The sequence below is a fragment of the [Bacillus] caldolyticus genome (genome assembly GCF_003595605.1).
Classification (GTDB): Bacteria; Bacillota; Bacilli; order Bacillales; family Anoxybacillaceae; genus Geobacillus; species Geobacillus thermoleovorans.
Genome location: NZ_CP025074.1, coordinates 2105515 through 2220857, shown reverse-complemented (window position 1 = coordinate 2220857; position 115343 = coordinate 2105515). Strand labels below are relative to the sequence as shown.

Here is a 115343-nt window from a genome sequence, read left to right as displayed (position 1 = left end):
TCAAGCACAATTTTACATGGTTTATCTATATGAGAACGCCTTTAATTTTTACAAAATGGGATATGCCACAGCGATGGCTTGGATTTTATTTATCATTATTTTATTGTTGACTTTACTCGTGTTCAAAACCTCTCCCCTCTGGGTCTTCTATTCAGGGGAATTAGAGAATGGCAAAAAGAAAAAAACAAAAAATAAAAGTAGGTGAGTTAACCATGCCATCATTGACGATCACTCAACGGAAACGCATCCAAACCATTTTTGTCTATCTGTTCTTGATCGTCTCTTCAACAGCTACAGTGTTGCCTTTACTATGGATGATTTCAACATCATTAAAATCTGGAAGTGTTATTTTCCAAATCCCTCCTCAGTGGTTTCCTGATTCTCTTCATTGGGAAAATTATCAACGCGCCATTACGGATATTCCATTTTTCTTATACTTAAAGAACACTGTCATTATTACATTTTTTCGTATGATTGCTGAGGTGTTTGTTTCTGCTTTAGTAGCTTATGGATTTGCCCGTTTTGACTTCCCCGGAAAAAATATTTGGTTTATGATTTTATTATCAACGATTATGTTGCCGGGAGAAATCACAATGATTCCTGTATTCATCATGTTCAGCAAATTAGGATGGATCAACACCTTCAAACCGCTGATTGTTCCTGCCTTCTTCGGGGGACAAGCTGTATTCGTATTTTTGTTGCGCCAGTTTTTTCTCACCATTCCGCGCGAGTTAGAAGAAGCGGCACTTATGGATGGCGCGTCACGATGGCAAATATTTTATAAGATTTTCTTACCTTTATCAAAACCTGCCTTAGTAACAATCGCTCTGTTCTCGTTCCAGGGTTCATGGAATGACTTGCTCGGACCCTTAATGTACCTGAACGACTCGAATAAATTTACTCTCCAACTCGGACTTGCCATGTTTAATGGAATGACAAAAGTCGAGTGGGGCCCTCTGATGGCAGCTTCCTTGCTTGTGTTGCTTCCAACATTAGTTTTATTCTTTTCCTTGCAGAAATACTTTGTCGAAGGCATTTCCATTACCGGCATTAAAGGATAAATGGGGGAAGAAAAGCAGAATTCCCCCTGCCTCGACTAATTAGGAGGAATAGAGGGTCATGTCAACAATGGATATGCAAAACAATTTGTTTTATCGGCTGATTTTACATATTTATTGGCTCACTGTCTGTAATTGTTATTTCTTTTTATTTTGCATCCCATTTTTATTATCTTTATTTTGGTTTTGGAATCACCCGAACACTATCACGTTGTTACTCACATTGGTTTCCTTTATTCCGATTCCACCTGCTTTAACAGCCTCGTATCATGTAATGGGAAAAATCATCAGGGAAAAGCAGGTAGAACTCACAAAATCATTTTTTTACGGAGTCAAAACCAACTTTATCCAATGTTCTATGCTGGGGCTCTTCCAAGCAATCCTTACTATCATTTTGGCAGTCGATATCTTATTTATGAAACAACATGCGCTCGGTTTATATGTCATACCATTTTTATATATCTTATTATTGTTAAACGTATGTGTAGGAATATACTTATATCCTTTACTTTCTTATTTTCAAATGAAAAGTTGGGCTGCCATAAAATTAGCCATTTGGTGCTTCACGACAAAGTGGAAAACGACAATCATTTTATCAGCTCTTATTGCATTATTATATTTATTATTGTACCATTTTCCTAAAATACCTTGGTATCTTGTTGTTGGACCTTTTTGCTTTGCTGTTATGTATATCACAAGTCATCTATTTGTGGAAATCGAAGAGCACTTTCAATCCAATTAAACTTTTTATGACAATAATGATAAGCAAATCGAATAGTAGGTGTAGACTACATGAAAAAACGCATCACCATGCAAGACATCGCCGATCGACTGAACATTTCCAAAAACTCGGTCTCTCAAGCGCTGCGCGGCAAAGAAGGGGTCAGCAAAGAAACGAGGGAGCTTGTGAAGCGTGTAGCCAAAGAAATGGGGTATGAATATCCCGCCTCCCGCGCGAAGTCGCGCGGCAAACCGCCGAGGCAAATCGCCCTCATCGCCTCCGACCGCACGTTTTCGCTGAAATTTTTTGGCGAAATCTACTTAAGCATTGAACAGGAAGCGCTGTCACACGGCATGAAGCTGCACATCCAATCGGTGAACAAAGAACAAAAAGAACGGCTTCTTTTGCCTTCGTTCATCGAGGAAAAACAAGTCGACGGCGTGATCGTCCTTTCCCACATCAGCACCGAGTACATCCAACAAATCGTCGCCACCGGCATCCCGACCGTCCTGGTCGACCATCACCATCCGAACATTCCAGCCGATGCGGTGCTGACAAACAATCGGTTCGGGGCGTATGTGGCCGTCCAGCATTTGTTGGAGCTCAACCATACTGACATCGCGTTTGTCGGCGACGTCAACTATTCGCCGAGCTATCAAGAGCGGTATGAAGGGTACTTATTGGCGCTGAAAGACTATGGAGTGAAACCGAACGAGGAGTGGATGTTCTGCCAGGCGCAAGAGGACGAAACGGTCATCGCAGGCTACATCCGCGAGCTGAAGCGGCAGCCGACCGCCTGGTTTTGCGTCAATGACGGGCTTGGCTTTTTCGTCAGCACCGGCCTGCAGCAGTACGGGCTAAAAGTGCCCGATGACGTTTCCGTCTGCAGCTTTGACAACGGACAGCTGTCGCAAATCGCGACGCCGAAAATCACGACCGTCGACATCGACCTGAAGCGCTACGGCAAACGAGCGGTGGAATTGTTGCGATGGCGGTGGGACAACCCGAACGAACCTTTTCAGGAAGTGCTATTGTCTACGAAACTGATCAAACGGGAATCCACAGCAGCAAAACCAACGCGCTAGGGCGGGGCTGGCCTTTTGCCCCGCCTGTTTGATTTCCATTCACTTGAAGCCGCTTTGTTTCATTTCCTCAATCTCCGTCACAGGCAATCCGGTCAGTTCGTGAATCGTCTGCGCATCAAACCCTTTCATCAACATCCGTTTCGCAATGTGCCGTTTTTCTTGTTCCGCTCCCTCTTTGCGCCCTTCCTCCCGTCCTTCCTTTCGGCCTTGAATTTTTCCCTTTTGCTCGTACGAAATGATCAATTCCAGCACGCGTTCTTTTTCTTTCGTCTCCATTTGTTCCACCTCGCTTCGAAGCTGTTGTTCTTCTTCATCGGACAGCTTCACATACGTTTCAAAAAAGCCCATCAACAAACGCTGTCTTGCCTCGTCTAGCTCAAGACGCACCAACATGCGCAAAAATTGCTTTTTCAGTTCCACTCGTTCACTTTCAGTATACCCCATTTTGCTAAGCAGCGCAGCCGCCACCGGGTTGTCGGTGCGGATGAATTGGCGCCAGTTTTGCTTGCGCAACTCCACATGGAAAAAGCGAAAGTCAAGCACATCGCCAAACGGAAAGGAGAGCGTGAACAAAGAGGGTTCATCTCGGATGGCATCATAGCTGAATACAGCAATCGGAATGATCGGAGTGCGGTATTTTTCAAACAAGCGGCTGAAGTAAAGAAACATTCTTTCTGGAAATGACGATTGAACGTACGCTTGGTTTTCTACGTGAACAATGATCAATCCGTCTTTTCCTTTGAACTTCGTCTCGACGAGCAGGTCAACGTGGTACTTCTCCCCAGCCGTTACGTCCGTAAACAGCTCTTCGGACAAAAACGACAAATGGTTGAAATCAATATGCTCGTGCATATCCGGAAAGAAGAGAAGCACAAATTCCTCAAAAAACGTCTGCAACAACTCCTTGAACAACCGGTCGTGATCGATCGCCATACATTCACCTCACACGAATACGTTTCGTATTCTCTTTTTCGACATCATCAAGCAAAATCCTGCCGATGGCACAAAAATGGCTGTCCCTTTTCGAGAAGAGACAGCCAAGACGCCGACCGCAATGTGAAGCCCCCTCCATTCCTGGATATGAATGTTTCGCCACTTGCACGCAAGGCCTAGAAGTGGGGGATTCCAAGGCTACTACATCCCCGCCTTCCTTCCGCCCTCCACCGCCTTCGCCCGGCGGAAGCGGGCGATCACGTCATCCATCCCCCCGCTGCCGAACATCACGCCCGCGACGATGAAGAGAAAACCAGCCAGCTGCATCCATGAAATCGGCTCACCAAGCAACCAGTGCGCCCCAAGCAACGAAAAGAGCGGATTGAGGTTGATGAACACCGCCGACTCAGCGGGACCAAGATGTTGAACAGCCTGGTTATAAAACATATGGCCAAGCGCCGTCGCCACGACAGCCGAAGCAAGGAAAATGAGCCAAAGCGGCAACGTACCCTCTTTCAAACTCGATAGGCCGCTCGGCTCGAGCACGAGGCTTAAGACAAACAGCCAAAGCGACCCGAAGACGAGCATCCACCCTGTCATCACCCGCGCCTCGACCGTCGCCTTTTTGATCATAATGAAGCTGATCCCTTGCGCCAAGACGGCCAAAAAGATGTACACATCCCCGATTGACAAATGGCCGAGGCCGCCATCGCCGTTCGCGACGACAAACACGACGCCAAAAAACCCGAGCGCGATGCCAAGCAAACGAAACAACGTCGGCCGCTGTCCCAAAAACACGATCGCCAACAGCGCCGTCACAAGCGGCACCATCCCTAAAACAAGGCCTGCGTTCACCGCCGTCGTCCTCGCGAGCCCCAAAGCTAAAAAGAAGTGATGGGCCACCACGCTGAACAATGCAGCCAAACCAATCTGTTTCGCCTCATTCCAACTGACTTTTTGAAGCTTGCCGATCCCCCATAAAAACAAAAGCACGACCAACCCGGCCGTTAGAATGCGAAGCGCCGTCAACGCGACGGGCGAAAAATGCTCCACAAGAATTTTCAACGCCGTCACGTTCAAGCCCCAAGCAACCATAATGGCGACCAACAGCGCATAAATAAATGATTTCCGCATCGCTCTCTACCTCTCCTGCATCTCTGTTTTCAGCGGAACGGCAAAGGAAAAACGGAGCCCTAAACGCTCCGCCTTTTCACCCGCCTCCAAATAGGACAAACCACCGTTTCTCACGCTAGTGCATCATTTCCAACAACTTCTGCCATCCATTTTACTACACTCTGATGAATTTTTTGACTAAAAAATGCGGCCGTATGTCTATCCTGTGACACATGCCACGGCGCTTCCGCCCTTTCCCTGCCCATATCCGCCGCCCATCGTGCATATGGTATAACAGAGAGGAGAGGAGACCCCATGTTCCCACGCTACCGCCAAAAGACGATCCGAGCCAGGACTGGGGTGGCGGTTCTCACTGCCGTCGCCGTGTTGGTGGCGATCTTGTCTCTGTTTCTTTCGAACGAACGGAACGAGGCAAAGGAAATCGTTGACACGTTTTACCGCTACGAGCAGGCAGGGGATTTTGGCAGCTCTTGGGAGCTGTTTCACCCGCTTATGAAAAAGAAATTCCCAAAAGACGTCTACATCCAGCGCCGCGCCCACGTCTTTATGCAAGACTTCGGCGTCGAGACGTTCGACTACCGCATCGATGAGGTGGAAAAACTGTCGTCATGGTCGATGTCTGATGAGAACAAACCGCTTCACGACGTGTATCGCGTCCGCGTCATTCAGACGTTCCATAGCGCTTTTGGCGTGTTCGAAATCCATCAAGACGTCTTCGTCGCCAAAGAAAAAGGGGAAAAGAACATTTTGTTCCCTTACCGCCCGTAACCCCCAACATCGATGCGGCCCCGATATCGACCGGGCGCCGCTTTCACCGCTCCTTCCATTCCTCGATGATCTCAAGCGTCCGATTAATGCCGACATTGTATATCAACAGCTTAAGCAAGTTTTCCCGCTCCTCTTTCGTAAAAAAGAGATCGCCGTCAATGATCTCAAGCGGGACAGGGGAGAGCTCGGCATACAGCTCATAATCAACCTTCTGTCCTTCCGGTTTTAGGACAAACGTTCTCATTCGCGCCATCCTCCTTTTTCACCTACACGTTTTGACAAGAAACACCCGTTAGGCAACGCTCCCTATCAAGTATAGACTAACGCACAGCGCGTTCATACGGCATTGGCGGCCGCATGCCATGCGCATGAGACTCTCTTCCCATTTGAGCAACCTTATTCGAATCTTCTCATACACTAATGTATCATCAATCGGAGCTGTTTTCTCCATCCAGCGAAAAAAAGGAGCGAAATGCCATGTACAAACATATCGTCAAACGCGGGGAAACGATCGCCTCCATCGCCCGCGACTACCGCACATCTGTTGAGGCGCTCCTTCGCGCCAATGGTTTGACCGCCGCGTCCGTCATCTTTCCCGGGCAGGAGATCGTCATCCCCCACCTTCCGCCGAAAGGATCGATTCCCTACACGATCCACATCTCGATCAGCCGCCGCCAGCTGACGTTAAAACACCGGGGACGAACGATCCGCACGTATCCGATCGGCGTCGGCAAAATGGTCACCGCCACGCCTGTCGGCGATTTTGTCATCGTCAACCGCCAGCCGAACCCGGGCGGTCCGTTCGGCGCCATGTGGCTCAGCTTATCCAAAGTCCATTACGGCATCCACGGCACGAACGACCCGTCCTCGATCGGCAAATACGTATCCAAAGGCTGCATCCGCATGCACAACAAAGACGTGCTCGAACTCGCCTCCATCGTTCCGAACGGAACGGAAGTGTTTATCCGGCCGTGAGGGCAAAACAGCGTCATTCATCCGTCTGTTCTGAGTCACAACCCGTTTTATTTTTCAAGAAGATGTCATTCACTCCCACCGAACGAACACCGTGTTTCCGCTCACGATGGCAGCTGACAATCGATCGGGCAAGTAGTATAATTAGGTCAAAAGCGAATGGAGTGAAGACGATGCCAGGCGGGATCTCGCATCACGCCAAAGACATTTTGTTCAAGTCGCTGAGCGCATTGTACCAAAACCAAGCCCTCGATGTATACGGACTTCACGGACTCCCACGGATCAAAGCACTGCTTCCAAACGAATTTCCGTCTGTACGGGCGGATGAACGGCGCGCCGACACCGTGTTTCTTCTCGAAGACGATTCCATTTTGCTTCTCGAGTACGAAAGCAATGAACGATTTCTCGACAACCATTTAAAGTATCTTGATTATGCCTGCCGCATCCTTCACACATACTATCAACAGGAAAAACGAATACGCCCGATTCGCATCGTTGTGATCTACACAAGCGATGTCACGAGCGCCCGCGAACAGCTTGACGCCGGCGATGTGTTTCTTTCATCCAAAGCGGTGTTGCTTGGCGAATTCAACGGCGATGCGATTTTCCATGCCATTGAAGAAAAAGTCCACAACGGCGAACCGCTCACTCCGGAAGAAACGATGAAACTCATCCTCGTGCCGCTCATGCACACCCGCTTCGACCGGCAAACGATGATCGAAAAAACGATCGAGCTGGCGAAAGCGATCGGCGACGAACCGAAACAGCTGCACATCATCGCTGGCGTTCTGACCGCCACAGACAAATTCATCGACCGGTCATACGCCGAAAAAGTAAAGGAGTGGATCAAAATGAACAAAGTGTTTCGCCTGTTAGTCGAAGAACTTGAACAAGAAAGAGAAGAAATGTTGAAGAAAGTGATGCAGGAAAAAGAACAAGCAGTGCAAAGAGCGATACAAGAAAAAGAACAAGCAGTGCAAAGAGCGATACAAGAAAAAGAACAAGCAGTGCAAAGAGTCATGCAAGAAAAGGAGCAGGCGATCAAGCAAACGGAAAAACGGAAGGCCATCGAAATCGCCAAAAATTTGCTTGATGTTCTTCCCATTCACGAGATCGCCAAACGAACCGGACTGACCGTCGCCGAAGTCGCCGACCTAGCGAAGGAAATGGACAACGATCAGCCGCCGATCCAATAGCGCCAAAGAGCCGCAACCGTGCGGCTCTTTTCCCCCGTAACTGATCTCAGCGCCCAAAGCAAACAAGAGCGAAACAGCCCCTTTCATTTGCCGTAAAAGCGAACACGCATCCCACACGTCATACCACTACTGGCCACTTGCCAATTGCTGGCGAGCTTCACCCGTTAACACCAAATACGAACGGCGCTTTCCACCCTCATGACGTTCCACTTTCTCCGTCCACGGGTGAAGCCACTTTACTCAAACAGTGTCCTTCTCCCCTCCGTCACTTTATGTAAGGGCCTCGCAAACTGTGACTTGTATCTTGTTAATATCACCTTAATTTTGGAAACTCCTTTCCGTTCACAAATAAATAATATTTTCGCACCGCATTTTGATTTATGGTATAACCTATCATTAAGCTTTTCTTGAATTTGCAGCAACAAATGGTACATGGCTTCATCATTTTTCACAATGTCGTCTAAATTGACATTCAGCTCTCGTTCGACCCTTAAAGCCTTTGCCAATCTTGAATTAACTGCTTTCACTTTGCTTTTTATATTGCCGCCGTTCATTAAGAATTTTCGGAACTCTTCTTCTCTCATTCTACACTCCTTCACCTGCTTTTTTAGATAATATCATAAAAAATGGCAGCCTGATTTAGCAAATTGCTGTTTGAGCCAGTCAAGACTTTGCGGGGGATTTTTTTGGTCCACTACGGGTGTTGTCAATAACCAGTTTTGGTAGACCATTTTTAGGAATTTATATCGTAAGCGCTTTCGGACTCTCATCCCTCATCTTGAGGTGATGATACGGCATTCCATTTTTTTACACCCAACCACCATCCCGGAGCGCCGACAACGCTTGATGGATCGGCGTCCCGGATGACCGTTGCAGACACGGTAGATTCTGACGCACCACATCTGCCCACAACCGTCCTGCCTTCCGTTTGGCCTGTTCAACCCGCTTGGACTTCGTCGAGGCCGAGGCTGCCCTCCGGGGCTCTTCCTCCTCCAACCGCCCCTTTCTCCAACATATTCCATCGATTCGAGCCACCATCGCCTTCAGAAACGCCCGAAGCCCTTGGTCTTTCCAGCTGCGGCGGGATTTCACCCGATGCGCGAACCGGCTCATCACGCTCTCGGCGTGGCCCATTGGACGCATGCTGGTCGTCTTCACCCCTTGCGCCGACAGCCACTCCCGGTAGTCCCGGATGCATCCCGGCATCGACTCGATCCGGCGAATCAAGGCGGCCAGCTGTTGTTCTTTGCCTTCGTCCCCCAACGTACCGACGGCACTGTTCCGTTCAACCAAAAGTCCTTCTTCGTCTTGTTTCGCCAGCTTCTTCCGCACCTCCCGCCAACGCGGATGGCCCGAGAGGCATTGGCGCAACTCCCGCGCCACATGAAATCGATCCAGCTGAAAGCAGGCTCGCTTCCCAAAATACTCTCGGCAAGCCATGATCCATGGCGCTGCGTCGCCGTTGATGATCAACAAGTCCCGGCACGGGTCATAGGCATATTCCTTCATCAGCCACCCTTCGAATCCTTCCCACACATCCCCCATCCCTTCATGGAGGCAGCAACGGCGGTTCAAAAGCTCAAGCTGCGAGCCGTTTCGTTTCCATCGCATATCACCTGCAAAAATCAAAAAAAGCGACCATGATTGAGGAGTATCATAGCCCGTACCGAAAACGGAAATTTTGTCGCGCTGGCCTAACAAATGCTGCAAGACAATCGGAATTAAATGCGTTTCCGGGTTATGGTCTTCGCCAATTTCCCCCGACTCGTGCGCCCCAGCCGCATTAAAGTAGCGAAGGATGATATAGTTGAGTCCATGCCAGAGGCAAAATCGGCCAAAACTAATGGATTTGTTCGTTAATCATATGAAAATTAATATTCACCGGTATAAACTTCTTTATACGCTCAATATCCCGCTTCTTGTAGTCCATAATCACAATGCCAGTAATGACCTCATCCTCTTACCCAATGCTTAAAATCTTCACCGTCACTCATCCATCCCTCCCAATCACAGAACATTAGTTCTTATCCATCATTGTAATACCCTCCCCTTTATCTTTCAATCACCAATATTTCGACAAATTTCGGGTGGTGACAGGCACCAAACCCGAAACAGTTGGTACGAAATCAACTACTACTGCTTTTAAAATGTTTTTTTCGGATATTCCATTTATTCATTTTTCGGTATAATGTGCTTCTAGTTACACCAAGAATTTTAGCTGCTTCTGTAATATTTTTTGTTTCTTGAAGAACTTGCTCGATCATTTGTTTTTCCATATACTTTAGATTACCAGCTAAGTGAGATTGTTTTATTGTACTGAAATTTTGAAAATCTTCAGGTAAGTGTAAAGGAAGGATTTTCGGCTCATTAATGGCTAAAAGAAACGCCCTTTCCATCACGTTTTTCAATTCGCGTATGTTACCTGGCCAATGATAGGACTGAAGCATTTGCAACGCGGAATCACATAACTCTAGAGGTCCTTTTCCGTAATACTGATGAAACTGATGTAAGAATTGCATCGATAAATCAGGAATATCTTCTATTCGGTGTCGAAGTGGAGGGACATGAATGGTAAACACATTCAACCGATAATATAAGTCGGAACGGAAAGAGCCCTGGTAAGCAATTTCCTCTTTAAGATTGCGGTTTGTTGCAGCGATGACCCTGACATTAACAGGACGTTCTTTATAGTCACCGATACGAACAATTTTTCGCTCTTCTAACACTCGAAGAAGGCTTACTTGCAATTCTAATGGCATTTCTCCAATTTCATCAAGAAACAGTGTGCCTCCATTGGCAGCTTCAAACTTTCCAATGCTTCCGCCTTTTTTTGAACCTGTAAATGCTCCTTCCACATATCCAAATAACTCACTAGCAATCAACTCTCTTGGAATAGCACCGGCATTCAAAGCAATAAACGGCCCATTACGGCGATGGCTTTGCTCATGAATAGTCCGTGCCAAAACTTCTTTACCAGTACCAGTTTCCCCTAATATTAATACATTTGTGTCAAATTGTGAGGCGATTGAAGCAATATGAAGCTCTTTTTGAAAAGCCTGATTGTAAGTTACGATATTTCCAAATTGATACTTATTTTTAGACGGTATTCCACACGAAGGAGATTGTACGGATGTTTTCTTGATAAAAATCAAAAAAACATGATAAGATTTCTTCACTTCTCTTTTCGTTACTTCATAGCCTATATCCGATAAATGTGCATCATCGAGAACGTCCCCTTGTTTGGCTCTAGTTACAGAATAAGCGTAAGGATTCATGTATAAAATTTTATTATTTTGGTCAACGACGATAATCCCATCAGATACCTCTTTACCAATTTCTTCGACTAAAACTTTCCATATCTCTTCTTCATCCATAGAATCTAGAAGCGTATTTGTTAAAAGTGGCCTTGCAGAAATTTGTTGTCCCGAGCTCCAAACAATTTCAAACTGTCCATTTTCCTTTGCTTTTCCAATTCTCACTTCTCTTGACAAATGATGATTAGATTCTATTTTAATTTTTCCACTCGGTGATGAAAACTCTTTTTGATATAAATATTTTACGATTTTCTTTCTGTCTGTGGATTGTAAATGACATATTGCGTCTAATACTATCTGAATCCCAATATAAGTATTGCACATAACTGAGGAAATAACTGTGTCCAATCCATACTTTGCTTTCATACCTTTTACAAATAAATGGTTTTCAGGTATATCCAATGATTGGAAATAACTAAAACAACTATAATGACCAGCAACATATTTAGGCCCCATTGCTCGTATTTCCAGCTCTGTTGTAATTGGGCTAATAATAGGCATTTCCTCAGGATTTAATCCTAATTCATAATAAGTTTTATAAAAAGGCAATATACTTTCTCCAACAAGCGTAGACAATATCGCATTAGGAGAAGAATGCTTAATCTCTTCAAAATAAGTCGAAAACTCTTTGTGCCCTAATGGAACATATTTTTCCCCAATCACTGTTCCATCCAACTCATACAGCATCTCTCTAACTTGTTGATTGGTATATCTAGGGTAAACATAATCGTTTCCAATTAAATAAACTTTTTTTCCAAATTGTTCAACCGTAAATTTAAGCAGTGAAGCTATTTGTTGATTGGGAATTTCTCCAACATAGAAAACATTTGGATGAATCTCCTGTCCTTCATAAAGCGCCGGATATATTAAAAAACAATCGTATTGCTCAAGAACAGGTAAAATAGCTTTGCGACATGCGGATGTATAGCATCCTACAAAAACTTTTATCCCTGAACGCGCCATATCCAATGCTTGCCTATAGCTTTCAATTGGATCGGAACGAATGTCTCTTACTTCATATGTAAATGAAATATTTGATTTGCTGTAATCTTTTTGGAATTTCTCGAGGGCATACGCAGCTGCTTGATATTGGCCAATTTCCGTTAAGGAAGTGATGCCTGTTAATGAAAATAAAAGACCTATACAAATATTCATATAATCCCCCCTTTACAAATATTCATATAATCCCCCCTTTGTATCATTTTGCAACAATGTATAAAAATTGAACATCCTCTATCGTTTCTGATTTTACTATAAAATTACTAATATTTCAATTATTTAATCAAAAAACTACTGTCGCAAAATTGAAAACCTCCCTATCCCACTTATTTAAATATAAGATATGTTAACAACATCTAAACTTGGCACACTTCTTGCAAGAAATATAGGGCAGATGGATGGAAACAAAGCATATGATCTTCGTTTCCATCTATACGATCAAATCAAGGAAAGGAGTAATGAAAAATGAGACATGGGGATATCTCGAGCAGCCATGACACAGTGGGTGTTGCAGTGGTCAACTACAAAATGCCGCGTCTTCACACCAAGGAGGAGGTATTGGACAACTGTCGCAAAATAGCAGACATGATTGTAGGAATCAAAAAGGGACTCCCTGGTATGGACTTAATCGTTTTTCCAGAGTACAGCACTCATGGAATCATGTACGATGAACAAGAAATGTATGATACTGCCTCTTCCATTCCTGGTGAAGAAACTGCTATATTTGCCGAAGCATGTCGTGCTGCCAACACTTGGGGGGTATTTTCTTTAACAGGTGAAAGACATGAAGATCATCCAAATAAAGCTCCTTATAACACCTTGATTTTAATGAATAATAAAGGAGAGATTGTACAGAAATACCGTAAAATTATTCCTTGGTGCCCAATTGAACCATGGTATCCTGGAGACACTACTTATGTAGTAGAAGGACCAAAAGGAATCAAAATAAGTTTAATTGTCTGTGACGACGGAAACTATCCAGAAATATGGCGTGATTGTGCTATGAAAGGCGCAGAACTTATTGTTAGATGCCAAGGATATATGTATCCGGCAAAAGAACAACAAATCATCATGGCGAAAGCAATGGCCTGGGCGAATAATACGTATGTTGCTGTTGCTAATGCGTCTGGATTCGACGGTGTTTATTCTTATTTTGGTCATTCAGCTATTATTGGTTTTGATGGTCGTACATTAGGGGAATGCGGCACAGAAGAAAACGGAGTTCAATACGCGGAACTCTCTATATCGCAAATCCGCGATTTCCGCAAAAACTCGCAATCACAAAATCACTTATTTAAACTACTTCACCGTGGATATACCGGTTTAATTAAATCAGGAGAAGACGGTCGCGGCGTAGCAGAGTGTCCATTTGACTTCTACCGTACATGGGTGCTTGATGCAGAAAAGGCCCGTGAAAACGTAGAAAAGATCACACGTTCCACAGTAGGAACTGCTGAGTGTCCGATAGAAGGAATCCCTCACGAAGGAATAGAAAAAGTAGCTGGAAAATGATCTAGGAATAAGAAAGAGAAGGGGGGCAGGTTCTTGGACCTGACCTCCTTTATCGATACAATTAGGGGATGATGCGATGACATTTATAACATCGAAATTAAAGGATTTAAATGAGAATCGCCACCAAAATTCATCATCAGCTAATCTTTCAGAAACTTTCAATTCCTCTTCTCCCTTAGTTACACGATTTCGCTTTGAAGTAAATGAAGTGATTCATCATATACGATCAAAAATTTGGGGACAAGATGAAGTTTTAGATGGTATAGAGGAAATGTTAAATATTGTTTGGACTGATATCACAGAAGAGAACCGCCCTTTGTATGTCGCATTATTTCTAGGGCCAACAGGTGTGGGAAAAACAGAAATAGTTCGAGTGCTTAGTGAAGCTATCTACGGAAATGCGGAAGCTTATTGTCGAATTGACATGAATACACTAACCCAGGAACACTATGCTGCGGCGTTAACAGGTGCTCCTCCAGGGTACGTAGGGAGTAAAGAGGGAAACTCCTTATTCCAAAAGGAAAAAATTGAAGGATCCTACAGTAAACCTGGGATTGTTCTTTTTGACGAACTGGAAAAAGCAGATGATCAAGTTATTTATTCCCTGCTTAATGTAATGGATAACGGTATATTAGTAATGACATCGGGAGAGAAAGTTATTAATTTCCGTAATGCCATGATCTTTATGACAAGCAATATTGGCGCAAAAGAAATCATTAGTTATGCTAGCAAAAGTCTAAAGTATAAATTACGTAAATTTCTTTGGTTCTTACGTCCTTCTAATTGGGGGAAAACAGAACAAGATTTTCTCCGCTCTATTGTTCTTTCTCAGTTAGAAAAACGATTTAGTCCCGAGTTCATCAACAGATTCGATGATATTTTTGTCTTTCATTGGTTAAAACAAGATGCGCTAGAACATATTCTTGATCTCCAAATTCAGGCTATTAACCGAAGAATAAAAAAATATAACTGCACACTTCAGCTCGACGAATCTGCTCGTAAATTCTTGATTAAGAAAGGTTTTGATCAGCGATATGGCGCGAGATTTTTAAAACGCGCTATTCGAAAATATATAGAAGTTCCCTTAGCCGCAAAAATTAGTAAACGATTACATCAAGGCCATCCAATCCAATTTATTGCAAAAATAATGGACGGCAATCTAATCCTCTTTGAATCAACACAAGAAAGGCCATAATTATTCACTGTTGAGAGGGGAAGGAACATGGATAAAGTCGGCCTAATGTATGTTGGCGCTGTATTATTTATCAATAGCTTAATGTTATTGGGGAAAGTCGATGAAAAAAGCGCTGGAGTGTTCAACTTATTTATTGGAGCGATGCAAGTGATTACACCGTTTTATCTCATATTTACATCTAAAGGGGATCCATGGATGATCTTTAACGCTTCAGGTATATTTCTTTTTGGTTTAACTTATCTATATGTAGGAATTTCTAATCTAAAAAACTTAGACTCTTCAGGTTTGGGATGGTACTCTCTATGGGTAGCAATTCTAGCTTTAGGATATAGTTATGTGAACTTTACTAAACTGCAAGATATAAAATTCGGTATTATTTGGCTTATGTGGTCCTTCCTTTGGACTTTATTTTACTTACTACTTGCACAAAAAAAGAACATCGCTGTCTTTACTGGTTGGGTCGCGTTTATTCAAGCATGGATTACAGCGACTATTCCCGCTTTTCTCCTTCTAGTTAATCAATGGGATGTCGTAGGACTAAAAACTACTTTATCAGTAACCATTTTAACGATTCTAGCTTTTATCGTTATATATATATCCACTAAACCTTCTTCTTCCAAAATAAATAGCATTTCAACAAAAGCTTAATATAGAAAACACGGATCACCGTTTAACTCCCACATTCAGCAAGTAACAAGCATCATACCCTAATACCGTTTGCTTTACAGTGTAAATTATCATTTTATTTCAGCACAAAACACCCATTTTTTTGCACATTCTTTCAGAAAGCCCTCTCCCCTTTTCTGAAGGAATGTGCTAATTTTTTTGTGAATTGTTTCGGACGAAGATTTCCTTTCGTTTCAGGGGGGAGGAAGTGTGATCCAGTTTCACGACTTTGGCATTGACATTCAAACGTATACGGATCGTGGGAAAGGGAACGATTTTCCCGACGTGAGACAATGCCCCCACTGTCCATCCCGCCGCCCCTTGCATCGTCACGGATACTACCAACGCTATGCGTTGACGGCAGAGGGGGAGTATCGCCTTTGGATCGCACGATACGCTCGCGAGAGTGCCGCAAAACCGTGAGTGTGCTGCCTTCTTTCCTCCTCCCGTATGTTCAAATATACACGGCCGGTCATCTGGCAAGCGGTCAAAGCATGGTTCGAAACGCCAAGGCGAGGAGCGAAGACCAAACAGGTTGGTTTTCCCACCAAGGAGGTCATCTTGTTTTATGTCCGACGATTTTGACGGAATCTTTCCCGCTTGCATCACGCGGCGGCGAGAAGGTGGGGGATCATCGGCCCTGTGGGGAACGCAAGAACAGAACGGGCGGTTTGGTGGATGCAGACTTTGGAGGGACGGGGGGTGGGCTCGATCATCCAAGACCTGTGGACAAACGAGAGGTGGCATCTGTTTGCGGATCAAATTGCTTCCTGATTTTCTACTTAACACCAAAAATGGAGATGGTTGATGTTCCCACAAACCCTTCCTCTCGACGAATCTCGAGCCGTTTCGTAAGATAGGAGGCAGAGGGACCGGGACGGTCCAACATCACAGGGAGACAGGGAGGAGATCCGGATGGATGAATCGATGAGACACGACATCGCGCTGTTTCGGTACGGGCTGATCGCTCCGTTGGTGAATGGCCAGGTGGAGCCCAAGGCGTATTTGAATGAGGTGGGCGGGCGAGTGCATTCGATTCCTCATCAAGGGGACAAACCCATTGCGGCGAAGACGATTCTGGATTGGTGCGCCCGATACAAAAAAGGGGGCTTCGACGCCTTGAAGCCGAAGCGCCGTTCGGACCGCGGCCGCTCCAGACGTCTGTCCCCCGATGATGAGGATCATATTCTAGCATTGAGGAAGGAACATCCCACCATGCCCGTGACCCTATTCTACGAACAACTCACCAAGCAGGGGGACATTCCCACCACCCTCTCATACTTTACTATATACCGACTGTTGAAAAAACACAACCTGGTGGGGAAAGAAATCTTGCCGATGCCAGAGCGAAAACGCTTTGCGTATGACCAGATCAATGAGTTATGGCAAGGGGACTTATCCCATGGACCCACGATTCGCGTCCATGGGAAAGCCCAGAAAACGTTTTTGATCGCGTATATCGATGACTGCTCGCGGTTGGTGCCGTATGTATAGTTTCCCCTCGGAGAAATTTGACGGGCTGCGGATCGTCACAAAGGAAGCGGTGCTTCGTTGCGGGAAGCCGAAACGCATTTACTCGGACAACGGGAACATTGATCGGTCCGAGGTGCTGCAGTATGCGTGCGCCGAGATGGGGATTACGCTCATCCACACTCAGCCGTATGACCCGCAAAGCAAAGGGAAAATCGAACGGTTCTTCCGCACCGTACAGACACGGTTTTATCCGCTGTTGGAGCTGAATCCGCCGAAGTCGCTTGACGAGTTGAACGAGCGTTTTTGGAAGTGGCTTGAAGAAGAGTATCATCGAAAACCTCACGCCTCGCTTGATGGGAAAACGCCGCATGAGGTGTTTCAGTCCCAAGTGGAACGAGTGGTGTGGATCGAAGACATCGATTGGCTGGACGCGATTTTTCTGAAGCGGGAGCACCGCAAGGTCAAAGCCGATGGAACGATCACCTTGAACAAGCAGCTGTATGAAGTGCCGCCCCGGTTCATTGGGCAATCGATTGAGCTCCGCTATGACGAACGAGGCGTCTATGTGTACGAAGAGGGCAAACGGGTGGCGGAAGCCATTCGGGTGCGTATGGAGGACAATGCCTATGTAAAGCGCCATCGGTCGCCGTTTGCGGCGGTTTCGGCGAAGGAGGGCGAACAGGATGTATAAAACGTTTTATTCCCTCTCGCGGGAGCCGTTTGCGAAAGAAACCGACCCGTCTGAGGCGTATCAAGGGGCAGCGTTTCAAGAAGCGCTGCGGGCGCTGGAGTACGTGAAGCGAACCCGGGGGATCGGGCTGTTGATCGGAGAGCCGGGGGCGGGCAAGACGTTCGCCCTTCGGGCGCTGAAAGAATCATTGAATCCATCATTGTATCATGTCGTCTACTTTCCGTTATCCACCGGAGGCGTGATGGATTTTTACCGTGGTTTGGCCTTGGGATTAGGAGAGGAACCGAAGTACCGCAAGGTAGACCTCTTCCGCCAAATCCAGCAGGCGATCGAGCGATTGCATCATGAACGACGGATCACGCCGGTGTTCATTTTGGACGAGATGCATTTAGCGAAGGATGCATTTTTACAGGACATCGCGATCTTGTTCAACTTTGAGATGGATTCGACCAACCCATTTGTCTTGATTTTGGCCGGGCTGCCCCATTTACAGGGGAAGCTGCGGCTCAATCAGCACCGCCCTCTCGACCAGCGGATCATCATGCGATACCGGATGGGGCCGCTCGAGAAGGAGGAGGTGGCGGGCTACATCAAGCATCGGATGAAACAGGCCGGGGCGAAGCACCCGATCTTCACCCCATCGGCGTTAGAGGCGATTGCCCTGCAGTCGCGGGGATGGCCTCGGGTGATCAACACGTTGGCCACGACGTGCCTGTTATACGGGTATCAGCTGAAAAAGGACGCCATTGACGAAGAAGTGGTGCGCATGGCCGCAGAGGAAATGGGGTATTAGCATGAAAGGGGCCGAAATCGGCCCCTTTGGCGTCCCGTTTTTCCCTTTTTTGTTTTTCTGTTTCATTCACCGGATCAGGAACTGGAAAACGCCATCCGAAAGAATGTGCAAACGTTCTGAAATAAACTGCAAAATCCGAAATAATTCACAAAAATTTTGCACATTATTTCGGAATCCGTCTGAAATAATTTGAAAAAGGGGTTCCGAAATAATGTGCTAATTTACAATGAACAAAGAAGAAACTGATGATCGAAGAAAAATCCTCGCTCCTAGATACACGCCATAAGTATGCCTAATCGCCTCTTCCTCCGCTAATATTTTTTATTTTCTTATCTTATGCATGCGAATTTAAACTCAGCTATGCATTATAATATAACCTGCTCCTCCAAGTTTCTCCATAAGTGATGCGCTTCCCTGGAAATATGTTCCAATAAATCTGGCGGTGAAGTTGTAACAGCAGCACATTGTTTGATTAGATCGTCTAATTCCAATTTAAATGCTTCGAGAGCTTTAGCTTCTTTAATAACCATTTGGTTAAAGCTGTGTAAAACCGGTAATACCTCATTACGTGGACGGCGTATCATTGTTGTTAGTGCATTTGCTTGGAGAAAAAGGTTATCAAATTTTTTTGTCATTTCTCTTACTCTATCATGAAGTTCATGATTTGATGGATCTAAATAGTGGCTTATATAGCGAAGATGATCAGCCATCTGCCTCAACCAAAAATGGTTTTCATGCAGGGTTGCGTCCGCAGGTGAAACCTGTTTACCACTTTGTATTAATTTAAAGACTGATATAGTTTCTTCTGCTTCCCGTATCATGTGGTCGAGAAGCGATTGCGGTGTTGAAATAATGACTTCACAGCGTAAAGCTTTATCCATTGTATAGGTGAGTAAACTGTGAAATTCACGTGTGGCATGTTTAGCTTCATCAATCAAAATTCCAACATCCGTTTTTTTTGATTTTGCTTTTTCCCATATTGAACCCAAACGCTGAATCATATACTGGTTCGTACGGGCTAGTTCCAGTTCATAATGGCTTATTTCTCTATCGAAAAATCGACCGTGATCAAAATTGTTTCGTACCCAGAAAGCTATTATCCCATAGATGTCCCTTTCATAATGATCAGTATAGGGCATTGTCTCACCTCATTCTTGTTAACCCGTGGTGCTAGTTGAGCGTCAGCGCTCAACCAGCCCTAGTGTGACCAAGGAATAAGCCAACAAGATGCCATCGAGTGCCACTTCAAACCCGGCAATGGAATTCGCTCGAATGTCGGTGATCCGGTATTGGTCTACGAGAATCGAAAACACCGTCTCGATGACTTTGCGTTTTTTTTGGATCCATTCTTCCCATGCCTTGGATGAGCCGTGCTTTTGATTGTGTCGAGACGGTGTCCAGAACGCGGCTTGGTGTTCTTCGTACAGCTTTTCTCGAATAGCGTGGCTGATGTACCCTTTGTCCCCAAAGTTGTAGGGATGAGGGATTTGAGTCATCACCGTTTCAGCGGCTTTGACGTCGTGGCAGGACGCTTCCGTCACGACATAGCCCATGGCCAGCCCTTGATTGGTCACTTGAAGATGCAGCTTGAAACCGTAGTACCATTGCTTTTTGGAAGCACAATACCCCATATCCGCGATCCCTCGAAACCGCTTGACGCGCTGCATTCTTGCGGGATGGCACAACGGAAGAGGCAAGCTGTCGACGACCGCATAAGCATGGTGTTGGCCACGTTTCGCCAGCTCATGACGGATCCATTTGATGGCGAAACCAAGCGCCCGGCAGCGGCGGTTGTATCGGGAGCGTTCAAGAAACGAGCCGTTTGTGAACAAATTTCCCGTGACAAAACGATGCCAGGCTCGTTCGGAAGAAAAGCCCAGCAGCTTCCCCAAAAGGTGAACCGCCATGACCACTTCGTCTTCTTGCTTGACCAAGTGACGGTTGCGGCGATGAAGATCCATTTGAATTAACGACAGTTGGGCAGAAACAAAACAGAAAATAGCGGCATGTGTGAGTAAAATATTTGTGGGTGACATTCCGAAATGATCCCCGACGAGGGTTGCGAACTTTTGTTCGCGACGCTCGTCGGGGCCACCAAGCGAAGCGCGGTAGAAAAAAGCAAATGTCGTGAAAAAAGGACTCTCTCCCTGCTATGATGGTGATTGGCAAACCAACCGAAAACAGGAGGGAGAGAGTCCATGAAACATCTTGCCACAGAATGGCTTTTATTAAAAGAGCTGGAGGAACAATTAGTCAGAACTCTTCAAAAGGTGTTCGCTGTCTTGTTGGCGGCCCTTTTGGAGGAGATCGATCAACAACTGGCGGAAGCGCGGGACAAGCGCCGGTATCAGCTGAAAGACAAACGGCCGACTACGATCCAAACGCTGTTTAGAGAAGTGGCGTTTCGACGGAACGACTACTATGATCGGCAGGCGGGGGCGTATACCTTCTTGCTGGATGCCGAACTGGGCTTTGATGGAGCGCAGTCGATCAGCCCTTGCCTCGAGGAAACGGCGGTCGAGTTGGCCGTGGAGTGCTCTTCCTACCGCAAAGCAGCTCGCACACTCGAGTCGATCGTGAGGTATGCGGTCATGAGCCACGAGGCGATTCGCCAACTGGTGCTGGAGGCCCCTGTCTCGCTGCACCACCCTGTTTCCCAACGGCACGGCCGAGTGCTGTTTGTCGAGGCGGATGGGCTGTTCATTTCCCGCCAGGGGAAAGGGAAACGAGCGAAAGAAGAGAAAATCTTGGCGGTTCACGAGGGATGGAAACGAAACGGTTCGCAGCTCGAGCTCGTGAACCGGCGCCACTACCTCCATGAAGGGGCGGGAGACGTGTGGGAACGGTTTGAAGAGTGGCTGATGAAGGAATATGCCTATGATCCGTGCCGGGACCTTTTGATCATCAACGGCGACGCGGCGTCGTGGATCACGGCCTGCCGGGAGTATTTGGGAAGCGGGCCTGCTTTCAGCTGGATCGATTTCATGTGGCGCGGGAGCTGCGCCAATGCCTCTTGGGCCATCCGCGTTGGCGGGACGTGCGGAAGAAGCTGGTGAAACAAGACGAAACGGGGCTTCTCGTGGAGCTGAACAGCGCGGTCGGCACGTTGGAGGACGAAGCGAAAGAGAAGCAGATGGCTGCCATGATCCGCCGGATCGAGTCGATGCCGGGATGCATCCGGGACTATCGGGAGTGGCTGTCGGAGCAAGGGGTGGAGACGACCGGCATGCGTCCGATGGGCCACGCCGAGAGCGTGATGAGCCGGTTTGCGCATCGGGTGAAATCCCGCCGCAGCTGGAAAGACCAAGGGCTTCGGGCGTTTCTGAGGGCGATGGCAGCCCGAATCGACGGGATCGGGTGGAGAAAGGGACGGTGGGAGGAGCAAGAGCCCCAGTCGGCCGTCTCGGCCTCAACAAAGTCCAAGCGGATCGAACAGACCAAACGGAAGGCCGGACGGTTATGGGCAGATGTGGTGCGTCAGAATCTACCGTGTCTGCAACGGTCATCCGGGACGCCGATCCATCAAGCGTTGTCGGCGCTCCGGGATGGTGGTTGGGTGTAAAAAAATGGGATACCGTATCATCACCGCAAGATGAGGGATGAGAGTCCGAAAGCGCTTACGATATCAACTCCTGAAAATGGTTCGCTAACTAGTGATTGACAACGCCCGTAGTGAACCGAAAAAATGTTCTCCACAAAGTCTTGACTGACTCCACTCACTGCTTCCGGTTGTTTTCTTATGACAAACACTCTATAATCGAGTTGATACAATCGAAAATTCTATAAAGGAAGAGTGTCGATGAGAACAAAGCGCCGAAAAAAGAAAAAATGGCTTCGATGGTTGCTCGGAATATGCGTCGTGTTGCTCATAGGAGGAGCAATATTCGCCTATTCCATTTATCATCATGTGAAACAGACGGCGAACCAAATGCACGAGAACGTCAACTGGAAGTCGGAGAAACGGAAAGAAGACGTTTCGTTTGAACGGAAAACGCCGATTTCCATTTTGTTGATCGGCGTTGATGAACGCAAAGGGGATCGCGGGCGCGCGGATACGCTGATTGTGATGACGGTGAATCCGAACAAGCAGTCGATTGACATGGTGAGCGTGCCGCGCGATACGAGAACGGAGATTATCGGAAAAGGGACGAAAGATAAAATCAACCACTCGTACGCCTTTGGCGGAGTGGAGATGACGATGGCGACGGTGGAACACTTTTTAGATATTCCCATTGACTACTACATTAAGGTCAACATGGAAAGCTTCCGCGACATCGTCGATGCGGTCGGCGGCGTGACGGTGAACAACCCGTTCGCGTTTACGTATGAAGGAACGCACTTCCCGAAAGGCGAGATTACGTTGAACGGGGACGAGGCGCTGAAATACTCCCGCATGCGGAAAGAGGACCCGCGCGGCGATTTCGGGCGCCAGGACCGGCAAAAGCAGATCATTCAAGCGATTATTGAGAAAGGCGCCAGCTTCTCGTCGCTCACGAATTACAGCGATGTGCTCGCAGCGATCGGGAAAAACGTGAAAACGAACTTGACGTTTGAGGAAATGAAAGAAATTCAAGCGAATTACAAAGACGCCCGCAAGCACATTAAGCAGCTGCATATTACGGGACAAGGGACGAAAATCAATGGCATTTATTACTTGATCGTGCCAGAGAGCGAACGTCTGGCGATTTCGAATGAGTTGAAAGAGCATCTGGAGCTGAAAGCGACGGCGGCGAAGTAAATGAGACGCGCACCTTAAGAGGTGCGCGTTTTCATTGGGCAATGAAGTGCTTGGTGAGCTTTGTTCGGATCGTCCGATACCGTTCCGCGATGGGCGATTTTGGGTTGTCGACGGTGATCAGCTTCCGTTTCGCTTTTGTATCGTGCTTTCCTGTTTTACGAACCTATGGTTTCACCTCTTATTTACGGAATGGCGGCTTGGTGTTTCATGTTTTGATTTAAATCCACCACGATCATGCTGACAGCACCGAGCACCGTCAGTGTACTATAATCTGACAGAAATCGTTCCTAATTTCCACCAATCAAAAAAGCTGCCTGTTCGGCAGCTTCCATGCGGTTATTCGTCTTTATTGTCTTTGTCATTTGCATCCCGCGGATCTTCAATCGGGTCTTCGCGGTCCGGAACCGTATCGCGCTCATCGTCGCCCGGTCCGTTGTTCGTGTCGTCTCCCGGCGGGAGTTGATTGTTTTGGTTGTCGTTCAAATCGGTATCGCGGTTGTCCGGGATGCCGTCATTGTCTTTGTCGTTGTCGACGTTATCGTTTTGGTTGATGTCATCAGCCGGGTTTACGTCTTGGTCGTTGACATCGTTTTGATTGTTGTTCGGCGGCGGCGGATTGTTGTTGTCGCGGTTCATATTGCATCCAGCCGCTAAAAAGAGGGCGACAAGGGCGCTGAACAGCCGGATCAGCAACGCTTTTTTCTTCATCCTCTCTGCTCCTTTCTATTGGTTGTGGTGACCTTATGTAAGGCCGGTCCTTGTTTATCTTTCCCAGAAAGAAACTTTTCATTCGCACGCTATATAGCGCAGCCGACAAAAAAAACGCGCTCCCCAAAGGAACGCGTTTTGTTCAGTCAGCTCGTTTGTCGCCAAGAGCGAACATCAACTCCGTTTCGCAGACAAGCTCGCCGTCGACGGTGGCGATGCCTTTGCCTTTGCCGATGGCGCCGCGGGCGCGGAGGATTTCGACTTCCAAGCGGAGCTGGTCGCCCGGCTTGACTTGCTTTTTAAAACGGCAGTTGTCGATGCCGGCGAAGAAGGCGAGGCGGCCGCGGTTTTCCTCGCTTTGCAGGAGGACGACGGCGCCGACTTGGGCGAGCGCCTCGACGATCAACACGCCAGGCATGACCGGGTATTCCGGGAAGTGGCCGGCGAAAAATGATTCGTTGGCGCTCACGTTTTTGATGCCGACGGCGCGCTTGCCTTCTTCGATTTCCAGAATGCGGTCGACAAGCAAAAACGGATAGCGGTGCGGGATGATGGACTGGATTTGCTGGATGTCAAGCATGGACAAACTCCTTTCTCTCGTTTGGCGGCTTCATCAGCCGCGATCCGTTCCTTTCTCGACGATATCGATGATGTGCTTCCACGTGGACGGGCGGAATACATCGAGCGGCTTCCCATCGCCGATGGCGCTGTAGCCGACGACCGCGCCGGCGGCGAGGCTTGCGGCCATCAAGACGATCACGATGATCAGCCGAAGCCAGATCGGGATGAGCCGGGTGCGGACGAACCGGCGCGGCGCGGCCGCCTCCCCTTCCGGCGGAAGGGCTTTGGCTTCCGGTTCGGCGGGAGTCGGCGGGCTCTTTCTTACTCGGCCTTTCCGCCTCGCCATCCGGGAAGACGGCGAGCGCATAGGTTCTTGATGCCTCTCGTCACTCATCGCGATCCTCCTTATGAGGAGCGCATGCCGTTAATCAGCCCGAGCATTTGTTCCGAGATGGAAATGGCGCGGGCGTTCAGCTGATACGCTCGGCTTGTCGCCATCAGGCCGACCATTTCCTCGCCAAGGTCGACGTTCGCTTGTTCGAGCGCGCCTTGCTTGATGCTGATTTGGCCGCGCAAGTTGCCGTTCAGTTCTTCGGCCGCGCCTGGGACATTGGGAAGCGCATAGATGCCGCCGCCGCGGGCTTCCAGAAGCTGCGGGCGGCGAATCATAGTGACGCCCAAATTGACGCGGGCGACGACGCGTCCGTCGGCATTGGTTGCCGTCAACGTCCCAGTCGGGGACATCTGCACGTCATGCGCATCGGCGGGAAGCATAATCGGTGCGTTTCTTTCATCAAGGACAAACAGGCCGTCGCTTGTCGTCAAAGCAAGCTGGCCATTCACCGGTGCAAGCGAAAAGTTGCCAGCGCGGGTGTAGCCGATCGTTTCCGCGCCATTTTGATCGGCCAGACGGACGCGGAACCATTGGTTTTCGGCCGTCAAGGCAAAATCCAAGCGGCGGTCGGTTTCCACCAGCGCGCCTTGCTTGGTGATGAGCATCGTCGAAGCGAGGCGCGCCCCATTGCCATAGCGCACGCCCGCCGGCGTTTGCCGGGGCGCTTCGTCGTTCGGCAGGCGGTCGATTTGTTGGGTCAAGAGCTCGGCAAAGCTCGCTTCGCGCCGTTTAAAGCCGACGGTGTTGCTGTTGGCGATGTTATGGCTGATCGTATCAAGCCGCTCTTGCAAGGCGTTCATCGTGTTGGCGGCGGTGAGCATCGAGCGGAGCACGGGCTTGTCCCCCTTTCGTCATCATTTCAGGCGGCCGACTTCGTTGACGGCCTTGTCCAAGCTGCGGTCGTACGCTTGGACGATTTTTTGGTTTGCTTCAAACGTTCGGTAAGCCGCGAGCAAGTCGGTCATCGTCCGCTCGACATCGACGTTCGACCGCTCGAGAAAACGCTGTTTCACCGTATACGTCACATTGCCGGGCGCCTGCGGCAACGGCCCTGTCGTGCTGCGGAACAGGCCGTTTCCTTCCTTCACCAATGTTTGCGGATTGGCGGCGAAGGCGACGCCGAGGCGAGCGGCCGCTCCGTTCTCATCGATGATCATTCCGTCATCGCGGACCGAGAACCGCTCGCTTGAGAGCGGAATGCGCTCTCCATTGGCATCCAGCACATACCAACCCTCTTGCGTCGTCAAGTAGCCGTCCGGACTTATGGTGAAATGGCCGTTTCTCGTGTAGCGGACCTCGCCCTCACCTGTTTCGACGGCAAAAAACAGCGCGCCTCGCTGCCCGCTTGCCCGGTCGACGGGGACTTGTCCGTCCACAATGGCCATATCGGTCGCCAAGCCGGTTTCTTTCACATCCCCTTGGCGGAAGTTCGGGATGAGTTCTTGCATATAGACGCCCGTAACGAGCGGCCCAATGACGGTTTGCGTCGGGATGGCGCGCCTTGAGGCGGTCGGGATCGGTTGATCCTCGAGGCGGCTCATCAACAGTTCCGGAAACGCTCTCATCGCGGCCGCATCGGCTTTGTATCCCGGCGTTTCGGCGTTCGCCAAATTGTTCGTCAACCAATCCACGCGCCGCTCTTGCGCCAACATGCCGCTCGCGGCGGTGTACAACCCTCTCAACATGACCAGCACCTCGCTTGTCCGATCGATCAGAAAAAGCCGCGGCCGCTCTTTGGGCAGCGGCGGATGGGGTGTTCCCTATGGTCAAGCGGGCGGCGCGTTGCCCTGCCGCTCCGCTCCTTTCCATTCCATCTTTCATTATAAGCGGGCAAGGGCAGCCGCGGCATCCCCCGCCATTCCTTTTTTGCCCGCCTCGCTTGTCCCGGCGGCGGTTGTATCCATTTTGATCAAGCCATGAGAAAAACGTCCTTCCAAAGCGGTCTGCGCCTGAATGACGCAAAAGGTTGACTCTATAAGGTTGATCCAGAATGAACCATCTCTTGGCCAAAGGGCATGACGGCTTTTTAAATCAATTGCGATTTTGGCGCCCGATCGATGTTTTCCAGCATAATCCCGGTGCCAAGAGCGACGCAGTCCATCGGATTCTCCGCGACGAACACCGGAAGCTTCAGCTCTTCTGACAGCAATAAATCGATGCCATGAAGCAATGCACCGCCACCCGTTAAAATGACGCCGCGGTCGATAATATCCGCCGACAATTCCGGCGGGGTGCGCTCGAGCACGCTTTTGGCGGCTTGTACAATCAACGACACCGGCTCGCGAAGCGCCCGTTCGATCTCCTCCGATCGAACGGTGATCGTGCGCGGCAGTCCGGTGACGAGATCGCGGCCGCGGACGTCGATTTCTTCGGACCGTGCGCCTGGGAATACCGTTGCGACCTTAATCTTGATTTCCTCGGCCGTTCGCTCCCCAATGAGCAGCTTATATTCGCGCTTGATGTAGTTTAAAATCTCCATATCAAACTTGTCCCCGGCCATTTTAATGGAAGAGGCGGTGACGATGTCTCCCATCGAGAGAACCGCGACGTCAGTCGTGCCACCGCCAATATCAACGACCATGTTTCCGCACGGCTGAAAAATGTCCATTCCGGCGCCAATGGCTGCGACTTTCGGCTCTTCCTCCAAGTACACTTTTTTGCCGCCGCTTTTTTCCGCTGCCTCTTTGATCGCTTTCCGTTCCACGGATGTTGTGTTCGTCGGGCAACAAATCAAAATGCGCGGTTTGGCGAAAAAGCCTTTTAGGTCGAGCTTGCTTAAGAAATGCTTCAGCATGGCTTCGGTAATGTCAAAATCCGCGATGACGCCGTCTTTGAGCGGCCGAATGGCAACAATATTCCCAGGAGTACGTCCGACCATTCGTCGTGCTTCTTCGCCCACTGCCAGCACTTTGTTCGTGTGTTTATCGATCGCCACGACGGACGGCTCATTGAGCACGATGCCTTTGCCTTTGACGAAAATGAGGACGTTCGCCGTGCCTAGGTCGATGCCGATGTCTCGTGAAAACATATGACTTGCTCCTCCTTGCCTCTGCCCTAAAATCATTCCTAATTGTTTATTCTACCATATTTGCCTCCCGGAATGATACTGCAAACGGCAGATGGCAAGGAAAAAGTCAGTTGTTTTTCACCGTCTGCTTTTTATACTTTTTCTTCGTTGCTTCCCCGCCGCGCAAATGGCGGATCGATTTATGGTAATCGAGAATTTGTTTGACTTCTTGGGCCAGTTCCGGGTTGATTTCCGGCAGCCGCTCGGTCAAGTCTTTATGCACGGTGCTTTTGGATACGCCAAATTCTTTCGCAATGACGCGAACGGTTTTCCTTGTCTCCACGATATACTTGCCAATCTTGATCGTACGCTCTTTGATGTAATCGTGCACACCACTCGCCCTCCCTAGGTTGGATGTGAGAAGTGAGAAGTGTGAAATGAGACTCGTCTTGCCAATGATGGGCGCCGCTTTCGTTGGATGTCTTAGAAGCGTCTTCATCGCGTCGCTTGCCGGTTGTGAACGATCCCCACCTCAACCACTCTCATTGCTGTTCAATTTGTAACATTTTATTAGACAAATCGGGCATATATACCAGAAATATCAAGGCGGACAACGGTTTTTTCACAATTTTTTTGCGGTTTGTAACGAGAGCGAAATGGGAAACGACTATATTATAAAGAGGTAAAAAGGAGGCACCGACATGGGCAAAGGAAAAGTGATCGGCATCGCCGCGGCGTTAGCAGGGGTAGCGGCAGCGAGCGCACTGCTCGTGCATGTCAATGCCGACGAACGGCCGCAAGCGAAAGACGATTTGCTTGCCCCAGCGCCATCAGGCAAACCGGCGCCCGCGGGCGGAAAAGGCATCATCGCCGGGACGCTTGAGCCATCGCTGACATATGAAAAACAAAACGGGGCATACGTGTTTACCTTCACGGTGAAAAACCAAACCGAACGCGTGCAAACGGTGACGTTTACGAGCTCGAAAAAGTATGACTACGTTTTATACCGCGATGGACAAAAGATGAAGCAGTTCAGCGAAGGGAAGATGTTTGCGCAAATTTATGAGGAACGGCCGTTAAAACAGGGGGAAGAGCTGTCGTTTCAGGAAACGTTCCGCGACCTAGAACCGGGGACGTATACGCTTGAGTGGTGGCTCGCTGATCCAAACTGGCCGAACGCGCGGGCGAAGGCGACATTTACGGTCGAGTGAAGGCGCTGCCGGTTTGCCTTCGCGGCTGTTGCCGCGCTCGCCATCCGGCGTCTAAATTAGGAAAACGCTCCTGTCCCGAGCGCTTTTTGCGGCCTTTTCCAACAGGAATTTCTGCATCGATGTTCTTTTTTGCCCGCGCTGCCACAAAAAGAGGGATGCTCACCCATGGATGAAGCATCCCGTTGCAGCGCCGAAAAGATTTTCCCTGCATTACGACAAAAAGAAAGCCCCATACACAAGCGCCAAGACGATGACGTACGCTGGGTGGATGCGCCATTTGCCCAGCAGCAAAAAAGCGCTCGCGGCGGTGAGAAACGCCGTTTGGCCGAGCCCGGCCCCTTCGTACGATTCGCGGAAAAGGTCGATCGCCATAATCCCGAGCATCACGGCGATCGCTGGGCGGATGTAGGCGGTGAGCCGCTTCACTTGCGGCGCGTCTTTCCATTTGTACAAGAGCCCAAGCAGCGCCAACAGCAAAACGAGCGACGGAGCGACGCTGGCAAACACTCCGATGGCAGCGCCAAGGACGCCGGCTTGTTCGTATCCGATATAACCTGCCATTTTCGTCGCAATGGGGCCGGGAAGAGAGTTGCCAAGCGCCAGCACCTCGCTGAATTCGTTGACCGTCATCCAGCCGTAGCGGTCAACGACCTCGTGCTCGATGAGTGGGATGGAAGCCGGGCCGCCGCCGTAGCCGAGAATGCCGGGCCAAAAAAAGGCGAGAAACAGCTGCCAGTAGATCATGACGACGCCCTCCTTTCTCCGCCTTTGTCTCTATCCACCGCCTTCGGCTTGCTTCGGCCGACAAACGCGGCCGCAAGCAACACTGCGACCACAAGCGCCGGATGAAGGCCGAGCCACTGCAAGGCCAAAAAGCAGGCAAGAAGGAGCAGGGCGGCCGGCCGCCAGCCGAGGGCGGCGCGCGCCTGTTTGGCGAACTGCCACGTCATCTCGGCAAGCATGACGGCCACGACCGGCACGACCGCTTTGGTCATCCCAGCGACCCATGGTGTGTCTTTAAACGAGGATAAGGCGGCCAACAGCACGATCATCAACACGACCGTCGGGGCCGTCGTCGCCAACACGGCGTTCACTAAACCGAGCGCGCCGCCGACACGGTAGCCGATATAACCGGCAAGCTTCGTGGCGATCGGGCCGGGCAAAGCATTGGCGATGGCCAGAATTTCAGCGAATTCTTCATCCGCCATCCAGCGGTATTTCGCCACCACTTCAGCGCGCACAAGCGGGATCGAAGACGGGCCGCCCCCATATCCAAGCATGCCGACGCGGAAAAAAGCGAGAAACAAATGCCACTGGTTCATCGAAGTCATCCCTTTATCGTGAGTCTCACCAAGCGGCCACCGCACCGTCCGTGCGCGGCTCCGTCCCGGCGGCGAGCACGCCGGTGTCAGGATCGCGCCAAATGATTTGCCCGCGGCCGAACAGTCCGCTGTCCAACGCCAAGCGGATGTCATGCCCTTTGCGGGCGAGCGCTTCAGCGATATGGCGCGGGAAGTGCGGCTCCACCAATACCGTTTTCCCTTCCATCCACTGCCAACGTGGCGCATCGAGCGCCGCTTGCGGGTTTAAGTCAAAATCGATCGTGTTCATGATCACTTGCAGATGCCCTTGCGGCTGCATAAATCCGCCCATGACACCGAACGGGCCGACCGGCGCGCCGCCTTTGGTCAAAAAGCCGGGGATGATCGTATGGTACGGCCTTTTCCTTGGCGCCAGCCCGTTCGGATGGCCTTCATCAAAGGCGAAGTTATGGCCGCGATTGTGCAAGGCAATGCCCGTTCCTGGGACGACGAGGCCCGAGCCGAAGCCCATGTAGTTGCTTTGAATATAGGACACCATATTCCCTTCGCCGTCCGCGGCGGCCAAATAGACCGTTCCGCCTTTTGGCGGCGTTCCCGGCTCCGGCGTCAGCGCCTCCTCGCCGATTTGCGCCCGGCGCATCGCGGCAAACGATTCCGACAACAGCTCGTCTGGGCTGCAGTTCATATAGCGGCAGTCGGCGATGTACGCTTTCCCATCGGCAAAGGCAAGCTTCATCGCCTCGATTTGCCGGTGGTGCGTCTCGACATCCGGCACGCTCGGCACGTCAAACCCGTTCATGATGTTGATGGCCATCAACGCGACAATCCCTTGGCCGTTCGGCGGAATTTCCCACACCTCATAGCCGCGGTAGGAGACGGAGATCGGCTCGACCCATTCCGGTTCATACTCGGCGAGGTCGTCCGCCGCCAAAAAGCCGCCGTATTGCTTCGAGAAGGCGGCGATTTTTTCCGCCAGCTCGCCGCGGTAAAAGCTTTCCGCTTCCGTTTCGGCAATGGAGCGCAGCGTCGCCGCATGGTCCGGCGAGGCCCACACTTCGCCGATCTTCGGCGCGCGGCCGCCCGGCGCAAACGTCGCAAACCAGGCGGCAAACTCCGGCCCGCGAAGCGCTTCTTTGTATGTACGAAACGCCGCAGCCCAATACTTTCCGAGCACTGGCGAAACCGGATAGCCGTTTTCCGCATAGGCGATCGCCGGTGCGAGCGTTTCCACAAGCGGCAGGCGGCCGAAGCGCTTTGACAGCGCCGCCCACGCCGCCGGCGCCCCCGGAACGGTCACCGGAGCAAAGCCGTATTTCGGCATCTCTGTATAGCCGCGCTCTTTCAGCGCTTCAATCGAGATCGCTTTCGGCGCATAGCCGCTCGCGTTTAATCCGTACAGCTTCCCGTCCGTCCAAACAAGGGCGAACGCATCGCCGCCGATGCCGTTCGACGTCGGTTCGACAACCGTTAAGCAAGCAGCCGCAGCGATCGCCGCATCGATGGCATTGCCGCCTTTTTTCAACACCTCAAGCCCCGCCTGCGCCGCGAGCGGCTGCGATGTCGCCACAACGCCGTTTTTGGCGAACACCGTCATCCGCTGCGATGGGTATGGGTGGTATAGGTAGTCCATGGCAGTTCCTCCTTACTTCACTTCATGGCAAGCGACAAAATGACCTGGAGCCGCTTCTTTCCACTCCGGCCGCTCTTGTTTGCATCGTTCGGTCGCCACCGGGCAGCGCGTATGGAACGGACATCCTTTTGGCGGGTTGGCCGGGTTCGGCAAATCCCCTTCAAGACGAATGCGCTCCCGCTTCGCGCCTGGCTTCGGCCGAGGAATGGCGGACAGCAATGCTTTTGTATATGGATGGAGCGGATTGGCATACAACTCCCGAGATGGAGCTAGCTCCACCGTATGGCCTAAATACATGACAAGCACCCGGTCGCAAAAATGACGAACGACCCCTAAATCGTGGGAAATGAACAAATACGTCAGTTCATGTTTTTCTTGGATGTCTTTTAACAGTTTAATGATTTGCGCTTGAACCGATACGTCCAACGCAGAGACCGCCTCATCGCAAATAACGAGCGACGGGTTTAAGGCGATCGCTCGGGCGATGCCGATCCGCTGTCGCTGCCCGCCGCTGAATTCATGCGGGTATCGGTCGTAATGTTCCGGACGAAGCCCGACTTCTTGAAGCAAATGCAATACCCGCTCTTCGCGTTCGGCCTTTGTCATGTTCGTATGGATGATAAACGCTTCCTCCAAGGCATGTCCGATGCGTTGGCGAGGGTTGAGAGACGCATACGGATCTTGAAACACCATCTGCATCTCTTTTTTCCACTTTTTGCGTTGCCGTTCCGGCAAACGGCTGATCTCTTCCCCCCGAAAGAAGATGGCGCCCCCCGTCGCCTCTTCAAGGCCAAGAATCGTCCGGCCAAGGGTCGATTTTCCACACCCTGACTCGCCGACGATGCCAATGCTTTCCCCGGCAAATACATCAAGGGAAACGTTCTCCACTGCTTTGACGTAGCCTTGGATGCGTCGCAACACTCCCCCTCTGATCGGGTAATATTTTTTAACGTTTTCCAACTTAAGAAGTGGCTGCTTGGACTGGCTCATGGCTGTGAGCACCCTCCTCTAGCCAGCAACGGACAGAATGGTTGTTGCTGATTTTTCTCTCCAGCGGCGGCGCCGTGCGGCATCGGTCGGTCGCAAACGGACAGCGCGGGTGGAAGCGGCAACCGTCAATTTGTTCATTTAAACTGGGTAACGTCCCCGGAATCGGTTCGAGCGAATACTCCTCATCATCCACGCTTGGCACGGATTTCAACAACCCTTTTGTGTACGGATGGCGCGGGTTGGCGAAAATACTTTCGACATCGCCTTCTTCCACTTTCTCACCAGCATACATGACCATCACTCGATCCGCCATTTCCGCGACCACGCCCATGTCATGAGTGATCAAAATGACGGCCATATTCAATTTTTGTTTCAACTCATTGATCAAATCCAAAATTTGTGCCTGAATGGTCACATCCAAAGCAGTTGTCGGTTCATCCGCAATGAGCAAGCTCGGATGACAGGCAAGCGCCATGGCGATCATGACACGTTGCCTCATCCCGCCGCTCAACTCATGCGGGTATTGTTTCATCCGCTTTTCCGGAAATGGGATGCCGACTTGCTTGAGCAGCTCAATGCTTTGTTCGTGCGCTTCCCGTTTTGACAGTCTTTTATGAAGCATCAATGGCTCACGAAGTTGATAACCAACTGTAAACACAGGGTTGAGCGCTGTCATTGGTTCTTGGAAAATCATCGAGATTTCATTGCCGCGAATGCGGCGCAACTCTTCTTTCGGCAATTTCACCAAGTCGCGTCCTGCAAACTCAATCGATCCGCTCTCAATCTTCCCGTTGTTAGGAAGCAACCCCATAATCGACAGCGAGGTGATGCTTTTCCCGCACCCTGATTCGCCGACAATGCAGAGTGTTTCTCCTTTGCGGACGGAAAAAGAAACCCCCCGCACGGCGGAGACTTTTCCCTCCGCCGTGCTGAAGGTCGTGACAAGGTTCTCGACACGCAACAATGTTTCAGCCATGCTATCCCCTACTCTCTATGAACGTGATAGAGCGACCATTGTCCTGTCGGATCGATCTCCAATCCTTTCACCGATTGATCAACAGCCGCCGTCACGACGCCATGGTTCATTACAACAACGGCAGCATCTTTCAACAAGAATTCATTCGCTTCTTTCAACTTTTGTTTCCGCACTTCTGGATCGATCGTCGTACGTGATTCTTCGACAAGTTTGTCGAATGTCGGGTTGTTGTAGAACGTCCGGTTCGATACTCCAGCGTTTTTCGAATGGAAGTTTGGATAAAACAGCTCGCTGCCATCCGCCGTGCTGTTGGTCCAACCAAGGAATGTGATATCGTATTTTCCTTGCTTTGTTGCATCAAGGAAGGTGCCCCACTCCATCGATTCAATTTCGGCGTTGATACCGACTTCTTTCAGCTGTGCTTGAACGATCTCCGCCATTTTCATGTAATTTGCCGTATTGGCGACCAAAATTTTCACTTTCGTTCCTTTATAGCCATGCTCTTCAACGAGCTGTTTCGCTTTTTCAGGATCATAGGTGTAAGCGACGTTTTCTGACGATTCATCATAACCGAACACTTTCGGACCGATGACGCTGTTTGATTTCACCCCAAGCCCTTTCAGCTGCTGGATATACTCATCTTTGTTGATCGCATAGGAAACCGCTTGACGGAAGGCAAGCTCGTTCATCGGTTTCTTTTTCATATTAAAGCCTAAATAGTAGACTGGTGTGCCTTCCTTTTTGATCAGCTGAACATTTTTCATCGATTCGACGCGGGACAACTGTTCAGCCGGGATATTGTCGATAAATTGCACATCGCCCGTTTGCAGCATCGAAATCGCCGTCGTCACTTCCGGAACAACTTTGAACGTCACTTTTTCCAACTTCGGCGCCCCTTGCCAATAGTCATCGTTTTTCTCTAATGTCACATGGTCGCCCGGCACCCATTCAACAAATTTAAACGGGCCAGTGCCGACCGGCTGTTTCATTAAATCTTGTTTTTGATCAGCCGTCGGACTGACAATGGAAGCGTTCGTATGCGACAAGGCCGCCAACATCGGACCATACGGGTATTTCGTTTTGATCACTACCGTGTAATCATCTTTCACTTCCACCGATTCGACCGGTTCAAGAAGCGATGCCCTTGGCGCCGCTGTCTTCGGGTCTCTTAGTTTATCAAACGTATACTTGACCGCTTCCGCATTAAAGTCGGTGCCGTCATGGAATTTAATTCCTTTTTTCAATTTGATGACCCACGTCTTATCATCCGGAGTTTCATACGATTCCGCCAAATGCGGCTTGATTTCCATCGTCTCCGGATCACGGACGAACAACGTTTCATACACTTGCTCGATAACGGCAGACGAGACGGAATCGTTCGTTAAAATCGGCGAAAGGCCAACGACGTCAGATGTCGTCGCATACGTCAATTCCTGGGCGACGTTTCCTTTCCCTTGCGAACTGGACGAGGCGTTGTTAGAAGCGGATTTGCCTCCGCATCCGGCCAACGCCGCGGAAACGGCAAGAACAAAAGCAAGCACAACATACGACCAATACGTTTTCTTTTTCACTGGCTTTCCCTCCACACTATATATAAGTTTTTTATTGATTGATATCCATGTTTGGATCCAGCGCATCGCGCAATCCGTCGCCAACGACGTTAAAGGCGAAAACGACGAGCATAATAGCGATGCCTGGAACGACCGTCATGTGCGGCGACGTCCACATAAACGCCTGGCCAGCGGCAATCATGGCCCCCCACTCCGGCGTCGGCGGCTGAGCGCCAAGCCCCAAATAGCTGAGCGAGGCAGCAGATAAAATGGCAGTTGCCATGCGCATCGTCGCAAACACAATGATCGGCGCCAAACAGTTTGGCAAAATATGCTTGATGATAATGCGGGTGTTGCTCGCCCCGAGCGCTTTCATCGCCAAAATATATTCGCGATTTTTTACTGACAAGACGCTGCCGCGGACGATGCGGGCGCATGTCGGGATCGACCAAATACTGATAGCGATCGCCACATTAATCAAGCCGGTGCCTAAAATGGCTATGATAAGCATGGCAAGCAAAATTCCCGGAAACGCAAACAGCAAGTCGACAATCCGCATGATCAGTCCGTCGAGTTTTCTGTAATACCCTGCTAACAGGCCGAGCACCACCCCGCCGATCAGCCCTAAGCTGACGGAAACGATGCCGACAACGAGGGAAATGCGGGCGCCATAGACGATGCGACTCCAAATATCCCGCCCGTAGTTATCGGTTCCAAGCCAATGTCCATCAGAAAAAACCGGAAGCTCAGCCGCTGACAAATTTTGCTTTATCGGATCATGGGTGGCGAGCCACGGGGCGAAGATGGCCATGAGTACTTGAATAGCGATGATGACAAGCCCCACAACTGCTAACTTGTTTTTCAACAACCGCTTGATCGTGGTGATGTACATTTTTTCTTTCTTGCGTCCAAGGCCGGCTGTGGCATGGCCTGTATTCACCGCTGCACCGGTTTCCATCGATTTTCCCCCTTTCTATCGTTCTTTTAATCGTAACTAATACGCGGGTCGATAAACGTATAAATAATGTCAACAATCAGGTTGACTAAGACAAACAACGTAGCAACAAGCAAGACGGAGCCTTGCACCATCGGGAAGTCCCGGGCGGCAATGGCTTGCACCATCAGGCGGCCAACGCCGTTAATGGCAAAAACCTGTTCGGTGATGATCGTGCCGCCGAGCAAAAAACCAAAGTTTAAGCCAATAACAGTAATGACTGGAATCATGGCGTTGCGCAAGGCATGCACCCAAATGACCGTCCGCTCTCTTAAGCCTTTGGCCCGTGCTGTCCGAATAAAGTCGGCTCGGATGACCTCGAGCATCGACGAACGGCTCATTCTCGCAATCATCGCCGCTGACCCGGTCCCGAGCGTAATGGCCGGCAGCACCAGCTGCTTCAACCCTTCTGCCGTATAAAACGGCTGATCCAGCCCGCCGACTGGAAGCAACTGCAAGTTGACCGCGAAAATTAAAATGAGTACGGTGCCAAGCCAAAAGTTCGGGATCGAAATGCCTGCCAAAGCAAAGACGGTGCTGGAGACGTCAAACCATGAATTTTGCCGGATGGCAGAAATAATGCCGGCAACGACACCAATGATTACCGCCACAATAATGCTGGCAATGGCTAGCTTAAGCGTGTTCGGAAACCGCGTCATGATCGCTTCCCACACTGGCTGCTTCGTTTGGTACGAATAGCCGAGATCGCCATGAAACAGCCCGTTCATGTAGCGGCCATACTGGACAAGGAATGGGTCGTTAAGCCCTAAATCTTCGCGGATGGCCTCGATGTCTGACTGTGATGCGGTCGGGCCAGCAATGATCGTTGCTGGGTCCCCCGGAGCGATATACATGCTCGTAAAGACAAGGAACGAGATACCGACCAATAGGAGGATAAGCTGAAAAAATCTTCTGACAATCATCCCCGCCATCATATTCACTCCTTTCTGTTGTTTATATAAAAGAGAATTTTATATGCATTTGTTAATTAAAATTAAATTGATATTTAACAAAGTTAATTTTTATTTTGTTTTTTATGATTATATAGGAATTCGAATCATTTTTCTACATAATTCTCAAAAAAAATTGAATTTTTTATTATGAATAAAAAACGCCCCTTTACGGGACGCTTTTTACCGGGCTTCACGGCCCTACCAGAGGCGGCGGCTACAACTTCAACCCCGTCCGACTCTTAAAGCGGCGAAGCAAAATATGGCTTTCAACTCTCGTAATGCCTTCCAACGCGTACAACTCGTTATTGATGAATTTTTCAAGGGCGGCAAAATCTTCAACGAGGACATGCATATGGAGTGTGCTCGGGCCTGTCATTTGGTAGCAGCTCGCTACATTCGGGTTTTCGGCCAGCTTTTGCGCTACTTCGACCAAATACGCTGGTTCACAGTCGACCTCGAAAAACGCTGAAACTTGCTTGCCGAATTTCTCTGAATTGATGACAACGGTGAACTTTTCAATCACACCGTGCTTGACGAGCTGATTGACCCGCTCGCGGACGGCGACGCGCGAAAGGTTCAGCTTTTTGCCGATGTCGACGTACGACATGCGGCCATCTTCAATCAACAGTTCAAGAATTTTGCGGTCGATGTCATCTAGTTTCATCGCCTTGTCACCCGCCTAGCATCCATTTTTCTATCATTATAACGGCTCTAGCATGAGGTTAAAAGCTTTTTCAATCCCCGTCCGCAGCCCCTGCGGTGCAAAAGTCTCGTGAAACGACGATGAAAAAAGACCCGCCCGCTTGTCTTGGCAAACGGACAGGCCTTTTCGTCGCGTTTTTCGTTTCCTCTTGCTCGACGCCTTGTCGATTACGCTCTTGCCATGCCGATCGAGGCGTCTGGCGTTTTGTAGGATGAAGCGTCGTTGTTTTCGTCTTGATGGTTGTCGCTTGGCGTCGTCGAATGGTCGTCAGCCGATGGTTGTTCATTCGCTGGGTTTTCGTCTGTCGGCGCTGTTTCGTCACTTGGCATCAATTCTTTTTCTTTGCTCGTGGCGGCGCGATCGGTTCCCGTTTTGTCTTCCGCTTTGTCAGTCAAAGCCGTCAACGGTTTGTCGACATAATCGATCGGGTTGACCGCCCGGCCGTCTTTGCGAATTTCAAAGTGGACGTGGATGCCGGCTTCTTTGTTGAATTCGCTTTGCCCTGCCTTGCCGATCACTTCACCTTGTTTCACCGTGTCGCCGGCTTCGACTTTCACATCAGCGAGCGATTGATAGACGGTCGTGACCCCTTGTTCATGATTGATTTCGACAACATATCCCAAAATCGGGTCTTTTTCCGCTTTCGTCACCGTGCCGCTTAAGGAAGCGGTGACATCAAACGTTTTGCCGTCTTGGCGCACAAGATCGATGCCTTGGTTCGGGTGGTACGTATGATCATAAAAGACGAGGGCTGCTTCCTGTTCTGCTTCCGATGCTTTGTCATCGTAGAATGGCGTTTTCACTTGCACCGCATTTGGATCAAGCACCGGCATCGCAATCGTTTCGACCGTTTCATTGACCGGAACAGCCGGATTTTCTTGCTGGGCGGTGCCGTTTTTCGCCACGTTGTCTCTGCCCGTATTCTCCTCTTTGCCCAATTGGAACCAAAGCGCACCAGCGACGATTAATGCGGCAGACGATAAATAGATCGCCGGAAATACCCAACGTTTGCGGAACAGACGCTTCAGCGACGATTGTTTTTGTTCCTCTCTCATGTTCATCACCTCAGCAACCATTTTGAACAGAAAGAGGAAAAGATATACACATAGAAAATAATTTTTTCACTTATTTTTTGACATTCGACTAGATTTTATGCAAAAAAATGAGGGGCGCATGGCGAGGGGCGTCTCCCTGCCGTTTGCCCCGAACATTTGACAGAAAACCGGGGCGGCAGAACCCCGGTTCATCCATTTTTCGCGGTCAATTTGTTTAAAAACGCCGTCGCCGACGAAATATGAACGCCGCGGTAATAATATTTGACGATGTCAGCGTACGTTTTCCCTTCTTTGGCCATAAAGTTGGCTCCGTATTGGCTCATGCCGACGCCATGGCCGTAGCCTTTTGTCGTAATGATGATGTCATCTCCGTTGCGCACCCAGGTGAAATCACTCGACGGCAATCCGAGCCGTTCGCGCACATCGCGGCCCGTAAACGTCTTGCCGCCAATCTTCACTTCGCCGACGCGGCGGCCGGGAGTGCGCGATACAATGACGCCGACTGAGCCGTCAGCGGGCAGTTCGACCCCCAGTCTTCGCTCGAATTCCGCCACTGGCATCGTTTTTCGCTGGTAAAACTTCGGGGATTGTTTGTCCCATGGGCTGGCGACACTTTTTAAATACGGAAAATCGCTTTGCCAATAGGCTTCCGAATTTTCCGTATAGCCGTTGCTTGTCGAAAAAAACAGCGCCTCGATCGGCTCATTGTTGTATGTCAAAATTTGCCCTTGCGTGTCCATCACCGCTTTTGTCACTTTTTTCATTTTCCAATCGTAGTCGCTGCCCCATAGTTTTCGCAGTTCGTCATCGCTGTAATAGACTTGATGAGCCACCGTGTCGGTCACATTCGCTCCTTTTGGCAGGCGAAACGGCTGGTTGGCGAGCAATTGCTTCACGATGTACGTTCTTGCCGTCAACGCTTGCGCCTTTAATGCCTCGAGTTCAAATTCGGCCGGCATTTCCGCCGCAACGACGCCGATGACGTATTGCTCGAGGGGAATATGTTCGACGCGTTGTTCTTTGCTTCGATAGACCGCCACGTCGATGGACGGCCCTTCGGCTGCCTGCGACCGTTGGACTTGTTCTTGCTTGTGCAGTTGTTCGGCCAATTTGGCCACCTTCCCGTCATAAAATGGAAGAACGAGCGCCGTCGGAATGACGAGGATGGCGACAAACAGCGAGAGAGCGAGCGCCATCACCGGTTTCAGTCGTTTCACCATAGCCGAGCCCCCAATATGCATTTTCCAAGCACAAGCGGACATCGCGAATGAATGCCTGCGTTGGCTTCGGTTCGTTACTATAGTTATGGGCTCGGACAAGTATATATGACAGTTTTCTTTCCAGCCAAAACCTTCATGAGCGCGTTTCGCACTCCGCCTAAAAGGCTGGTGAAAAACAACGGATTCGCTCAGTTTGTGAGAAATCGCAAGGAATGACGCTATGGTGTTGCAAGGTTTTTCCATTTGAGAAACACTGTTGGAGAACAGCATTTCCCCTTAAATCGCCAGCCTGCTAAACATGAAGCCGTTGAAAAAAGTCGGTGACTGAATAGGGGCGATGGAACAAGGGGGTTCTCGAAAGCACATGTTTCACCACCGTCGCGACTTGCTTCGCGCGATGCGATCAAGCTTATGGAGAAATTTCATACAGACGGTCTTTCTCTGAGCTTCAAAACAGACCGTTAGGAACGAACGGTTGTTTTTTACCGTCCTTCGACGGTCGCCCGTGTTCCAAGAAAAAACGACCATTCCCTGCTCGAAGGCAGTTCACGGTCGTTTTTCGCTCTTTATCCGTTCCATTGGATCGTTTGAATTTGGTCGAATTGTTCTGTTTCTTCGCGGACGCGTTCAATGTCGGCCCCAAGCGCAGCCAACTTTTCGTGGAAGCGGACATACCCGCGGTCGAGATGACGAAGCTCGGTCACGCGCGTGTAGCCGTCCGCCGCGAGTCCAGCCAAAATCAACGCCGCCGCTGCGCGCAAATCGGTGGCCGCCACTTCGGCGCCTTGCAGCTGGCACGGGCCATTGATAATGACGGAACGCCCTTCAATTTTAATATCGGCGTTCATGCGCCGGAATTCCTCCACATGCATAAAGCGATTTTCAAACACCGTCTCGGTGATCATGCTCGTGCCTTCCGCTTTCAACAAGAGAGCCATCATTTGCGACTGCATGTCGGTCGGAAAGCCCGGATATGGCATCGTTTTAATGTCGACGGCTTTCAGCTTTTCCGGACCGATGACACGCAAGCCGCTTTCCTCTTCAATGACGGTCACGCCCATTTCTTCGAGTTTGGCGATCAGCGAGCCTAAATGTTCCGGAACGGCTCCTTGCACGAGGACATTGCCGCCGGTGATTGCCGCCGCCACCATAAACGTGCCGGCTTCGATGCGGTCCGGAATGACCGTATGCGTTGTGCCGACGAGCTCGTCAACTCCCTCGATTCGAATCGTTCCGGTGCCGGCGCCGCGCACTTTGGCGCCCATCGCGTTCAAAAAGTTCGCCAAATCGACGATTTCCGGCTCTTTCGCACAGTTTTCGATCACAGTCGTGCCCTCCGCGAGCACGGCGGCCATCATAATGTTTTCCGTCGCCCCGACGCTTGGAAAGTCCAAATAAATTTTGGCGCCGCGGAGCCGTCCGTTCACTTCCGCATCGATAAAGCCATTGCCGACTTTCACAGACGCGCCCATCGCTTCAAATCCTTTTAAATGTTGATCGATCGGGCGCGAGCCAATGGCACAGCCGCCCGGCAGCGCCACGCGGGCTCGGCCGTTGCGCGCCAACAGCGGCCCCATGACAAGCACCGACGCGCGCATTTTTCGCACATATTCAAACGGCGCTTCCACCGTCAACGGACCGGTGGCATCGACGGTAACCGTCTCGTCGGCAATGTGCACATCGGCGCCTAAATAGCGGAGCACTTCACTGATTGTATATACATCGGAAAGAGCAGGCACATCATGAATCGTACTTGTTCCTTTCGTAGCCAATAAAGTGGCAGCGATGACAGGCAAAACGGCATTTTTTGCGCCTTCCACTTTGACGGTGCCGCTCAACCGGTTTCCGCCACGGACGATGATCTTTTCCAAGGTATTCCCCTCCGCGTCCAATTTCTCTATATTAGTATTCAATGGTAATGATTGGGGTTCCAGCAACGACGCGCGTCTTGCCGCCCAATCTTTCTCTCAAGGCGAGTTGCAGGTTGATCGGCTGATGATTGGCGGCCGGGAGAACGTTCTTCCACTGCCCAGTATATGCAGACAGGGAAACGAGTGACTCTTCCCGCAGCCACTCGACAGGCGTCGCTTGAAAATCGCGAAGCAATTGAGAAGCTTGATCGAACAAACCACCTTCCATATTACCACTGAACTCGCCTTCAATACAAGCGAAAAATGTAGAGTGATTCACAAATAGTCCGTTCGTCGTTTTTTGAATGTGCTGTGCTGCTTCTTTCCACCCAGCTTGGCTCCACGTTGGGCCGGTCGCTTCATAGAGGATATACGTTTGCGGCGTTCCATTTGTGACGGTCATCACGAGCTGGATTTGTTCACGAAAAAAGGAATGTTCATTCGTGCCGATCACTTTTTGCCAATGGCTAGTTTGGTGGAACGTCCAGCGGAAGGAGCGGTATGTTTGTTTGAACTCCGCCATTTTTTTGAAAAAGTCCGCATCATTTTGAATATCGTGGGCATACTCTCTTGTGTACACGACCCAGCGGCCGAGCGAGGCACCGTGTTGCGCCAATGTGTGCGCCATCATTTCCAACGGTTCGGACCATTCGTTCCCCCGCGCGCCTTCCGTCCGGTATTGCCCTGCGGCCAACAACAAGACCGCGGCGGCCAGCGCCATCAGCCAACAGATTGGATTTTTTCCCATCTTCGTTCCCTTCCTCTCCTTACTTGTTATTGTTGCCACCGGGCAAGGGAACATACGTCAAAAAAATCGACAACCGGCGATTTTTGAAATCGCTTTCATAAATAAACATCAAAGCGGAGGGCAAACAGCCGAGAATCCATGGAAGAAGGGGACGGGACGGGGAGCAAAGAGGCGGCGGCAAGAACGGATCGGCCGGACAGAGGGCGGGGCAAGCGGGCAGTTGGAGGGGGAGCCGAAGCACCACGGCGCCCCGGGCCTCCTATTCGCGGAACAAATACGGCAAATCGGTTGACCAAGCCCAATAGTCAAGGAAAAAGTTCGCCACCGTCGAGCCGATGGCAATCGTCAATAAAATGTACAGCAGCCGCCCTTGGACGACGCGGTTCGGCCGAAGCAGCACCTCGAGCCGCACCGCCTGCAGCGTCCACCACGTCACCGCTAGAAACGCCAAATGAACGATAATCGAAATCAACGCTTGTTGGCCGATGACCGGCATCATCAAGTTTCACCTCTTTCTCAAGCATATGTGAAACGGCGCATACGAAGCATTTCCTCTTTTTCGGAACGCGGCGCGCAGCCAAAGCACTTCATGCGTTTCGAAAACAGATTAAGCGTCGCATGACAAGCTCTTCTCCCCCGAAACAGCACCGGCCGCACATCCAAGGTGCTCCTCGTCCCGAAACAAAGCCAGCGGGATGAGCATTCCCCTCTTTCTATGAAAATGCGCAGGCCTTGAAACTTTCATGCTAGGTGGAAAGCAAACATGGCTCGATGGAGCTTTCCTGCGCAAAGCACGCAGCGCATCCCCTCCTTTCCAAACGAAGCCGGCGGCGCAAAAAAAGAGGAGAGGCATTCTCCCTCTCCCTTTATTCTACCGTTACGGCAAAAAATCGCCAAAATGCCCAAACTGGGCAAGCATATCGTAAGCAAGCCCCGGCGCCCAGCCGATCGCCAACGTTCCAAGCGCGCAAAGAACGACGGCGGTCGACAGCCCGGCCGGCAGCCGGCCAAGCGGCGCGGTGAACGTCGGGCGGAAAAAGAGCTGGACGATCAAATTGAAATAATACACGTACGAGATGACGGTCGTGATCGCCATCACGGCGGCGAGCACATAATGGCCCGGCTCTGTGACGACAAGGCCGATGAAAATATGCAGCTTGGCGATAAAGCCAGCTGTTCCTGGGATGCCGGCGAGCGAGAGCAAAAACAGCCCGAGCGCCGCAGCCAGAAATGGGCGGTGCCGATATAAGCCGGCGAGCCCATCCAAATCATCGGATCCGGTTTCATTGACAATATGGGCAATAATGGCAAACGCCCCGATGTTCATCAACGTATAGACGAGCAAATACATCCAGAGCGAATCGATCATCGCCCATGACATCGCGGCAAACCCCGCGAGCAAGTAGCCGGCGTGGGCGATGCCTGAGTAGGCGAGCAGCCGCTTTAAACTCCGCTGCCGAAGCGCCACGACGCTGCCGATGATCATCGTCAATCCAGCTAACACGGTGATGATCGGCTGCATCGACAAAAGAAGCGATGATGGGTCACGCCCTTCAGACGGCGCCGCGGCAAAGATCGTCACCAGCAAACGGAGAAGAAGGGCAAAGCCGGCCGTTTTCGACACGACGGCAAAAAACGCGGTCGCTGGAACGGGCGCTCCTTCGTACACGTCCGGCGCCCACATATGAAACGGAACAGTCGCCAGCTTAAACGAAACGCCGATGAGCAAAAGCAGAAACGCCAAAGCAAGCATGTACGGCTCGTTCATCTCCTGCAAGCGGCGCGCGATGCCGCCGAGATTCGTCGTTCCGGTCAAGCCGAACACATAACTCATGCCAAACAGCATGATGGCGGTGGCGATGCCGCCGTTAATGACGTATTTGAGCGCCGCCTCGTTCGATGCCGGCGCCGTTTTGCGCAAACCGGCCAAAATGTAGGACGACACCGAAAGCAGCTCAAGGCTGACAAATAATGTAAGCAAATCGCCGCTAGACGCCATCATCATCGCCCCAAGCAGCGCAAACAACATCATATAGACAAATTCGCCGCGGTGCGGACTGCCTTCTTTCGGCGCCCATTCGGCCACTAAAAGTAGAGCGAGCGCTCCGCCAGCCAGCAAAATGAACTTGAACGCTTTGGCGAACGCATCGAGCCGGAACGTATCATGCAAAATCGATGCCGACCCGGCCGGGATCATCGCCGCTGTCGCGATCATGGCGAGCGCCGCCGCCGCCGCGGCGCCCCAAGCAAGCGGCCGGCGGCTTCGATCACTCGGCAGCGCCAAGTCCATCACCAACAGCGCTATGGCGGCCGCGAGGACGATCCATTCGGGCGCCATCATGCTCCAATCGGATTGCCATACATCGTTCATGTGATCAACCCCCTAGCCCGTTCATCATCGTCTTGACGACGGCCGTAAGCGGCGCGGCCAATAGCTGTGGATAGACGCCGACGGCCACGATCAACGCGACGAGGATGAACGCCGGCACAGCTTCTTTTCCTTGCAAGTCAACGACGCCCCCTTGCGGTTCACCTAGGCTTGCCGCAGATGCTTGCGGCTCACGCCAGCCCATGACCGCTTCCCGCCGGTCGCGGGGGCGGCCGAACGTGATATCAAGGACGGCTTTCAGCGAATAGACAGCGGCGAAGATCAATCCAAGCGCACCCACGGCGGCAAGGGCCGGCTTCGTTTGAAACAGCCCGAGAAACGACGTGAATTCACCGACAAATCCCGCCAGCCCCGGCAGACCGAGCAAGGCGAGCGCCGCTGTGAGCAAATACCCGGAAAAGAGCGGCATCGCTTTCGTCAGTCCACCAAGCCGGTTGATGTCCGTTGTTCCCATTCGATGAGCGAGCACGCCGACAAGCAAAAACGACAAGGCCGAGATGAGTCCGTGAGCCACCGATTGAAAGACCGCTCCTTGAATGCCGGCCTCATTCAACGCACCGAGTCCGATGAGCACAACCCCCATATGCGACACGCTTGAGTAGGCGAGCACGCGCTTCAATTCGCGCTGGCGAAGCGCCAACAGCGCGCCGTACAGCACGTTGATGACGCCAAATAGAGCGAGAACGCCGGCAAACGAGCGGAACTCATCCGGAAACAAGCCGACCCCGAAGCGAATCATCCCATACGCTGCGATTTTCAGCAACACCCCGGCATGAAGCATCACCACCGGCGGCGGCGCTTCGACGTGGACGCGGATGAGCCAGCGGTGGAACGGAACAGCCGGCAGCTTGACGGCAAATGCCAACAACAGCCCGCCGAGCAGCCAGCGACTCCCTTCCTCCGTCAACGGCGCAATCAGTTGCCCTTCCGCCGCTGGATTATGTAACATTTCATGAAGCAAGGCAAAGTTCGCTGTTCCAGTTCGGGCAAGCAGCACCGCGATCACAACAAGCAACAAAGCCGAGCCGAGCCCGTTGTACAACAAGTAGCTGTACGCCGCCCGCTCGCGCTCAAACCCGCCCCACTTGCCGACAAGCAAAAACATAGCGACCAACGTCACTTCTAAGAAGAGGAAAAACCAAACGAAATTGGCGGCGGAAAATACGCCGAGCATGCCAATCTCAAGCGCCAGCAGCCAGAGAAAATACCCTTTTTTCTCCGTTTTGACAAACATCGACGCCAAAGCGGCCAACGTCGCCAACACCGCGGTCAGAACGATAAAGACAAGCGACAGCCCATCGATGCCGAGCTCATAGCGGATCACATACGCCGCGTCCGTCAAAAATGGCAGGTCAGTAAGCCGCACCCAGTCCCGCGCTTCGTCGAGCCGCTCGAGGCGAAACCCGCGCCCGGACTGAATGAAAGCAAACAACGCCAAAATGAGCGGCGGTACGGTGGCAGCCGTTCCGAGCCATTGAATCATTCGTTCATCCGTTTTGCGGACAAACATCAGCAACACGATGCCTAACAGCGGCGAAAAGACGAGCAGCGATAAAAACATCATAGCCAGTACCCCCCTGTTAAGGCGAAAATGACGACCAAAATCGCCAATCCGGCCACCGTCACCGCCCCATACGTCTGCGCCTGCCCGTTTTGCCCGCGCGACCCAGCCGAGGCGGCCGCGCCGACAATGCCGGCGGCAAGCCGGGCGAGCCCTTCAACAAGGAAGCGGTCGACATACGTCAACAGGCGGCTGATCCATGACACAAGCGACACGACCGTCAAACGGTAAATGTCATCGATGTAGTAATGACGGCGCAGCAGCTCATCAACATACGGAACACGCGCGGACAGCCAATCGCGCGGCATTTTCTGCGCCCCGTACATCAGCCAAGCGAGAAAAATCCCTGCAAACGACACGATCGTCGCCAAAACAGCGATCCATCCCGGCGCCGCTTCATGACGATACGCTCCATCCGTCAACCATTCGCCAAGGAACGAGCCAAACCATGGCGTTTGCATGTATCCGGATGCAATCGACAGCACGCCGAGCACAAGCATTGGCGCCACCATCGAGGCTGGCGCTTCATGAGCATCCTCATGATGCCGCGCTTTGCCGGCAAAGACGAGGAAAAAGAGCCGGAACATATAAAACGACGTCAACAGCGCGGCAGCGACCGCGAGCCAAAAGAGGAGGCGCGGCCCGTTCGTCCAGGCGGCGGCCAAAATTTCGTCCTTGCTGAAAAAGCCGGCGAATAGCGGAACCCCGCTGATCGACAGCGCCCCAATGAGGAATAGCGGCGCGGTCCATGGCAGCCGCCGCCAAAGCCCGCCCATTTCCTCGATGTTTTGCGTACGGACGGCATGAATGACGCTCCCGGCGGCCAAAAAGAGGAGCGCTTTAAAGAACGCATGCGTCGTCAAATGGAAGATGGCCGCGACATAGCTGCCGGCGCCAAGCGCCAACATCATATAACCGAGCTGGCTGATCGTCGAATACGCGAGGACGCGCTTAATGTCCGTCTGCACCAAGCCGATCGTCGCGGCGAAAATCGCCGTCACCCCGCCGATCGTCGCCACAGTCATCATGGCTGCATGGCTTGCCTCATACAGCGGAAACAATGCCGCCACAAGGTACACACCGGCCGCCACCATCGTCGCAGCGTGGATGAGCGCCGACACCGGCGTCGGGCCTTCCATCGCGTCTGGAAGCCATGTATGGAGCGGAAATTGCCCCGATTTGCCGATGGCGCCGATGAAAATCAAGATCGCCGCGAGCGTCGTCATCCCCGGCGACAGCGTCCCGTCGCCGACAGCGCGGAAAATGTCGTCGTAATCAAAGCTGTGCGTTTGCCAAAAGAGCAACATCATGCCGATGAAAAAGCCAACGTCGCCGATGCGCGTCATGATGAACGCTTTTTTCGCCGCCGCTTTTGCTTCTTCCTTATAGAAGTAAAAACCGATCAGCAAAAACGATCCAAGCCCGACGAGCTCCCAAAAGATGTACGCCTGCAGCAAATTCGGCGACAGCACAAGACCGAGCATCGCAAACGTAAACAGGCCCAAATACGCGTAAAAGGTGGAAAACCGTTCATCGCCAGCCATGTACCCTTGCGAATACACATGGACGAGCCAGCTGACGAGTGCGACGACGACGAGCATCCAAGCGTTTAGGGCGGTGGCGGAAATCCCGACCGTCAACGTCACGCCGCCTATCGTCATCCATGTCCAGTTTGCCTCATACGTCGACCCGCCGAGGCGGTCCACAAGCACCGCGAGCGCCAAAAGCAGCGACAAGAACGCCGCGGCGATGCCGACATAGGCGCTTGCCTGTTTCCATCTCCGTCCGAACAGCAGCAACAGAATGAACGAACCAAGCGGGAACAGCGGCACGACCCAAGCTAGGTTCATCATCGTTCCCATCCCCTTCTCTAATGTTTCAACGAATTGGCTTCATCGACTTGAACCGTCTTCCGGCTGCGGTAAAAAGCGATGAGCGCAGCTAAGCCGACGGCTGCTTCCGCCGCCGCCACGGCGATCGCAAACAGCGCGAACACATGCCCGTGAACGCTGGGATGGGCGCCGTATTTGGCAAACGCGACGAAATTCATGTTAACCGCATTTAACATCAGCTCAATGCAGATGAGCACAATGACCGTATTCCTCTTCGTGAGCGCCCCGTACAGCCCGATGCAAAACAAGATCAGCGCCAACGCTAAATAGGCCGATAATGTCATTCGTCTTCCGCCCCCTTGCCGTCTTTTTTCGCCAACACGATCGCGCCAATTAAGGCGACAAGCAAAATGACAGACACGATTTCAAACGGAATCGTATAATACGAGTAAAGCAACTTGCCGATCGCCTTAGCGTTGTCGCCCGCCAGCGCGCTGCCGTCAACGCCGAAGTCGAGCTGGCGGATGCCGAAGTAGACGGCAAGGCCGAAGGCGATGACGGAGAGGGCGGCAACCGCTTTATGCCAGACGCCGCCGGTGGTTTGGCGCTCCCTTTCGTCTGTGTGATGGCGCGTCAGCATGATCGCAAACAGCATGATGATCGTGATGGCTCCGGAATAGATGAGCACTTGCACAACAGCGACAAATTCGGCGGACAACAGCACGTACAGCCCGGCAATGCCCAAAAATGTCATGACGAGGGCGATGACCATATGGACGACGTTCGTCAGCTGGAGCATCGTCACTCCCCCGGCAATCGCCGCGAGGGCGAGCAAGAAAAAGGCGATGTCCGTTCCGCTCACGGCTTATTCTCCCTTCTTATGTTCGTATCGTTTTCATCAAGCCAGGCCAAATCTTTATACAGAGCGTCGCGGCTGTATTCCGCGAGCTCAAAGTTGTTCGTCATGACAATCGCTTCCGTTGGGCATACTTCCGTGCACAAATCACATAAAATGCAAATTTCAAAGTTGATGTTGTACGTCTCAATCACTTTCCCTTTTTTCGTCGGATCGGGATGTTTTTTCCCGGTCAGCTGGATGCATTCGGTCGGGCAAATGTTGACACACTGGTTGCACACGATGCATTTTTCGGGATAAAATTTCTGGATGCCCCGAAACCGATCCGGGAGCGGGAGCGGTTCGTGCGGGTAATCGTACGTCACTTTTTCGCGCGTCAACTCTTTTAACGTATACGCCAATCCTTTCATCAACCCTATCATCCGTCTACCCCTCTCATGGGAAAAGTGGCGTTCCGACACGACCTCTGCCCGAAGGAGGAGGCCATGCTCATGGGCGGCTGCCCCCTTCCTGGCAAGACAAGTTGCTTTGTTTCTTTAGAGGACTGGCGAAAAACGACCGATTTCGCCGAATCCGTTGCTTTTGGTTGAAAGAGAGGCGTTGATTTTACAGGAATTCCCAATTTGAGAAAAGTCCGTTTTTCGCGACTTTTCACTAAATCACCGGCTTTTTTAGAAAAACCACGCTTTAACGACCGCCGTCAGCACAATGTTGACGAGCGAAAGCGGAAGCAGCACTTTCCAGGCGAACTCCATCAGCTGGTCGGCGCGCACGCGCGGAAATGTGGCGCGAAACCAAATGAGGACGAAAACAACCGCACAAAACTTCAGCGCAAACCAGACCGCGCCAGGAATCCAGCCGAGAAAGGCGACCGGATGCCAGCCGCCGAGAAACAAAATCGTCACAAGCGCCGCCATGGCGAACAAATACACATACTCGGCGAGCATAAAGAACGCCCAACGGAATCCGGAATATTCGACATGAAAGCCGGCGACCAACTCGGACTCCGCCTCCGGCAAGTCAAACGGCGTCCGGTTCAACTCGGCCACCGCGGCAATGAGGAAAATCAAAAACGCCAACGGCTGGGCGAAAATGAACCAGACGTCTTTTTGCGCCGCAACGATGTCGACTAAATTCATGCTTCCAGCCAAAAGCACGACGCCAAGCGCTGACATGACGAGCGGAATCTCATAGGAAATCATTTGCGCGGCTGCCCGCATGCCGCCAAGCAGAGCGTATTTGTTGTTTGACGCCCAGCCGCCGGCGACAACGCCGACGGTCGTCAAGCCGGAGACAGCGATATAATACAGAAGGCCGACGCCAATATCGGCGAACCGGAACGCATCGGTAAACGGCAATACCGCCAACACCATAAACGACGGCACAAAGGCGATGATCGGCGCCAGCACGTAGAGCGGACGGTCGGCCGCTTTCGGGATCGTATCCTCTTTCAAAAGCAGCTTCAACACATCGGCAACGGTTTGCAGCAGTCCGAAGCGGCCGCCGACTTGGTTCGGGCCGATGCGCCCTTGCATAAACCCCATCACTTTCCGTTCAGCCAAAATGCCGTATGTGACAAAGGCGAGCACAACCGCCAAAAGCAGCGCCCCAAGCCCGAAAAACAGGGCGATGTTCGACCAGCCAGGCGTGGATTCAAGCCATTGTTCCATCATCCGTCGACCTCCCCAAGCACAATGTCAATCGACCCAAGAATGGCGATGACATTGGCCAAGTTTTCCCCTTTGAGCAGCTTCGGGAGTATTTGCAAGTTGTAAAACGATGGGCGCCGGAATTTGAGGCGGTACGGCTCTTTTTTGCCGTCGCTCGCAATATAGCAGCCGATCTCGCCGCGCGGCGCTTCGATGCGGACAAATGTCTCGCCGGGCGGCGCTTTAATGATGCGGGGCACTTTTCCCATGATCGGCCCCTCAGGCGGAAATTGCTCGCACGCCTGCTCGATGATGCGGAGCGACTGTTCGATTTCCGCCATCCGGCATTCATAGCGGGCGAGGCAATCGCCGCCCTCGCGCACCGGCACGTCAAAATCAAAGTGGTCATAGATCGAATACGGTTCATCTTTGCGCAAATCCCATTTGACGCCGGTCGACCGCAAGTTGACGCCGCTCAGCGAATAGCTGATCGCCTCTTCTTTCGTATACCGCCCGACGCCGGTGACGCGCTGGCGGAAAATTTCATTGCCGGTGACAAGCTCATGATAGCCGTGAAGTTTCTCCCGCATGTACGGAACGAACTGCTTCACTTTGTCAATCCAACCGTCCGGCGCATCCCATTTGACCCCGCCGATGCGCATATAGTTGAACGTCAACCGCGCTCCAGACAGCTCATTTAATAGATTAATAATCATTTCGCGTTCGCGGAACGCGTACAAAAACGGGCTCGTCGCGCCAAGGTCAAGCAAGTACGTCCCCCACCAGACAAGGTGGCTGGCGATCCGCCCAAGCTCCATGGCGAGAACGCGCAAATATTCGGCCCGCTCCGGCACTTCAATGCCCATCATCGTTTCGACCGCATGGCAAAGCACATAGTTGTTCGTCATCGCTGATAAATAGTCCATCCGGTCGGTGTACGGGATGATTTGCGTATATTGCAGCCCTTCGGCAATTTTCTCCGTTCCGCGATGCAAATAGCCGATGACCGGTGTCGCTTCTTGAATGATCTCGCCGTCAATTTTTAAAATGAGGCGGAACACCCCGTGCGTGCTCGGGTGTTGAGGGCCGACGTTTAAAATCATTTCTTCTGTGCGCAGCATCATCTACACCTCCGCATCATACGGCTCGTAATCTTTGCGCAACGGATGCCCGACCCATTGTTCGCCGAGGAAGATGCGGATTAAGTTCGGGTGGCCGCGGAAACGGATGCCAAGCAAATCGTACGCTTCGCACTCCGGCCAGTTCGCCCCCGGCCAAAGCGGAACGAGCGAATCGACTTCCGGGTTGTCGCGCTCGATTTTGACTTTCAGCGCCACCGGCTGCCGGTTTGGATAGGAATACAAATGGACGTACACTTCCATATGCGTTTGAAAATCGGTGCCGTGCAGCTCGGATAAATAATCAAACTGCAGCTGTTCATGGCCCTTTAACAACTCAGCGACTTTGTAGTACGCCTCTTTTTTCACGACAAGCGTCGGCACATCTTTCGCCAGCCGATTGATGTATGCATCCTCGAGCACGTCCGAACCGAGATGCTCATGAATGATGCGGACATATTTCTCAAGCAGCGGATCGTTCGGCGATGAAGCAGATGGCTTCGCCGCCCCGCCATCCTCCCCAGCGGCTGCGGCCTTCGCCCGGGCAGCCGCGGCCGCTTTCGCTTTCGCCGCCGCGATCGCCTTTTGTTTCGCCTCATCGTCGGCAGCATCGCCTTGCTGCTTCGCCATAGCAGCAGCCCGCGCTTTCGCTGCAGCGGCGGCTTTCGCTTTTTGCTTCGCCAGCTCGTCATCGCTTCCCGCCGCTTCAGCGGCCTTCTGTTTGGCCAGCGCCGCCGCCTTCGCCTTAGCCGCCGCGGCAGCCTTTTTCTTCGCTAACTCGAGGTCCTCTTCCGACGCACCTGCGGACGCGGCCGCCTCGCGCTGTCTCCGCAGTTCCGCCGCCCTCGCCCGCGCTTCTTCCGCCGCTTTCTTCTTCGCCGCCTCGAGGTCGCCTTCGGTCGCCGCACCAGACGCAGCGGCCTCGCGCTGTCTCCGCAGTTCCGCCGCCCTCGCCCGCGCTTCTTCCGCCGCTTTCTTCTTCGCCGCCTCAAGGTCGTCCCCGGACCCCGCTCCCGACGCCGCCGCCTCGCGTTGTCGCCGCAGTTCGGCCGCTTTCGCCCGCGCTTCCTCCGCCGCCTTCCGCTTCGCCGCCTCGAGGTCGTCCCCTGTCGCCGCACCAGACGCAGCGGCCTCCCGCTGTCTTCGCAATTCCGCCGCCTTCGCCCGCGCTTCCTCCGCCGCCTTCCGCTTCGCCGCCTCGAGGTCGTCCCCGGACGCCGCCGCCTCGCGCTGTCGCCGCAACTCGGCGGCCTTGGCTCGCACCTCTTCGGCAACTCGTTTTTTCGCTGACGCGATGTCTTCAGCCGATGGCGGCTGCGCCGCGCCGCCCGGCGCTTCATTTGCCGGGCCGTCGGATACATCCGAAGAAGGATTCAAATCATCGCTTCGGGCGTCACCGGTTTCAGCGGCTTGCTTCGCCTGTTCTGCTGCTTGCTTGGCCGCAAGCCGTTCGCGCGCCAGCTGTTTTGCCCGCTCAGCGGCTTCTTTTTTTCGCTGGGCCAAATCTTTTTCTTCATCCATCGGTTACAGCACCTTCTTCCCCGTTTTGGCTTCCAGTCGGATTTTTTCTTTTAATTTATGAATACCGTAGATGAGCGCTGCCGGGTTCGGCGGACAGCCTGGTATGTACACGTCCACCGGGACAATTTGGTCGACGCCTTTGACGACGCTGTACGATTTGACGTACGGGCCGCCGGCTGTCGCACACGAACCCATGGCGATGACCCATTTCGGTTCGGGCATTTGGTCATACAACCGGCGCAAGAGCGGCGCCATTTTTTTCGTCACCGTGCCCGAGACAATCATGACGTCCGCCTGCCGCGGCGAGGCGCGGAAAAACGAACCGAACCGGTCGAGGTCGTAATGGGCGCCGCCGACCGCCATCATCTCGATAGCGCAACAGGCAAGGCCGAACGTCAACGGCCAAAGCGAACTGCTTCGGGCCCATCCTTTCAACTGTTCCAACGTCGTCAAAAAGACGTTTCGCTTCACTTCTTCCATTTCGACGCCAGAAAAACCCTCCCATTTCACATCCATCGTAACACCTTCTTTTTCCAAGCATAGATAAGGCCAATGGCAAGCAAAACGATGAACATGATCATTTCCACCAACGCGAACAAACCGAGTTGGTCATAGACAACAGCCCACGGGTACAAAAACACCGTCTCGATATCGAAAATGACAAACAGCAAGGCAAATAGGTAGTACCGAACTTGGAACTGAACGCGCGAGTCGTGAAAGGGATTGTTACCGCTTTCATACGTTGTCGCCTTTGCATCACTCGGCACGTGCGGCCGCAGCCACCGCCCGGCCGTGAGCGCCCCGATCGGCAGCAACACACCGAGGCAAAGGAAGACGAAGATGATCAAATAACTGTTTGCATAGATGTTGCTCAACCAGCTCGCCCCCTTCCGGTTTACTACATACGTATGGTGTTAATGATGAAATTTTTCAATAATTCCTTCGATTTCATTATAACATTTATATCCAGCCGTGTCAGCAAAACTTCAAGTTAACACTGTCAACACTGTATCCATTCATGTAAGCGCTTCATCTTTGTTGAAGCGACGGAATGCGAGGAACGAAAAAAGAGAGAGCGTTTGCCTCTCTCCTTGACGGACGATTCTTCCGTTTTCATCAAAAAAAGCAGGGGAGTTTTCCCCTGCTTTTTACTTCATTTCCGCAACACTCAAACGGTTCATGGCGCGTTTTAACGCCAGTTCAGCCCGCTTGAAGTCGATGTCATCCTGCTGGCTTTGCAGGCGGCGCTCCGCCCGCTCTTTCGCCGCTTTGGCGCGGAGGACGTCAATGTCCTCCGCCCGTTCAGCAGCTTGAGCCAAAATCGTCACTTTGTCCGGGCGGACTTCCAAAAAGCCGCCGCTGACGGCAATGTATTGCGTTTTGCCGCCTTTTTTCAGCCGGGCCGCGCTGATCTCGAGCGGGGCGACAAGCGGAATGTGCCCCGGCAAAATGCCGAGCTCGCCGCTTTTCGCTTTGACGCTTACCATCTCAACATCGTCTTCGTACACCGGGCCATCAGGAGTAACGACGCTCACGTGGATCGTTTTCATTGTCCAATCCCCCTATCCCGGGTCACACTTCGACACCCATCGCTTTCGCTTTTTCAACGACTTCTTCAATGCGGCCGACTAAGCGGAACGCATCTTCCGGAAGATGGTCGTATTTGCCTTCCAAAATTTCTTTAAAGCCGCGCACTGTTTCTTTCACCGGCACGTAGGAGCCCGGTTGGCCCGTGAACTGCTCCGCCACGTGGAAGTTTTGCGACAAGAAGAACTGGATGCGGCGGGCGCGATGAACGACGAGTTTGTCTTCATCCGACAGTTCATCCATCCCCAAGATGGCGATGATGTCTTGCAATTCTTTATAACGTTGCAGCGTTTGCTGCACTTTGCGGGCGACTTGGTAGTGCTCCTCGCCGACGATTTCCGGCGCCAACGCACGCGATGTCGAAGCGAGCGGGTCAACGGCCGGATAAATCCCCATTTCCGCGAGCTTCCGCTCCAGGTTCGTCGTCGCATCCAAGTGCGAGAACGTCGTGGCCGGAGCCGGGTCCGTATAGTCGTCGGCCGGGACGTAAATCGCTTGAATCGAGGTGATCGATCCTTTCGCCGTCGACGTGATCCGCTCTTGCAATTGACCCATCTCCGTCGCCAATGTCGGTTGGTAACCAACGGCCGACGGCATGCGGCCTAACAGCGCCGACACTTCCGAACCGGCCTGCGTGAAACGGAAGATGTTATCGATAAAGAGCAACACGTCTTGGCCTTGTTCATCACGGAAGTATTCGGCCATCGTCAAGCCGGTCAAGGCGACGCGCATCCGCGCCCCCGGCGGCTCATTCATTTGTCCGAACACCATGGCCGTTTTGCTGATGACGCCGGAATCTTTCATCTCATGGTACAAGTCGTTTCCTTCGCGTGTCCGTTCGCCGACGCCAGCAAAGACGGAAATCCCGCCGTGCTCTTGGGCGATGTTGTGGATCAGCTCTTGAATCAAGACCGTTTTTCCTACGCCAGCGCCGCCGAACAAACCGATTTTTCCGCCTTTAATATACGGGGCAAGCAAGTCAACGACTTTAATCCCCGTTTCCAAAATTTCGACTTCCGTCGCCAATTCCTCGAATTTTGGCGCCGGACGGTGAATCGGGTCGCGGCGGGCGTCAGCCGGAATGTCGCCTTCCAAGTCGATCGGCTCGCCCAAGACGTTGAACACGCGGCCAAGCGTGACTTCGCCGACCGGCACCGAAATCGGTGCACCGGTATCGATGACTTCCATGCCGCGGATGAGGCCGTCTGTGGACGCCATCGCGATCGTCCGTACTGTATCATCGCCAAGGTGCAAGGCGACTTCCAATGTCAAGTCGATGTCGACTTCGTTTTCGTTGCGCGCTTTATGTTGAATTTTCAGGGCGTTGTAGATCGCCGGCAAGTGGCCGTTCTCAAACTTGACGTCTACAACCGGACCCATGACTTGGATAACGCGTCCTCTTGTCATCGTTTTCCCTCCTAACTTGCTAGTCCCCTATTGCAAGGCGTTTGCTCCGGCGACAATTTCCGTAATTTCTTGCGTAATCGCCGCTTGCCGAGCGCGGTTGTAGGAAAGCGTCAATGTGCGAATGAGCTCGTTCGCATTGTCCGTTGCGTTCTTCATCGCCGTCATGCGGGCGGCGTGTTCGCTTGCTTTTGCATCGAGCAATGCGCCGTAAATGAGGCTTTCCGCATACTGCGGCAATAAGACGTCCAAAATTTCTTCTTGCGACGGTTCAAATTCGTACACCGTGCGCTGCTTATTCTCCGCCAAGTCAGTGAGCGGCAGAAGCTTCCGTTCCGTCACCTCTTGCTGGATCGCGCTCACGTAATGGTTGTAATACATATACAGCTCGTCAAACGTACCGTCGGCGAATAACCCAACCGTTTTGCGGGCGATTTCTTTAATATCGGCAAACGACGGCTGGTCCGGCAAGCGGGTGATGTCGAGAATGACCGGCATGTTCCGCTTGCGGAAAAAGCTCAACCCGACGCGGCCGATGACGATGATCGCATATTCGTCCGGAGAAGCATGGCGTTTTTGGATCGTTTGGTACACGAGGCGCAGCACGTTGCTGTTGTACGCGCCAGCCAGACCGCGATCCGACGTGATCACGAGATACCCGGTTTTTTTCACCGGGCGCGAAACGAGCATCGGATGCGAAGCCCCCCCGGCGCCAAGCGCCACATTGGCCACGACTTCTTGAATTTTCTCCATATATGGAACGAACGATTTCGCGTTTTGCTCCGCTCGGTTCAGCTTCGACGTCGAGACCATTTCCATCGCTTTTGTAATTTGGCTTGTCTTCTTCGTCGCATTGATGCGCGTTTTAATATCGCGTAACGATGCCAAAGGTTTCACCACCTTTTTGCTGCACGGGTTCTAACAGGCGTGAGGGGGCGATATGCCCCCGCCGGCCTTATTGTGAAACGACAAACGTTTTCTTGAACGCTTCGATCGCTTTATTGAGATCGTCTTCGTTCGGAAGATCTTTCGTCGTGCGGATGTGCTCAAGCAAGTGTTGGCCGTTTTGGTCGAGCCACAAGTAAAACTCTTTCTCGAAACGGCGCACATCTTCAACCGGAATGTCGTCCAAAAAGCCGCGCGTCAATGCATAGATGATCAACACTTGTTTTTCGACCGGAATCGGCTGATGCAAATCTTGCTTCAGCACTTCGACCGTGCGCGCCCCGCGGGCGAGCTTCGCTTGCGTCGCCTTGTCGAGGTCGGAGCCGAATTGGGCGAACGCCTCCAGCTCACGGTAAGCGGCCAAGTCCAAACGGAGCGTCCCGGCTACTTTTTTCATCGCTTTGATTTGCGCTGCCCCACCGACGCGCGAAACGGACAACCCTGCGTTGATCGCTGGGCGGACGCCGGAGAAGAACAAGTCCGATTGCAAGAAAATTTGCCCGTCCGTAATCGAGATGACGTTCGTCGGAATGTACGCGGAAATATCGCCCGCTTGCGTTTCGACGAACGGAAGCGCGGTCAAGGAACCGCCGCCTTTGGCATCGCTCAATTTCGCTGCGCGCTCAAGCAGGCGGGAGTGCAAGTAGAAAATATCCCCCGGATACGCTTCACGGCCCGGCGGACGGCGAAGCAAGAGCGACAATTCACGGTATGCCGCGGCTTGTTTCGATAAATCGTCATAGACCACTAACACGTGTTGGCCTTTATACATGAAATACTCGCCCATCGCCACACCGGCATACGGCGCCAAGAACAAAAGCGGAGCCGGCTGCGACGCCGAAGCGGTGACGACGATCGTATAGTCGAGCGCGCCGTGTTTGCGGAGCGTTTCGACAACGGTACGGACCGTCGATTCTTTTTGCCCGATGGCGACATAAATACAAATCATGTTTTGGTCTTTTTGGTTGATGATCGTGTCAATGGCGACGGACGTTTTCCCCGTTTGCCGGTCGCCGATGATGAGTTCGCGCTGGCCGCGGCCGATCGGCACGAGCGCGTCGATCGCTTTAATCCCGGTTTGCAGCGGCTCATGCACCGATCTCCGGTCCATAACGCCCGGCGCCGGGCTCTCGATCGGGCGCGTTTCCGTCGTTTCCACCGGCCCTAATCCGTCAACAGGCTGACCGAGTGGGTTGACGACGCGGCCGATGAGCGCTTCCCCAACGGGCACTTCCATGATCCGGCCCGTACGGCGCACTTCGTCCCCTTCTTTAATGCCGGTGTACGGTCCTAAAATAACGATACCGACGTTGTTTTCTTCCAAGTTCAACGCCATGCCCATCACGCCGTTGGCAAACTCGACGAGCTCGCCGGACATGACGTTATCGAGCCCATGAGCGCGCGCGATCCCGTCGCCGACTTGGATGACGGTGCCGACGTCGCTCACTTGGATTTGCGATTCATAGTTTTCAATCTGCTGCTTAATGAGCGCGCTGATTTCTTCCGCTCGAATGCTCATGCCTTTCACCCCTGTCTTCAAATGTTAGCCGATCAGCTGCCGCCGAATCCGTTCAAGCTGCCCGCTGACGCTGCCGTCGTAAATGCGGTTGCCGATGCGCAGCTTCACGCCGCCGATGAGTTCCGGATCAATGATATTTTCAATCTCAAGCGTCTGTTTGCCGACTTTTTGGGCAAAGACGTCGGAAAGCGCCCGCAGTTCTTCGTCCGTCAACGGCCGCGCCGAATAGGCGACCGCCTTGGCGATGCCACGCGCATCGTCGACTAGGGCGAGAAACTGTTCCGCCAGCTCGGGCACAAGGCCGAAGCGATGGCGCTCCAGAAGAAGGAGAAGCGTGTTTTGCACCGGGGTGGACACACCGGCGAACGCTTCGCGGATGAGCGCTTTTTTCTGATCCAAGGAAAGTTTCGGATACGAAAGAAGCGATAAAAACTCGCCGTTTTCCGCCAACGCCTGGCGCACGGCGCGAACATCTTCTTCGATTCGATCAAGCTGTCCTTGTTCGAGCGCGATTTGGAACAAAGCGGACGCGTACCGTTTGGCGATCACTTCTTGGTTCATCGCGCTCCTCCTGCCTCTTGAACGTCTTTGATGTACGCTTCGATCAGCTTGCGTTGATCTTGCTCGGTCAGCTCTTTTTCAATCACTTTTGAGGCGATCAAGACAGACAACGAGGCCACTTGTTCGCGGAGCGCGGCCATCGCCTGTTCTTTTTCACGCTCGATTTCTTTTTTCGCCGCTTCTTTCACCCGTTCCGCTTCCGCACGGGCCGAGGCGACAATTTGTTCTTTCTGCTCTTCAGCCAGCTTGCGCGCGTTTTCAATGAGCGCTTGCGCTTCTTGGCGCGACTGCTTCATCAGTTCGCGCTGTTCTTCAAGAAGTTTTTCTGCTTCTTGACGGCGTTTTTCCGCCTGGTCGATTTCGTTCGCGATATGTTCTTCACGTTGTTTCATGATATTCATTAACGGCTGCCAAGCGAATTTGCGCAGCAAGGCCAGCAAAATAATGAACATCAGCAATTGGTAAATAATCGTGCCGCCGCTGATGCCATGCGCCGCTTCGCCGAGCACCAATACGTTTGCCTTCCACAACACCGCGTTTCACTCCTTTCGACAGCTATCGCACCGATGCGGTCTCGCAAAACCGCACATAAAGGAATGGCGAAGGTGGTCGTTGACACGAACTTCGCCATCACTTTCCATATCGATTTCTTATCGACCTAAGTAAATGAACGAGAAGACGACACCGATGATCGGAAGCGCCTCAACCAACGCAACCCCGATGAACATCGTCGTTTGCAAAACCGGACGCAATTCTGGTTGACGAGCAATCCCTTCAATGGTACGGCTGACGATCAACCCGTTGCCGATGCCGGCGCCTAACGCCCCCAAACCTACCGCAATCGCAGCTGCAAGTACACCCAAACTCATGTTGATAGATCCTCCTTCACCATGTTAAAGTAATGTTTCAAGTCCTTAATGAAATGATAAGGAATGCTCAATGGTCATGACTGACCTTATGAGCCATATAAACCATGGTTAACATCGTAAAAATGAACGCCTGAATCGTTCCGACAAAAATACTGAACGCTTGCCACACCATCATCGGAATGGCTGCGCCAACAGCGCCAAGCACACCGTAATGCGTGCCAAGGCTGGCGAGCAAGCCAAGCAAAATTTCCCCGGCGTAAATGTTCCCGAAAAGACGCAAACCGAGCGTCAGCGTGTTGGCAAACTCTTCGATGATTTTAAGCGGGAACAACCAGGCGACTGGACGGGTGTAATCGCGCAAATAGTCGGATGCCCCTTTCATTTTCACCCCATAGTAGTGGGTGAGGGCGACGACCATCACCGCCAGCGTCAACGTAACGGTCGCATCCGCGGTCGGCGATTTCCACCAAAGTTCGCCGTTGACATGGACGGAAAACGGCAGTCCAAGCATATTGGCCACAAACACATACATGATGAGCGTGACCCCCAGCGTCAAAAAGCGGCCGCCCGTTTGCCAATCCATCGTGCTGTTAATGATGCCTCTAACAAAGTCAAAGACCCACTCCATAAAGTTTTGCATCCCCGTCGGGCGCAGCTGAAGCGAGCGAGTAGCCGCAACAGCAATGATGAAAACGATCAAACAGGTGATCGTAATCATCAACATATCAGATAAATTAAACGTAAGGCCTAAAAATTCGACAAGCGGCGCTTTATGCTCCATCCTCTCTCACCTCGCTTTCATGCCTGCAGCTTGTCGTTTTTCCATTTGTGAAAGAAGAAATCTATTATAATGACAATGTAGGATGTCATTAATCCCAAAACGGTTGGCACGATATGAAAATATTGCGGATACGTCAGAACAATGACAGCAGCCAATGCGGCAAGCGCCAAACGCGATAAGGTGCCTAATGTGCGCACTTTTTTGCGCGCCGCCACCGCTTGTCCGAATTTTTCGATTTTCCAGGTTAAGTTCCAAACCATGAGGAGGCTGATCGATGTGCCGAGAATCAAGCTGAGAAAAACGGTTTTATACGGCGTAAATCCAAAGCCGAGCGTATAGATGGCGAGCAAATACAATATGTATCGAACTTGCCGCCAAAACATCGCTTGAAGATTTCCCATTTTATTGCTCCTCAGAGAAATATTGGCGGATCAAGCGCAACATGGCATACACGCCGGCCGCCAGTCCGAGCAAAAGGCCGACGATCAAAAAGATCGGCTCGGTGCCAAATCGATCATCGATCCATCTCCCGCCGAAAACGCCGACCAAAATCGAACCGACAAGTTGGGAGACGATGGCGGACATCAACGCCATGGCTTGAAACGGGTGGCGCTGTTTTGGGGACATGCCAACACACCCTTTAACATAATGAAAACCTTCTCAATCTACCCCTTGTAAAGGATACAATACGGCCTGGTCAATGTCAATGTGTTTCCACGTAAAACCTCATTCACATAGGGCAAATATTAATAATTTGTGACAATTTCTCATTTTCTTCTCACAATGATGATGTATAATGATATATTTTATTTTTAGCCTATTTTCCTTTTCATGATTCTATATAGATGCAATTTGAAGCTTTACCATTTGCAGTTTTTACCGAGTATTTGATCGACTGTCGGGCGACCGAACAACGCCGCTTCCAGACCCATATATGGGTCTGTGAAGCAGGCGGTTGTTCGGTCCTCCGTCACGCCAAGGCGTGACGGAGAAGCCTGTGGCTTTCCTCCGACAGTCGAAAAGGGGCAAACCGCTTTTCCGTCAAGGATATGTTAAACTTCTTCGTTGCATCTATAATATATATACTTGGCTTTGCAAACGGAGCGGTTTCTCAGCGCCATCTTTCTGCCGCGGCCTATTCGATGCAAGCGCTTAACTGACGCATGGGCAAGGCACCCTCTCCGCCGCTCGATGGAATGCGAACCCCGCGCGGCGCGGAGCGCCTTGCAACTGTTATTTTGTGCCAAACAGCCGGTCGCCGGCGTCGCCGAGACCAGGGACAATATAGCCGTGGTCGTTCAACCGCTCATCAAGGGCAGCGATGTAAATGTCCACATCCGGGTGGGCCGTTTCCACCGCTTTGACTCCTTCCGGCGCCGCGATCAGGCACATAAATTTAATGCTTTTCGCTCCCCGCTTTTTCAGCGCATCGATCGCCGCCACCGCTGATCCGCCGGTTGCGAGCATCGGGTCGACGATGATAAAATCGCGCTCTTCGACATCGCTCGGCAGCTTGACGTAATATTCGACCGGCTTTAATGTTTGGGGATCGCGGTACAAGCCGATATGGCCGACTTTCGCCGCCGGGATGAGCTTCAGGATGCCGTCAACCATGCCGATGCCGGCGCGCAAAATCGGAATGACGCCCAGTTTTTTGCCGGCGATCACTTTCGCTCTGGCTTTACTGACGGGGGTTTCGATCTCGACTTCCTCAAGCGGCAGATCGCGTGTAATTTCAAACGCCATCAACGTCGCCACTTCGTCGACAAGCTCGCGAAATTCTTTCGTGCCCGTATTCTTGTCGCGAATGTAGGTCAATTTATGCTGGATGAGCGGATGATCAAAGACGTACACTTTTCCCATGGGTCAACTCTCCTCTTCCGTATGTATGCGCTGCACTTCTATACATTCTACTGGAAAACGAGCGCCTATTCAACTGCCGAACGAACGGAAAAAGGCGCACCGCCAAATCCGGAGGCGGTGCACCGTACGGTTTCGGACGAAGCGGCGGCGCTTAGTCTTGATAGAGCGGAAACTTTTCCGTCAAAGCGGCCACGCGTTGGCGCGCTTCCTCAAGCGCTTGTTCGCTGCCGACGTTTTTCAGCACAAGGCCGATGATGGCGGCGATTTCGTCCATCTCTTCCAATCCGAAGCCGCGCGTCGTGACCGCGGCCGTGCCGATGCGGATGCCGCTTGTGACAAACGGGCTTTCCGGATCGTACGGAATCGTGTTTTTGTTGACCGTAATCCCGACCTCATCGAGCACTTTCTCCGCCGTTTTCCCGGTCAGCTGCTGCGGGCGCAAATCGACAAGCAGCAAATGGTTGTCCGTGCCGCCGGAAATGAGAGTGAATCCTTCGTTTTGCAAGGCGGCTGCGAGCCGTTTGGCATTCTCCACGACGCGCTTCGCGTAGACTTTAAAGTCGTCTTGCAACGCTTCGCCGAGCGCGACGGCTTTGGCGGCAATGACATGCATGAGCGGGCCGCCTTGAATGCCAGGGAAAATGGCTTTGTCGATCTGTTTGGCGAACTGCTCCTGGCATAAAATCATCCCGCCGCGCGGACCGCGCAGCGTTTTGTGCGTCGTCGTCGTAACGAAATGGGCGTACGGCACTGGATTCGGATGAACACCTGCCGCAACAAGACCGGCAATATGGGCCATGTCAACCATTAAATAGGCGCCGACTTCATCGGCAATCTCGCGGAACTTGGCGAAGTCGATGATGCGCGGATAGGCGCTCGCGCCGGCGACGATCAACTTCGGCCGGTGAAGGCGCGCTTTTTCGCGCACGTCGTCATAGTCAATGACATGCGTTTCCGGATCAACGCCGTATTCGACAAAATTGTACTGAATGCCGCTGAAATTGACCGGGCTGCCGTGCGTCAAATGGCCGCCGTGCGACAAGTTCATGCCAAGCACCGTGTCGCCGTGCTCAAGAACGGTGAAATAAACGGCCATGTTCGCCTGCGCCCCCGAGTGCGGCTGGACATTCGCATGTTCCGCTCCGAACAATTGCTTTGCCCGCTCGCGCGCCAAATCTTCGACGATGTCGACATATTCACAACCGCCGTAGTAGCGGCGTCCCGGATAGCCTTCCGCATATTTGTTCGTCAGCACCGACCCTTGCGCTTCCATGACCGCGCGGCTGACAAAGTTTTCCGAGGCGATCAGTTCAATTTTCGCATGTTGCCGCTTCCGCTCTTGCTCAATAGCGGCGAACACTTGCGGATCTTGTTGTGGCAAGTAATTCATCAATAGCTCCCCCTTATGCGAAATCAGTGAATATTCGTTTTTATTTTATCAGCTTCAGCTAGGCAAATTCAAAGAAAAAATGAATGAAACCGCTAGAAAGAACAGGAATCATTCGGATTTTCCAACGAGTAGACCGCTCGGGCGCCGCCGATCAGCTTCGGCCGCGTTTTCGCCAGCGTCACGCACGCCGATCCAATGTGCTTCACCGAAACGCGCACGGGAACGGCAACCGGCTTCAAATGCATACCGATGAGCGTATGGCCGATGTCAATGCCGGCATCGGCGCGAATCGCCTCGACAACGACCGGGTCAGCGAACTTTCGATAGGCGTAGGCGGCCATCGCCCCACCCGCTTTCGGCACCGGAACGACCGAAACGATCTCCAGCCCGTGAGTTTTGGCGGTTTCCCGTTCGACAACAAGCGCCCGATTTAAATGTTCACAACATTGAAACGCGAGCGCAATGCCGGTTTCGCGCCGCCACGCGTCAAGCTCGGCAAACAGCATGGCGGCAACGTCCATCGATCCAGCCGTGCCGATCCGCTCGCCAAGCACCTCGCTCGTACTGCAGCCGATCACAACGACATCGCCGCGGCCAAGCGGAGCCTGTTTGCGAAACTCATGCAAGATGGCTTGCCATTGCTGCCGCCATTCGGTCAATCGTGCGTCCATGTCCTCTTCCCCTCCTTCGTTCGTTTTTATCCACGCTGCCGTTGACGAACACTGACACTTTCGACGGTGATTCGTCAAAACCGGGTCCGGCTCCGGGGATGCCTGCGATACTCACGAATATGGAGTTTTCCTAGAAGGCTGATGAAAAAACAACCGTTTCCCCTGAATCGACAGTTCTCAAGTGAAGAGAACGAAACGCTTGCCGACTACAGCAGAAAAGCTGGGAACAGAGCCTTCTCAACAGGTTTTTATTGATTAATCAACACGCCTGACTTTTTGAACGCTCTCCCACCTACGCTCACGCTTAGAGGTGGGAGATTCTTGGGAACACCCGCCCTGCGGCAGGCTGTTCACCAAGCCATCCCCGTGCGTCCCACGGTTCAGCTGTCTTACCAAAACAGCAAAATTATATAAATGCAATTGAAAGCTTTTACATTCTTCGTTTTTACCGATCATTTCATCCGACTGTCGAGTGACCGAACAACACCGCTTAAAGACCCATGAATGGGTCTGTGAAGCGAGTCGTTGTTCGGTCTTTCGTCACGCCTTAGCGTGACAGAGGCAAGCCTATGGCTTGCCTTCGACAGTCAAAAATGGATGAGCCACTTTTCCGTCAAGAATATGTTAAACGATTTCGTTGCATCTCTATACACTCCCTTGCTGCCGCCATTCTCATGAAGCAAGACGCCCACGGCCGGCATGGGGCTGCACGGCGTCTCCCGCTTATGGCCCACAGGCCGCATCCGCTCCGATGCGGCCCTGGTTCCGCCTACAAATGCTTATTTTCATACTCGGCGATTTTGCCGATTCGCCGCGCATGGCGTCCGCCTTCAAATTCGGTCTCAAGCCATGCCTTGGCGATTTCGCGCGCCAGGCCGGGGCCGATGACGCGCTCCCCCATCGCGAGAATGTTGCTGTCGTTATGCATGCGCGTCAGCTTGGCGCTGTAGACGTCGTGGCAAAGGGCGCAGCGCACCCCTTTCACTTTGTTGGCGGCGATCGTCATGCCGATGCCGGTGCCGCAGATCAAAATGCCGCGATCAAATTCGCCGCGCGCCACTTTTTCAGCGACGGGAAGCGCGTAATCCGGGTAATCGACCGATGTTTCACAATCGCAGCCAAAATCGGTGTACTCGATTCCCATTTCATCCAACAGTGCTTTAATTTCCTCACGAATGCGAATTCCACCATGGTCAGAAGCAATAGCGACTTTCATCACGTTCGGGCGGGGAGCCCTAGGCTTCGCAGTGATAGCGAAAGCCAGGGAGGAATCGCCCTTCCTCCTTTCGATGAATCATATTTGCATGTGCATCAACGGGTGCGGAACCGGGCGACAGCCGCCTGCAATTGTTCGGCCTGTTCAACCAACTCGCCAGCCAGTTTATGCACATCGTTGATCGATGCGGCCTGCTCCTCGGTCGCCGCCGCAACTTCGAGCGCGCCGGCGGACGTCTGCTCAGCAATCGCCGCCACTTCTTGCGTCTGCGCCGCGGCCCGCTTCATATGCCCCATTTGACGCTTCGCCAACTCAGCGATGTCATGGACGGCGCGGATCACTTCATCAGCTGAGGCCGCCATGGCCGCAATGGCCTCATTCGTGCGCTCCCCTTTGGCCGCCTCAGCGTTTGCGGCGGCCACCTGCTTGTCCATTTGCGCCACCACACGGGCGACTTCATTTTGAATGTTGCCGACCAGTTCCGCGATTTTCTTGACCGCCTTGGCGCTCTCATCAGCCAGCTTGCGCACTTCCTCAGCGACGACGGCAAACCCCCGGCCGTGCTCGCCGGCGCGGGCTGCCTCAATGGAAGCATTGAGCGCAAGCAAGTTCGTCTGTTCAGCGATGTCCGCGACAAACAACGTAATGTTGCCGATTTGATTGGCGTGTGCTTCGAGCTGCTTGACAGCCGCCCGCGACAGTTCTTGATCGTCAGCCAGCTGATCGATGCCGCTAATGAGCGAATCGGTGATATCGCGGCTTGCCTTCAGCGTTTCGGCCATCCCATATACCGACTGTTCCGCACGCTCGGCTGTTTCTTTTACTTGTACTGCGATGGCGAGCACATCCTCGGCCGCCGCAGCCGCCTCTTGAATCGCCTCGGCCGAAGACGCCGCCCCTTTGGAAATGTCGTCAATGGTCGCTGCAATATCGCGTGCACGGTTTGACGCTGTTTCGGACGCCTGCCTCATTTCCGCCGTCTTTTCAGTCGTGCGCGCTGCGCTCTCTTCCACATTGGCGACGACTGCGCGCAAATGGCCGAGCATCCGGTTGAACGCGACAGCCAGCGAGCGAATTTCGTCATGGGAAGAGGGCAGCGGAACATCCTCATCGATATGCCCTTCCGTCGCCTTTGCCGCCGCTTCCTCGAGCCGTTGCAGCGGCCTTGTAATCCAGCCAGCGGCCAAATAGGCAAGCACTCCGGACCAAAAGATGCCAAGGAGCAACACGATCATCGTGAACACGCTTTTGTTCCATGAGGCGAACCACTGATCATACAAAACGTACAAGAAAAAGGCGCTCGTTGAATACGTGATCAGCGCCAACGCTGTCGTAAAGACGACGAGCTTCAGGCGCAAACCGAACCGATGACTTGTCCCCCCCATTTGTGTTCCCCCTCACTTCTCAACCTCATTGTTCTGTTTGCAACTTTTCCGCCAAGCGGTCAATGAGCGTCTCCAGCTCATCGCGCGCCGCCCGGTACACTTCAATCGGCCCGCCGAACGGATCGGCGATGTCGCCGTCTGTTCCCGAGACGAACTGCTTCAACGTAAACGTTTTGTCCTTCGCTTCTGGGAAACGCTCGACGATCATTTCTTTATGGCCGGATGTCATCGCCAGCACGTGCGTCGCCCAGTCGATATGCTCTTTTTTCAGCTGCGAGGAGCGGTGGGCCGCTTCGATTCCTTTTTCCTTCAACACCGTCTTGGCGTGAACCGACGCCTCGCTCCCTTCCGCCGCAAACACGCCGGCCGATTTCACCTCGACGCCTGGCAGCTGCTTATTCTCCAACAATGCAGCGGCCATCGGGCTTCGGCACGTATTGCCCGTGCAGACGAACAAAATGCGGTATGGCATACAACCACCTCTTCACATCAATGACTTACCATCAATATACCATAGGGAAAAGAGCAAAAAAAGGCTCTTCACCACAACATGTACTTGACAAGCAATGCGGTTTCCTGCGTAAGGATAGGCAAAAAGTGCTGATTTTCCCTCACAAGCGTAAATAGGGTATGTTCAGAAAAAATCAAGTACAACTTTTGGTGAAGAGCCGCAAAAAAAGCAGGCAGTCCGCTTTTTTCCACTGAAGGAAAACCGCCTGCCGCCGTTTATAGAAAAAGCAGCTTGAGCCCGAACGCCAGCAAAATGCTGCCGCCGAGCGCTTCGCTGTAAGAACCGAGCCATTGCTGAAAATGGCGGCCGACAAAAAGCCCAACCCATGTCAGCACCATGCTGAACAGACCAAACAGCAAAATCGTCACCATCGTCCGCGCTCCGAAAATGCCGAGGCTCAGCCCGACGGAAAAGCTGTCTAGGCTGACGCTGAACGCAAAAAAAAGCAACCCCACCCCACGAGGAAACAGCGGTGAGCCATCGTCCCTCCGGAACGAGGCGATGATCATTTGCCCGCCAAGCCATAACAGCAGCGCCCCGCCCGCGTATGTCGCGACACTTCCGAACTCGCGCGACAGCAGGCGGCCGACCGCCATGCCAGCAAGCGGCATGAGAATATGAAACAAGCCGATCGTCAACCCGATATAAAACATTTGCCGCAGCCGGAGGCGCAACAGCCCCATTCCTAAAGCGACTGAAAACGCGTCCATGCCCAGCGCCAGCGCCATCATTGACAGCGCGATGATTTCGCCGATGAATGCGCCCATGTTTCTTCCCTCCCGGACCGGCCTTATTGCTAAACATATGCACGTCCAGGGCAGTTTAGAAGCAGAGCGGGTAGCCAATGGGCGCCGCCTGATTGACGGGCGGACGGAAAAGAAAAAACCGGTCCACAACAGACCGGTTTAGCGCTTGGAAACGGCATCCCCCAAATCCTCTAGTTGCAATTTGAACCTTACCGTTTGCAGAGCCGTTTTCTCGACTGTCGCACGACCGAACAACGCCGCTTCCAAACCCATACATGGATCTGTGAAGCGCGTTTCCGTTCGGTCTTCCGTCACGCCAAGGCGCGACGAAGAAGCCTGCGGCTTGCCTCCGACCGTCAAAAAATAGACAAGCTGCTTTTTCGACCAGGATATGTGAAACTTGTTCACTGCATCTATACAGACGGACGTCCTTTCATTTCCGCTGTTCGCTGATGGCGCGTCCGCCGGCTGCTTTGCGGAGCCGGTTCATGATCGCCGCGCCGATTCCTTCTTCCGGAAACGCCTCGCTGTAAATGAGATCGACGTTCGTTTCATCAAATCGGCGCAGCGTGTCGTACAGCCGGCTCGCGACCGTCTCAAGCGCCTGGCGCGTTCCGCACGGCAGCACGACATCGGCCGCATACTGATCCCGGTTCTCCTCGGTCGTCAACACGCCGACCGTTTTCCCTTCCGCCCGGCTTTCATCGACAAGCCGCTGCAAAAACGCGGGCGGGCCGGCGACGATCCAAAGCGGCGCTTTCGGCGCATAATGCGTATATTTCATCCCCGGCGCTTTCGGCGCCGCCTCGTCGTTCACAGCAGCGGCCTCTTCAACGCGGCCGATCGCTTCAATAAGCGCCTCTTTCGTCACCCCTCCCGGGCGCAAAATCGTCGGCACGCCCCCACTGCAATCGAGCACCGTCGATTCAACGCCCACGCCGGTCGGCCCGCCGTCGATCACCCCGGCGATCCGCCCGTCTAAATCGGCAAGCACGTGCGCCGCCGTCGTCGGACTCGGCCTTCCTGACCGATTCGCGCTCGGGGCGGCCAACGCCAAGCCGCTCGCCTCGATCAACGCCAGCGCCAGCGGGTGATCCGGCATGCGCACCGCCACCGTCGGCAGCCCAGCCGTCACCCGTTCAGACACCGCTTTGGCCCGTTTTGGCAATACTAACGTGAGCGGCCCCGGCCAAAACCGCTCCATCAACGTTTTCGCCATCGGCGGGATCGAGGCGGCTACCGCCTCCGCTTGGGCCATGCTGGCGACATGAACGATGAGCGGATTGTCGCTCGGCCGCCCTTTGGCGGCGAAAATTTTTTCCACCGCGGCTGTATTGGCCGCATCGGCCCCCAACCCGTACACCGTTTCCGTCGGGAATGCGATGACTTCCCCGGCCCGCAGCCATTCAACCGCCTCTCGTATTTGTGGATAAACTTGCTGTTTATCAACAATATTATCCACAACCCAAACACGCGTTTTCAATCGTTTCACCTTCTCCATCGCCGTGATTCGCCTTGAAAATGGCGGCTTTTTTTACAAGCGTCAGATCGCCGCCCGATGCCTTTCCACAGTTATACACAAATTGTGAATAAACTTGTTATTTTTGTGGATAACTTTGTGGATAGATGCTTATGGAATGAGATGGCTGAGCCACTCTTTGAAGAAAAATTTTACTTCCACCGGCTGTTCCGGCTCGGCCATGACGACGAAGGACGAGTCTTGATCATCAGTGTGCCCTTTGTCTTTCTCGCCATCCGCATGGATGGACGAAGCGGCGCGATCTTCGGTTTCCGCCATCGCACCCCTCTCCTCTTTCGGTTCGTCCCGCTCGATGGCCTGCTCGCCGCTTCGCATCGCCTCAGCTTCCGCTTCGGCCGACTCGCTGTTTTGCTTCGACCCGGCTTCCATTGACCGGACGCTCTCAGCCGACACCGGTTCATTCGTTCCTGCAGGCGATCGGTTCGCCTCCATCATGACGGCATCGCTGTTGGAAAAATCGAGAAAACAAAGCGGCGGGAACAGAACGCACCACCAGTTTGCTCCTTTTCCTTCCCCAAGTGTGATCAGCACGGCATCATAGATGCCAGCCGGATATACGTAGTTGCCGTACACTTTCGTCGGAAAATGAACCGGGCCAAACTCCACTTTGTACGTTTGATTGCTTTGTTCATCGCGCAACACGCGGGCGACCGTCCGCTCGATGTCCGGCAGGTGAGAGCGGATGACGCGCTTTGCTTCCTCAAACGAAGTGAGTTCGGCCACCCAGCCGTTGATTTGCGCATTGACCGCATCACGCACTTTTCGCTTCAATTGTTGGTCTTCATCGGCGTCGCTGTTGGCTAAAATGCGCAGGCGGATTGCCTCATCAGGGATGGCGACCGCCGCGTTCGCCCCGGCGTCCGTCTTGTGGCCGTACAGCTCGACGAGTACGCCTGTCGTTAATAGAATGATATATAAACATATGGCAATGGCATTTCCTTTGATGGTCATCATCGGCACCGTCCTTTCACCTTTCATTGTGGACGGCGCCGCTCGTTTTTAAACCTATCAATCTAACACGTTTTCCCGTTTTTCGGCCTCGTCATGTACACCATTCGGTCTTTGCCGTTGAGGTCAAAATCGACTTCCACTGCGGCTTCTGGAAACGCTGCGGCCAAGAGCGCCGCCACTGCTTCCCCTTGCCCGGCGCCGACTTCAAAAGCGGCAAGCGCCGGCGCGCCGAGCACAAGCGGCAGCTCGCGGGCGAAGCGGCGGTAAAAATCGAGCCCATCGCGGCCGCCAAAGAGCGCCGTGTGCGGCTCATAGTTTTTGACGACCGGGGAAAGCATAGCGGCGTCCGTCTCTGGAATGTACGGCGGATTGGAAACGACGACATCGACCGTCCACCCCATGGCCATGATCGGCTGCAGCAAATCGCCGCACAAAAATGAAACGTTCGCCCCGAGCCGCCGGGCGTTTTCACGGGCGACCGCGAGCGCCGCTTCGGAAATATCGGTTGCGGTCACCGACAACGCTTTGTTCTCCAGCGCCAATGTCACGGCGATCGCCCCGCTGCCAGTGCCGACGTCAACGACATCGATCCGCTTCCGACCAGCAAATAGACGCGGCACCCGCTTTAGGACGCCAAGCACCAGTTCTTCCGTTTCCGGGCGCGGGATTAACACATGGCGATTGACAAGAAACAACCGGCCGTAAAACGATTCATAGCCGATCAAATATTGAATCGGCACATGGTCCACCGCATGGCGGCGCACATCGGCCGCAAATCGTTCATATACCGCTTCGTCGACCGGCTCGCGCCAACGGGCGAACAGCCCGGCCCGATCGGTGCGCAAATGGTGGCACAATAGCCACTCCGCCGCCCGCTCCTCTTTTCCGTGGGCGCGCAAAAAAGAAGAAGCCCAGGCGAGGACTTCATGTACGTTACGACGCATCGTTCGCTTGCTCCAATTTTTTCGCCTGATCGTCCAAAATGAGCGCCTCGATGATTTCATCCAAATGCCCATCGAGCACTTGATCGAGCTTTTGGATCGTCAATCCGATGCGGTGGTCCGTGACGCGGTTTTGCGGGAAGTTGTACGTCCGGATGCGCTCGGAACGGTCGCCGGTGCCGACTGCCTGCTTGCGCGTTTGGTCATATTCGGCGCGCGCTTCTTGCTGGTACTTGTCATAAATGCGGGCGCGCAATACTTTCATCGCTTTTTCTTTGTTTTTGATTTGCGATTTTTCGTCTTGGCACGTGACGACAATGCCGGTCGGAATATGGGTGAGGCGCACGGCCGACATTGTCGTGTTGACGCTTTGCCCACCCGGTCCGCTTGAGGCGAACGTGTCGACGCGAATGTCTTTTTCATTGATTTCGACTTCGATTTCTTCCATCTCCGGCAGGCAGGCGACCGTCGCCGTCGACGTATGGATGCGCCCGCCTGACTCCGTTTCCGGGACGCGCTGGACGCGGTGCGCGCCGTTTTCAAACTTCAGCTTTGAATACGCCCCTTTGCCGTTGATCATAAAAATGATTTCTTTATAGCCGCCGAGGCCGGTCGGGCTCGCTTCGATCACTTCCGTCTTCCACCCTTGCGATTCCGCATAGCGCGTATACATCCGGTACAAGTCGCCGGCAAACAGCGCCGCCTCTTCGCCGCCGGCGGCCGCGCGGATTTCCATAATGACGTTTTTCTCATCGTTCGGATCTTTCGGCAAAAGCAACACTTTCAGCTTTTCAACGAGCGCCTCTTCCCGTTCTTCCAGTTCGCCGATTTCCTCTTTCACCATCTCGCGCAGCTCCGGCTCCAGCTTTTCTTCGAGCATCGCTTTCGCTTCGGCCAGCTGCTCGCGAACCGATTTGTATTCGCGGTACGTTTGCACCGTTTCTTCCAAATCCGCTTGCTCTTTCGAATAATCGCGCAGCTTTTTCGGATCGTTGATGACGTCGGGGTCCATCAACAGTTCATTGAGCTTTTCATACCGTTGCTCCACAGCTTCCAACCGATCAAACACATCATTCACCTCTGTTTTTCCCACACAGTCTATTTTTAGATTATAGCATGAAATGAAGCCAAACAAAAACCCCCGCTTTTGGCAAGCGGGAGCTCTCAGTTGACGCGCACGATGATCTCGTATGTGGGGATCGCTTTTGTCAGCAACTTGTCAATGCGTTGCGCCTCGCGCTGCCGCTCCTCGTCAGACAGCTCTTCCGGTGCATCAACGGTCACATACATATTGCCGCCGTGAAACCAAACGGAAACGGGGCGATAGTCGGTGTGCCGCTCGATCAGCTGCATTGCTTTGCGCGTATCGGCGCGCTGATTTTCGCTTCCTTCGGTCAAACTGATGAAGTTCGGATTTTGCCGCGTTTTTTCCGGATCGTCAAAGTTGTTGTACAAGTCGCGGTCGGCATCGATTTTCGGCCGTCCGTCCGTCATCAGCCGCGTGCCGTTTTTGTCTTCGCTTTGCTGGCGGTAGGACGGATGATCCGGAGCGAGCGAACAGGCCGAAAGCAGGAAGATCATTCCTAACAGCCAGATGCGTCTCATCCTTTTTCGCCTCCTTAGCTGTTAGGATGTCCATGATCGCCCGTCAATGATACACGGCAAGCCATAAATCTTTCTGCCATCATTCGTCTATTTTGCGGCGAACGAACAAAAGGGGCAGCCTAGTCAAGCGAACGATCAATGATGAACGAGCCGCATGCCAAACGCTTTTTCCTCCCATAGCGAATGGACGCACGAGACGGGCGAGAATGATGGCGCCGCTTCCGCCCTTCTCGGTCGGCGAAACATACGAATATGCACCGTTTCCATCAACGATGGCTGCGCTTCGCCACTTGGCCGATGAAAGCGGCCAAACAACATCCGTGACCGCCTCACCATCACTCACCCGTATGTCCAGCAAGCGGGCGGTTGTATCGCTTTTTCGGTTTGCCAGGCACTTCATGGTGATGGCGGCAGCGAGGCTCGTACGCCTCGCTGGCGCCGACGAGAATCACCGGATCGTCATAAGAGGCGGGCGCACCGTTAATGAGCCGCTGCGTCCGGCTGGCCGGGGAACCGCATACCGTGCAAACCGCCTGCAGCTTCGTCACCGACTCCGCGATCGCCATCAGCGCCGGCACGGGGCCAAACGGTTCGCCGCGAAAATCTTGGTCAAGCCCAGCGGCGATGACGCGGTAGCCGCAATCAGCGAGCGTTTGCACCACATCGATGATGTCATCGGAAAAAAACTGTACTTCATCGATGGCGACGACGTCGGTGGCGGCGGAAATGTAGCGGAACATCTCTGCCGGCGTCGCGACCGGAATGGCGATCACCGAATTGCCGTTGTGCGACACGACTGCGTCTTCGCTATAACGATTGTCGATCGTCGGTTTGAACACTTTCACTTCCTGCTTGGCAAACTGAGCGCGGCGGACGCGGCGAATCAATTCTTCTGATTTGCCGGAAAACATGCATCCACAAATGACCTCAAGCCAGCCGGACTGCGTCATCACGTACATTGGGGCCTCTCCTTTCACACAACACTGTCCTCAAACCATCGGCCGCTCCTTGCCGTCTGCCATCGCGACGATCAGCGGGATCAGCCTTGTAAGCAACCGGCCTTCCATCTGCTCTCACGAAAAAGCAGGCAAGTTTCGCTTGCCTGCTTTCGTCACGTCCTTGTTACTTAAGGCCGTATTTTTTATTGAATTTATCCACGCGGCCCGCTGCCGTAACAAATTTTTGTTTGCCCGTGAAGAACGGATGGCATTCCGAGCAAATCTCCACGCGCAGCTCGTCTTTGACCGAACCGCTTTCGAATTCGTTGCCGCATGCGCAACGGACGATGACTTTTTTGTACTCTGGATGGATGCCTTGTTTCATCGTTTTCATCTCCTTCCGCCCTGTATCTTATCGAAACAGAGTGATTCGTAGCATGGAACGCTTCATGCTTATGCGCGCCCGCCCGTTTGGCAAGGCGCAGCGCATGGAACAGCTGGGACTCCACCGAAGCGAACCCAGCCGGTGCAAATCACGGATCGCACAAACCAAAAGGCGATAGCCAAAACACACATGTTAAGATTATAACAGCTTTTCTGTCAGTTTGCAACGGGCGATTCGCGGCAAATTCCGCCAACTGCCTACAGACGGGGCGGGCCGCCCTGTTTCCACTCCTGATCGAGCAAGGCGAAAAACTCTTCGTTTGACTTCGTCCGGCGCAATTTGTTCAAAAACCGCTCGATAAAGTCGGGCGAATCGGCCATCGTTTTGCGGATCGCCCACAGCTTTTCCAAATGTTCTTTCGGGATGAGCAGCTCCTCTTTGCGCGTTCCCGAGCGGCGAATGTCAATCGCCGGAAAAATGCGGCGCTCGGCGAGCGAGCGGTCAAGATGGAGCTCCATGTTGCCGGTGCCTTTAAATTCCTCGTAAATGACGTCATCCATGCGCGACCCGGTGTCAATGAGGGCGGTCGCCAAAATCGTCAAGCTGCCGCCTTCTTCGATGTTGCGCGCCGCGCCGAAAAACCGCTTCGGGCGATGAAACGCCGCTGGGTCGATCCCTCCTGAGAGCGTGCGTCCGCTCGGCGGAATGACCAAGTTGTACGCCCGGGCGAGGCGGGTGATGCTGTCCATTAAAATGACGACGTCACGCTTATGCTCAACTAATCGCATCGCCCGTTCTAAGACAAGCTCGGCCACTTTAATATGGTTTTCCGGCACCTCATCAAACGTCGAGCTGACGACATCGCCTTGCACCGACCGCTCGATGTCGGTCACTTCTTCCGGCCGTTCGTCAATGAGCAAGACGATCAACTCGACATCCGGGTGGTTTGTGGTGATGCTGTTGGCAATTTCCTTCAGCAGCATCGTCTTGCCAGCTTTCGGCGGCGCGACGATCAACCCGCGCTGGCCAAAGCCGACGGGAGCGATCAAGTCGATGATGCGGGTCGACAGCTTGTCCGGCGTTGTCTCCAGCTTCATTTGCCGATTCGGGTAAAGCGGCGTCAACGCTGGAAAGTGAACGCGCTCCTTGGCGACTTCCGGGTCTTCGCCGTTGACCGCTTCGACATGAAGCAAGCCGAAGTAGCGTTCATTTTCTTTCGGCGGCCGCACTTTGCCGGATACTTTATCCCCGTTGCGCAAATCAAAACGGCGGATTTGGGAAGCGGAAATGTAAATGTCTTCCGAGCTCGGGGAATAGTTGATCGGGCGCAAAAAGCCGAATCCTTCCGACGGAATGATTTCGAGGATGCCTTCCATGAAAAAGAGGCCGTCTTGTTCGGCACGCGCTTTCAAAATCGCAAAAATAAGCTCCTTTTTCGTCAACTTGCTGTAGTATGAAATTTTGTATTGCCTGGCGAGCTCATACAGCTCCTTCAATTTCATGTTTTCTAGTGCTGCTAACGTTAATTCCATCTTGACACCACACTTTGCAAATTTTCCTATTCTCCCATCGTTCGTGTTCGGACGTATTGGTCATCAATTCGACAGGCGAAGGGATTCATTTCGAAGATGATGAAGGCTGAAATGAAATAAAGAAGTAGAATGGCAGAGCTTATTTTTGCATAAGCAACACGACTATTTTACCCTTTTTTCTTCTTTTTAATCAATATTTTTTTGTTTTTCCGAGCCAGGCGCGGCTCCGGCGCCCGGCCGGATGGTAGGATATCATTTGATGACTAAGTTCGGTTTTTTCTTCAAACTGTGCCGCCCTTCGATGAAGCGGACCGTGCCGGACTTGGCCCGCATGACGACGGAGTGGGTGAGGCCGTACGCCCCTTTCAGCCGCACGCCGCGCAACAGCTCGCCGTCGGTGACGCCGGTGGCGGCAAAAATCGCGTCGTCTCCTTTCACCAAATCGTCCATGCGCAGCACTTTGTTGACGTCAATGCCCATTTGTTTGCACCGCTCGACTTCATCGTCGTTTTGCGGCAGCAACTTCCCTTGCAGTTCGCCGCCAAGGCATTTCAACGCGACCGCCGCGAGCACTCCTTCCGGCGCGCCGCCCGAGCCGAACAAAATGTCAACGCCGGTATGGTCAAACGCCGTGTTAATGGCGGCGGCGACATCGCCGTCATTGATGAGCTTAATGCGGGCGCCGGCTTCACGCAGCTCATGAATGAGACGCTCATGGCGCGGACGGTTGAGAACAACCGCGACGACGTCTTCAATATCTTTGTTTTTCGCCTTCGCCACCGCCTTTAAATTGTCGATGATCGGCGCCTCAATGTCAATCATCCCGACCGCTTCCGGCCCGACGGCGATTTTCTCCATGTACATGTCCGGCGCGTGAAGCAGATGGCCGTGGTCAGCGACAGCGACGACAGCCAAGGCGTTCCATCCCCCGGAAGCGACGATGTTCGTCCCTTCAAGCGGGTCGACAGCGACATCGACGCGCGGGCCATAGCCGTTGCCGAGCTTTTCCCCGATATACAGCATCGGCGCTTCGTCCATTTCCCCTTCGCCGATGACGACGGTGCCTTTCATCGGCACGGTGTCAAACACGTCGCGCATCGCCGACGTCGCGGCGTCATCAGCCTCATTCTTTTTCCCGCGCCCCATCCAGCGGGCGGCGGCAAGCGCCGCCGCTTCGGTGACGCGCACGAGTTCCATCGATAAGCTTCGTTCCATCGTCGTTCTCCCCTTCCCCTTTGTCGACTGGACGTTACGCGTTTTTCACTTGCTCGATTTCTTCATCGGTCATTTTTTCGCGCCAAATGGTGGCGCCGATGTCAGACAGTTTTTCGACGAGGTTGCTGTAGCCGCGGTCGATATGCTCGACGCCGGTGATCTCCGTCACTCCTTCAGCCATCAGCCCGGCAATGACAAGCGCCGCCCCGGCGCGCAAATCGCTCGCCTTCACTTTCGCCCCTTGCAGTTTGACGGGGCCGGTGACGATGGCTGAGCGGCCTTCGACTTTTACATTGGCGTTCATGCGCCGCAATTCATCGACATGCTTGAAGCGGGCGCTGTAAATCGTGTCGGTGACGACGCTTGTGCCGTTGGCTTTTGTCAGCAGCGCGGTAAACGGCTGCTGCAGATCAGTTGGGAAGCCCGGATAGACGAGCGTCTTGACGTCAACCGCTTTCAAAACGTCGGTGCCGCAGACGAGAATTTGATCTTCCCCCGTCTCCACGCGCACCCCCATTTCGCGCAATTTGGCCGTCAGCGATTCAACGTGCTGCGGGATGACGTTGTCGACGACGACTTCGCCATTGGTGGCCGCGGCGGCGATCATGTACGTCCCGGCTTCGATCCGATCCGGGATGATGGCATGGCGGCAGCCCGATAATTTTTCGACGCCGTCAATGCGGATCACATCGGTGCCGGCTCCTTTGATTTTCGCGCCCATATTCGAAAGCAATGTCGCGACATCGATGATTTCCGGCTCTTTCGCCGCATTTTCGATAATCGTCCGCCCTTTGGCGCGCACCGCCGCCAGCATGATGTTGATCGTCGCGCCGACGCTGACGACGTCCAAAAAAATGCGGGCTCCGCGCAGTTCCTCCGCGCGCAAGTAAATGGCGCCCTGCTCGTTCGTTACGGTGGCTCCCAGCGCCTCAAACCCTTTGATATGCTGGTCAATCGGGCGCGGACCGAGATGACATCCGCCCGGCAAGCCGACAACCGCTCTTTTGAAGCGGCCAAGCATCGCCCCCATCAAATAGTAGGAGGCGCGCAGCTTTTTCACCTTCCCATTTGGAAGCGGCATGGACACCATATTCGTTGGGTCGATGACCGCCTCTTTGCCGTCAAACGAAAACGAGCCGCCGATTTCTTCGATCAAGCTTCCTAAAATGTGCACGTCGGAAATGTCCGGCAACCCCTCGATCGTCACCGGCGAATCGGCCAAAATCGCTGCAGGAATCAAAGCGACCGCGCTGTTTTTCGCACCGCTCACTTTGATCGTTCCCCGCAGCCGATCTCCGCCGATAATTTTCATTTTATCCATCGTCGTCTCCCTTCTTTGCTCGGAAGTTGGCTTCACCCCTGGGACGAAAAAGCAAAGCCGGGCGGGCTCATCACGTCCGGCCTGAACGCGGCAGAGCGAGCCCGCTTCACCCAAGAGGCAAACGGCTTACTTTCATTTTTGCCGATTCCAGTCGGCGAGAAACTTCTCAATTCCTTGATCAGTCAGCGGATGGTTGAACAATTGCATAAGCACCTTGTACGGAACCGTGGCAATATGCGCCCCGCGCAACGCCGCTTCTGTCACATGGTGCGGATGGCGGATCGAAGCGGCGATGATTTCCGTTTCAATGCCATGAATGTTGAAAATCTCAGCGATGGTAGAAATGAGCTCTAAACCGTTATGGCCGATGTCATCGAGGCGGCCGAGGAACGGAGAGACGTACGTCGCGCCGGCGCGTGCGGCCAAGAGCGCCTGGTTGGCGGTGAACACAAGCGTCACATTCGTTTGAATCCCTTTTTCGCTGAACGCCTTGACTGCTTTTAAGCCTTCCGGCGTCATCGGCACTTTGATCGTAATGTTCGGGGCGATTTTCGCCAGCTCTTCGCCTTCCGCGATCATGCCAGCGGCGTCGGTCGAAATGACTTCAGCGCTCACCGAACCAGAAACGATCGATGTAATTTCGCGCAACCGATCATGGAACGATACGTTCTCCTTCGCCACGAGGCTTGGGTTGGTCGTGACGCCGGCCAAAATGCCGAGTTCATGGGCGTGTTTGATTTCTTCCAAGTTGGCAGTGTCGATAAAAAATTTCATCCTATTTCGCGCAGGAGACTCCCACTTCAACGACCAAAGGGAGTAAGTGGGAGAGGAATGCGCGTTCCCCCTTTCTTTTGTGTATGATAGAATAAAGGCGTGGAGAAAACCGTTCAATAAAGGCACTCCAATCACGGCTACTCGATGTATGGAGTTGGTTACAGAAAACGTTGTAACCGTAAAACATCGAGCGTAGGTCCGTCTGTTGTGTGTGGAAGCCAAGTACTGCCAACAGACACACCGAGAGAATCGGTAACGATGCAGGCATGACCTGCGTCGTTGGGTAGTCGTCAACCTGCCCCCTGATGCAACCCCAAGTCAAGGAAGGAGGACGAAGTCCGTTTGCACTTCTGGGGAGTTGCAAGCCCCCACTTCAAGCGTTAGCGAAGTGGGGGTAGTTGACGCTGAACCCTCCTTGTTATTCGTTGCACATGCAAAGGCAGCCGCGCGGCGGCCAAACGCCGCCCGCGAAGCCGATTCATCGCGCCGCTTTTCCGGACGAGCCAAACTCGCGCATTTTGCCGATGACCGTCGCTTTGATGGCGTCGCGGCCCGGGCCGATGATTTTGCGCGGATCATAGACGTTCGGGTCTTTCGCGAGCAGTTCGCGGACGACTTTGGTAAACGCCATTTGGTTTTCGGTATTGACGTTGATTTTCGATGTGCCAAGGGAGATCGCGCGTTGAATTTGTTCGGTCGGAATGCCGGTGCCGCCGTGGAGCACAAGCGGAACGCCGGTTAAATCGCGGATTTGCTCCATTTCGGCAAATCCGAGCTTCGGCTCTCCTTTGTACGGGCCGTGCACAGAACCGAGCGCCGGGGCAAGACAGTCGACGCCTGTCCGTTTGACAAGCTCTTCGCACTCTTTCGGGTCGGCGTAAATGATCCCTTCTCCGACGACGTCGTCTTCCTGCCCGCCGACGATGCCGAGCTCCGCTTCGACCGAAACACCGCGCGCATGAGCATATTCAACGACTTGCGAGGTGATGCGGACGTTTTCTTCAAATGGATGGTGGGAGGCGTCAATCATAACCGAGGTGAACCCGGCGTCAATCGCCGCTTTGCATTTTTCAAAGCTCGATCCATGGTCGAGATGGATGGCGACCGGAACGGTGATGTTCATGTCTTCCATTAACCCTTTGACCATATTGACGACCGTTTTGAATCCGCTCATATAGCGGGCCGCCCCTTCGGAGACGCCGAGAATGACCGGCGATTTTTCCTCTTCGGCCGCCGCTAAAATGGCTTGTGTCCATTCCAAGTTGTTAATGTTAAATTGACCGACCGCGTATTTGCCGCGCAGCGCCTCGTTGAGCATCTCTTTCATCGATACTAACGGCATGGTTCCATCCTCCTTAGCTGATCGTCGTCTTTGTCGCCCTGGCGGTGACTGGGTCCACAGGCGCAAAATCCATCTACGTTATAAGCATACCAACTTGCCGGCAAAACGGCAACATTTCCACCCTTTATTCTCCTAAAGACGACAGCGTCATCAATGTCCATCGATGCGCTTTCTTTGCCAAAGGAAAGCCGCTCGTCGATGGCGCTGTCTAGGCGGTAATGTATTTTTTGACGGCAACGCGCAAATCGTCAATATCAAACGGCTTGGCAAAATGCATCAGCGCCCCGAGCTCTTTCGTTTCTTGAATCATATCGAGCTCCCCGTAGGCGGTCATGATGATCACCTTAATATCCGGATCAATCTCTTTCAACCGTTTTAAAATTTCAATGCCGTCCATGCCAGGAATTTTCATATCAAGAAGCACAAGATCGGGGTGATGTTTGCGGGCGATTTCGAGCGCCTGCATGCCGTTGGCGGCCTGATACGTTACATACCCCTCCCGCTGAAACACTTCGTTGAGCAAAATGCGGATGCCATACTGGTCGTCGACAATCAAAATTTTGTTTCCCACAGTTATGCACCTCTATTCCCTGTTTTCTCCCTATTAATGTTTCGCATTTGGCAAACCCATTTCCTGCTTGCTTTTCTTGTTGTTTGCCGATTTTGTATAATAGCGGCGAAGGGAGGCCGAACCGTGAAAATTTTAACGACGCAAACGATCGGATTGTTGCAAAAAATCGCCGCGGATGAAGAGCTGGCGCTCGAAGACGGGGCGCGTCTGCTCGCTCAGGCCGCCATCGGTGATGGGCGCATTTGGCTGTATGGCATAGGTGAACTCGATGCGGTCGTCACCGCCGCGCTTCTTGGCCCCGATCCGCTCCCGAAAGCCAAACGGCTTGAGCCGACAGCAACCGATGACTGGCAGGAAACGGACCGAGCGCTTCTATTTGCCCGCTTTTCCGCCGATCCTGAGGCCATTCGCCTCGTCGAACAGCTGCAGGCGCACGGCGTTGATGCAGTGGCCGTCGCGGCGCTCGTCAAGGATGAACCCGGACTGGCCGATATGGCCACCGTCTTTATCGACAGCAAACTTTCCCGCCCGCTCGTGCCGACCGAAGACGGCCGCCGCATCGGCATGCCGACGATCATCACCGCTTCATTCATCTACTACGGACTGCGCGTTTTGCTCGATGAAATTTTGGCGGAATATGAATAACAGCCGCCATGAAAGCGAGCGCTCTCCGACCGGCCAAAGGCAAAGAGGTATAGAAACCGCCCAAAAAACGGCGCCTGATCAATGGGCATCGTGCTTGACAAGATGAAAAATATCCAAAAAAGAAAGGGGGCTGAACCCAAAAGGCCGTTCTACGGCTTTTTTTGGGACAGCCCCTTTTTCGTCACTCTTTCAGCGACGCTCTGACAAACTCGCGGAACAGCGGCTGCGGCCGCGTCGGGCGCGAGGTGAATTCCGGATGGAATTGCGCGGCGACGAACCACGGATGATCCTTGAGTTCGATCACTTCAACCAACCGTCCGTCCGGACTCGTGCCGGAAAAGACGAAGCCGTGCTCTTCCATGATCGGCCGGTATTGGTTGTTGAATTCGTACCGATGGCGATGGCGCTCGTAAATGACTTCATCGCCGTAGGCGGCGTAGGCAAGCGTCCCTTCCTGCAGCTTGCACGGATACAAGCCGAGGCGGAGCGTGCCGCCTAAATCTTCGACATCCTTCTGCTCCGGAAGCAAGTCGATGATCGGATGCGGCGTGTTCGGGTCAAACTCGGACGAATGGGCGCCGGACAACCCGACAACATGGCGAGCAAATTCAATCGAGGCGAGCTGCATTCCTAAGCAAATGCCCAAAAACGGCACGCGCTGCTCGCGGGCGTAGCGGATCGCCTCAATCTTCCCTTCGACCCCGCGGTCGCCGAACCCGCCCGGAACCAAAATGCCGTCCGCATCTTTCAACAGGTCGGCTACATTGTCACGCGTCACATGCTCAGCATTGATCCACTGAATATCAATGTCGGTGTCAAACGCATACCCCGCATGACGGAGCGCCTCAACAACAGAAATATAGGCGTCCGGAAGCTCGACGTATTTGCCAACCAAAGCGATTTTCGTCGTTTTCGATAAGTTGCGCACTTTCTCGACGAGCGCCTTCCATTCGGTCATATCCGCTTCGCGGCAGTTGAGGCGCAAATGTTCGCACACGATTTGGTCCAGTTTTTGTTCTTGAAGCATAAGCGGGACCGCATACAGCGTGTCGGCATCGCGCGCCTCGATGACCGCTTTCGGATCGATGTCGCAAAAGAGGGCGATTTTCTCTTTCATTTCCTGCGGCATCGGCATTTCCGTGCGCACGACGATGACGTTTGGCTGAATGCCGAGGCTGCGCAATTCTTTCACGCTGTGCTGCGTCGGCTTCGTTTTCATTTCCCCAGCCGCCTTGATGTACGGTACGAGCGTGCAGTGGATGTACATGACGTTTTCGCGTCCAACATCGCTTTTGATTTGGCGGATCGCTTCTAAAAACGGAAGCGATTCAATATCGCCGACCGTGCCGCCGATCTCCGTAATGACGACATCGGCGTTCGTCTCTCTTCCGGCCCGGAAGACGCGCTCTTTAATTTCGTTGGTAATGTGCGGAATGACTTGCACCGTGCCGCCTAGGTAATCGCCGCGGCGCTCTTTGCGGATGACGGCGGAATAAATTTTTCCTGTCGTCACGTTGCTGTATTTGTTTAAATTAATATCGATGAACCGTTCATAATGCCCTAAATCCAGATCCGTCTCTGCACCGTCGTCCGTGACGAACACCTCGCCGTGCTGATACGGGCTCATCGTCCCTGGGTCGACGTTAATGTACGGGTCAAACTTTTGGATCGTCACGTTCAACCCGCGGTTTTTCAACAAACGTCCAAGCGAAGCCGCCGTAATCCCTTTCCCGAGTGAGGAAACAACGCCGCCCGTCACAAAAATGTATTTCGTCATTTTGTCTTCCCCCTTGCCGAAATTGCGGTAACAGTTTCAGTGTTTGCGAAAGGCGCAAATAAAAAACGCTCCGCTTACCGTACGTAAGGGAGCGATCGATTTGTTCGTTTTCAAGAGCCCAACACACATTGTACCGGGTTCCCCTGGCAAAGTCAAGCGGTTATTCGTCTTCGTCCGGCTCTTCGAGATCAAGCTCTTCATCAAGCGGCGCATCGTCCAGCTCAAACTCTTCATCGCCGAGAATGTCATCGTCAAACGCGACGTCTTCGTCCAGATCGAATTCTTCATCTTCCAAGAGCTCGTCTTCATCAAGCTCGAGCTCTTCCCCATCATATTCATCCAAATCGTCGTAATCGAGATCTTCATCTTCAAGCAACTCATCGTATTCATCGTATTCATCGTCAAGCGCTTTTTTCTTCTTCTTCGGCTTGACGATCGTCACCGTTTCGTCTTCTGTCTGGTCAAACGGATACCATGCGCGCAATCCCCAGACGTTTTCCCCAACGCAAATAAACCGGCCGTCGATGTTTAAATCGGTGTAATATTGGGCCAGCCGCGCCTCCATCTCTTCTTCCGATATGCCGGCCAGCGCTGCTGCTTCACGAACGAGTTGATCAAACGGCAGCGCCTCCCGCTTGTCAAGCAAAATGAGGTTCGCCAGCTCGACGAACGACATCTCCTGCAATTCCTCCGGCGAGTATTGCTGCTGCAGGCTCAAGTTCAGCACTCCCCTTCTATATTAATGAAACAAATGAATGCAAGTGGAATACATACCATTCATTATAAACAAATTGTCGGGGTTTATGCTACCCATTTGCCGAAAAAAGCAAAGGAGGGCAGCCCTGCGGCGAGGGCGGCCCTCCTTCCGATTCCGACATATCCGTTGTCACAATCACCTTTGTTCACACCGCTCCACTTTTTCCTTACGAAGCCCATTCGTCTTGATCTTTTGGCCCAATCCGCGTTCCGTTCGTTTCGCCTCCGGCGGGCCAGTACGCCAACAGCCGCTGCCCATCATTCTACCGATCTGCTAAAGTTCAACGGGCCGTTGTCCATTGTGATCAAGGGCGCCCATCGAAAGCAGAAAACAACGAAACTCCCTCGAATTACATATTCCGCCGGTATTGTCCGCCGACTTCGTACAAGGCGCGGGTGATTTGTCCAAGGCTGGCGACTTTCACCGTTTCCATCAATTCTTCGAAAATGTTGCCGCCGCTTGTCGCCACTTGCTTCAGCCGTTCGAGCGCCGGGCCGGCTTTGTCTTTGTTCCGCTCTTGGAATTCGCGCAAGTTGCGGATTTGCGTCTCTTTTTCTTCATACGTCGCCCGGGCGAGCTGGATGTTGTTCAGTTCGTCCTCTGACGGCGGATTCGGGTTCAAGAACGTGTTGACGCCGATGATCGGCAGTTCGCCGGTATGTTTTTTCGTTTCATAGTAAAGTGATTCGTCTTGAATTTTGCCGCGCTGGTATTGCATCTCCATCGCCCCGAGCACGCCGCCGCGGTCGTTGAGCCGTTCAAACTCTTGCAACACCGCTTCTTCAACCAAATCGGTCAGCTCTTCAATGATGAACGACCCTTGGAGCGGGTTTTCGTTTTTGGTCAGGCCAAACTCTTTCGTGATAATGAGTTGGATCGCCATCGCCCGACGGACCGACTCTTCGGTCGGTGTCGTGATCGCTTCGTCATAGGCATTCGTATGCAGCGAGTTGCAGTTGTCATAAATCGCCAGAAGCGCCTGCAGCGTCGTGCGGATGTCGTTGAAATCGATCTCCTGCGCGTGCAATGAACGGCCGGACGTTTGGATATGGTATTTCAGTTTCTGGCTCCGTTCGTTGGCGCCGTATTTTTCGCGCATGACGATCGCCCAAATGCGGCGGGCGACGCGGCCGATGACCGAATACTCCGGATCGAGGCCGTTGCTGAAGAAAAACGACAAGTTCGGCGCAAAATCGTCAATGTGCATGCCGCGGCTCAAGTAATACTCGACATACGTAAAGCCGTTCGCAAGCGTAAACGCCAGCTGCGTGATCGGGTTCGCCCCCGCCTCGGCGATATGGTAGCCGGAGATCGACACCGAGTAGTAGTTGCGGACGCGGTGCTTGATGAAATACTCTTGAATGTCGCCCATCATTTTTAAGGCGAAATCGGTCGAGAAAATGCACGTGTTTTGCCCTTGGTCTTCCTTCAAAATATCGGCTTGAACCGTGCCGCGCACCGTTTGCAGCGTCCATTCCTTCACTTGTTCGTACTCTTCCGGCGTGAGCGGGCGGCCAAGCTCGGCTTCCTTTTTCTCGACTTGCTGGTCAATCGCCGTATTCATAAACATCGCCAGCAAAATCGGAGCCGGACCGTTGATCGTCATCGACACGGATGTGAGCGGGTCGCACAAGTCAAACCCTTTGTACAGCTTTTTCATATCATCAAGTGTACAGACGCTGACACCGCTTTCCCCGACTTTGCCGAAAATGTCCGGCCGGTAGTCCGGGTCTTCGCCATAGAGCGTCACGGAGTCGAACGCGGTGCTGAGCCGCTTCGCCTTGTCTTCTTTGCACAAGTAATGGAAGCGGCGGTTCGTGCGCTCCGGCGTCCCTTCGCCGGCAAACTGCCGTTTCGGGTCTTCGCCTTGGCGCTTGAACGGGAAGACGCCGGCCGTATACGGGAACGAGCCAGGGACGTTTTCTTTATACACCCAGCGCAAAATCTCTCCGTAGTCTTTGAATTTCGGCAAGACGACTTTCGGAATGTCCAAACCGGACAACGTTTTCGTCGTCAGTTCGGTGACAATTTCTTTGTCTCGCACTTTCGTAACAAATTGTTTTGCCGCATATTTCGCTTTCGTTTCTTCCCATGTCGCCAAAATGCGCTTCGATTCCGGCGTCAATTTCGCCTCATAATCCGCTTTGAGCGTCTCGAGCGCGCGGATCACGTCTTCCGCTTCGCCCCGTTCCTTCGCCGCTTCGATGGCCCCTTCGATTTGGAACAGGCGTCTTGCCACTTCGACTTGCTGCTCGGCGCGGCGGTGGTACGAGCGGACCGTTTCCGCGATTTCACGCAAATAGTAGCGGCGCTCGTTCGGGATGATGACATTATGCTTTTCGACATTGGCGACCGTTTTTAAGCTTGTTTTCCAATTCGTTCCTGCTTTTTTATTGATCGTATCCACAAGCGCGACAAAGAGCGTATTCGTGCCTGGGTCGTTAAACTGGCTGGCGATCGTGCCGTACACCGGCATTTCCGAAACATCGCGGTCAAACAGCTGGTGGCTGCGCTGATATTGTTTTTGCACTTGCCGTTTTGCGTCTTCTGACCCTTTGCGCTCGAATTTATTAATGACAATCAAATCGGCATAATCGATCATGTCGATTTTCTCAAGCTGCGTCGGCGCGCCGAACTCGCTTGTCATGACGTACATCGACACGTCGCACACTTCGGTAATGGCGGCGTCGCCTTGGCCGATCCCGCTCGTTTCAATGATGACAAGATCAAATCCGGCCGCTTTGACAACCGAAATGGCGTCGCGAATCGCCGGCGACAGTTCCGTGCGGGAATGGCGCGTCGCCAAGCTTCTCATGTAAACGCGCGGCGAGTTGATCGAGTTCATCCGGATGCGGTCGCCCAACAGCGCCCCGCCCGTTTTTTGCTTCGTCGGGTCGACTGACAAGATCGCGATTTTGATATCAGGAATTTCGTTTAAAAAGCGGCGGACGAGCTCATCGGTGAGCGAGCTTTTCCCAGCTCCGCCTGTGCCGGTGATGCCGAGCACCGGCACGCGCTTCTCGAGCGCCTTCACTTGTTCAATGGCGGCTTCCGCCGCCGCGGCCGCCTCTTTGTTTTCCCCCTCGGCGCGATATTCGCACAGCGTGATGAGCCGGGCGATCGCCTGCACATCGCCGGACGGAAGCCGCTCCAGTTCATCGGTCACCACCGTCACGGTCGGAAAATCGCACTCTTCAAGCATGACGTTGATCATCCCTTGCAAGCCGAGGCGTCGGCCGTCTTCCGGCGAGAAAATGCGGGCGATGCCATATTCGTGCAGCTCTTTGATTTCCCGCGGGATGATGACGCCGCCCCCGCCGCCGTAAATGCGGATATGGGACGCCCCCCGCTCTTGGAGCAGGTCGTACATATATTTAAAAAATTCCATATGCCCGCCTTGATACGAGGAGACGGCAATGCCTTGCACATCTTCCTGAATGGCGGCATTGACGATTTCCTCCACCGATCGGTTATGGCCTAAATGGATGACCTCGGCGCCGCTCGCCTGCAAAATGCGGCGCATAATGTTGATTGAGGCGTCATGGCCGTCAAACAAGCTCGATGCAGTCACAAAGCGGACGTGATGCTTCGGACGGTAAATGTGCGCCATCGTTTCTTCTCCCCCTTTTAGACTCGCTGTTTCTCCATAATCCCCTTTAATAAAAACTCGGTTTGCAGTTCGATATATTCATCGAGTGTATACATTTTCCGCAGCACCCAACGGCGGAACGCCCACATTTGCCCAAGAACGACGATGTTGTGGGCGAACAGGCGGATTTCGCTTTCAGAAAGCTGCAGCGCCCCGCTCTCAACGCATGCGCGCAAAATATGTTCGAAAATCGCCGCCATATCGAGTTCTTTATTCAACACATACGGCAGCGATTCTTTGCTTAGCGCTTTCACTTCTTGATACATGACGAGCACTTCATCATCGAGTTCATCAACAACGCGGAAATAGTGGGCAATGGCGCGCCTTAACCCTTCGATCGTGCCATGGTGGGCACCGAGGTCTTGTTCCGTCCGCTCCCGCACTTCGTCGTAAATGCGGTCGCACACGAGATAGAGGACGTCTTCTTTCTTGCGGATGTACTCGTACAACGTGCCGATGCTGAAGCCGGACGCTTTGGCGATCTCCCTTGTCGTCGTTTGGTGGAAACCTTTTTGTTTAAACAAGGAAATCGCGCCTTTGATCATCTCATTGCGCCGTTTTTTCACGAGCTTTTCGTCTTTGACCGATGCAATCACTTCCCGTTTTTTCATGTTCGTTGTCTCTCCCCCATTCCCATTTGACGGCGGGGCGCCGCCCCGCCCCATGCCTATCCGTGCGCCCTTCCCCAAAGCGCCAAGCCGCCGTTCAGATCCAAAACCATTGAAATGACGCACAATGTTTCAATCGCGCGCCAACACGAATGAGTGGACGCGCAGTGTTTAATTGTGTGTCAACACGAATGAGTGGACACGCAATGTTTAATTGCGTGTCAACACGAATGAGTGGACACGCAATGTTTAATTGCGTGTCAACATGCGCGAAATGACAAGGCGTTGGATTTCTTGCGTTCCTTCGTAAATTTGCGTAATCTTCGCGTCGCGCATAAACCGCTCGACCGGGTAGTCCTTCGTGTAGCCGTTGCCGCCGAAAATTTGCACCGCCTCGACCGTCACTTTCATCGCCGTGTCGCCGGCAAACAGTTTCGCCATGGCGGATGCTTTGCCGTACGGCAAGCCATTCGACTCCAACCATGCCGCTTGATAGGTCAAGAGCCGCGCCGCTTCAATGGCCGTCGCCATGTCAGCGAGCTTGAAAGCGACCCCTTGCTGCTCGATGATCGGTTTGCCGAACTGGACGCGCTGTTTCGCATAGTCCACCGCCGCATCCAGCGCGCCCTGGGCAATGCCGACCGCTTGGGCGGCGATGCCGTTGCGGCCGCCATCGAGCGTCATCATGGCGATTTTAAACCCTTCTCCTTCTTGACCGAGCAAGTTTTCTTTCGGAATGCGGCAATCTTCAAAAATGAGCTCCGTCGTCGGCGACGAACGAATGCCGAGTTTCTTTTCCTTTTTGCCGAACGAAAAGCCCGGCGTTCCTTTTTCCACGATAAAGGCGCTGATCCCTTTATGCCGCTTTTCCGGATCGGTGACGGCAAATACGACGTAAATTTCCGCTTCGCCGCCGTTGGTGATCCATACTTTCGAGCCGTTTAAAATGTAGTGGTCCCCGTCTTTTACCGCACGCGTTTTCATCGAGGCGACATCCGACCCCGCCCCCGGCTCGGACAGAGCGTATGCCCCCAGTTTTTCCCCAGTCGCTAAGGCGCGCAAATACTTTTGCTTTTGTTCTTCGTTGCCGAACTTGTAAATCGGCCAGCTGGCGAGCGATATATGCGCGGAAAGCGTCACCCCGGTCGAGGCGCAGACGCGCGACAGCTCCTCAACGGCAATGACATAGGCCAAATAATCGCTGCCAATGCCGCCGTATTCTTCCGGCCACGGAATGCCTGTTAAACCGAGTTCAGCCATTTTGTTGAAAATGCCGCGGTCAAACCGCTCTTCTTCGTCGCGCTCAGCGGCAGTCGGCGCTACCTCATTTTCGGCAAATTCGCGCACCATTTTTCGCAGCATTTCATGTTCTTCGCTCAATCGAAAGTTCATCGTTTCATTCCCCCGTTTTCCTATATATCCGAAATCCTCGTCCCCCGTGCCAGCGTGATCACCGTTTTCCAAAAACAGACAACGAATCGTTGTGCCGCGACGTTGCCATCCAGTTCGCCGCCCATTCCGGGTTTTCCAAAGACAGACAACGAATCGTTGTTGGGAAAAGAGAATAGGATCGCTCCGGCTGCACAACAAAACGCAGCAAATGACAGAGCCCCGTGTTTATGCCTCCATCCCTGAAAGCGGCGTTGTTCAGCCTTCCGAAGACCCGACGGTTTGCGGCTCATTCCACCATTTCATTCGGTTGCCAATCATGAGCTGACTGAACACAAGCTTTTCTGCCTCTTCCCTCGAACAAGAACGCCGACGGGCAAATGCCATTTGCCCGCAAAACGTTCATTGTTCGAGGAGGGCATGCTGTCGCATGCCCAGTCGGCAAGCGAACGGCTTGCCGACTACGGCAGAAAAGCTAGGAACAGAGCCTTCTCATCTGGTTTGGATTGGTTCATCAACATGCCTGGTTACAAATGTTTGCTGATGACGATGCGCTGAATTTCGCTCGTTCCTTCGTAAATTTGCGTAATTTTCGCGTCACGGAACAGCCGCTCGACCGGGTAGTCTTTCGTGTAGCCGTTGCCGCCGAAAATTTGCACCGCCTCGATGGCATTGTCCATCGCTGTTTGTGAAGCGAAGAGCTTCGCCATCGACGCCTCTTTTCCGCACGGCAGCCCTTGCGCGCGCAGCCAAGCGGCGCGATAGACGAGCCATTTCGCCGCTTCCGCCGCCGTCGCCATATCGGCAAGCTTGAAAGAGACGCCTTGCTGCTCGATGATCGGTTTGCCAAACTGCACCCGCTCTTTCGCGTAGGCGACGGCATGTTCGACTGCCGCCTCCGCGATGCCGAGCGCTTGGGCGGCGATGCCGATCCGACCGACGTCAAGGTTGGCCATCGCGATTTTAAATCCTTCCCCTTCCTGACCGAGCAAGTTTTCCGCCGGCACTTCGGCGTCTTCAAACGTAATGGTCACCGTCCGCGACCCGTGCAGCCCCATCTTCTTCTCATCTTTGCCAATCGACATCCCTGGCGTCCCTTTTTCCACAATGAACGCGGAAATGCCGCGGCTTCCGGCTTCTTCCGGATTCGTGCGGGCGAAGACGATGTACGTATCTGCCTCCCCGCCGTTGGTGATGAATATTTTTGAGCCGTTTAGCACATAACGATCTCCACGGCGCACCGCTTTCGTCTTCAAGCTTTTCGCATCCGAGCCGGCGCTCGGTTCAGTAAGGCAAAACGCCCCCAAGTACTCACCTCGGGCGAGCTTTGTCACGTATTTTTGTTTCTGTTCTTCGGTGCCGAAATACAAGATCGGATTCGTGCCGACCGACGTGTGCACTGATAAGATGACACCGACGGTCGGGCTCACTTTAGAAATTTCATGAATGGCGATGATGTACGAAACAAAGTCCATACCCGCGCCGCCATATTGCTCCGGGACAGTGATGCCCATTAGGCCGAGTTCGGCCATTTTCGCTAAAATCGGGCGCGGAAACTCCCCTTGTTCCATGCGCTCGACAAATGGGGCGATCTCCGCCGCGGCGAACTCGCGCACCATTTGCCGCATCATTTCCTGCTCTTCGGTGAAGCGAAATTCCATGAAATGGCCTCCTTCCGATGTCGCTGACACAATGGTGTTTTCAGGCGCTCCTCCGCTCCATGGGGCAGCCAGCAGGCAACTGAACGATTCTATAGATTTGCCTTATAGGCTGTAAAACAGCGTTCCCGCATGCACCTAACGTGCGGCGTTACGGTCGGCAGACAGCATAGCGGGCGCCGCCCCACGCACATTGCGGCACGCTTCGGCGTTGTCCTGGAGCGACGCCAAGCGGTTTATTCATACGTGTAAAATCCGCGGCCCGTCTTGCGGCCGAGCCATCCGGCTTTCACATATTTGCGCAAGAGCGGGCATGGGCGGTATTTGTCATCGCCGAACCCCTCATGAAGCGTTTCCATAATGTATAAGCACGTATCGAGCCCGATAAAATCAGCGAGCGTCAGCGGACCCATCGGATGGTTCATGCCGAGCTTCATCACTTCATCGATGGCTTCTTTGGTCGCCACCCCTTCGTACAAGGCGTAAATCGCTTCGTTGATCATCGGCATGAGAACGCGGTTCGAAATAAAGCCCGGAAAGTCGTTCACTTCGACCGGCACTTTGCCGAGCTTGCGGGCAACGGCTTCGATCGTTTCATACACGTCATCAGCCGTCGCCAATCCGCGGATAATTTCGACGAGCTTCATCACCGGCACCGGGTTCATAAAGTGCATGCCGATCACTTTCTCTGGCCGTTTCGTCGCGGCGGCAATTTCCGTAATCGGCAGCGACGACGTGTTCGACGCTAAAATCGTCTCCGGGCGGGCGAGCGCATCGAGCTCGGCGAACAGCTTTGTTTTCACGTCCATGTTTTCGACGACCGCTTCAATGACAAGATCCGCTTCAGCGGCGGCATGCAAGTCGGTCGAGCGGGCAAGCCGCGCGAGCGCTGCGTCTTTGTCCACCGCTGTCATTTTCCCTTTTTCCACTTGGCGGGCGAGCCCTTTTTCGATGTTGGCGATTCCTTTGTCCAACTGCGCTTCGCTAATGTCGTACAAAAACACTTGATAGCCAGCGACGGCGCACACTTGAGCGATTCCTGACCCCATCTGTCCGGCGCCGACGACCATGATTGTTTTCACATCCATCTTCTGTTCCCCCTATCGTCCGCTTTGCGTTTCCTTCTCCGCGCCTAAACTCATATGTCTCACTGCCGCCAGCAACCAACGGCAAACGGTCTTTGCATCGTCATCACAACAACCCCTGCTGTCAACCGTTGATGCCGCGGCTGTTGCGGCAATGAGCAACGTGCCGCACGCTGCGGCAGAGACAGCGACGGCATGCCGCACCATATGGCGCGATGCCTCATGACGCAACGCTTGGGGCAGACGGTCACACGCCGCATCCTATGCCTTGGCGCAACACTGGAAGGCGACGGCGGCATGCCGCTTGCCCGCCGCGCCCCGCTCGTTATACCTCGACCAAGATGGCGTCGCCTTGGCCGCCGCCGCTGCAGATGGCGGCGATGCCGAGGCCGCCGCCGCGGCGTTTCAGCTCATAAATGAGCGTGAGGATGATGCGTGCGCCGCTCGCGCCGATCGGGTGGCCGAGGGCGACAGCGCCGCCGTTGACGTTCACTTTTTCCGGGTCAAGGCCGGCGATTTGGATCGCAGCAAGAGCAACAGCGGCAAACGCTTCGTTTATTTCGAACAAGGCAATGTCGTCGACCGTTTTTCCCGTTTTGCGGAGCAGCTCGTTGATGACAAGTCCCGGCGTTTTTGGGAAATCTTTCGCCTCAACGGCGATGGCGGTGTGGGCGACAACAGTCGCGAGCGGCTCAAGCCCCTCGCGGGCGGCGCGCTCCTCGCTCATCAAGACGAGCGCCGCGGCGCCGTCGTTGACGCCCGGGGCGTTGCCGGCAGTGATCGTTCCTTCCGGGTCAAACACCGGCGGCAGTTTCGCCAACGCTTCAAGCGACGTGTCTTTGCGCGGCGCCTCGTCGTGTTCGACGACAAGCGGCTCTCCTTTGCGCTGCGGAATCGTCACCGGAACGATCTCTTCCGCGAGCCGACCGGCTTCGATGGCGGCAATGGCTCGCATATGGCTGCGGTACGCCCACTCATCCTGCGCCTCGCGTGTAATGCCAAGTTCACGCGCTGTATTCCCGCCATAAACGCCCATATGGACGCCGGTAAAACTGCATGTCAAGCCATCATACACCATTAAATCCTTCACCGTGCTGTCGCCCATTCGCAACCCCCAGCGCGCTTTCGGCAGCACGTACGGGGCGTTGCTCATCGATTCCATCCCGCCCGCGACAACGACATCGGCGTCGCCTAAGCGGATGAGCTGATCCGCGAGCGTCACGGCGCGCATGCCCGATGCGCATACTTTATTGACCGTCTCGGTGCGAACATGCCACGGAATGCCGGCATGGCGCATCGCCTGCCGCGATGGGAGCTGTCCTTGTCCGCCTTGCAAGACGGTGCCTAAAATGACATGATCGACTTGTTCCGCGCTCACATCCGCGCGGGCAAGCGCTTCTTTCACGGCAATGCCGCCGAGTTCTGACGCTGACAGCGCTTGCAAAGAACCGCCGAGTTTTCCGAACGGGGTGCGCGCCCCGCTGACAATCACTGTTTTTCCCATATTCCTCTCCCCTTTTCATCGGATAAGAAAGCGATTACAAAACACAGACTGAACGCTCGCTCGGTCGTGGTGCGAAAGAGAAGGTGTACGATCATACACCTTCTCTTTCATTATACTTATTATTTTAAAAAATAGAAATTGTCTTCGCAACTATTTTTACGACGCCGCTTCTTCTTTTTCTTCACCAAATACTGATTTTGCCAAAATCTCGGCGACATCGTACGTAAAGACGCGGTCTTCCACTTCCTTGGCCTTCGTGCCGTCTGACAACATGGTCAGACAGTACGGACAGCCGGAGCTGATGACCGTCGGATTGACAGCGAGCGCTTGCTCAGTGCGGGCGACGTTAATCCGGTTGCCGGTCGTCTCCTCCATCCACATGAGGCCGCCGCCGGCGCCGCAACACATGGCGCGTTCGCGGTTGCGCTCCATTTCGACAAGCTCGACGCCCGGGATAGCGCGCAAAATTTTCCGCGGCGCGTCATAGACGTCATTGTAGCGTCCTAAATAGCACGAGTCATGGAACGTAATGCGTTCATTCACTGGATGTTTCGGCACGAGCCGCCCTTCTTCGATGAGCTTGGCGAGCAGCTCGGTATGATGATACACTTCGGCCTCGAACCCAAAATCCGGGTATTCATTTTTGAACGTATTGTAAGCGTGCGGGTCGATCGTCACGATTTTCTTGACGCCCGCTTTTTCAAATTCCGCGATGTTGTTCGTCGCTAATTCTTGGAACAAAAACTCATTTCCTAACCGGCGCGGCGTATCGCCCGAGTTTTTCTCCTTGTTGCCTAAAATCGCAAACTTGACGCCCGCTTCGTTCAGCAGTTTGGCAAACGCAAGGGCGATTTTTTGGCTCCGGCTGTCATACGACCCCATCGAGCCGACCCAGAACAAGTACTCGATTTCCTCTCCCGCTTTCGCTGCCTCTTTGACGGTCGGCACATGCACATCATCGCGCAGCTCGCGCCAGTTCTCCCGCTCTTTTCGGTTCAAGCCCCACGGATTGCCTTGGCGTTCGATGTTCGTCATCGCCCGCTGCGCGTCCGGGTTCATCCGTCCTTCCGTCAGGACAAGATAGCGGCGCAAGTCGATGATTTTATCGACATGCTCATTCATGACCGGGCATTGGTCCTCACAGTTGCGGCACGTCGTACAGGCCCAAATCTCTTCTTCGGTGATGACATCGCCGATTAAGCTTGGCATTTCGATCGTCGCCGCCTGCTCCGACGCCGCGGCGAACGCGAGCTGATTGCCCCTTGTATGTTTGAAAGCGAACGCGGGCACCCACGGCGTGCGTGACGTGACGACCGCCCCTTTCTCCGTCAAATGGTCGCGCAATTTTAAAATCAAATCCATTGGCGACAACATTTTCCCCGTGCCGGTCGCCGGACACATGCTTGTGCAGCGGCCGCATTCGACACAGGCATACAAGTCGATCAATTGCTTTTGCGTGAAATCCTCAATTTTGCCGACGCCAAACGATTCTTGGCTTTCGTCTTCAAAATGGATCGGCGCAAGCTTCGGCCGCGTCAGCCGGCTGAAAAAGACGTTGATCGGCGCAGCGATCAAATGGGCGTGCTTTGATTGCGGCACGTACACGAGGAACGTGAGCAAAATCAACAGATGCACCCACCAGGCGATAAAGAAGAGCACCGCAGCCCCCGTTTCGCCGACCCAGGAAAACGCGGCAGCAATAAGCGAGGCGACCGGCTCGCTCCATGTCGCTTCTTCGCCGTGCCAAATGATGCTCATCCCGTTGCCGAACAACACCGACAGCATGAGCCCGGCGATGAAGATGAGGACAAGCCCAGCTTTCAAGTCGCGCTTTAAACGGACGAGCTTTTCAATGTAACGGCGGTAAAAGGCGGCGAGCACCGCGATCAAAATAAGCAAGGTAACGATTTCTTGGAAAAACGTAAATCCCGCATACAGCGGCCCAAGCGGCAAATGCGCCCCCGGCGCAAGCCCTTTGATGATGAAATCAATCGCGCCAAATTGGACGAGAATAAAGCCATAGAAAAAGACGACGTGGATCAGTCCGCTTTTTTTGTCCTTGAGCAGCTTTTTCTGGCCGAACACGTTGACCCAGATGTTTCGCAGCCGCTCTTTTACTTTGTGGTCAAACTCGAATTTTTTGCCGAGTTTGATGTACATCGCCCGCGTTTTTACGACATATGCAAACAAGTAAATTGCGTAAGCGGTTACAAGCAAAAACGCGAGCCAGTTCACCACCAACAAGGCATTCATCTTCTCTCCCCTTCCCCCGTTTTTCGAGCGAATGTGTTGCCATAACAAAAGAAATTTTCAGAATTCGCTTTATGTCTATTGTACAAATGAATGAGCATTCAGTCAATAGCCTTTTTTTCATCCCAGCCGCGAAAACTTTCCCTTTGCAACGGAGCGATCGCGGGGGAATCATCGATTTGTTCAGCCCTCTATAGACTCCCATGACGAAAAAAATTCATCAATATGGAAATTTTATTCATTTGGGGTTTGGGTATGTTCACGGTAGATGCAATTTGAAACGTTTTGCGCGTTCTCGGGCACATTAATAAATACCGAATCGACATAGGAGGAGAAGATATGGTCGTCATTTCCGTCATTGCCATCGTATTGCTGCTTGTTTATCTTGATGACAAGCTTGGACAGTTCATCTTCCGCAATGGGCGCAAAAAAGTCGTCTACCCGGAGCGGAGAAGCGATATTTCCCTCTATATCAACGGCAGGCATTTATTTTCTGATTACTTCGCTGAACTAGGCCGCGCCCGCGATCATATTCACGTCTTGTTTTACATTATAAAAAATGACGAAACGAGCGCGCCATTTTTCCAGATTTTAAAGGAAAAAGCAGCTGCCGGCGTGAAAGTGCGAGTGTTGACCGATTGGATCGGCAGCTTTGGACTGCCGAAAGCGCTCATCCGTTCGCTCGAGGAAAGCGGGGTGGAGTTCGCCTATGCCCGAAAGCCGCGCTTTCCGTTTTTCATTTACCGCCTCAACCGCCGCAACCATCGGAAAATTACGGTCATCGACGGGCGGGTCGGCTACATCGGCGGTTTTAACATCGGCCGTGAATACAACGGAAAAGACGCCAACTTCGGCGAATGGCGCGATTACCACTTAAAAGTGAACGGCGAAGGGGTTCACGACTTGCAAGAACAGTTTTTGCACGACTGGGAAGAAGCAACGGGTCGGACGGTGCCTGACAAACATCGCTACTTCCCGCCGCTTCCGGCCGGCGCCATTCGCCATCAGCTCGTCGCCACCAACGGCGCTGCCCTTGAAGAACAGTTTATCGAGGTCATCCGCCAGGCGAAAAAAGAAATTATGATCGGCAGCCCATACTTCATCCCAAGCCGGCCGCTGTTTAACGAGCTGATGCAAGCGCTTCGGCGCGGGGTGCGTGTGACCGTCCTTGTGCCGCTGAAGGCGGACCATTTATTTGTCAAAGAGGCTGCCTATCCGTACTTTTATCGACTCTTGAAAGCCGGCGCGCGCATTTACCGCTTTTACCAAGGATTTTACCATGCAAAAACGCTCGTCATCGATGAGGAGTGGTGCGACGTCGGCACAGCAAATTTCGATCGGCGCAGCTTGTTTTTAAACAGCGAAATCAACTGCTATGTGTTTGACCGCGCGTTTACCCGCCTCGTCAAACGGGCGATCGAGCGCGATTTGTTGCGCGCCGAGCCGCTGACGGTCGACTTTTGGCAAAAACGTTCGCTTCTTGACCGCGGCAAACAGTCGATTTCCCAGCTCATCTCCGCCTGGCTTTGACCGGTCTGAAGTTCCATTTCCCTCCCAAGCAACAGAAGAAGCAAAAAAACCCGGCCGGCGCTTCCGGCGGCTTGATGCTGCCAAAATTGCGCCAACCGGGTTTTGTTCCCCGTTTGATCATGCAAGTGCTTACTTCCAAAACACCGTGAACCATTGAAACAACCGCATGCCGAGATACACCCCGACGATGCCGGCGATGCCGGCCAACGCCGGGGGAGCGGGAATCGGCAACCGAAGCAAGGTGAACAAAAAGCCGACAACGATGCCGGTGATGAGCGATAGTACAACTTCTTTCATTTGTTGATCCTCCACCACTGTTTTTCTTTAGAATGCCCAAACAAAAGAGGGAGCAGTCGCTCCCCCTCGTTCGTTTACATTTGTTCCGGCGCTGAAACGCCAATGAGCGCTAACGCATTTTGCAGCGTAATTTGCACCGCCTTGACAAGCGCGAGGCGGGCTTTTGTTTTTTCGATGTTGTCCAGATCAAGCACTTTTTCCGCGTTATAAAAGCTATGGAGCGCGGAAGCCAAATCGAATGCATAGGCGGTGACGCGATGCGGCATCCGCTTGAGCGCCGCCTCGGCGACGACATCGGGGAAATCGCCGAGCACTTTGAGCAGCTCGATTTCCTTTTCCGTTTCCACAAGATGGTGAAGCGCTAAGTCGCCGTCATAGGAAATGTGTTGTTCCTCCGCTTGGCGAAGAATGCTCGAAACGCGGGCGTGCGCGTATTGGACGTAGTAAACCGGGTTTTCATTCGACTGCGACACGGCCAAGTCCATGTCAAAATCCAAATGCGTATCGCCCGAGCGCATCGCAAAGAAATAGCGGACGGCATCGACGCCGACTTCTTCCATGAGCTCGCGCATCGTCACCGCCTTGCCGGTGCGCTTGCTCATTTTGACGCGCTCACCGTTTTGGTATAGGTTCACCATTTGAATGATTTCCACTTCAAGCGCCTCCGGATCATAACCGAGCGCAGCGATCGCCGCCTTCATGCGCGGAATGTAGCCGTGGTGGTCCGCCCCCCAAATGTTGATGAGCTTTTTGAACCCGCGCCGCAGCTTGTCTTGATGGTAGGCGATGTCCGGAAGCAAGTACGTATATGTGCCGTCCTGCTTAATTAAGACGCGGTCTTTGTCGTCCCCAAACGCCGTCGAACGGAACCATGTCGCCCCGTCCTGCTCGTAAATATAGCCGCGCTCGCGCAAAGTGGAAAGCGCTTCGTCGATTTTTCCGCTTTCATAGAGCGATGTTTCCGAATACCAGACGTCAAACGGCACACGGAAGTCGGCCAAGTCTTTTTTGATTTTTTCAAGCTCATAGCGGAGCCCATAGTCGCGGAAAAAGGCAAGCCTTTCTTCTTCCTCCATTTCGACAAACCGGTCGCCGTACTCTTCGGCAAGCTTTTTGCCGATTTCGACGATATCGTCGCCGTAATAGCCGTCCTCCGGCAACGGCATATCGACACCGAGCGCCTGAAAATAACGGGCTTCGACCGATTTCGCTAAATTGTAAATTTGCTTGCCGGCGTCATTAATATAGTATTCACGCGTCACGTCAAACCCGGCTTTCGCCAAAATGTTGCAAAGCGAATCGCCGACCGCCGCGCCGCGGGCATGACCTAAATGCAGGTCTCCGGTTGGATTGGCCGAGACGAACTCGACTTGCACTTTTTCCCCGTTGCCGACGTTCGATTCGCCATACGCTTGTCCCGCCTGCAAAATCGCCGGCACGACCGCCGTCAAATAGCGGTTGTCCATGTAAAAGTTAATAAACCCCGGCCCGGCGATCTCGATGCGGGCGACCGACATGCGTTCGCGGTCAAGCTGCCCGACGATGGCTTCGGCGATCGCCCGCGGCGGTTTTTTCGCGATGCGGGCGAGCTGCATGGCGATGTTCGTCGAGTAGTCGCCATGCGCCTTGTCGCGCGGCACCTCAAGCAGCACATCCGGCAGCTCGTCGGCCGAAGCCAGCCCTGCTCTTACCGCCGCCTGGCGGATTTCTTCTTTCATCTTTTCCTTGATTTGTCCGACAATGTTCACCGCTTATACCCCCTTAAATGTCAACGTCAACGTATGGCGCCCGCTTCGCTCATCGCCTAGCATCAGTTCATAGGAAAGAAAGAGCCGCCCCTTTTTCCGCTGCTCATCATAGTGAAACTCCATGGAGCTCGTTTTGGCCGCCAGCGCCCATCGTCCGAACGCTGTCCCATAATGGCCCGATGTTTCTTGGCGGCGGCGGAACGTTTGCCGCATCTCGACCGCTCCGGAACGAAGGACGGTCACCTCGTCAGGCGCGATTTTCACAATGTTGTTCACCCGCCCGAGTTCGTTTTCTTCGGCAAACTGCAAATAAACGGTTTCCCCTTTTATGTAATACGTGCCATCCGCCTCAAGCACAACCGTCTCTTGGCGCGGACCGTCGCGAATGACAGCCACTTGGCGGAGGCGCGCCGGGATGCCGTTTGTTTCCTTCATATCGATGAACACACCTTTGCGAACAAACAGTCATAATTTATAGTATAATGAACTGTTTCGCTCCATTCAAGAGGGGACAAACCCGATGGCAGATTTCCGCTCCAGTGGGCAAAAAAAGGGGCTGACCCAAAAGGTTGTTTTTCCTTAAACAAAACACAACATATCGTTTCTTAATGATTGTTTTATACCTACATACGGTAATAAGAAAAGGTGTCCCGATCCTTTTGGGACACCCTCTTTGTTCCATCGGTATTTTATGATGACGCCCGAACATTTTTTAACACGTTAATAGCAAAAAGAATGACACCTATCACGACGAGCACCCCGCCAATCGCTGTCACCGGCACGAACGCTTCGTTGCCGTAAACGACGAAAATGAGACCGATCATCATGACCGGCAGGCCGATATTGTGCAGCCAGAAATGCACTTTCGCCCATTTCGTCGCCGCCGCTTGTGGAAATAAATGATAGATGATGCCAGCAAGCGTCAAGGCCGTCCAGCCAAGCAAGTTGATATGGACATGGACCGGGGTCAGCGCAAACGAATGGGTCATCGACATGCCAAGCCCCATACAGACGCCAATGACAAAGTACACAACGGAAATTTTGATCAGCTTCACGCCCATCTTCATTCCCCCTCTCCTTTTTCTGTAAATACATTACATATTATTACGCTCCGTACGCTCATATTCCTGCATCTTTTGTCCCACCAAAGAAAAAAGCGCCCTCGCAAACTTGCGATTTAGGCGCTTTTTCTCATTTTTCACTTCGCCACCCAGCCAAGCAGCATTTCTCTCACAAGCTTGCTCGCCGTATTGGCCGTTTGTTCGGAATGGTCGTAAATCGGTGCGACTTCCACCAAATCGGCGCCAACGACTCGCACGTCGGAGCGGGCGATCTCGTGAATGGCCGAAAGCAGCTCTTTTGACGTAATGCCGCCGGCATCGACCGTCCCAGTGCCTGGGGCATGAGCGGGATCAAGCACATCGATGTCAATCGTCACATACACCGGACGGCCAGCGAGCTTCGGCAACACGGAGCGGAGCGGTTCAAGCACCTCAAACTTGGCGATGTACATGCCGTTTTCTTTCGCCCATTCGAACTCTTCCTTCATGCCGGAGCGGATGCCGAACGAAAAGACATTCGTCGGGCCGATCAGGTCAGCGACCTTGCGGATTGGCGTCGCATGCGACAGCGGCTCGCCTTCGTAATGTTCGCGCAAGTCCGTGTGCGCATCCATATGAATGACGGCCAAATCCGGGTAGTATTCATACACCGCTTTCATGACCGGCCAGGAGACAAGATGCTCGCCGCCAAGGCCGAGCGGAAATTTGCCGGCGTCAAGCACCTTTTTCACGAACTGTTCAATCAGCTCCAAACTGCGGGCCGCATTGCCAAATGGCAGCGGAATGTCCCCAGCGTCAAAGTAGCGGATGTCTTTGAGTTCGCGGTCCAAATATGGGCTGTACTCCTCAAGCCCGATCGACACTTCGCGGATGCGGGCCGGGCCAAACCGTGAGCCAGGCCGGTAGCTGACCGTCCAGTCCATCGGCATCCCGTAAATGACGGCTTCGCTTTCTTCAAAATTCGGATGGCTGCCGATAAACACGTTGCCCGAATAGGCTTCATCAAATCGCATTGCCTGCGCCCCCTTACTTCGTTAAATCCGCGACAAATTTCGGCAAGACGAAACACGCTTTGTGCAATTCTTTCGTGTAATATTTCGTCTCAATGTCATGGAACCGGTCGTCGCTCACAGCGAGCGGGTCGTATTTTTTCGAGCCGAGCGTAAACGTCCAGAGCCCGCTCGGATACGTCGGAATGTTCGCCGTATACAAACGGGTGATCGGGAAAATTTCTTTCACATCGCGGTATACGTTGCGAATCAAATCGGCCTTAAACCACGGATTGTCCGTTTGGGCGACGAAAATGCCGTCTTCCTTCAACGCGTTGGCGATGCCGGCGTAAAACCCTTTTGTGAACAAGTTGACCGCTGGGCCGACCGGTTCGGTTGAGTCAACCATAATGACGTCATACTCGTTTTCGCTTTTGGCGATATGCATAAACCCGTCATCGACTTTCACTTCGACGCGCGGATCATCGAGTTTGCCGGCAATCTCCGGCAAGTAGGTTTTCGAGCACTCGATCACTTTGCCGTCAATTTCGACAAGCGTCGCTTTTTTGACGCTTGGGTGCTTCAGCACTTCACGAATGACGCCGCCGTCGCCGCCGCCGACGACAAGCACGTTTTCCGGATTGGGGTGGGTGAACAGCGGCACATGGGCGACCATTTCATGATAGACGAACTCGTCTTTTTGTGTTGTCATGACCATGCCGTCTAGAATGAGCATGTTGCCAAACTCCGCCGTTTCGACCATATCGAGCTTTTGGAACGGCGTCTGTTCTGTATGTAAAGTGCGGATGATGCGTGCGGTGATGCCAAAATGCTCCGTTTGCTTTTCGGTAAACCAAAGTTCCATCGGTAACATCCTTTCTCCGAGCGTTGCTTACTATACAAGTTTTCCTTAGCCAACGAAAAACTAAACATGAAAAAGTATAGAGCAATCTAGCAAAAATGCAAGAGGAACAAGTTTAAAATAAAAAATTTTTTTTCATACTGGTAAGAAAAAGCGGAAAACCTCGCTGGCGAAGCCTTGACAAAAGCAAGGCGGCGCATTCAGCCGGGCGTCCGCCCGCATGTCTAAAACAACGCCAAAACCGTTGAGGTGATGCGCAATGGAACCGATCCCGGGCAGCCGTTTTCGCGGCACGTGGAAATATGTGCGCGCCGCCGTCTTTATCGGCTTTTTTCTCGTCATCTTTGCCTTCGCCGCTCTCGGGAGCTTTGTGTTGTTCGCGAAAATCGAAGGCGCCCCGCCGGTCGCCGTGCCGCAGACGACGATTTTTTATGCCGCTGACGGCAGCAAAATCGGGGAAAGCGACCATGGTCAAAAACGCTATTGGGTTCGGCTCAAAGACATGTCCCCGCACATCATCGAAGCGACGATCGCCGTTGAAGACCGGAAGTTTTACGAACATCACGGGTTTGATTTGAAGCGAATCGCCGCCGCCATCATTGCGAATGTCGAGGCGATGGCAAAAGTCGAAGGGGCGAGCACGATCACCCAGCAGTATGCGCGCAACTTGTTTTTGACGCATGAAAAAACGTGGTCGCGAAAAATCCAGGAAGCGTTGTACACCATCCGGCTTGAAGCCAACTACAGCAAAGATCAAATTTTGGAAGGCTATTTGAATACGATTTACTACGGCCATGGCGCCTACGGGATTGAGGCGGCAGCCCGCTACTATTTCGGCAAGCACGCGAGCGAGCTGACGCTCAGCGAGGCAGCCATGCTCGCCGGCATTCCGAAAGGGCCGTATTACTACTCGCCGTTTGTCAATGAACAGCGTGCGAAAGCGCGGCAAAAAATCGTGCTCACCTCCATGGTGGAAGCCGGCTACATCAGCCGCCAAGAAGCGGAGCAGGCGTACCGCGACAAACTCGTCTACGCCCGGCACCGGGAACAAGAGCAGCCGATCGCTCCGTATTTTCAAGATGTCGTCAAACAGCAGTTGCGCACGAAACTCGGCCTGGATGAGCGGACGATCGAGCTTGGGGGGCTGCGCGTTTATACGACGCTGGATCCGCGTCTGCAACGGATTGCCGAAGAGCAAATCCGTCGCATCATCGACCCGCACTCCGCCATTCAAGCGGCGCTTGTGTCGATGGATCCACGCACCGGGGAAGTAAAGGCGCTCGTCGGCGGACGCAACTACGAAGAGAGCCCATTCAACCGGGCCGTGCAGGCGGAACGCCAGCCAGGGTCGACATTTAAGCCGTTTTTGTATTACGCGGCGATCGAGCAAGGATTCACCCCATCGACCCAACTGCGCAGCGAGCTGACGACATTTACGTTTAACGGCGGCCGATCGTCGTACACCCCCCATAATTACAATGACTACTATGCCAACGGCCCGATCACGCTCGCCGAGGCGCTCGCCGTATCCGACAACGTCTTTGCGGTGAAAACGCTCCAGTTCATCGGCGCCGACAAACTCGTCGACACAGCGAAAGCGCTCGGCATCACAAGCAGATTGAAAGCAGTGCCGTCGTTGGCGCTCGGCACCTCGCCCGTGAAAGTGATCGACATGGTGGCCGCGTACAGCACGCTGGCCAACTACGGCAAACAAACCGAACCGGTGTTTATTCAAAAAGTCGTGGATGCAAACGGAAACGTGCTATATGAACATAAGCCGGAGAGCCGGCAAGTGCTCGACCGCGACGCGGCGTTTGTGACGACCCATTTAATGACCGGGATGTTCGACCCGAAGTTAAACGGCTATACAACCGTCACCGGGCAGTCAATCATCGATGACATCACGCGTCCGTACGCCGGCAAGTCGGGAACGACGAAAACGGACAGTTGGATGATCGGGTTCGCCCCGCAACTAGTCGCCGGCGTCTGGACCGGCTACGATCGCGGAGAAACGATGGATCGTCCTGCGGAAAGGCAATATGCCAAACAAATATGGGTTCACTTTATGGAACAAAGCCTCGCTGGCGAACCGAAAAAATCGTTCAAACCGACCAAAGGCGTCATCGGCGTCTACATCGACCCGCAAAACGGCAAGCTGGCCACCGACTCCTGTCCGGTGAAACGAAAAACGTACTATCTCATCGGTACAGAACCGACCGACTATTGCACCGACCATTTGGAAAAGAAAAAGAAGAAAAAAGAAGACAATCAAAGCTGGTTCGAGAAATGGTTCCCATGGTTTTAAACAAGAAAATCCCCTGCGTATGCACGCAGGGGATTTTCTTGTCCTAGTTTTCCTGTGTTATACATGTAGATTTAGTTTATCCTTTTTTTCACACAAGAACAAGCCCTTGCCCATATCTTTTCACAAAACCGTCACATTTCCACTTCCAAATCTTGTTTCAGCTTGTCGCTCGAACGGTTCCACATCCCAATGTCGTGCCCTTTCAAAAAGTCGGCGAGCACCCGTTTTGATTTCGCGTCCATATGATCGACAATAATGTGCCGCTTTAGCGATTTATCGAGCCGGTTCACATGTTCCGGCAATAACTTATAGCCGCGGCGCGCCTCACGGTCGATCGTCATTTCGCACGCCGTCACCCCGGCGTAATACGGGCCGTCCTCGCGTCGTTCAATCGTCACCCAGACGATCCAATACGGCTTGCCGTTTGGCACGGCGGAACGGTCGGGCAAAAACTTGATGCCGCGCTCGACGGCGCTGCGCGCATGCATCGCCCCCATATCGACGAACGCTTCGCCCGCTTCGACGTCAATGATGACCGGCGAAACGTTTTCTAAGCTCAACGCCCCGGCGCCAAAGCCGCGGTGCCCGTCGGTCGGATCGTCTTTGATGATATTAAAGCCGATGTTTTTTTTCTTTTTTTGCTCCATTCCGCTTGTTCCTCCTTCCTTACATAAACAAATTGGCGACCAACGACTGCAAATTTTCCAATACAAACGGCAGCGCCACTTGAAACACCGGCTCAATCGTATAGCGGTCAAGCGGCGTGAGCACAAGGATGAGAAAAATGAGCGCCCCGTAGCTTTCCCATTGCGTCATTTTCGCTCGCAGCCCATCCGGGGCCAAGTCTTCAATAATACGATACCCATCAAGCGGCGGAAACGGCAATAAATTAAACAAAAACAAGACAGCGTTCAAGCTGATAAAAATTTGGAAAAACAGATCAAACCCGGCCGCAAACCAATCCGGCAGCGCCCGCATGAGGCCGAAATCGATCATCGCGTACCAAATGACAAATCCAAGCGCGGCAAGCACGAGGTTGCTCAGCGGTCCGGCAACCGACACGAGAATGCCGGCAAGGCGCGGATTTTTGAAATAAAAGCGATTGACTGGCACCGGCCGCGCCCAGCCAAACCCTGCGAGAAAGATAAGCAGGGTGCCAAGCAAATCCAAATGGGCAAACGGTGATAACGTCAGCCGCCCTTGATTTTTCGCCGTCGGATCGCCGAACTTGTAAGCAACGTAGGCATGGGCGAACTCATGCACGGAAAATGCTAACGCCAGCGTCAAGAGCACGTACGGAATTTCACTTAACGAATACGGCAAAATTCGATCCACTTCATAAACTCCTTTTCCCTATATTCACTATCTTTAGTATACATGATTAGCAGAAAAAAGTGGACTGAACTTCCTCATCCCGTGGTATAATAAGCGCGACAGCACTCGACAATGAAATGGGGGGACAACCGTGCCGTACGTAACGATCAAAATGCTCGCCGGCCGCACGGATGAACAGAAGAAAGCGCTTGTTGAAAAAGTGACGGACGCCGTCGTCGAGACGACAGGGGCGAAACGGGAGAGCGTTGTCGTATTCATTGAAGAAATGACGAAAGACCATTATGCGATCGCCGGAAAACGGCTGAGCGACACAGAGTGACACAAGAGCGGGGGCGCATGAAGCGCTCCCGTTGCATTTTTAGGGAAAAACGAATATTATTTATAATGGTTTCTGACATTGTTCGTTTTTTAGGAGGTGGCCCATGATTCGTTTCGCAGAGAAACAGACTGACCGCAAAACGGAATTTCTCGCTGGCCTGACGACTTTTTTCACCATGGTGTACATCATCGTCGTCAATCCGGTCATCTTATCAGATGCCGGCGTCCCGTTTGAACAGGCGTTCACCGCCACCGTCATCGCGACCGTCGTCGGCACGCTATGGATGGCCATCTTTGCCAACTATCCGATCGCCATCGCGCCCGGCATGGGGCTGAACGCCTATTTCGCCTATTCCGTCGTCGGCTCGCACGGCGGCATTTCGTACGAAACCGCGTTTTCCGCCGTGTTTGTGGCAGGAATGTTGTTTTTGCTGCTGTCGCTCACCCCGCTCCGCAGCAAGCTGATCGAAGTGATCCCCGACAGCTTAAAACACGGCATCACCGCTGGCATCGGGCTGTTTATCGCCTTTATCGGCCTGCGGCTGACCGGAATCATCCAAGCCCATCCGCAAAATTTGGTCGCGCTTGGCGACTTGCATGCCCCGTCGGCCGTGTTGACGCTCATCGGCCTGGCGGTGACGCTCATTCTGATGATGCGCGGCGTCAACGGCGCCCTGTTTTACGGCATGGTCGTCACCGGCATCATCGCCTATGCGACCGGGCAACTTCACTTTGACAAAGGCATCGTCTCGCTGCCGTCGCTGCCAGAAGGGCTGATCATTACCAATCCATTCGCGGCCATCGGGGACGTCATCGGCCATAGTTTGTACGCGGTCGTCTTCTCCTTTTTGCTCGTCACACTCTTTGATACGACCGGCACAATGATCGGCGTCGCCCAGCAAGCCGGACTGATGAAAGGGAACACGCTGCCGCGCGCCCGCGAGGCGCTGTTGGCAGACTCGGTCGCGACGACCATCGGCGCCATGTTTGGCACAAGCCCGACATCAGCGTACATCGAGTCATCAACCGGCGTCGCCGCTGGCGGACGCACCGGCTGGACGGCGCTCGCCGTCGCTGTCCTGTTTGTCATCGCGGCCTTTTTCAGCCCGCTGGTCGGCGCGGTCGCCGGGTTATCGGCCATCACCGCCCCGGCGCTCATCATCGTCGGGAGCTTGATGATCAGCAATATCGCCCATATTTCGTGGCATCAGCTCGACGAGGCGTTCCCGGCCTTTCTCATCATCTTAAGCATGCCGCTCACCTCCAGCATCGCGACCGGCATCGCGCTCGGCTTCATCTCGTACCCGCTCTTAAAAATCGCCCGCGGCCGCTGGCGCGATGTGCCGTTGCTGCTGTACGTGCTGGCGGTGCTGTTCTTTTTGCAGCTGGCGTTTTTGCCGCATTAACCAAAAAGAAGAAGGAGGTGTCCCAAAAGGATCGGGACACCCTCTTTCGTCTCTATATATACGCACTAACCGCTTCTTTCGCACTATATTTTGTGTCTATCCTGAAGACAGACGGCTTTTTGGGTCAGCCCCTTTTCGTCTATGGCCAACTGATGATACGTTGAAGCAGCTTTTTCCGCCCGCCTACACGCGAGTTTTGTTGTGGCATCGGCTGCGCAGCGCCTCAATGTACGCGTACGCCTCATCGATTTCTTCTTCCGTATAGCGCTGCTTGCTTTTTAACACCGCAATTTTCTCTTTCACTTCGTCTTTCGGCAAATGTTCAAAATAAAGTACGGTGGACACAAGTTCCAAAAAACGGGCATTTTGTTCGTTCATCGCTTGCATGCATTCGGCAAGACCCGGCATGTCCCAGTCATAATGGCGCAAAAACTGTTCGCCCGCTTCGGTCAATGTATAGCGATATTGCATATAACCGCTCTTTTTCTCTTTCACTTCATGCAAAAAGCCGAGCGCGCACAGCTCTTCGATGCGGCATGTCAGCTCTTCCGAATACGGGCCGTAAAAGTGGAAATCGAATTTCTCGTAAAACGGAAAGTCGAGCTTTTTCGCGATGTAGATCATTTTTTGCAGCTTTTTGCGGCCGGCAATTTCCCCGGCGGCCGCCAACGCCTTCATTACTTTCGCATGCTCTGTGAGCACTCTCCGTCATCTCCTAACCCTTTAAAATTTCCATAATCTTTTTCTTCACTGTCCGCTTCGTCGACAAGTCTTCCAGGAAATCAGCTGGGAAATACAGCTTATGGTCGGTGCGCCGTTTCCCGGAAATGGCGTCAACGAGCACCGATTCGCGCGACAGCTCGCGAAGCTCCCCGTTTGGCATCAACAAATAAATCGGCAGGCGCTCTCCTTCCTCGCCCGGCCGGTAAAAGTCATACGGCAAATCGGACGACGAATCGACGACCAAGTAGTAGTCCGGGTCAATCCCTGCTTTTTGAAACAAACCGGTCAGCTCAATGAGCTTCGCCATTTGCTCGTTCGTCGGATGGAACTCCGTATATTTGAACAGGCGGCGGCGGACAAACCGCTGGCACAGATCGCTTAAAATCGGATCCCGTTCGTATTGCCATTGCTGGAAGTAAAACAAGATGACTGCCTCATCCAGCGCCAAGTAATCGCCAAGCGGCGCGTTTCCCGCAAAAAACGACAAAAAGTGAACCGGCTTCGTCTGAAAACGATACCCCTCTTCATACAGCTTTTTCGCCCGATGCAAAATTTTCGTCAAAATGACTTCCGCACTGCGCGTCACGGGATGAAAGTACACTTGCCAATACATTTGGTAGCGGCTCATGATGTAATCCTCGACCGCATGCATGCCGCTTCGTTTGATGACGACTTGGTCTTCGCGCGGGCGCATGACGCGCAAAATGCGCTCCATGTCAAAATAGCCGTAGCTGACGCCGGTGTAGTAGGCATCGCGCAACAAATAATCCATCCGGTCGGCGTCAATTTGGCTCGAAATGAGGCTCACAACAAGCTTGTTCGGGTACGTTTTGGCGATCACTTCAGCGACCCTTCGCGGAAAATCGTCATCCACTTGGCGAAGTGCGGCGTTCACTTCTGTATCGCCTAAAATGATGGCCTGTGTAAAATCTTCGTGGTCAAGGCGAAACACTTTTTCAAATGAATGGGAAAACGGGCCGTGCCCTAAATCGTGCAAGAGCGCCGCGCATAGGCAAAGAAGGCGCTCGCTATGATCCCAATGATCGCGGCCGACAAACACGTCGTCAATGATGCGGCGGATGATTTCGTAAACGCCGAGCGAATGGTTAAACCGGCTGTGCTCGGCGCCGTGAAACGTCAAATATGTCGTGCCGAGCTGCTTGATGCGGCGCAGGCGCTGAAATTCTTTTGTGCCGATCAAATCCCAAATCACTTTGTCGCGAACATGTATGTATCGGTGCACCGGATCTTTAAACACTTTTTCTTCGTCAAGCTGCCCGCCGGAATACATCGCGTCCTCCTTTTTTCCGTCTCCAACGTATATCTATTATACGCCGTTTTCAGGCGCAAAGAAATAGTTGACTTTTTTCTCCGTCTTTCTCCATTATTGACGGAAAAAACAAAAAATCACCTTCTTTCGGCAAAGAAGGTGATTCGTCACCGTTTTTTCAGCTTTTCAGCCACTTTTTCAATCAGCTCATCCTCCGTCAGCGCTGCCACCGGGCGGTTGTTGACGAAGGCGAACGTTTTTTTCCGCCCCGGACCGCAATACGACTGGCAGCCGATTTTAATGACCGCATCCGGATCCAGCTTTTTCAAACGCGGAATCAATGTTTTTAAATTCGGCGCCTTGCAGTCGTCGCAAACGCGAAACTCATTTGCCATTATGCGTCATCCCTTTCTGCAGCGTTTGCTTTGTGTATTCTACCGCTTCCCGAAGAAAATTGCAAGTTTGCGGCCTTTCATTCTTTCAACTTGTCAATCCTGTAAACTTGCAACGTATAAATTCATTTTATTTTGTCCATGCTTTTACTAGCATTGAAAGAAGGAGTGGAGAACAGTGAAACAACGGCAAGACGCTTGGACGGAAGAAGATGATTTATTATTGGCGGAAACGGTATTGCGCCATGTGCGCGAAGGGAGCACCCAACTCAACGCCTTTGAAGAAGTCGGCGACAGGCTGAACCGGACATCGGCCGCCTGCGGCTTTCGCTGGAACGCGGTCGTCCGCCATCGCTACGAAGAAGCATTGCAGCTGGCAAAAAAACAGCGAAAAGAACGGCAACGGCTGCTCGCCAAACAAGGCGGCGCGAAAAAGCGGCGTCTGTACGAGCCGCCGATGCCATCACTCGAAGAGCTGGGAGAGGTGATGCAGCTGCCTGCCGTCATCCCGTCCTCCCCGCCGCAACAAGTGACGCTGGATCAAGTGATCGCTTTTTTGAAAACGTTCCAATCCCATGAACGGAAACGGGAGACGCTGATCAAAGAAAACAAGCGGCTACGCCGCGAAATTGAAGAATTAAAGCAAAAAAATAAAGAGCTTGAAGAAAAGGTTGCGAAATTAGAAGAAAACTCGTCAACGGTGCAAGAAGATTTCGAGACGCTCGTGAAAATCATCAACCGAGCGCGCAAAATGGTGTTAAAAGAGGAAGAAGAGCGGGGACTGACCTTCCGCATGGACCCGAACGGCAACTTGGAAAAAATCGCGGAGTAAATAAATAAGGATGCCCTATCCATGGCTGCGCCTTGATCGCACTCTCTCCGGTGCGGCCGAGACACGGGGCATCCTTTTTGTCCGCCGGCGGCGTCAGGCGATGAACGCAGGCTCTTCGCCTGCCGCCGGACGGACTGCTTCCCTTACTCCCCTGCTGAAAGCGCACCGCTGAGCGCCGTTTCATTCCGCTCGACGATGCGCGCCCAATACTGCTCATACCAATTCCATTCGCCGTTCTCGAGGGCAGACGAATATAGCTCGCCGCCAAACGACTGCAGCGTGCGCCAAAGGGTGACAAGCAGCTCATCGATCGACAACTCGCAGCCGAGAAGCTCAGACAGCGACGCCATGACAGTTGGGACAACATCGGGGTAGGCGAATTTCGTTTTCTCTCCTTGGCGGCCGAGCTCATAAAAACGGCGAATAAGCTCAGCCCGCGCGGCTCCGCTCCCGTTGACGCAAAGGTAGATTTGCACGGCAACGCCGCCGCGCACGCGCCGTTGCGAAATGCCGGCAAACTTTTTGCCGCCAATGCTCAAGTCATAGCTCCCCGGGCAATACGAACCGACGATTTCCCCCGCCTCAACGCGGGCGCCGTATGAGGCAAGCATGGCGGCCATGAGCGCATACATCGCCTCATACCCTTGCTCGATGGCAATCGTGTTTTTCGTTTCCGGAAAAATGAGCGAAATATTCAACACCCCGCTGTCAAGGACAACGGCCAACCCGCCGGAATTGCGGACGACGACGCGATACCCTTCCTGGCGCAAAAACGAAATGGCCTCATCGATGTACGGAAGCTTCGTATCAGCGGCGCCTAAGACGACGGTATTCTCATGCACCCACGTGCGGACGACTGCATCCGACTGTCCCGCACCAACCGCGGTGCATAATGCATCATCGATGGCAAACGATTGTTTCGCATCAAACAGCGGACCGAAATGCGACTGGTCGATGACCCGCCATTTCGGCTGCCGCAGCAATTCATGGCTCATCGCAGCAAACCCCTTACGTTGAACGTTCCGCTCTCATTATACCACATCAAACTGGAACGATTACGGCCAGTGAACTACCCGCCACCTACGCTTCGCTTAGAGGTGGAGGCTTCAAGCGACTTGTGCGTGTTCGCCGAACGGTAAGCCACACACAAGAACCCTTTACGCTTCCCTTCGTTCCGAAGGTGTCCGTTCTAGCCATATTCTATCCTATTCGTTGGCTAACGCCAACCGACATTCATCTCCCACCTACTCACTGGGTTACACCCTTCGCGTTCCTTGAGATGGAAGACTTCTTTCGGAAATCCGTTAAAAAAGAAAGCGGCTAAACAGCAGCCAGCCGCCTTCTTTGACACGAATCCATGCATGAAACAAGAGATCGCCCATTCTTTGGCAAAACGAACCGGTTCCGACTCCTCTTGCTCAGTTCGCCGCCTCTTTACTCCCCAAGCGACTGCGCCGCGGTGATGAGCGCGAGCTTGTAGGCGTCTTCGGCGCTGCATCCGCGCGATAAGTCGTTGACCGGCTTGTTCAGCCCTTGCAAAATCGGGCCGACCGCTTCAAAGCCGCCAAGGCGCTGGGCGATTTTGTAACCGATGTTGCCCGCCTCAAGGCTCGGGAAAATAAAGACATTTGCGTCCCCTTGAATGACCGAGTCCGGCGCTTTCTTTTTCGCCACCTCTGGCACAAACGCGGCGTCAAATTGAAACTCACCGTCAAGGATCAGATCCGGCGCCATTTCTTTCGCCAACCGCACCGCCTCAACGACTTTTTCCGTCTCCGGCGACGAGGCCGACCCTTTCGTGGAAAAGCTTAACAGCGCCACGCGCGGCGTAAGGCCGAACATTTTGGCCGTCCGGGCGCTCTCGACCGCGATTTCAGCCAAATCTTGACTGTTAGGAGCAATGTTGATGGCGCAATCGGCAAACACATATTTTTCGTCGCCGCGCACCATGATGAACACGCCGGACGTTTTGCCAACGCCTGGCTTCGTTTTAATGATTTGCAAGGCTGGTCGGACCGTATCCGCCGTCGAATGTGCCGCCCCGCTGACGAGGCCGTCGGCCGCTCCCATATAAACGAGCATCGTACCGAAATAGTTTTCATCGAAAAGCAACTCGCGCGCCGTTTCTTCTGTCACTTTCCCTTTGCGCCGCTCCACAAACGCCGAAACCAGCTCATCAAACCCGCCGTAGCGGCGCGGGTTGACAATCTCCACCCCTTCAAGCGGCAAGCCAAGCGCCGCTGCTTTCACCCTTATCGCTTGCTCATCGCCAAGGACGATCGGC

General features: G+C 53.1%; 112 protein-coding genes and 5 pseudogenes (2 of these 117 only partly in view). 22 read left to right on the top strand and 95 right to left on the bottom strand.

Going from position 1 to position 115343, the window contains the following annotated elements; all coding sequences use genetic code 11:
* The 4 genes in view from CWI35_RS11585 to CWI35_RS11570 are tightly spaced (at most 58 nt apart) and all read left to right on the top strand, a layout consistent with a single transcriptional unit that may run on beyond the window.
* Nucleotides 1-205 carry the 3' portion of a carbohydrate ABC transporter permease gene (locus CWI35_RS11585; protein ID WP_232722120.1) on the top strand. Its footprint begins 707 nt before the window's first position, so only the last 205 of its 912 coding nucleotides appear in the window; the start codon falls outside the window, past its left edge; the stop codon is at nt 203-205.
* The gene (locus CWI35_RS11580) at nt 168-1061 is read left to right on the top strand and encodes a carbohydrate ABC transporter permease (RefSeq protein ID WP_083509306.1); all 894 of its coding nucleotides are present in this window, start codon (nt 168-170) and stop codon (nt 1059-1061) included. Before CWI35_RS11585 ends, CWI35_RS11580 begins: the two co-directional genes overlap by 38 nt.
* Before the next feature lie 58 nt (nt 1062-1119).
* On the top strand, nt 1120-1800 hold the full coding sequence (locus CWI35_RS11575) for a DUF624 domain-containing protein (RefSeq protein WP_060788617.1): 681 nt from the start codon (nt 1120-1122) through the stop codon (nt 1798-1800).
* Nucleotides 1801-1850: 50 nt separating this feature from the next.
* Entirely contained in the window at nt 1851-2864 is a 1014-nt protein-coding gene (locus tag CWI35_RS11570; protein WP_011232745.1) for a substrate-binding domain-containing protein, read from the top strand.
* Between the two features lie 39 nt (nt 2865-2903).
* Here the strand turns inward: CWI35_RS11570 and CWI35_RS11565 are convergent, their stop codons facing one another.
* Nucleotides 2904-3797, bottom strand: coding sequence for an Rpn family recombination-promoting nuclease/putative transposase (locus tag CWI35_RS11565; protein ID WP_020279240.1), 894 nt, complete (start codon nt 3795-3797; stop codon nt 2904-2906).
* A 201-nt stretch (nt 3798-3998) separates the two neighbouring features.
* Complete coding sequence (locus CWI35_RS11560) at nt 3999-4931, bottom strand: DMT family transporter (protein ID WP_011232747.1); 933 nt, start codon at nt 4929-4931, stop codon at nt 3999-4001.
* A 294-nt stretch (nt 4932-5225) separates the two neighbouring features.
* On the opposite strand from CWI35_RS11560, the gene CWI35_RS11555 reads away from it, so the two are divergent.
* Complete coding sequence (locus CWI35_RS11555) at nt 5226-5699, top strand: hypothetical protein (RefSeq protein WP_011232748.1); 474 nt, start codon at nt 5226-5228, stop codon at nt 5697-5699.
* A gap of 43 nt (nt 5700-5742) precedes the next feature.
* Here the strand turns inward: CWI35_RS11555 and CWI35_RS11550 are convergent, their stop codons facing one another.
* Nucleotides 5743-5943, bottom strand: coding sequence for a hypothetical protein (locus CWI35_RS11550; RefSeq protein ID WP_011232749.1), 201 nt, complete (start codon nt 5941-5943; stop codon nt 5743-5745).
* A gap of 233 nt (nt 5944-6176) precedes the next feature.
* On the opposite strand from CWI35_RS11550, the gene CWI35_RS11545 reads away from it, so the two are divergent.
* Both CWI35_RS11545 and CWI35_RS11540 read left to right on the top strand, forming a co-directional pair.
* Entirely contained in the window at nt 6177-6674 is a 498-nt protein-coding gene (locus tag CWI35_RS11545) for a L,D-transpeptidase family protein (RefSeq protein ID WP_062899018.1), read from the top strand.
* 170 nt (nt 6675-6844) lie between these two features.
* Nucleotides 6845-7867 carry an RpnC/YadD family protein gene (locus CWI35_RS11540; protein WP_033012643.1) on the top strand — a complete coding sequence of 341 codons (1023 nt, stop codon included), beginning with the start codon at nt 6845-6847 and terminating at the stop codon, nt 7865-7867.
* Nucleotides 7868-8103: 236 nt separating this feature from the next.
* Here CWI35_RS11540 and CWI35_RS11535 read toward each other — a convergent pair whose 3' ends face one another.
* The 4 genes and pseudogenes from CWI35_RS11535 to CWI35_RS11515 all read right to left on the bottom strand — a co-directional run bounded on the left by CWI35_RS11535 (nt 8104) and on the right by CWI35_RS11515 (nt 12336).
* Entirely contained in the window at nt 8104-8451 is a 348-nt protein-coding gene (locus CWI35_RS11535; protein ID WP_235045615.1) for a hypothetical protein, read from the bottom strand.
* Between the two features lie 223 nt (nt 8452-8674).
* Nucleotides 8675-9472: pseudogene (locus tag CWI35_RS11530) on the bottom strand (UPF0236 family transposase-like protein); the annotation flags it as partial.
* Between the two features lie 42 nt (nt 9473-9514).
* Nucleotides 9515-9708 (bottom strand): annotated as a pseudogene (locus tag CWI35_RS18595) (NAD-dependent epimerase/dehydratase family protein); the annotation flags it as partial.
* Nucleotides 9709-9993: 285 nt separating this feature from the next.
* A complete protein-coding gene (locus CWI35_RS11515) occupies nt 9994-12336 on the bottom strand; it encodes a transporter substrate-binding protein (protein WP_119877756.1) in 2343 nt (780 codons plus the stop codon).
* A gap of 309 nt (nt 12337-12645) precedes the next feature.
* Here CWI35_RS11515 and CWI35_RS11510 point away from each other — a divergent pair, with 309 nt between their 5' ends.
* The 6 genes and pseudogenes from CWI35_RS11510 to CWI35_RS11485 all read left to right on the top strand — a co-directional run bounded on the left by CWI35_RS11510 (nt 12646) and on the right by CWI35_RS11485 (nt 18510).
* Nucleotides 12646-13692, top strand: a complete 1047-nt coding sequence (locus CWI35_RS11510; protein ID WP_081188968.1) for an aliphatic amidase — start codon at nt 12646-12648, stop codon at nt 13690-13692.
* Nucleotides 13693-13768: 76 nt separating this feature from the next.
* Nucleotides 13769-14887, top strand: a complete 1119-nt coding sequence (locus CWI35_RS11505; RefSeq protein ID WP_119877755.1) for an AAA family ATPase — start codon at nt 13769-13771, stop codon at nt 14885-14887.
* 27 nt (nt 14888-14914) lie between these two features.
* The gene (locus tag CWI35_RS11500; RefSeq protein WP_119877754.1) at nt 14915-15535 is read left to right on the top strand and encodes an AmiS/UreI family transporter; all 621 of its coding nucleotides are present in this window, start codon (nt 14915-14917) and stop codon (nt 15533-15535) included.
* A 228-nt stretch (nt 15536-15763) separates the two neighbouring features.
* Nucleotides 15764-16327 (top strand): annotated as a pseudogene (locus CWI35_RS11495) (DUF6431 domain-containing protein).
* 141 nt (nt 16328-16468) lie between these two features.
* Nucleotides 16469-17717, top strand: a pseudogene (locus CWI35_RS11490) (IS481 family transposase).
* Nucleotides 17710-18510, top strand: coding sequence for an ExeA family protein (locus tag CWI35_RS11485; protein WP_119877753.1), 801 nt, complete (start codon nt 17710-17712; stop codon nt 18508-18510). The pseudogene CWI35_RS11490 and the gene CWI35_RS11485 overlap by 8 nt, the downstream one beginning before the upstream one ends.
* 365 nt (nt 18511-18875) lie before the next feature.
* Here the strand turns inward: CWI35_RS11485 and CWI35_RS11475 are convergent, their stop codons facing one another.
* Nucleotides 18876-19649, bottom strand: a complete 774-nt coding sequence (locus CWI35_RS11475) for a DUF2935 domain-containing protein (protein WP_119877751.1) — start codon at nt 19647-19649, stop codon at nt 18876-18878.
* Nucleotides 19650-19691: 42 nt separating this feature from the next.
* Nucleotides 19692-20546 (bottom strand): IS982 family transposase, encoded by an 855-nt coding sequence (locus CWI35_RS11470; protein WP_119877750.1) that lies wholly within the window; start codon nt 20544-20546, stop codon nt 19692-19694.
* A 162-nt stretch (nt 20547-20708) separates the two neighbouring features.
* Between CWI35_RS11470 and CWI35_RS11465 the strand changes: the two are divergent.
* Nucleotides 20709-22072, top strand: a pseudogene (locus tag CWI35_RS11465) (ISLre2 family transposase).
* Nucleotides 22073-22309: 237 nt separating this feature from the next.
* Entirely contained in the window at nt 22310-23248 is a 939-nt protein-coding gene (locus CWI35_RS11460; protein ID WP_020278519.1) for a polyisoprenyl-teichoic acid--peptidoglycan teichoic acid transferase TagU, read from the top strand.
* Nucleotides 23249-23584: 336 nt separating this feature from the next.
* Here the strand turns inward: CWI35_RS11460 and CWI35_RS11455 are convergent, their stop codons facing one another.
* The 7 genes from CWI35_RS11455 to spoIIID form a co-directional block, all read right to left on the bottom strand.
* Nucleotides 23585-23956, bottom strand: a complete 372-nt coding sequence (locus CWI35_RS11455) for a hypothetical protein (protein WP_020278517.1) — start codon at nt 23954-23956, stop codon at nt 23585-23587.
* A 142-nt stretch (nt 23957-24098) separates the two neighbouring features.
* Complete coding sequence (fabZ, locus tag CWI35_RS11450; RefSeq protein ID WP_011232796.1) at nt 24099-24536, bottom strand: 3-hydroxyacyl-ACP dehydratase FabZ; 438 nt, start codon at nt 24534-24536, stop codon at nt 24099-24101.
* A gap of 33 nt (nt 24537-24569) precedes the next feature.
* Nucleotides 24570-24911 (bottom strand): DNA-directed RNA polymerase subunit beta, encoded by a 342-nt coding sequence (locus tag CWI35_RS11445; RefSeq protein WP_011232797.1) that lies wholly within the window; start codon nt 24909-24911, stop codon nt 24570-24572.
* A gap of 11 nt (nt 24912-24922) precedes the next feature.
* Nucleotides 24923-25744, bottom strand: a complete 822-nt coding sequence (locus CWI35_RS11440) for a flagellar hook-basal body protein (protein ID WP_119877749.1) — start codon at nt 25742-25744, stop codon at nt 24923-24925.
* A 21-nt stretch (nt 25745-25765) separates the two neighbouring features.
* Nucleotides 25766-26596 (bottom strand): flagellar hook-basal body protein, encoded by an 831-nt coding sequence (locus tag CWI35_RS11435; RefSeq protein ID WP_119877748.1) that lies wholly within the window; start codon nt 26594-26596, stop codon nt 25766-25768.
* A 341-nt stretch (nt 26597-26937) separates the two neighbouring features.
* Nucleotides 26938-27939, bottom strand: coding sequence for a rod shape-determining protein (locus CWI35_RS11430; RefSeq protein ID WP_011232800.1), 1002 nt, complete (start codon nt 27937-27939; stop codon nt 26938-26940).
* 106 nt (nt 27940-28045) lie between these two features.
* On the bottom strand, nt 28046-28309 hold the full coding sequence (gene spoIIID, locus CWI35_RS11425; protein WP_011232801.1) for a sporulation transcriptional regulator SpoIIID: 264 nt from the start codon (nt 28307-28309) through the stop codon (nt 28046-28048).
* 310 nt (nt 28310-28619) lie between these two features.
* Between spoIIID and CWI35_RS11420 the strand changes: the two genes are divergently transcribed.
* Nucleotides 28620-29129: a BsuPI-related putative proteinase inhibitor gene (locus CWI35_RS11420; RefSeq protein WP_011232802.1), complete on the top strand. Its 510-nt coding sequence runs from the start codon at nt 28620-28622 to the stop codon at nt 29127-29129.
* Between the two features lie 210 nt (nt 29130-29339).
* Here the strand turns inward: CWI35_RS11420 and CWI35_RS11410 are convergent, their stop codons facing one another.
* The 56 genes from CWI35_RS11410 to CWI35_RS11120 all read right to left on the bottom strand — a co-directional run bounded on the left by CWI35_RS11410 (nt 29340) and on the right by CWI35_RS11120 (nt 82669).
* A complete protein-coding gene (locus tag CWI35_RS11410; RefSeq protein WP_011232803.1) occupies nt 29340-29873 on the bottom strand; it encodes a chromate transporter in 534 nt (177 codons plus the stop codon).
* A complete protein-coding gene (locus CWI35_RS11405; protein WP_011232804.1) occupies nt 29870-30451 on the bottom strand; it encodes a chromate transporter in 582 nt (193 codons plus the stop codon). The genes CWI35_RS11410 and CWI35_RS11405 overlap by 4 nt, the downstream gene beginning before the upstream one ends.
* Nucleotides 30452-30476: 25 nt before the next feature.
* Nucleotides 30477-32081: a gamma-glutamyltransferase family protein gene (locus CWI35_RS11400; protein WP_119877747.1), complete on the bottom strand. Its 1605-nt coding sequence runs from the start codon at nt 32079-32081 to the stop codon at nt 30477-30479.
* Nucleotides 32082-32093: 12 nt separating this feature from the next.
* Nucleotides 32094-33071, bottom strand: a complete 978-nt coding sequence (locus CWI35_RS11395; protein ID WP_119877746.1) for an ABC transporter ATP-binding protein — start codon at nt 33069-33071, stop codon at nt 32094-32096.
* Nucleotides 33043-34047: an ABC transporter ATP-binding protein gene (locus tag CWI35_RS11390; RefSeq protein WP_023633282.1), complete on the bottom strand. Its 1005-nt coding sequence runs from the start codon at nt 34045-34047 to the stop codon at nt 33043-33045. The genes CWI35_RS11395 and CWI35_RS11390 overlap by 29 nt, the downstream gene beginning before the upstream one ends.
* Nucleotides 34048-34055: 8 nt before the next feature.
* Nucleotides 34056-35618: a glutathione ABC transporter substrate-binding protein gene (locus CWI35_RS11385; protein WP_021321926.1), complete on the bottom strand. Its 1563-nt coding sequence runs from the start codon at nt 35616-35618 to the stop codon at nt 34056-34058.
* A gap of 31 nt (nt 35619-35649) precedes the next feature.
* Nucleotides 35650-36555: an ABC transporter permease gene (locus tag CWI35_RS11380; protein WP_119877745.1), complete on the bottom strand. Its 906-nt coding sequence runs from the start codon at nt 36553-36555 to the stop codon at nt 35650-35652.
* A 26-nt stretch (nt 36556-36581) separates the two neighbouring features.
* A complete protein-coding gene (gene nikB, locus CWI35_RS11375; RefSeq protein WP_119877744.1) occupies nt 36582-37523 on the bottom strand; it encodes a nickel ABC transporter permease in 942 nt (313 codons plus the stop codon).
* Nucleotides 37524-37758: 235 nt separating this feature from the next.
* Nucleotides 37759-38208 carry an Lrp/AsnC family transcriptional regulator gene (locus tag CWI35_RS11370; protein WP_015376050.1) on the bottom strand — a complete coding sequence of 150 codons (450 nt, stop codon included), beginning with the start codon at nt 38206-38208 and terminating at the stop codon, nt 37759-37761.
* 206 nt (nt 38209-38414) lie between these two features.
* Complete coding sequence (locus CWI35_RS11365; protein WP_119877743.1) at nt 38415-39302, bottom strand: stage II sporulation protein SpoIIQ; 888 nt, start codon at nt 39300-39302, stop codon at nt 38415-38417.
* Between the two features lie 188 nt (nt 39303-39490).
* Nucleotides 39491-40522 carry a stage II sporulation protein D gene (gene spoIID, locus CWI35_RS11360; protein ID WP_011232807.1) on the bottom strand — a complete coding sequence of 344 codons (1032 nt, stop codon included), beginning with the start codon at nt 40520-40522 and terminating at the stop codon, nt 39491-39493.
* Nucleotides 40523-41088: 566 nt separating this feature from the next.
* A complete protein-coding gene (gene murA, locus CWI35_RS11355; protein WP_014196941.1) occupies nt 41089-42393 on the bottom strand; it encodes a UDP-N-acetylglucosamine 1-carboxyvinyltransferase in 1305 nt (434 codons plus the stop codon).
* Between the two features lie 31 nt (nt 42394-42424).
* Nucleotides 42425-43180, bottom strand: a complete 756-nt coding sequence (locus tag CWI35_RS11350; protein WP_119877742.1) for a YwmB family TATA-box binding protein — start codon at nt 43178-43180, stop codon at nt 42425-42427.
* A 259-nt stretch (nt 43181-43439) separates the two neighbouring features.
* The gene (locus CWI35_RS11345) at nt 43440-43679 is read right to left on the bottom strand and encodes a DUF1146 family protein (RefSeq protein ID WP_011232810.1); all 240 of its coding nucleotides are present in this window, start codon (nt 43677-43679) and stop codon (nt 43440-43442) included.
* A gap of 378 nt (nt 43680-44057) precedes the next feature.
* The gene (gene nuoN / locus CWI35_RS11335) at nt 44058-45551 is read right to left on the bottom strand and encodes an NADH-quinone oxidoreductase subunit NuoN (protein ID WP_119877741.1); all 1494 of its coding nucleotides are present in this window, start codon (nt 45549-45551) and stop codon (nt 44058-44060) included.
* 4 nt (nt 45552-45555) lie between these two features.
* Complete coding sequence (locus CWI35_RS11330; protein ID WP_119877740.1) at nt 45556-47133, bottom strand: NADH-quinone oxidoreductase subunit M; 1578 nt, start codon at nt 47131-47133, stop codon at nt 45556-45558.
* On the bottom strand, nt 47130-48983 hold the full coding sequence (gene nuoL, locus CWI35_RS11325) for an NADH-quinone oxidoreductase subunit L (RefSeq protein ID WP_025039089.1): 1854 nt from the start codon (nt 48981-48983) through the stop codon (nt 47130-47132). The genes CWI35_RS11330 and nuoL overlap by 4 nt, the downstream gene beginning before the upstream one ends.
* A gap of 17 nt (nt 48984-49000) precedes the next feature.
* On the bottom strand, nt 49001-49306 hold the full coding sequence (gene nuoK, locus CWI35_RS11320; RefSeq protein WP_119877739.1) for an NADH-quinone oxidoreductase subunit NuoK: 306 nt from the start codon (nt 49304-49306) through the stop codon (nt 49001-49003).
* Nucleotides 49303-49824 (bottom strand): NADH-quinone oxidoreductase subunit J, encoded by a 522-nt coding sequence (locus tag CWI35_RS11315; protein WP_119877738.1) that lies wholly within the window; start codon nt 49822-49824, stop codon nt 49303-49305. The genes nuoK and CWI35_RS11315 overlap by 4 nt, the downstream gene beginning before the upstream one ends.
* The gene (nuoI, locus tag CWI35_RS11310; RefSeq protein WP_013146600.1) at nt 49821-50240 is read right to left on the bottom strand and encodes an NADH-quinone oxidoreductase subunit NuoI; all 420 of its coding nucleotides are present in this window, start codon (nt 50238-50240) and stop codon (nt 49821-49823) included. Before nuoI ends, CWI35_RS11315 begins: the two co-directional genes overlap by 4 nt.
* 249 nt (nt 50241-50489) lie before the next feature.
* Nucleotides 50490-51491 (bottom strand): NADH-quinone oxidoreductase subunit NuoH, encoded by a 1002-nt coding sequence (gene nuoH, locus CWI35_RS11305; RefSeq protein ID WP_011232819.1) that lies wholly within the window; start codon nt 51489-51491, stop codon nt 50490-50492.
* Nucleotides 51488-52588, bottom strand: coding sequence for an NADH-quinone oxidoreductase subunit D (locus CWI35_RS11300; RefSeq protein WP_042381368.1), 1101 nt, complete (start codon nt 52586-52588; stop codon nt 51488-51490). Before CWI35_RS11300 ends, nuoH begins: the two co-directional genes overlap by 4 nt.
* 3 nt (nt 52589-52591) lie before the next feature.
* Entirely contained in the window at nt 52592-54106 is a 1515-nt protein-coding gene (locus CWI35_RS11295) for an NADH-quinone oxidoreductase subunit C (RefSeq protein WP_119877737.1), read from the bottom strand.
* Nucleotides 54107-54109: 3 nt separating this feature from the next.
* The gene (locus tag CWI35_RS11290; protein ID WP_011232822.1) at nt 54110-54622 is read right to left on the bottom strand and encodes a NuoB/complex I 20 kDa subunit family protein; all 513 of its coding nucleotides are present in this window, start codon (nt 54620-54622) and stop codon (nt 54110-54112) included.
* Nucleotides 54613-54981 carry an NADH-quinone oxidoreductase subunit A gene (locus CWI35_RS11285; protein ID WP_013146604.1) on the bottom strand — a complete coding sequence of 123 codons (369 nt, stop codon included), beginning with the start codon at nt 54979-54981 and terminating at the stop codon, nt 54613-54615. Before CWI35_RS11285 ends, CWI35_RS11290 begins: the two co-directional genes overlap by 10 nt.
* 273 nt (nt 54982-55254) lie before the next feature.
* Nucleotides 55255-55656 (bottom strand): F0F1 ATP synthase subunit epsilon, encoded by a 402-nt coding sequence (locus tag CWI35_RS11280; RefSeq protein WP_011232824.1) that lies wholly within the window; start codon nt 55654-55656, stop codon nt 55255-55257.
* A gap of 22 nt (nt 55657-55678) precedes the next feature.
* Nucleotides 55679-57100, bottom strand: coding sequence for a F0F1 ATP synthase subunit beta (gene atpD / locus CWI35_RS11275; protein ID WP_011232825.1), 1422 nt, complete (start codon nt 57098-57100; stop codon nt 55679-55681).
* Between the two features lie 27 nt (nt 57101-57127).
* On the bottom strand, nt 57128-57985 hold the full coding sequence (gene atpG, locus CWI35_RS11270) for an ATP synthase F1 subunit gamma (protein ID WP_011232826.1): 858 nt from the start codon (nt 57983-57985) through the stop codon (nt 57128-57130).
* Between the two features lie 67 nt (nt 57986-58052).
* Nucleotides 58053-59561 (bottom strand): F0F1 ATP synthase subunit alpha, encoded by a 1509-nt coding sequence (gene atpA / locus CWI35_RS11265; RefSeq protein ID WP_011232827.1) that lies wholly within the window; start codon nt 59559-59561, stop codon nt 58053-58055.
* Between the two features lie 24 nt (nt 59562-59585).
* Entirely contained in the window at nt 59586-60122 is a 537-nt protein-coding gene (locus tag CWI35_RS11260; protein ID WP_011232828.1) for a F0F1 ATP synthase subunit delta, read from the bottom strand.
* A complete protein-coding gene (locus CWI35_RS11255) occupies nt 60119-60652 on the bottom strand; it encodes a F0F1 ATP synthase subunit B (protein WP_198527184.1) in 534 nt (177 codons plus the stop codon). Before CWI35_RS11255 ends, CWI35_RS11260 begins: the two co-directional genes overlap by 4 nt.
* A 120-nt stretch (nt 60653-60772) precedes the next feature.
* A complete protein-coding gene (atpE, locus tag CWI35_RS11250; RefSeq protein WP_011232830.1) occupies nt 60773-60991 on the bottom strand; it encodes a F0F1 ATP synthase subunit C in 219 nt (72 codons plus the stop codon).
* A 67-nt stretch (nt 60992-61058) separates the two neighbouring features.
* The gene (atpB, locus tag CWI35_RS11245; protein ID WP_015376063.1) at nt 61059-61772 is read right to left on the bottom strand and encodes a F0F1 ATP synthase subunit A; all 714 of its coding nucleotides are present in this window, start codon (nt 61770-61772) and stop codon (nt 61059-61061) included.
* A gap of 17 nt (nt 61773-61789) precedes the next feature.
* The gene (locus CWI35_RS11240; protein ID WP_015376064.1) at nt 61790-62173 is read right to left on the bottom strand and encodes an ATP synthase subunit I; all 384 of its coding nucleotides are present in this window, start codon (nt 62171-62173) and stop codon (nt 61790-61792) included.
* A gap of 1 nt (nt 62174) precedes the next feature.
* Nucleotides 62175-62399 (bottom strand): AtpZ/AtpI family protein, encoded by a 225-nt coding sequence (locus CWI35_RS11235; protein WP_119877736.1) that lies wholly within the window; start codon nt 62397-62399, stop codon nt 62175-62177.
* A 606-nt stretch (nt 62400-63005) separates the two neighbouring features.
* Nucleotides 63006-63635, bottom strand: coding sequence for a uracil phosphoribosyltransferase (upp, locus tag CWI35_RS11225; RefSeq protein ID WP_011232835.1), 630 nt, complete (start codon nt 63633-63635; stop codon nt 63006-63008).
* 151 nt (nt 63636-63786) lie between these two features.
* On the bottom strand, nt 63787-65025 hold the full coding sequence (gene glyA, locus CWI35_RS11220; RefSeq protein ID WP_119877735.1) for a serine hydroxymethyltransferase: 1239 nt from the start codon (nt 65023-65025) through the stop codon (nt 63787-63789).
* Nucleotides 65026-65117: 92 nt separating this feature from the next.
* A complete protein-coding gene (locus CWI35_RS11215) occupies nt 65118-65696 on the bottom strand; it encodes a TIGR01440 family protein (RefSeq protein ID WP_013524809.1) in 579 nt (192 codons plus the stop codon).
* Nucleotides 65697-66465: 769 nt separating this feature from the next.
* Nucleotides 66466-66912 (bottom strand): ribose 5-phosphate isomerase B, encoded by a 447-nt coding sequence (gene rpiB, locus CWI35_RS11210; protein ID WP_011232838.1) that lies wholly within the window; start codon nt 66910-66912, stop codon nt 66466-66468.
* A gap of 95 nt (nt 66913-67007) precedes the next feature.
* On the bottom strand, nt 67008-68297 hold the full coding sequence (locus tag CWI35_RS11205; RefSeq protein WP_119877734.1) for a methyl-accepting chemotaxis protein: 1290 nt from the start codon (nt 68295-68297) through the stop codon (nt 67008-67010).
* A gap of 25 nt (nt 68298-68322) precedes the next feature.
* A complete protein-coding gene (locus CWI35_RS11200) occupies nt 68323-68769 on the bottom strand; it encodes a low molecular weight protein arginine phosphatase (RefSeq protein ID WP_011232840.1) in 447 nt (148 codons plus the stop codon).
* A 254-nt stretch (nt 68770-69023) separates the two neighbouring features.
* On the bottom strand, nt 69024-69575 hold the full coding sequence (locus tag CWI35_RS11195; RefSeq protein WP_011232841.1) for a manganese efflux pump MntP: 552 nt from the start codon (nt 69573-69575) through the stop codon (nt 69024-69026).
* 412 nt (nt 69576-69987) lie between these two features.
* Complete coding sequence (locus tag CWI35_RS11185; protein WP_096226049.1) at nt 69988-71055, bottom strand: L-threonylcarbamoyladenylate synthase; 1068 nt, start codon at nt 71053-71055, stop codon at nt 69988-69990.
* 129 nt (nt 71056-71184) lie between these two features.
* Entirely contained in the window at nt 71185-72048 is an 864-nt protein-coding gene (gene spoIIR / locus CWI35_RS11180) for a stage II sporulation protein R (protein ID WP_033024491.1), read from the bottom strand.
* Nucleotides 72049-72107: 59 nt separating this feature from the next.
* A complete protein-coding gene (prmC, locus tag CWI35_RS11175) occupies nt 72108-72989 on the bottom strand; it encodes a peptide chain release factor N(5)-glutamine methyltransferase (RefSeq protein ID WP_025039040.1) in 882 nt (293 codons plus the stop codon).
* Nucleotides 72979-74055, bottom strand: coding sequence for a peptide chain release factor 1 (prfA, locus tag CWI35_RS11170; RefSeq protein WP_011232845.1), 1077 nt, complete (start codon nt 74053-74055; stop codon nt 72979-72981). The genes prmC and prfA overlap by 11 nt, the downstream gene beginning before the upstream one ends.
* A 95-nt stretch (nt 74056-74150) precedes the next feature.
* Complete coding sequence (locus CWI35_RS11165) at nt 74151-74591, bottom strand: hypothetical protein (protein WP_119877732.1); 441 nt, start codon at nt 74589-74591, stop codon at nt 74151-74153.
* A 135-nt stretch (nt 74592-74726) separates the two neighbouring features.
* Nucleotides 74727-74909: a hypothetical protein gene (locus CWI35_RS11160; RefSeq protein ID WP_014196961.1), complete on the bottom strand. Its 183-nt coding sequence runs from the start codon at nt 74907-74909 to the stop codon at nt 74727-74729.
* A 17-nt stretch (nt 74910-74926) separates the two neighbouring features.
* Nucleotides 74927-75550: a thymidine kinase gene (locus CWI35_RS11155; protein ID WP_074042862.1), complete on the bottom strand. Its 624-nt coding sequence runs from the start codon at nt 75548-75550 to the stop codon at nt 74927-74929.
* Between the two features lie 163 nt (nt 75551-75713).
* Nucleotides 75714-75914, bottom strand: a complete 201-nt coding sequence (rpmE, locus tag CWI35_RS11150; protein ID WP_011232848.1) for a 50S ribosomal protein L31 — start codon at nt 75912-75914, stop codon at nt 75714-75716.
* A gap of 257 nt (nt 75915-76171) precedes the next feature.
* Entirely contained in the window at nt 76172-77446 is a 1275-nt protein-coding gene (gene rho, locus CWI35_RS11145; RefSeq protein WP_119877731.1) for a transcription termination factor Rho, read from the bottom strand.
* A gap of 252 nt (nt 77447-77698) precedes the next feature.
* On the bottom strand, nt 77699-78661 hold the full coding sequence (glpX, locus tag CWI35_RS11140; protein ID WP_011232850.1) for a class II fructose-bisphosphatase: 963 nt from the start codon (nt 78659-78661) through the stop codon (nt 77699-77701).
* A 34-nt stretch (nt 78662-78695) separates the two neighbouring features.
* Nucleotides 78696-79982, bottom strand: a complete 1287-nt coding sequence (locus tag CWI35_RS11135) for a UDP-N-acetylglucosamine 1-carboxyvinyltransferase (RefSeq protein ID WP_011232851.1) — start codon at nt 79980-79982, stop codon at nt 78696-78698.
* Between the two features lie 132 nt (nt 79983-80114).
* Entirely contained in the window at nt 80115-80756 is a 642-nt protein-coding gene (fsa, locus tag CWI35_RS11130) for a fructose-6-phosphate aldolase (RefSeq protein ID WP_011232852.1), read from the bottom strand.
* A 478-nt stretch (nt 80757-81234) separates the two neighbouring features.
* Nucleotides 81235-82098, bottom strand: coding sequence for a class II fructose-bisphosphate aldolase (locus CWI35_RS11125; protein ID WP_011232853.1), 864 nt, complete (start codon nt 82096-82098; stop codon nt 81235-81237).
* Between the two features lie 208 nt (nt 82099-82306).
* Nucleotides 82307-82669: a response regulator gene (locus tag CWI35_RS11120; RefSeq protein ID WP_013146624.1), complete on the bottom strand. Its 363-nt coding sequence runs from the start codon at nt 82667-82669 to the stop codon at nt 82307-82309.
* Between the two features lie 123 nt (nt 82670-82792).
* Between CWI35_RS11120 and CWI35_RS11115 the strand changes: the two genes are divergently transcribed.
* Nucleotides 82793-83314, top strand: a complete 522-nt coding sequence (locus CWI35_RS11115) for a DUF2529 domain-containing protein (RefSeq protein WP_011232855.1) — start codon at nt 82793-82795, stop codon at nt 83312-83314.
* A gap of 181 nt (nt 83315-83495) precedes the next feature.
* Here the strand turns inward: CWI35_RS11115 and CWI35_RS11110 are convergent, their stop codons facing one another.
* From CWI35_RS11110 to CWI35_RS11065, 10 genes are all read right to left on the bottom strand, one after another.
* A complete protein-coding gene (locus CWI35_RS11110; protein WP_011232856.1) occupies nt 83496-85091 on the bottom strand; it encodes a CTP synthase in 1596 nt (531 codons plus the stop codon).
* Nucleotides 85092-85251: 160 nt separating this feature from the next.
* Nucleotides 85252-85809: a DNA-directed RNA polymerase subunit delta gene (rpoE, locus tag CWI35_RS11105; protein ID WP_011232857.1), complete on the bottom strand. Its 558-nt coding sequence runs from the start codon at nt 85807-85809 to the stop codon at nt 85252-85254.
* 388 nt (nt 85810-86197) lie between these two features.
* A complete protein-coding gene (gene icmF, locus CWI35_RS11100) occupies nt 86198-89458 on the bottom strand; it encodes a fused isobutyryl-CoA mutase/GTPase IcmF (protein ID WP_011232858.1) in 3261 nt (1086 codons plus the stop codon).
* Between the two features lie 17 nt (nt 89459-89475).
* Complete coding sequence (locus tag CWI35_RS11095) at nt 89476-90108, bottom strand: TetR/AcrR family transcriptional regulator (RefSeq protein WP_011232859.1); 633 nt, start codon at nt 90106-90108, stop codon at nt 89476-89478.
* A gap of 246 nt (nt 90109-90354) precedes the next feature.
* Nucleotides 90355-91497, bottom strand: a complete 1143-nt coding sequence (locus CWI35_RS11090) for an acyl-CoA dehydrogenase (RefSeq protein ID WP_011232860.1) — start codon at nt 91495-91497, stop codon at nt 90355-90357.
* 524 nt (nt 91498-92021) lie between these two features.
* Complete coding sequence (locus CWI35_RS11085) at nt 92022-93155, bottom strand: acyl-CoA dehydrogenase (RefSeq protein ID WP_015376073.1); 1134 nt, start codon at nt 93153-93155, stop codon at nt 92022-92024.
* A gap of 233 nt (nt 93156-93388) precedes the next feature.
* On the bottom strand, nt 93389-94240 hold the full coding sequence (locus CWI35_RS11080) for a 3-hydroxybutyryl-CoA dehydrogenase (protein ID WP_011232862.1): 852 nt from the start codon (nt 94238-94240) through the stop codon (nt 93389-93391).
* 12 nt (nt 94241-94252) lie between these two features.
* Nucleotides 94253-94444, bottom strand: a complete 192-nt coding sequence (locus tag CWI35_RS11075; protein WP_081601545.1) for a hypothetical protein — start codon at nt 94442-94444, stop codon at nt 94253-94255.
* Between the two features lie 118 nt (nt 94445-94562).
* Nucleotides 94563-95741 (bottom strand): acetyl-CoA C-acetyltransferase, encoded by a 1179-nt coding sequence (locus CWI35_RS11070; RefSeq protein WP_015376074.1) that lies wholly within the window; start codon nt 95739-95741, stop codon nt 94563-94565.
* A 156-nt stretch (nt 95742-95897) separates the two neighbouring features.
* The gene (locus CWI35_RS11065) at nt 95898-97994 is read right to left on the bottom strand and encodes a heterodisulfide reductase-related iron-sulfur binding cluster (RefSeq protein ID WP_014196973.1); all 2097 of its coding nucleotides are present in this window, start codon (nt 97992-97994) and stop codon (nt 95898-95900) included.
* Between the two features lie 336 nt (nt 97995-98330).
* On the opposite strand from CWI35_RS11065, the gene cls reads away from it, so the two are divergent.
* A complete protein-coding gene (gene cls / locus CWI35_RS11060; protein WP_015376075.1) occupies nt 98331-99521 on the top strand; it encodes a cardiolipin synthase in 1191 nt (396 codons plus the stop codon).
* A 129-nt stretch (nt 99522-99650) separates the two neighbouring features.
* On the opposite strand, the gene CWI35_RS11055 is transcribed toward cls, so the two are convergent.
* From CWI35_RS11055 to speE, 6 genes are all read right to left on the bottom strand, one after another.
* Complete coding sequence (locus CWI35_RS11055) at nt 99651-99818, bottom strand: XapX domain-containing protein (protein ID WP_013146634.1); 168 nt, start codon at nt 99816-99818, stop codon at nt 99651-99653.
* Nucleotides 99819-99892: 74 nt separating this feature from the next.
* Nucleotides 99893-101566 carry an arginine--tRNA ligase gene (gene argS, locus CWI35_RS11050; RefSeq protein WP_011232868.1) on the bottom strand — a complete coding sequence of 558 codons (1674 nt, stop codon included), beginning with the start codon at nt 101564-101566 and terminating at the stop codon, nt 99893-99895.
* Nucleotides 101567-101569: 3 nt separating this feature from the next.
* Entirely contained in the window at nt 101570-102001 is a 432-nt protein-coding gene (locus CWI35_RS11045; RefSeq protein WP_011232869.1) for a YwiB family protein, read from the bottom strand.
* A gap of 254 nt (nt 102002-102255) precedes the next feature.
* Nucleotides 102256-102633 carry a hypothetical protein gene (locus CWI35_RS11040; RefSeq protein ID WP_011232870.1) on the bottom strand — a complete coding sequence of 126 codons (378 nt, stop codon included), beginning with the start codon at nt 102631-102633 and terminating at the stop codon, nt 102256-102258.
* A gap of 131 nt (nt 102634-102764) precedes the next feature.
* A complete protein-coding gene (gene speB, locus CWI35_RS11035; protein ID WP_014196976.1) occupies nt 102765-103640 on the bottom strand; it encodes an agmatinase in 876 nt (291 codons plus the stop codon).
* A gap of 13 nt (nt 103641-103653) precedes the next feature.
* A complete protein-coding gene (gene speE / locus CWI35_RS11030) occupies nt 103654-104481 on the bottom strand; it encodes a polyamine aminopropyltransferase (protein WP_014196977.1) in 828 nt (275 codons plus the stop codon).
* Nucleotides 104482-104737: 256 nt separating this feature from the next.
* Here speE and CWI35_RS11025 point away from each other — a divergent pair, with 256 nt between their 5' ends.
* Nucleotides 104738-106783 carry a transglycosylase domain-containing protein gene (locus CWI35_RS11025; RefSeq protein ID WP_021321336.1) on the top strand — a complete coding sequence of 682 codons (2046 nt, stop codon included), beginning with the start codon at nt 104738-104740 and terminating at the stop codon, nt 106781-106783.
* A 131-nt stretch (nt 106784-106914) separates the two neighbouring features.
* Here the strand turns inward: CWI35_RS11025 and CWI35_RS11020 are convergent, their stop codons facing one another.
* Entirely contained in the window at nt 106915-107430 is a 516-nt protein-coding gene (locus CWI35_RS11020) for a YwhD family protein (protein WP_014196979.1), read from the bottom strand.
* Nucleotides 107431-107449: 19 nt separating this feature from the next.
* Nucleotides 107450-108118: a site-2 protease family protein gene (locus CWI35_RS11015; RefSeq protein ID WP_014196980.1), complete on the bottom strand. Its 669-nt coding sequence runs from the start codon at nt 108116-108118 to the stop codon at nt 107450-107452.
* Between the two features lie 130 nt (nt 108119-108248).
* On the opposite strand from CWI35_RS11015, the gene CWI35_RS11010 reads away from it, so the two are divergent.
* Both CWI35_RS11010 and CWI35_RS11005 read left to right on the top strand, forming a co-directional pair.
* Nucleotides 108249-108437, top strand: a complete 189-nt coding sequence (locus tag CWI35_RS11010; protein WP_014196981.1) for a 2-hydroxymuconate tautomerase — start codon at nt 108249-108251, stop codon at nt 108435-108437.
* Between the two features lie 103 nt (nt 108438-108540).
* Entirely contained in the window at nt 108541-109842 is a 1302-nt protein-coding gene (locus CWI35_RS11005) for an NCS2 family permease (RefSeq protein WP_021321333.1), read from the top strand.
* Between the two features lie 183 nt (nt 109843-110025).
* On the opposite strand, the gene CWI35_RS11000 is transcribed toward CWI35_RS11005, so the two are convergent.
* The 3 genes from CWI35_RS11000 to CWI35_RS10990 all read right to left on the bottom strand — a co-directional run bounded on the left by CWI35_RS11000 (nt 110026) and on the right by CWI35_RS10990 (nt 112230).
* Nucleotides 110026-110544, bottom strand: coding sequence for a YwgA family protein (locus tag CWI35_RS11000; protein ID WP_021321331.1), 519 nt, complete (start codon nt 110542-110544; stop codon nt 110026-110028).
* Nucleotides 110545-110557: 13 nt separating this feature from the next.
* The gene (locus CWI35_RS10995; RefSeq protein WP_021321330.1) at nt 110558-111856 is read right to left on the bottom strand and encodes an HD domain-containing protein; all 1299 of its coding nucleotides are present in this window, start codon (nt 111854-111856) and stop codon (nt 110558-110560) included.
* 146 nt (nt 111857-112002) lie between these two features.
* On the bottom strand, nt 112003-112230 hold the full coding sequence (locus tag CWI35_RS10990; RefSeq protein WP_025948348.1) for a YuzB family protein: 228 nt from the start codon (nt 112228-112230) through the stop codon (nt 112003-112005).
* Between the two features lie 175 nt (nt 112231-112405).
* On the opposite strand from CWI35_RS10990, the gene CWI35_RS10985 reads away from it, so the two are divergent.
* Nucleotides 112406-113059 (top strand): RsfA family transcriptional regulator, encoded by a 654-nt coding sequence (locus tag CWI35_RS10985; RefSeq protein WP_119877730.1) that lies wholly within the window; start codon nt 112406-112408, stop codon nt 113057-113059.
* A 143-nt stretch (nt 113060-113202) separates the two neighbouring features.
* Here the strand turns inward: CWI35_RS10985 and CWI35_RS10980 are convergent, their stop codons facing one another.
* Both CWI35_RS10980 and pta read right to left on the bottom strand, forming a co-directional pair.
* Nucleotides 113203-114054 (bottom strand): octanoyl-[GcvH]:protein N-octanoyltransferase, encoded by an 852-nt coding sequence (locus CWI35_RS10980; RefSeq protein WP_119877729.1) that lies wholly within the window; start codon nt 114052-114054, stop codon nt 113203-113205.
* Between the two features lie 439 nt (nt 114055-114493).
* Nucleotides 114494-115343, bottom strand: the 3' portion of a protein-coding gene (pta, locus tag CWI35_RS10970; protein WP_119877728.1) for a phosphate acetyltransferase. It continues 131 nt past the right edge of the window; 850 of the gene's 981 nt are visible here — the last part of the coding sequence; its start codon lies beyond the right edge, outside the window; the stop codon is at nt 114494-114496.

Excerpts from the sequence above, each read along its gene's own strand:
- nuoK (WP_119877739.1), bottom strand. The coding sequence starts at position 49,306 with ATGACATTATCGGCCTATTTAGCGTTGGCGCTGATCTTGTTTTGCATC.
- CWI35_RS11240 (WP_015376064.1), bottom strand. The coding sequence starts at position 62,173 with ATGGGAAATCTTCAAGCGATGTTTTGGCGGCAAGTTCGATACATATTG.
- CWI35_RS11280 (WP_011232824.1), bottom strand. The coding sequence starts at position 55,656 with ATGAAAACGATCCACGTGAGCGTCGTTACTCCTGATGGCCCGGTGTAC.
- CWI35_RS11055 (WP_013146634.1), bottom strand. The coding sequence starts at position 99,818 with ATGAAAGAAGTTGTACTATCGCTCATCACCGGCATCGTTGTCGGCTTT.
- CWI35_RS11430 (WP_011232800.1), bottom strand. The coding sequence starts at position 27,939 with ATGTTTTCACGAGACATCGGCATCGACCTAGGCACGGCGAACGTCCTC.
- CWI35_RS11200 (WP_011232840.1), bottom strand. The coding sequence starts at position 68,769 with ATGCCATACCGCATTTTGTTCGTCTGCACGGGCAATACGTGCCGAAGC.
- CWI35_RS11380 (WP_119877745.1), bottom strand. The coding sequence starts at position 36,555 with ATGGAAACCGGTGCAGCGGTGAATACAGGCCATGCCACAGCCGGCCTT.
- CWI35_RS11135 (WP_011232851.1), bottom strand. The coding sequence starts at position 79,982 with ATGGATAAAATGAAAATTATCGGCGGAGATCGGCTGCGGGGAACGATC.
- CWI35_RS11290 (WP_011232822.1), bottom strand. The coding sequence starts at position 54,622 with ATGGATGTGAAATGGGAGGGTTTTTCTGGCGTCGAAATGGAAGAAGTG.
- CWI35_RS11155 (WP_074042862.1), bottom strand. The coding sequence starts at position 75,550 with ATGTACGTGATGACGCAGTCCGGCTGGCTTGAGGTCATTTGTGGATGC.
- CWI35_RS11545 (WP_062899018.1), top strand. The coding sequence starts at position 6,177 with ATGTACAAACATATCGTCAAACGCGGGGAAACGATCGCCTCCATCGCC.
- CWI35_RS11260 (WP_011232828.1), bottom strand. The coding sequence starts at position 60,122 with ATGAACCAAGAAGTGATCGCCAAACGGTACGCGTCCGCTTTGTTCCAA.
- CWI35_RS11195 (WP_011232841.1), bottom strand. The coding sequence starts at position 69,575 with ATGGGCGCATTCATCGGCGAAATCATCGCGCTGTCAATGATGGCGCTG.
- CWI35_RS11080 (WP_011232862.1), bottom strand. The coding sequence starts at position 94,240 with ATGGATGTGAAAACAATCATGGTCGTCGGCGCCGGACAGATGGGGTCA.
- atpD (WP_011232825.1), bottom strand. The coding sequence starts at position 57,100 with ATGACAAGAGGACGCGTTATCCAAGTCATGGGTCCGGTTGTAGACGTC.
- CWI35_RS11445 (WP_011232797.1), bottom strand. The coding sequence starts at position 24,911 with ATGAGTGACGAGAGGCATCAAGAACCTATGCGCTCGCCGTCTTCCCGG.
- CWI35_RS11475 (WP_119877751.1), bottom strand. The coding sequence starts at position 19,649 with ATGCCCTATACTGATCATTATGAAAGGGACATCTATGGGATAATAGCT.
- CWI35_RS11070 (WP_015376074.1), bottom strand. The coding sequence starts at position 95,741 with ATGGGAAAAACAGTGATTGTCAGCGGGGCGCGCACCCCGTTCGGAAAA.
- CWI35_RS11470 (WP_119877750.1), bottom strand. The coding sequence starts at position 20,546 with ATGTCACCCACAAATATTTTACTCACACATGCCGCTATTTTCTGTTTT.
- glpX (WP_011232850.1), bottom strand. The coding sequence starts at position 78,661 with ATGGAACGAAGCTTATCGATGGAACTCGTGCGCGTCACCGAAGCGGCG.
- speE (WP_014196977.1), bottom strand. The coding sequence starts at position 104,481 with ATGGAACTTTGGTTTACCGAAAAGCAAACGGAGCATTTTGGCATCACC.
- glyA (WP_119877735.1), bottom strand. The coding sequence starts at position 65,025 with ATGAATTACTTGCCACAACAAGATCCGCAAGTGTTCGCCGCTATTGAG.
- CWI35_RS11555 (WP_011232748.1), top strand. The coding sequence starts at position 5,226 with ATGTTCCCACGCTACCGCCAAAAGACGATCCGAGCCAGGACTGGGGTG.
- CWI35_RS11295 (WP_119877737.1), bottom strand. The coding sequence starts at position 54,106 with ATGGATGAAGAAAAAGATTTGGCCCAGCGAAAAAAAGAAGCCGCTGAG.
- cls (WP_015376075.1), top strand. The coding sequence starts at position 98,331 with ATGGTCGTCATTTCCGTCATTGCCATCGTATTGCTGCTTGTTTATCTT.
- atpA (WP_011232827.1), bottom strand. The coding sequence starts at position 59,561 with ATGAGCATTCGAGCGGAAGAAATCAGCGCGCTCATTAAGCAGCAGATT.
- CWI35_RS11405 (WP_011232804.1), bottom strand. The coding sequence starts at position 30,451 with ATGAACCAGTGGCATTTGTTTCTCGCTTTTTTCCGCGTCGGCATGCTT.
- CWI35_RS11580 (WP_083509306.1), top strand. The coding sequence starts at position 168 with ATGGCAAAAAGAAAAAAACAAAAAATAAAAGTAGGTGAGTTAACCATG.
- CWI35_RS11330 (WP_119877740.1), bottom strand. The coding sequence starts at position 47,133 with ATGATGTTTTTATCGCTGCTCGTCTTTTCGCCGCTGTTAGGCATCGTG.
- speB (WP_014196976.1), bottom strand. The coding sequence starts at position 103,640 with ATGCGATTTGATGAAGCCTATTCGGGCAACGTGTTTATCGGCAGCCAT.
- CWI35_RS10990 (WP_025948348.1), bottom strand. The coding sequence starts at position 112,230 with ATGGCAAATGAGTTTCGCGTTTGCGACGACTGCAAGGCGCCGAATTTA.
- CWI35_RS11560 (WP_011232747.1), bottom strand. The coding sequence starts at position 4,931 with ATGCGGAAATCATTTATTTATGCGCTGTTGGTCGCCATTATGGTTGCT.
- CWI35_RS11345 (WP_011232810.1), bottom strand. The coding sequence starts at position 43,679 with ATGATGCCGGTCATCGGCCAACAAGCGTTGATTTCGATTATCGTTCAT.
- CWI35_RS11165 (WP_119877732.1), bottom strand. The coding sequence starts at position 74,591 with ATGAGACGCATCTGGCTGTTAGGAATGATCTTCCTGCTTTCGGCCTGT.
- prmC (WP_025039040.1), bottom strand. The coding sequence starts at position 72,989 with ATGCGTCGTAACGTACATGAAGTCCTCGCCTGGGCTTCTTCTTTTTTG.
- CWI35_RS11045 (WP_011232869.1), bottom strand. The coding sequence starts at position 102,001 with ATGAAGGAAACAAACGGCATCCCGGCGCGCCTCCGCCAAGTGGCTGTC.
- CWI35_RS11420 (WP_011232802.1), top strand. The coding sequence starts at position 28,620 with ATGGGCAAAGGAAAAGTGATCGGCATCGCCGCGGCGTTAGCAGGGGTA.
- rho (WP_119877731.1), bottom strand. The coding sequence starts at position 77,446 with ATGGAATTAACGTTAGCAGCACTAGAAAACATGAAATTGAAGGAGCTG.
- CWI35_RS11125 (WP_011232853.1), bottom strand. The coding sequence starts at position 82,098 with ATGCCGTTAGTATCGATGAAAGAGATGCTCAACGAGGCGCTGCGCGGC.
- nuoH (WP_011232819.1), bottom strand. The coding sequence starts at position 51,491 with ATGATGGAACAATGGCTTGAATCCACGCCTGGCTGGTCGAACATCGCC.
- CWI35_RS11370 (WP_015376050.1), bottom strand. The coding sequence starts at position 38,208 with ATGAAACTAGATGACATCGACCGCAAAATTCTTGAACTGTTGATTGAA.
- fabZ (WP_011232796.1), bottom strand. The coding sequence starts at position 24,536 with ATGCTTGACATCCAGCAAATCCAGTCCATCATCCCGCACCGCTATCCG.
- CWI35_RS11505 (WP_119877755.1), top strand. The coding sequence starts at position 13,769 with ATGACATTTATAACATCGAAATTAAAGGATTTAAATGAGAATCGCCAC.
- CWI35_RS11460 (WP_020278519.1), top strand. The coding sequence starts at position 22,310 with ATGAGAACAAAGCGCCGAAAAAAGAAAAAATGGCTTCGATGGTTGCTC.
- CWI35_RS11160 (WP_014196961.1), bottom strand. The coding sequence starts at position 74,909 with ATGTTGTTTGGCCGCTTTCATCGGCCAAGTGGCGAAGCGCAGCCATCG.
- CWI35_RS11540 (WP_033012643.1), top strand. The coding sequence starts at position 6,845 with ATGCCAGGCGGGATCTCGCATCACGCCAAAGACATTTTGTTCAAGTCG.
- CWI35_RS11575 (WP_060788617.1), top strand. The coding sequence starts at position 1,120 with ATGTCAACAATGGATATGCAAAACAATTTGTTTTATCGGCTGATTTTA.
- CWI35_RS10995 (WP_021321330.1), bottom strand. The coding sequence starts at position 111,856 with ATGTATTCCGGCGGGCAGCTTGACGAAGAAAAAGTGTTTAAAGATCCG.
- nuoL (WP_025039089.1), bottom strand. The coding sequence starts at position 48,983 with ATGATGAACCTAGCTTGGGTCGTGCCGCTGTTCCCGCTTGGTTCGTTC.
- CWI35_RS11510 (WP_081188968.1), top strand. The coding sequence starts at position 12,646 with ATGAGACATGGGGATATCTCGAGCAGCCATGACACAGTGGGTGTTGCA.
- CWI35_RS11410 (WP_011232803.1), bottom strand. The coding sequence starts at position 29,873 with ATGATCTACTGGCAGCTGTTTCTCGCCTTTTTTTGGCCCGGCATTCTC.
- CWI35_RS11075 (WP_081601545.1), bottom strand. The coding sequence starts at position 94,444 with ATGGTGCGGCATGCCGTCGCTGTCTCTGCCGCAGCGTGCGGCACGTTG.
- CWI35_RS10980 (WP_119877729.1), bottom strand. The coding sequence starts at position 114,054 with ATGAGCCATGAATTGCTGCGGCAGCCGAAATGGCGGGTCATCGACCAG.
- spoIIR (WP_033024491.1), bottom strand. The coding sequence starts at position 72,048 with ATGATGACCATCAAAGGAAATGCCATTGCCATATGTTTATATATCATT.
- atpE (WP_011232830.1), bottom strand. The coding sequence starts at position 60,991 with ATGAGTTTGGGTGTACTTGCAGCTGCGATTGCGGTAGGTTTGGGGGCG.
- CWI35_RS11350 (WP_119877742.1), bottom strand. The coding sequence starts at position 43,180 with ATGGGAAAAAATCCAATCTGTTGGCTGATGGCGCTGGCCGCCGCGGTC.
- CWI35_RS11040 (WP_011232870.1), bottom strand. The coding sequence starts at position 102,633 with ATGAAGATGGGCGTGAAGCTGATCAAAATTTCCGTTGTGTACTTTGTC.
- CWI35_RS11400 (WP_119877747.1), bottom strand. The coding sequence starts at position 32,081 with ATGGACTACCTATACCACCCATACCCATCGCAGCGGATGACGGTGTTC.
- CWI35_RS11500 (WP_119877754.1), top strand. The coding sequence starts at position 14,915 with ATGGATAAAGTCGGCCTAATGTATGTTGGCGCTGTATTATTTATCAAT.
- CWI35_RS11395 (WP_119877746.1), bottom strand. The coding sequence starts at position 33,071 with ATGAGCCAGTCCAAGCAGCCACTTCTTAAGTTGGAAAACGTTAAAAAA.
- fsa (WP_011232852.1), bottom strand. The coding sequence starts at position 80,756 with ATGAAATTTTTTATCGACACTGCCAACTTGGAAGAAATCAAACACGCC.
- nuoI (WP_013146600.1), bottom strand. The coding sequence starts at position 50,240 with ATGATAGGGTTGATGAAAGGATTGGCGTATACGTTAAAAGAGTTGACG.
- CWI35_RS11565 (WP_020279240.1), bottom strand. The coding sequence starts at position 3,797 with ATGGCGATCGATCACGACCGGTTGTTCAAGGAGTTGTTGCAGACGTTT.
- CWI35_RS11390 (WP_023633282.1), bottom strand. The coding sequence starts at position 34,047 with ATGGCTGAAACATTGTTGCGTGTCGAGAACCTTGTCACGACCTTCAGC.
- CWI35_RS11065 (WP_014196973.1), bottom strand. The coding sequence starts at position 97,994 with ATGAATGCCTTGTTGGTGGTGAACTGGCTCGCGTTTTTGCTTGTAACC.
- rpiB (WP_011232838.1), bottom strand. The coding sequence starts at position 66,912 with ATGAAAGTCGCTATTGCTTCTGACCATGGTGGAATTCGCATTCGTGAG.
- atpB (WP_015376063.1), bottom strand. The coding sequence starts at position 61,772 with ATGGAGCATAAAGCGCCGCTTGTCGAATTTTTAGGCCTTACGTTTAAT.
- CWI35_RS11515 (WP_119877756.1), bottom strand. The coding sequence starts at position 12,336 with ATGAATATTTGTATAGGTCTTTTATTTTCATTAACAGGCATCACTTCC.
- CWI35_RS11205 (WP_119877734.1), bottom strand. The coding sequence starts at position 68,297 with ATGGGGGGGACAAGTCATCGGTTCGGTTTGCGCCTGAAGCTCGTCGTC.
- spoIID (WP_011232807.1), bottom strand. The coding sequence starts at position 40,522 with ATGGTGAAACGACTGAAACCGGTGATGGCGCTCGCTCTCTCGCTGTTT.
- CWI35_RS11215 (WP_013524809.1), bottom strand. The coding sequence starts at position 65,696 with ATGGACGCACGATTGACCGAATGGCGGCAGCAATGGCAAGCCATCTTG.
- CWI35_RS11095 (WP_011232859.1), bottom strand. The coding sequence starts at position 90,108 with ATGAAAAAACGGGAAGTGATTGCATCGGTCAAAGACGAAAAGCTCGTG.
- CWI35_RS11365 (WP_119877743.1), bottom strand. The coding sequence starts at position 39,302 with ATGAGAGAGGAACAAAAACAATCGTCGCTGAAGCGTCTGTTCCGCAAA.
- CWI35_RS11085 (WP_015376073.1), bottom strand. The coding sequence starts at position 93,155 with ATGGAATTTCGCTTCACCGAAGAGCAGGAAATGATGCGGCAAATGGTG.
- CWI35_RS11005 (WP_021321333.1), top strand. The coding sequence starts at position 108,541 with ATGATTCGTTTCGCAGAGAAACAGACTGACCGCAAAACGGAATTTCTC.
- CWI35_RS11570 (WP_011232745.1), top strand. The coding sequence starts at position 1,851 with ATGAAAAAACGCATCACCATGCAAGACATCGCCGATCGACTGAACATT.
- CWI35_RS11110 (WP_011232856.1), bottom strand. The coding sequence starts at position 85,091 with ATGACGAAATACATTTTTGTGACGGGCGGCGTTGTTTCCTCACTCGGG.
- upp (WP_011232835.1), bottom strand. The coding sequence starts at position 63,635 with ATGGGAAAAGTGTACGTCTTTGATCATCCGCTCATCCAGCATAAATTG.
- icmF (WP_011232858.1), bottom strand. The coding sequence starts at position 89,458 with ATGGCGCACATTTACCGTCCGAAGCATCACGTCCGCTTTGTGACTGCA.
- CWI35_RS11090 (WP_011232860.1), bottom strand. The coding sequence starts at position 91,497 with ATGAACTTTCGATTGAGCGAAGAACATGAAATGCTGCGAAAAATGGTG.
- nuoN (WP_119877741.1), bottom strand. The coding sequence starts at position 45,551 with ATGAACGATGTATGGCAATCCGATTGGAGCATGATGGCGCCCGAATGG.
- CWI35_RS11550 (WP_011232749.1), bottom strand. The coding sequence starts at position 5,943 with ATGAGAACGTTTGTCCTAAAACCGGAAGGACAGAAGGTTGATTATGAG.
- CWI35_RS11185 (WP_096226049.1), bottom strand. The coding sequence starts at position 71,055 with ATGGAGAAGGTGAAACGATTGAAAACGCGTGTTTGGGTTGTGGATAAT.
- CWI35_RS11485 (WP_119877753.1), top strand. The coding sequence starts at position 17,710 with ATGTATAAAACGTTTTATTCCCTCTCGCGGGAGCCGTTTGCGAAAGAA.
- CWI35_RS11235 (WP_119877736.1), bottom strand. The coding sequence starts at position 62,399 with ATGTCCCCAAAACAGCGCCACCCGTTTCAAGCCATGGCGTTGATGTCC.
- CWI35_RS11455 (WP_020278517.1), bottom strand. The coding sequence starts at position 23,956 with ATGAAGAAAAAAGCGTTGCTGATCCGGCTGTTCAGCGCCCTTGTCGCC.
- nikB (WP_119877744.1), bottom strand. The coding sequence starts at position 37,523 with ATGGCGGGGATGATTGTCAGAAGATTTTTTCAGCTTATCCTCCTATTG.
- CWI35_RS11535 (WP_235045615.1), bottom strand. The coding sequence starts at position 8,451 with ATGAGAGAAGAAGAGTTCCGAAAATTCTTAATGAACGGCGGCAATATA.
- CWI35_RS11025 (WP_021321336.1), top strand. The coding sequence starts at position 104,738 with ATGGAACCGATCCCGGGCAGCCGTTTTCGCGGCACGTGGAAATATGTG.
- CWI35_RS11020 (WP_014196979.1), bottom strand. The coding sequence starts at position 107,430 with ATGGAGCAAAAAAAGAAAAAAAACATCGGCTTTAATATCATCAAAGAC.
- CWI35_RS11435 (WP_119877748.1), bottom strand. The coding sequence starts at position 26,596 with ATGTTGAGAGGGTTGTACACCGCCGCGAGCGGCATGTTGGCGCAAGAG.
- rpmE (WP_011232848.1), bottom strand. The coding sequence starts at position 75,914 with ATGAAACAAGGCATCCATCCAGAGTACAAAAAAGTCATCGTCCGTTGC.
- CWI35_RS11300 (WP_042381368.1), bottom strand. The coding sequence starts at position 52,588 with ATGCTGCGCACAGAAGAAATGATTTTAAACGTCGGCCCTCAACACCCG.